Origin of the sequence: Mesorhizobium sp. M0060 (genome assembly GCF_040323155.1) — a bacterium.
Lineage (GTDB): Bacteria > Pseudomonadota > Alphaproteobacteria > Rhizobiales > Rhizobiaceae > Mesorhizobium.
Genome location: NZ_JAMYUP010000003.1, coordinates 1 through 111,544, shown reverse-complemented (window position 1 = coordinate 111,544; position 111,544 = coordinate 1). Strand labels below are relative to the sequence as shown.

Genomic DNA, 111,544 nt, shown 5'->3' with positions numbered 1-111,544 from the left:
GACAGCGCCGGAAGACGATGCGCCGCATCTGCTGGTGGTCGATGACGACACCCGTATCCGCAATCTTCTGAAACAATATCTGACCGAAAACGGTTTTCGCGTCACCGTCGCCGGAAATTCCGGCGAGGCGCGGCGCAAGCTCGCCGGCCTCGATTTCGATCTGATCGTGCTCGACGTCATGATGCCGGGTGAAAGCGGCGTCGACCTCACCAAGGCGCTGCGGGCGGAGAAAAACGTCCCAATCCTGATGCTCACCGCGCTATCCGAAACCGACAGCCGGATCACCGGGCTCGAGGCCGGCGCCGACGACTATCTGCCAAAACCGTTCGACCCGCGCGAGCTGATCCTGCGCATCAACAATATCCTGCGCCGCGGCGGCCCCGTGACGACGCCCAAGGTCGAACAGCTGGTCTTCGGCCCCTATACCTTCCAGATTGCCAGGCGTGAGCTGAAGCGCGGCGGCGAGGCGCTCAAGCTGACGGACCGCGAGCAGGAGATCCTGGCGATCTTCGCTGCGCGTGCCGGCGAGACGATACCGAGACATGAGCTTGTCGGCGACGAGTCCGAGGTAGGCGAGCGCACGATCGACGTCCAGATCAACCGGCTGCGCCGCAAGATCGAACGCGATCCATCCAATCCGGTCTGGCTGCAGACCGTGCGCGGTATTGGGTATCGGCTCAGCGTGGAATAGAATGCCGCCGACAGCGGTCATTTGGCGGGCCGCGGGTGAGCAAAGAGACGAATGGCGACCACGCAACTCGAACGGCCGGGAGATGGCGGCTTCAGCGCTCGCACGACGCGGGCGCTGAAGGCCGTGCCGCGCGCCTGGAACCGATTCTGGCGCCTGGTTTCGCTTTACATGCCGAAGCGGCTCTATGCTCGCTCGCTGATCATCGTCATCGCGCCGATGATCATGCTGCAGTCGGTCGTCGCCTTTGTCTTCATGGAACGCCATTGGCAGACCGTGACGCAGCGCCTGTCGCAGGCCACGGTGCGCGACATCGCCGCGATCATCGACCTGATAGAGACCTATCCGCACGACGCCGACTACGCCAACGTCATCCGTATCGCCCAGGATCGCATGCAGCTGAAGGTCGACCTCTTGCCGCCCGACCCGCTGCCGCCACCCGGGCCAAAGCCGTTCTTCTCGATCCTCGACGAGATCCTTTCGTCCGAGATCACCCGCCAGATCAACCGTCCATTCTGGATCGATACGGTCGGCAATTCCAATATCGTCGAGGTCCGCGTCCAGCTCGAAAACAAGGTGCTGCGGGTCTTTGTGCGCCGCAGCCAGGCCTATGCGTCGAACACCCATATTTTCCTGATCTGGATGGTCGGCACCTCGTTGGTGCTGCTGATGATCGCCATTCCCTTCCTGCGCAACCAGATCCGGCCGATTCTGACGCTGGCCGAGGCGGCCGAGAGCTTCGGCAAAGGCCGGCCGATGCCGCGCGATTTTCGCCCGCGCGGCGCCGAGGAAGTCCGCCGCGCCGGCTTTGCCTTCATCCAGATGCGCGAACGCATCGAACGCCAGCTCGAGCAGCGCACCGCCATGCTGAGCGGCGTCAGCCACGATCTGAGGACCATCCTCACCCGCTTCAAGCTGCAATTGGCGCTGGCCGGGACCAAGGCGGCCGACACCCAGGCACTCGACCAGGACATCGACGACATGCAGTCGATGCTGGAAGGCTATCTTGCCTTTGCACGCGGCGAAGCATCGGAAGACGCCGGTCGGTTCGATCTCGAGGCCTTCTTCGACAAGCTTCGGGAGGAAGCCGCGCTGCGCAAGCGCAAGCTGTCGACCGTGCTTGCCGGCGATCCGCATGTGCATGTTCGCCCGAATGCCTTTGCCCGGCTGCTGTCCAACGTCGTCGGCAATGCATTCCGCTACGCCAAGACGGTGGAGATCAACGCCAATCATGGCCGTGGCTCACTGCTCGTCACCATCGACGATGATGGTCCGGGCATTCCGCCCGAAAAGCGGGAGGAGGTGTTCAAGCCTTTCGTGCGGTTGGACGAGGCCCGCAACCTCGACGCCAGCGGCACCGGCCTTGGCCTTTCCATCGCACGTGACATTGCCCGCAGCCATGGCGGCGACATCGTCCTGGAACGCAGCCCGCTCGGCGGCCTGCGGGCGGTGATCAAGGTCCCGGCTTGACGGGAGGGAGGCCCGACCTTCATCCGCCCGTCATGAAACCATGGTGAAGAGCGCCAATGAAGCGCGCGATCCTGATCGATTCGGCCCTGCGGCCTCATTTCGACCCCGCGCCTGCCCGGGTGCGTTGGTGCGAGGCCAGAGCGGCGACGTGGTCGCCGTTCAGGCATCGCGGCAATGCAATCAAGCTTTCCGCCAAAGGACCGCCATGCGCATCCTGATGGTCACCGATGCCTGGCGGCCGCAAGTCAACGGCGTCGTCCACACGCTGGAGCGCCTCTCGGAGACCCTGAAATCCTTCGACGTCGAGACGGCCTTCCTGACGCCGAACATCTTTCGCACTCTGCCGCTGCCGACCTATCCGGACATCAGGCTGGCGCTGACGACGCCGCACCGCGTGGCACAGCTGATCGAGGCACGCAAGGCGGACCACATCCATATCGTCACCGAAGGACCGCTCGGCGTTATGGCGCGGCGCTACTGCCGCAACGCCGGTCGTCCGTTCACGACCAGCTATCACACACGTTTTCCGGAATATCTGAGCGCGCGCCTGCCCGTGCCGGAAGCATGGGCCTATCGCTGGCTGCGCGATTTCCATAATTCAGGACAGGGCACGCTGGTCGCCACCCAGTCGCTTGCCGACGATCTTGCGTCACGCGGCTTCACCAAGCTCCGGCCATGGACGCGCGGCGTCGACACGGATCATTTTCGGCCGGACAAAAGAAAGAACCTGGGATTTCCGGGACCGATCTTCCTCTGCGTCGGCCGCGTCGCGATCGAAAAGAACCTGCCGGCCTTCCTCGACCTGGACCTGCCCGGCAGCAAGGTGGTCGTCGGCGAAGGGCCGGAATTGGCGAAGCTGAAGGCCAGATATCCCGATGCCCATTTCCTCGGTCATCGCCCGAACGACGAACTGGCCGAGATCTACGCCTCGGCCGATGCTTTCGTCTTCCCCAGCCGCACCGACACATTCGGCAACGTCATCATCGAGGCGCTGGCCAGTGGCACGCCTGTTGCAGCCTATCCCGTCACCGGGCCGATCGATATTGTGGGTGACGGCATCGGCGGCGCGGTATCAGACGACCTGCGGCAAGCGGCGCTCGCCGCGCTTCATGTCGACCGCGCCGAGGCGCGGCAACGCGCGATGCGCTACAGCTGGAAGGCCTGCGCGGAAATGTTCATGGAAACGGTCGAAGAGGCGCTGGGTACCACGCGCAAACTGGCCGCCTGAGCAAAGCGCAGTTAGAACAATCTGCCGCCGTCGGGCACCCTGCGCTCGATTGCCCCAAGCACGACGGCGCCCTCTTCATCGGGAAAGCCGAGCGTCAGCACCTCCGATATGAACGGTCCGATCTGACGCGGCGGGAAATTGACCACCGCGAACACCTGCCGGCCGATCAGGCTTTCGGGCGTATAGTATTTCGTGATCTGAGCCGAGGATTTCTTCACCCCAATCATGGGGCCGAAATCGATCTTGAGCTTGATCGCCGGCTTGCGCGCCTCGGGAAAAGGCTCGGCCTCGACGATCGTGCCGGCGCGGATGTCGACGCGGTCGAAATCGGCAAAGCTGATCTCGGGTTTTCGCGCGTTGCTCGAACTCATCGACGGTCAGGCGTTTCCGTAGGTTTCGAACAGCACGCCGGCCAGCGCGTCCTTGGCCGAAGTCCCCGACCAGACGACGAACTGGAATGCCTGGAAATAGCATTCGCAGGCTTCCAGCGCCGACGACAGCAGCACCTCGACCTGCTGGCTCGACGGCTCGACCCCACCGGCCAGCAGCAGCGACTGGCGGAACATGATCGCGCCTTCCTGCTCCCAGAGATCGAAATGCCCAAACAGCATCTGCTCGTTGATCAGCGAAAGCAGCCGCATAACCTCGAGCGCGCGCGCCTCCGGGACCTTGATGTCGAAAGCGCAGGCCAGGTGCAGCGCCTCGTAGTCCTCCATCCAGGAGAATGACACGTGGTAGTCGGTCCAGCTTCCGGCAACCGAGATCGAGATCTCGTCGTCGCCGGCCCGCTCGAAGGACCAGTCGTTGTTGTGGGCCACCTGCTCGATAACATCCACCGGGTGGATTTCGCGGGAGAATTCGAGTTCGAGAAGTTCCATGAAATGCTTCCTGTCGTTCTGGGAGCGCCACCACACGCTCCGCGGGAGAGGCACACTCGAACAATTCTGTCTAGAACTCGGACGGCCAGGACTTCGTCAACGCAAAGACCCCGGACCGGACCCCACCGCCCGGCGCATGACCCTGCTCCGAATCATGCAACAAATTCAGTCTATTGATCGGGAGTCGCGTGACCAGCCCAATTTTTCGCACTGCGTCATTCGCATGTGGAAAGGCGCTGTCATAAAGATTCACGCAGTACCGGTAAGCGATTCACGACAAAGCGCTTTTTGCGATCCGGCTTTGTGGAAAAGTTTAACGATTTATTTTTGATTATTTTCTGGCGCGCGGCTTTGCTGCAGCCGCAGGCGCCGCCTGACCGGTCATTTCGGCAAGCTTGGCCTCGAGCGTTTCGATGCGAGCAGCGAGGCGGGTGTTTTCTTCCCTGGCCTTCGCCGCCATGTCGCGGGCGGCCTCGAATTCTTCGCGCTGCACCACGTCCATGGAGTTGAGGATCCGCTCCGCCTGGCCCCTGAAGGCGGTCTCCATTTCGCGTCGCACGCCTTGCGCGGCACCGGCTGCGTCGGTCATCAGTTTGGCGAATTCATCGAGAATGCGGTTCGGTCCGGTCGCCATGGCAAATCCTCGCTTGGTTGAATTGACGTAGTGGCGCACGGCGCGAAATGCAAGAACGTTGATGCCCCCGGGTGGCATCGGCCGTCCATGCAATTTGGTCCGTTGAGCTACTGGTGCGCCGGGCCAATAACTATTATTATCGCGCTAGACCCATTAGGAACATTGTCATGGCCATCAGCGCGGATTTGGGCAACCGTTTGGAGGATGTCGTGAACCAGCTTGTCAGCACCGGCCGCTATAATTCGAAGAGCGAAGTGCTGCGCGAAGGCGTTCGCCTTGTGGAAGAGAGAGAAAAGCGCCTCGCCGCGCTTGACGCGGCACTTGCCAAAGGTGTCAGCGATGCCGACGCGGGGCGGGTGAAGCCTGCCGAAGATGTGCTTGACCGACTGGAGGCCAAATACAAGGCGATGACCGGCAGGTGAAGCGACTGATCTTCACCAGCCAGGCTGAGACAGACCTTGAAGTCATCGGCGACTACATCGCGCTCGACAGCCCGTTTCGCGCTATGACATTCATTCAGGAATTGCGTGGCAGCTGCATGGAGTTGCGGACAATGCCGGAGCGTAACCCGTTGTTGGAACGATATCGGTCCTCAGGCATTCGTCGCCGTATTCATGGCAGCTATCTGATCTTTTATCGCGTCAAGGCCGATACAGTGGAGATACTGCACATCCTCCACAGCGCGATGGACTACGGAGCCATTCTATTTCCGGAGACTTGACGGAGCGATGCCGGGGGGAACAGCATGCGCGCCGCCTTGACCCTGCCAAAACCCTGCCGCATGGTCCGCGCCCGAACGTGGTCGGAACCGGGAGACCCTGTTGAGCGAATATTTGCTGCCGCTGGCCGCCCTGCCCTTTCCCAACATCGATCCGGTCATCATCCGGATCGGACCGTTGGCGGTGCATTGGTACGGCGTCGGCTACATCGTCGGCATTCTGTTCGCCTGGTGGTATGCCAAGCGCCTCGTCACCAACCCAAAACTCTGGCCTGATGGCATCCTGCCGATGAAGCCCGTCGACCTCGACGACTTCATCGTCTGGGCGGCTATCGGTGTGGTGCTCGGCGGGCGCACCGGCTACGTGTTGTTCTACGACCTGCCTCGTTACATCGCCAATCCGCTCGATATTGTCGCCGTCTGGCAGGGCGGCATGTCGTTTCATGGCGGCCTGCTCGGCGTCATTGTCGCCATGACGCTGTTTTCTCGATCGCGCGGCATCCGCACATGGTCGCTGTTTGACGTTGTTGCCGCCGGCGTGCCGGTGGGGCTTGGCCTCGTTCGCCTGGCGAATTTCGTCAATGCCGAACTCTGGGGCCGCGTTACCGATGTGCCATGGGGCGTCGTCTTTTGTAACAACCGCATTCTCCAGGCCGGTCAGTGCTTGGCCGGCACCGATCCACGCCATCCGAGCCAGATCTACGAGGCGCTGCTCGAAGGCTTGGTGTTGTTCCTGGTCCTGCGCTTCCTCACCCATTCGCGGCTCAAGCTGAAGACGCCGCGCTTCGTCGGCGGCGCCTTCATCGCGGGTTATGGTCTTTCACGCATCTTCGTCGAATTCTTCCGCGAGCCCGACCAGCAGCTCGGCTATCTCCTCGGCACGAACTGGCTGACCATGGGCATGGTGCTGTCGCTGCCGATGCTGCTTGCCGGGATCTGGGCGATGGCGACGGCCAAGCCGGTGACGCAACCGCAACCGGCATGACGCGGCTAAAAACCCGCATCGCCGAGCTGATCGGTGCGGTAGGACCGATCCCGGTCAGCGAGTACATGGCACTCTGCCTGTTTGATCCGCAGGACGGCTATTATACGACGCGCGAGCCGTTCGGCGCTGCCGGCGACTTCGTCACCGCGCCGGAAATCAGCCAGATGTTCGGCGAACTTATCGCTGTCTGGCTTTACCAGGCATGGCTGGCGGTTGGCCGGCCGATGCCGGTCGCCATCGCCGAAATCGGTCCCGGCCGTGGCACGCTGATGAGAGACATGCAGCGCACGCTGTCGCGGCTCGATCCGGCGCTCACCGCCAGTGCGTCCTTTGCCATGATCGAAACCAGCCCGCGGTTGGCCGAGATCCAGAAACGGACGCTTGCCGGGACGGCGGCGACGGTCGCCTGGCACGAGACCATCGACACGCTGCCGCGGACGCCGCTTCTGATTGTCGGCAACGAGCTGTTCGATGCGGTGCCCATCCGCCAGTTCGTCCGCGCCGGGGCCGGCTGGCGCGAACGGATGATCGGTCTCGACGACGCGAACGGGCTGCGCTTTTTTGCCGGCGCCGGCTCTGTCGACCCAATGCTGCTGCCGGATGATGCTGAGAATGCGCCGCAAGGCGCGATCGTCGAGATGGCGCCGGCCCGAGCCGCCCTGATGACGGCTATTGCCGAGCGACTTGCCGGATTTGGCGGCGCCGGCCTGTTTCTCGACTACGGCTATCTCCAGCCCGGTATCGGCGACACCTTGCAGGCCTTGCGCAAGCACGATCACGAAGACGTGCTGGCCAATCCGGGGGAGGCCGATCTCACCGCCCATGTCGATTTCGCTGCCCTGGCGGCAACCGTTCGGGCACACGGCCTCGATGCCCACCTCTCCACGCAAGGTGAATTCCTGCTCAAGATGGGGCTTCTCGAACGAGCCGGCCGGCTCGGCGCCAATGCCGATGAGGCAGCTCGCGAAAAGGTCGCGGCCGACGTCGAGCGCCTCGCCGGTCCACAGTCCATGGGCGAGCTCTTCAAGGTGCTTGCCATCCTCCCGGCTGAGATTGCCGTTCCGCCGTTCGCAGGCACGGATTGACTTTTCGCTGCCGCCTCTCCCACTCTCCGACTAGCGCCCGCCTTCAACTGCGCCAGCCTTCAACTGCGCCCGCCTTCAACTCGCTTGACGAAATCGCCCATACGGACAACAAAGCCGCCATGCTGAATCAGACCAAACCGGATCCCGTTCGGTCGCCCTTGCTGGAGACGGCGCAAGGCATCCGCCACGCCTACTTCACCCGCGTCGGCGGCATCTCCAGCGGCATCTACCGGGGCCTCAACATCGGCACCGGATCAAGCGACGACCAGACGCTGGTGCGCGAGAATCGTCGCCGCGTCGCCGAATGGATGGGCGTGCCTGCAAGCCATCTGCTGACCGCTCATCAGGTTCATTCGCCGGACGTCGTCATCGCCAGGGAGCCTTTTGCCGGCGAGCGTCCCAAGGCTGACGCCATCGTCACCGACCGGCCGGGCATTGCCGTCGGTGCCTCGACCGCCGATTGCGGACCGGTCCTCTTCGCCGACGCCGAGGCGCGCATTATCGGAGCCGCCCATGCCGGCTGGAAAGGCGCTTTCACCGGGGTGCTGGAAAACACCATTGCGGCGATGGAAGGCCTCGGCGCCCGGCGCGAGCGCATCGTCGCGGTGCTCGGTCCTTCCATCGGCCCACAGAATTACGAAGTCGGGCCGGAATTCGTCACCCGCTTCGTCGACGCCGATGCCGGCAATGCCCGCTATTTCGCTCCCTCCGCAAATGCCGGACACGCGATGTTCGATCTCAACCGCTACACGGTCGACCGGCTGACCAAGGCTGGCGTCAACGCCGAAGGGCTCGACCGCTGCACCTATGCCGAGGAAGAGCTTTTCTACTCCTATCGGCGCAGCACGCATCGCAACGAGCCCGACTACGGGCGGCAGGTTTCGGCAATCGTTTTGGAGACTGACTGATGGCGCTGCATTTCGAACGCTCGGAATTTGACGCACGGCGCGATCGACTGATGATCGAGATCGCCGAAAAGAAGCTCGACGCCGTCCTGCTGTTTGCGCAGGAAAGCATGTATTGGCTAACCGGCTACGACACATTCGGCTTCTGCTTTTTCCAATGCCTGGTGGTCAAGGCCGACGGCTCGATGGTGCTGCTGACGCGTTCGGCCGATTTGCGCCAGGCGCGCCACACCTCGATTATCGACAATATCGTTTTGTGGACGGATCGCAACGGCGCCAATCCGGCGGTCGACCTGCGCAATTTGCTCAACGAGCTTGACCTGCTCGGCGCCCGCATCGGCGTCGAATACGACACCCACGGCCTGACGGCATATAATGGCCGGCGCCTCGACGAGCAGTTGCAGACCTTCGGCCAGATCGCAGATGCCTCCGGTATTGTCAGCCGGCTGCGGCTGTTCAAGAGCCCGGCCGAAATCGCCAAGGCGGAAAAAGCCGCAAATCTGGCCGACGACGCGCTGGACGCAGCACTGCCGCTGATCAAGCAGGGCGGCGATGAGGCGCTGATCCTCGCCGCCATGCAAGGCGCGATCTTTGCCGGCGGCGGCGATTATCCGGCCAACGAGTTCATCATCGGCTCCGGCGTCGACGCCCTGCTCTGCCGCTACAAGGCCGGTCGCCGCAAGCTCACCAAGAACGACCAGCTGACGCTCGAATGGGCCGGTGTCTTCCACCATTACCATGCGGCAATGATGCGCACGGTGTTGACCGGCAAGGTATCGAAACGCCACCAGGAATTGTTCGATGCCGCCCGCGCCGCGCTACTTGCAGTCGAGAAGGCGATGACGCCCGGTAATACGTTCGGCGACGTGTTCGACGCCCATGCCCGCACGCTCGAAGCCCACAATTTGACCAAGCACCGGCTCAATGCCTGCGGCTATTCGCTCGGCGCCCGCTTCACCCCGTCCTGGATGGATATGCCGATGTTCTATCAGGGTAATCCCGAACCGATTGCGCCGAACATGACGCTGTTCGCCCATATGATCATCATGGACTCCGAAACCGAAACCGCGATGACGCTTGGCCGCACCTATCTGACGACCGAATCCCAGCCGAAGCCGCTGTCCCGCCATGATCTCGACTTGATCGTGCAGTGAATCCATAATGGAAAGAGTGTGAGAGGCGTTCGTCGCCAAGGAGTTTTCAGGCTAATGAGACGATCGCATGTGACGACCGTGTCATTGCTCGCGGCGCTGGCGCTGGCAGCCTGCACCAATGCGAAGGACGTTCTCGAACCCTCGGCCATCGCCCCGCAATCGACGCAGTCGCTGCCCGGAGCCGGAGGTGCCGCAACGCCCCCGTCAACTCCGGCGCAGCCTGCCGGCACCGCGCAAACTGCAGATACAGCGCAGCCTCCCGCTGCAGCAGCCGTGCCGCCCGCCAAAAGCGCGGCTGCCATTGCACGGACCCGGCTGCAGGTGGCGCCGATCGTCGGCGCCTCGGTAGAGGCCGCGACACCGCTGACCGCCGAGCTTCAGACACGCGCCAAGCAGCGCGGCATCACCTTGGCCGGCAGCACCGACCAGACCCCAACGCATGTACTCAAGGGCTATTTCTCGACAATGACGGAAGGCAAGGACACCACCGTCATCTACGTCTGGGACATCTATGACCCGGCCGGCAACCGGCTGCATCGCATCAACGGCCAGCAGAAGGCGCCCTCTGTTGGCGGCGGCGAAGGCTGGGCGGCGGTCGCCCCGGCGACCATGCAGGCAATTGCCGACCAGACAATCGACCAGTTCGCCACCTGGCTTGGCGGCGGCGCCGGCTGACCTGGAGCGTGATTCCGAAAAGTGGAATCCGGTTTTCGGAAAAGAGCATGCTCAGACTGAAAGTTAGAAGCTATCCCGATTCCGTCGGCATGGAACTGGCTCTATCGCCGCATGCTCAAGCCGTAAGCGTTTATTGAGATTAGCCGGCGGATTCCCATTCACGACGCTTGCAATACCGGCGCGGGCCGCTAAAAGCCCGACTAAGAGGCTGGAGTGCTATCGGAGTCTCTCAATCCTTCGCCAGGAACGGTGCATGAAGCTCTTCGCGGGCAATTCCAACAGGGTGCTGGCAGAATCAGTCGCCCGCTACCTCAACATTCCGCTGGGCAAGGCCAGCGTCAGGCGCTTCGCCGACCAGGAAATCTTCGTCGAGATCCAGGAGAACGTGCGCGGCGAGGACGTCTTCATCCTGCAGTCCACCTCGTTCCCGACCAACGATCATCTGATGGAACTGCTCATCATGATCGACGCCTTCATGCGCTCTTCGGCCAAGCGCATCACTGCGGTTATTCCTTATTTCGGCTATGCCAGGCAGGATCGCCGTGCCTCGGGCCGCACACCGATCTCGGCCAAGCTGGTCGCCAACATGATCACGAGGGCGGGCGTCAACCGGGTGCTGACCCTGGATCTCCATGCCGGCCAGATTCAAGGCTTCTTCGACATCCCGACCGACAATCTGTTTTCCGTGCCGGTCATGGCCCGCGACGTAAAGGCGAAATACAAGCAGCTTGCCAATGTCATGGTGGTGTCGCCGGATGTCGGCGGCGTGGTCCGCGCCCGCGCGCTCGCCAAGCGCATCGACGCCCAGCTTGCCATCGTCGACAAGCGCCGCGAGCGCCCCGGCGAATCGGAAGTCATGAACGTCATCGGTGACGTGCGCGGCAAGGATTGCCTGCTGATCGACGACATCATCGATTCGGGCGGCACGCTGTGCAATGCGGCCGATGCGCTGCTTGCCGACGGCGCCACCAGTGTCACCGCCTATACTACCCATGGCGTTTTGTCCGGCGGCGCCATCGCCCGCATCGGCGCCTCGAAACTGCAGGAACTGGTCATCACCGATTCCATCCAGCCGACCCAGGCAGTGCTGGACGCCGCCAATATCCGCGTCATCTCCATCGCCGAATTGATGGGCGAGGCGATCTCGCGCACGGCGACCGAGGAATCGGTGTCGAGCCTGTTCGATTAATGCGTGTCGCGCAAAGTGCAGCGGTTTTGCGATAACGACATGCATAAAAGCAAGAACCCAAAGCGCGTCGCATGAGGCCGGTCGAACGCGACGCCCTTCAGGGCTGCGACTCAGGCCGAGCCGGACCGCTTATTCGTCGCACACCTTCGCCAGCATCACGGGCGCCCCGCATGTACCCGCGTGGCGAGGCTCCCAGCATGCGCTTGAACATGGTGATGAACGCCGGCACGCTGTCATAGCCGAGATCGAGCGCCACCCTCGTGATCGGCTCGCCGTCGGCCAGCCGTGGCAGCGCCGCGAACAGACAGGCCTGCTGACGCCAGGTCGACAGCGACAATCCGGTCTGGCGGTGGAACGCGCGGGTGAAAGAGCGGCGGCTCATGCCGACGATAGCGGCCCACTCGTCGATCGTCGCATGCGGTGACGGTGCCGAGACGAAGCGCCGGCACAGCGTCGCCAGCCTTGCATCGGACGGGAACGGAAGGCCGAGCGGCCGTTCCGGCAGGTTCGGGATTTCGTGCAGCAGGAGCTTCATGATCAGTCCGCCCCGCCCCTCCAGTTCGGCGCCTTGCGGCAGCTTTTCCGATTCCACGATCAGGCTGTGCATCAGGTCGGTGATGCCGACGACACGCAACCCGTCCGGCAGGCCGGGAATGGCCTCCGGCATCACATAGACGGAGCGCATGCTGACGTCGCCCAGCATCTCGACGGAATGCTCGGTGCCGGCGGGGATCCACATCGCGTGGTCCGGGGGCACCATCCAGCGCCCATGCCGCGTCGTCACCAGCACGACACCGACCAGCGCGTGCAGCAACTGGCTGCGGCTATGATGGTGCCGTGGCACATGGTAGCCGTCCGGATATTCGGTCGGCAGCGCCACTGCCGGCCCTACGGCCTGCTCCAGCCATTGCCAGCGACGCTCATGCAACAGCCCGAGATCAGCGTCGCCCGCTTTGAGCATTTCCCTGCCATGCGGCATCAGCTATGGCCCACTTGCGAAACTATTGGACCAAACCACGAAAGAAGTCGCGTGACAAGCAACGTATAAGGCAGCCGGCCCCATAAGACCGCGTGCGAAAGTGCCCGCCAAAAAGACCACGGAGCATGCCTTGACAGATACCACAGCAACCGCCGAGGGCGAGCCGGCAGCGGCCGGCCACATCTCGGCTCAGGCGACGGCCTTCACCGTCATCCTGGCGGTGAGCTTCTGCCATTGCGTCAACGACATCATGCAGTCGCTGCTGTCGGCAATCTATCCCTTGCTGAAGGACAATTACGGTCTCGATTTCTGGCAGATCGGCCTTTTGACTTTCACTTTCCAGGTGACGGCATCCTTGCTGCAGCCGGTGATCGGCATGATCACCGACAAGCGGCCGATGCCCTATTCGCTGCCCTACGGCATGGCCTCCTCGTTGATCGGGCTGGTCGTGCTGGCCTATGCCGGACATTACTCGCTGCTCCTCATCGGCGCCTCGCTGATCGGCATCGGCTCGGCGATCTTCCACCCGGAATCCTCGCGCATCGCCCGCTTCGCCTCCGGTGGCAGGTTCGGTCTTGCACAGTCGCTGTTCCAGGTCGGCGGCAATTTCGGCCAAGCCATGGGGCCGCTTCTGGCAGCTTTCATTGTCGTGCCCTTCAGCCAGACCAGCATCGCCTGGTTCGCCGGCGGCTCGCTGATCGGCATCATCGTGCTGTGGCAGGTCGGCGGCTGGTACAGCCGCCTGCGTGCCGCACAGGGCACCCGCAAGGCGGCAGGTCTCGTCTCGCCCTTCCCGCGCCGCAAGGTGATGGGAGCGCTGCTGGTGCTGACGCTGCTGGTACTGACCAAGAACGCCTATATTTCCAGCCTTGCCAGCTACTACACCTTCTATTCCATTCATAAGTTCGGTGTTTCGGTGCAGATGTCGCAAGTCATGCTGTTCCTGTTCCTCGGCGCCTCGGCCCTGGGCATCCTGCTCGGCGGCCCGTTCGGCGACCGCTACGGACAGAAGGCGATGATCTGGTTCTCGATCGTCGGCGTGCTGCCCTTCACCCTGGCGTTGCCCTACGCCAATTTCGAGTGGACAATGGTTCTCACCGTGCTGATCGGCCTGATCCTGTCCTCGGCCTTCTCGAACATCGTCGTCTTCGCGCAGGAACTGGTGCCCGGCCGGGTCGGCATGATCGCCGGCATCTTCTTCGGCTTCGCCTTCGGCATGGGCGGCATCGCGGCCGCCGTGCTTGGCGTCGTCGCCGACATGAACGGCATCGATTTCGTCTTCCAGGTCTGCTCCTACCTGCCCCTACTCGGACTGCTCACGGTTTTTCTTCCCAACATGAAGGAAGCGAGAAAGCTCGAGGCAGTGACCACGATCGGGTGAAGTTTGGGTTGGACTTCGGCTTCCTCGCCCACCGGGCGGCGCGAAATTCGGTTCTCGACATAGACTTCGAGCCGGTCAGGGCCGCCGCGTAGCGACATCGCGGCCATTGGCTGACACGCTCCGTCATCTGAACTTGAAAGCGCGAGTCGCCCACATCAGCCGGAATGCCTGCTCGGCAGCGTTCGCCAGCAGCGTGTCGGCGTCACGGATCGCGTCTTCGAGGGAACACGGTCGGCACAGAATGCTGAAGAAGGCATCGATGCCGATGTCGTGGGTCGCCTCTGCACCTGCTCCGATCGTTCCGGCCAAGGCGATGACGGGCAGATTGTGACGTTTCGCGCGCCGGGCAATCTCGGCTGGTATCTTTCCAAAGCTCGTCTGACCATCCAGGCCACCCTCGGCTGTCATGACGATGTCGGCGTTTGACAGCCGATGATCGAGATCCATATACCGCAGGATCAGGTCGAAGCGCGGATGCAGCCGGGCCCCGGCAAAGGCGTGAAGTCCGGCGCCGAGTCCACCGGAAGCTCCTCCGCCGACAAGCGGTGCCACGTCGACGCCGAGGTCGCGGCGAACGACGTGGGCGACATTTTCCGTGCCCTGCTCGAGCAAAACCACTTGGTCAGGTGTTGCACCTTTTTGCGGGCCGAACACCCGGGCGACGCCTCTCTCGCCGAGCAGCATGTTGTAGGGGTTTACCGCGACGTCGATACGAACATTCGAAAGGCGATGGTCACGACTGGAAAGATCGACACGAGCTAGCGATGAGAGGGCCGAGCCGCTCCCCGAAATGGAACGGCCGCCGCCATCGAGCAGACGCACGCCTAGTGCTTGGGCCATGCCGGTTCCTGCATCGTTGACACCCGAGTCACCGCAGCCGATCAGAATTCTTTCCGCGCCAAGATCGAGCGCAAAACGAATCAACTCACCGACCCCATAACTTGTAGTGCGGGTCGGGTCACGCATGTCGGTGGGGACGAGCCGGAGCCCGGCAGCCGCCGCGATTTCCAGAACTGCTGTCCGTTTCTTTCTCCGCCCGAGAAAACCGACATTGGCCTCCACGGATTGTCCCACCGGTCCCGTCACGGTGACGGAATGCAACTCGCCATCAGACAATTCAACAAGGGTCCGCGTAAAATCCTCGCCGCCATCCACCATTGGAAGGCCCAGGATCTTTGCTGTCGGAACTGCATTGCGAACGCCCCGCGCCAATGCGGCGATGACATCACGAACGCCGAGGCTCTCCTTAAAGCCGGAGGGTGCGACCAATACTCGAAGCCGCCTTCGCTTCTTAAATCCTTTGGTTTTCGACATTCTAAGGCCCTCCAGGAAGTTGCAGATGGAGTGTGTTGTTGAGCAGGCCACCGGTGGCTGGCCACACGGCGACCGCGAACACGACGATGAGAATGAACTGCATCGGCAGCAGGATTGAGCTGAGCAAGGCGAGGTCTTTCGGGCCATAGCCTTCGTCCTCGACGCCCCCGAAAAGCGCCACCGGCTTCGCGCAGATCATGAGGGTTTGGCAAAAGCCGGTTGCCGAGACGAGGACAAGCGTTGCAAGCAGCGGGTCGAGCCGCACTGTCGACGCAAGCATCAGCGCCGGAGGCAGCAGCACCGAGACGCGCGCCGTGCGACTATGGATCACGAGATGACTGAAAAGGCCTAGTAAGGCTAGAAACGAGACAAGGGCCAGCGGCCCCAAGCCAGTGCCGCGCAGTGGATCGACCATCGTCTCGATCAACCACCGATGGAGGCCTGATGCCGTCAGGCCGTCTGCCAAGCAGATCGTCGCTGCCAGGAACAAGAGCAGCTTCCACTCCGCGCTCTTGATTGCATCGCCAAACGCCACGGGGCCGACCTGAGGAAGCGTGGCCAAGAGAGCGCCGCCGAGAGCGATGACGGTGGCATCGAGCCCGTGAACAGGTTCGGTCAGCCATGCGATGACAACGCCGCCGGCGATCCAGAGTATCGGCTGCCGTGCCAAGCCGGCACCAGCATTGTTCACCCTCGTCGGCTGCAAAAGTGCCATCCGCCGCTCCACCGGCGACAGAAAAAGCCGGAGCAGGCATTCGACCGAAAGGAGGGTGCTCACGACCGCAAACGGCAGGCCGAAAGCGATCCATTCCAGGTAGCTTACTTTCACACCCGAGAGGCGGCCGACCATTTCGATCGCCAGCAGATGGGCACCGGCGCCAACGGGTGACGCAATGGCCGAGAGCAGAATAACAGTGGGGAACAGTAGCGCGAACGCTCTTCGCAACCGAGCACTTCCACAGCGCCCTGCGATCGCATGATAGGCAGGGATCATCAAAGCTGCGCGACCCGAGGTCGACGGAATGATGAAGGCTGTGGCAACCATGACAACCGTCAAAGAATAGGCGACTGTGCGAACCGACCGCATGCGCCCCGTCACGAGGCCGAGGATGCGATCTGCGACCCCACTTGTCTTGAAGGCGGCCGCCAGCATGAACGAGGCGAGCAACAGCCAGATCAACTCATCCCCGAGCGCATGAAAAAGCGTCCCGGGATCACGGTTGACGAGCAGCGCCATTGCCAGTCCAGCGGCGATTGCAACGAAGGTGTCGTCTAACGGCGTCAAGGTCCATCCGATGATCGCGACAAGCAGGATCTCGAGCGCTCGCCGAGCGTCGGACGGGAGCGCGGGGAGGCCGAATTCAATGATGGCCACGCAGAGGGACACACAGGTTCCGATCAGTGCGGCTCGCCATATCGGCCAGAGCGCCGGTGGTGTCCTTTCCCGAAGAGTGGCGTCCTGAAGAGTGGCGTCAATGTCAGTCTGAAAATCTACTTGTGCCAACCGAAACCTCTTCGAGCTCGTCGCCGATGTGGCGGCGGGGGCGCCACACGGCCCCACGCTCGAACTTAGGAGGTTCCGATTAGACGCTCGGTAGAGCTCCGGTTAGAATTTGGTGAGAGACGCTATCCGACCGCCGGCAGGATCACCGCATGACCGTTCGAGGCCGCATCCTCCTATTTCAAATCATCATTCTCGCCCTTGTCGGGCTGATTTCAGGACTGGCGTTCGCAACGCTCCATCTGACAGAGGAGTTCGTCCGCCGCATCGATAGCGTCCACGGGCGGTTCGAAGCGCTCGCCGAACTCAATGGGCAGTCCAACAATTACACCGAGCAACTCGCCGAGGTTTTGCTGCTTGGGCCCGAACAGATGCCGGATTTCGAAGCGGCACGACGAGCACTGAAATCCGGATTCCACAAGCTGGAGGGCGCGACGCGCGAGGAGCTCGGCGTTCTCGGATATAGGAGCGATAGACGCCAGGAAGAGGCCGAACTCAGATTCGTCGGCCGCATCAAGGCGCTGTTTGAGGCGATCGATCAGGCTGCCCGGCGATTGTTCAGCCAGCGAGCAAAGGCGGAGCCAACCGGCATCGTAGACACCTTCCGCCACGATGTGGAGCATCGACTAGAGAACGATTTCGAGGAAATGATCGAAGCCGCCTTGCACGATGAGCGCAGGGAGGTTGGAGAGGAACTCGCCCGCGTCCGTGGCGCACAATGGCGACTGCTGCTGCTGACCGGCGGCTTCGCTGCGTTGCTCATGCTGGGCAGTCTAGGGTTCGCCCTCGTCCTGCGACGATCAATCGCCACACCTGTGCGTGAACTGAACGAAAGCGCCAAAGCCATCGCTGCAGGCAAGCTCGACCATCGCGTTTCCGCGACCGGACGCGACGAGTTCGCTTCCCTCTCGCGAAGTTTCAACAGCATGGCCGAGGCCCTCGAGATCGAACGCGCTGCTCTGATTTCGGTACAGGACCGCTTGGAGGCGGAGGTTCAGTTGCGCACCCGCGAACTGCGGAAAGCCAATGAGCAACTGAGAGCGATCGATAGCCGACGCACACAATTTTTTGCGGAGGCAAGCCACGAACTCCGCACGCCGTTGACGATTCTCCGCGGAGAGGCCGACGTTGCCCTCCGCGGCCAACCGCGTGTTCGACCTTACCGCGAAGCTCTGAGCCGAATCCGCAATTACGCTGAAGATATGGCTCGCAACCTGGGGGACCTTCTGGCATTCGCCCGCGCCGAAGCCGAAAATTTCAGGTTCTCCTTGCACAACATCGATACCGGTGAGGTTGTGAAGGCGGCCGTTCAGGAGGCTTCCGTACTCGCCGGTCCCAAGCAGATATCCGTCGATCTGTCGCTCAACCCAGGCCATCGCCTCATTCGGGGTGACGCCCAGCGCCTGAAGCAGGCGCTGCTGATCGGCTTCGACAACGCCATAAAGTATTCAAAGCCAAACCAGGCGATTGCAGTCGAGATGACTGAGCGCCATGGAATGCTTGAGATCGTTATCTCCGACAGCGGCTCAGGGATCGATGCCAACGATCTTCCGTTCGTGTTCGACCGTTATTATCGCGGGCGTGTCGGCGGGAGGTCCGCAGCCGAGGGGCTAGGTATTGGCCTCGCGATCGCCAAGGAGATCATAGACAGGCACGATGGCACAATCGGCCTTGAAGGAATTGAACCTTCAGGAACCCTCCTCAGAATTAGACTGCCGCTGGTACAACGCACCCATGATTCGAATCCTGATCGTTGAAGATGACCGGCGTGTCTCCGACTTTCTCCGCCGGGGGCTGGAGGCCGAAGGCTTTCACGTGAGTGTCGCGGAGGACGGTCGCGAGGGGCTAGCCGTTATTCGCACGGACCCATTCGATCTCGTGATCCTTGACCGTCTGCTTCCCTATCTGGACGGCCTTGAACTGTGCCGGATCGTGCGATTGGAGCAGTGGCCGGTTCTCATCCTGATGCTGACCGCCAAAGAGACAATTCAAGATCGCGTAGATGGGCTCAAGGGCGGCGCCGACGACTACCTGACGAAACCGTTTGCCTTTGATGAGTTGGTGGCCAGGATTGACGCCCTGCGCCGACGCCGTCGGGGCGCAGTGGAGGGGCAGTTGCTTCGAGTCGGCGGCCTCGATCTCGACACGAGCGCTCGCCGTTTTGCGGACGGCGATCGGGAAATCCGTCTTACCAGACGTGAATTCGACCTTCTGCATTTCCTGATGCTCAATGCGGGGAAGGTGGTCAGCCGCGAGCGCATCCTCAACAATGTCTGGTCATACAGCTTCGAACCCGGGACGAAGATCGTGGAGGTATACATTCGCTATCTGCGTGCCAAGCTCGGACCGGATGCATCGGCTAGCATTCAGACGGTCCGTGGGATCGGCTACATGCTGGTCGAGCGGAAGCCATAGAGGGTAGAGCGACCCTCTTCGCCCCGCCTAAGCCCGGAAATTTCATTGCGCCGCCTCCTCGTTCGTGGCCTTCGGCCTCGATCCGCCAGGTCGCCAGTGCTTGCATGTCCGCAGTTGGTGCCAAGCTGAAATTCAGGTGAGATACTGCCCACCCACCACGATTGCCCGCCCCGGCTTGCACCACGGGCCGCCTTCCGCTATAGAGCCGCCACCCGCGTAGACACCCTTGGAGGCAACGCGGCGGAAGGCCGCCTCACCCGGCGGCTTTCGACGTTTACGGCCCAGGCAAGTTGCCGGCCGCGAACGCTCCAGAACAACGCGAAAGGAAATGCCATGAGCCACGATACTTACGAGCTCAAGGCCGAAGCGCGCGAACAGGTCGGTAAGGGGTCCGCCCGTGCAGTTCGCCGCAACGGTAAAGTGCCTGCAGTGATTTACGGCGACAAGCAGCCTCCCCTGGCGATTGCGCTGACCTATAAGGACATCTACTACAAGATCCATGGCGGCGGGTTTCTGACCACGGTCGCCACGATCGATGTCGACGGCAACAAGATCCAGGTTCTGCCCAAGGATTTCCAGCTTGACCCGGTCAAGGATTTCCCGGTCCATGTCGATTTCCTGCGCATCGGCAAGGATACCGAAGTCAATGTCGACGTGCCCGTGCACTTCATCAATGAAGACAAGTCGCCCGGCATCAAGCGCGGCGGCGTGCTCAACATCGTGCGTCACGAGGTCGAATTCCACTGCCCGGCCAATGCGATCCCGGATTTCATCACCATCGATCTCACCGGCACAGACATTGGCGATTCGATCCACATTTCGGCCGTCACCTTGCCGGCCGGCGTCAAGCCGGTGATCTCCGACCGCGACTTCACCATCGCCACCATTGCCGGCTCCTCGGCGATGAAGCCGGAGGCCGCAGAAGAGACGACTGAAGCGGCTGCGCCCGAAGCGGCTCCTGCCGCCGAAGAGAAGTAACTCCTTTCCGCCCGGAGGCGACGATGCTTGTCTTTGCAGGCCTCGGCAATCCGGGCGCGAAATACGCCAGCAACCGGCATAATGTCGGCTTCATGGCGGCGGACGCGATCGCCCGCCGCCATTCCTTTTCGCCCTGGTCGAAGAAATTCCAGAGCCTGATCACCGAAGGCACGCTTGCCGGCGAAAAAGTGATCCTGATCAAGCCGCAGATCTTCATGAACCTGTCCGGCCAGGCGGTCGGCGAAGCCCTGCGCTTCTACAAGCTCGGCCCTTCGGCGTTGACCGTCTTCTATGATGAGATCGACCTTGCCGCCGGCAAGGTGCGGGTCAAGGTCGGTGGCGGTTCCGGCGGCCACAATGGCATCCGCTCGCTCGACCAGCATGTCGGCAAGGATTTTCGCCGCGTGCGCATCGGCGTCGGCCACCCCGGCGTCAAGGAAATGGTGCATGGCCATGTGCTCGGCGATTTCGCCAAGGGCGACCGCGAGTGGCTGGACGTGCTGCTCGACGCAATCGCCGATGGTGCCGGATTGCTTGCCATGGGCGACGACAATTCCTTCATGAACCGCGTGACGCTGGCCTTGCGCGACAAGCTCACGCCGACAGGCGACGACGACCGCCCGCCGCCCAAGGCGCCAAAGGCGCCAAAGGCACAAAGCCACGTTCGCCAGGCGCGGCCACAGCAGCCGGCGGCCAAGCTGCCCGAAAACGGCCCGATGGCGGCGATGCTGAGGAAGCTTTTTGGCGGCAAGGACTGAACGCCGTCACGGATCGTGGCCAAGGGCTTGACGATCATCGGCGCTTTCGCCCATAGCCCCCTGATCAAATCACGATTTCCCGATAGGACCAGACAAAATGGGTTTCAAATGCGGCATCGTTGGCTTGCCCAATGTCGGCAAGTCGACGCTCTTCAATGCGCTGACAAGGACGGCGGCGGCACAGGCCGCCAATTATCCGTTCTGCACCATCGAACCGAACACCGGCGAGGTGGCGGTGCCCGACCCGCGCCTGCAGAAGATCGCCGCGATCGGCAAGTCGAAGGAGATCATTCCGACCCGCATCTCCTTCGTCGACATTGCCGGCCTGGTGCGCGGCGCCTCGAAAGGCGAAGGGCTGGGCAACCAGTTCCTCGCCAACATCCGTGAGGTCGACGCTATCGTCCATGTGCTGCGCTGCTTCGAGGATGACGACATCACCCATGTCGAGGGCCGCATCGATCCTGTCGCCGATGCCGAGACCGTCGAGACCGAGCTGATGCTTGCCGACCTCGACAGCCTCGAGCGCCGCATCGTGCAGTTCCGCAAGCGCGCCGCCGGCAAGGACAAGGAGGCAACGACCGTACTTCCGATGATGGAGGCGGCACTCGAGCTGCTGCAGGCCGGCAAGCCCGCCCGCATCCTGCTCAATGGCATCTCGCCTGAGGATCTGCGCATCCTGCAGGGGCTGAACCTCTTGACGTCGCACCCTGTGCTTTATGTCTGCAACGTCGCCGAAGCCGATGCCGCCACCGGCAACGCGCATACCAGGGCGGTCGAGCAGATGGCCGCCGCGCAAGGCGCCCGGACCGTCGTGATTTCGGCGGCGATCGAGGCCGAGGTCGCCCAGCTCAGCGATGAAGAGGAACTGGAATTCCTGGCAACACTCGGCCTGGACGAACCCGGCCTGAACAAGGTGATCCGCGCCGGCTACGAGCTGCTGCAGCTCATCACCTACTTTACCGTGGGACCCAAGGAGACACGCGCCTGGACCGTGCACAAAGGCGCCAAGGCGCCGCAGGCGGCAGGCGTCATCCACACCGATTTCGAGCGCGGCTTCATCCGCGCCCAGACCATCGCCTATGACGACTTCGTCAGGCTGGGCGGCGAAGTGGCGGCCAAGGAGGCCGGCAAGGCGCGCGACGAAGGCAAGGAGTATGTCGTCCAGGACGGCGACATCATGCTGTTCAAGTTCAACACCTGACCCGGCGAAACCCACTCACAGCCACCATGGCTGTCGCTCGGTCACAACTTCATAACAGGCATCGCAGCGGCGTCTTGCCGCTGCTTGACGGACCGTGAGGCCCGGTCTAAGGGGCCTCTGCGCTGGTCTCGCGCCTCACATGCCCGTATCCGTGCGATCTGACTGACGCGCCCCTTCCGAACGAAACGCTCTTTGGCAACAGCAAGGGAGACCCGGCTATGATCAAGGCCTTCGTCGTCGACAATGATCGCCTGCGCCTCGTCGACGATCTCCTGCAAAACAGCGACACTGTCGTCTGGGTCGACCTTCTCAGCCCGACAAAGGAGGAAGAGACCACAATCGAGACCTGGCTCGGCATCGCCGTTCCGACCCGCGAAGAGATGGAAGAGATCGAGATCTCGAGCCGTCTCTATGTCGAGGACGGTGCCTACTTCATGACCGCCATTCTACCGGCTCAGACCGAGTTGGACGATCCGCTGATGTCGCCGGTCACCTTCGTGCTCGCCGGCAGCAGGCTGATCACCGTGCGTTATCACGAACCGAAGGCGTTCAAGACCTTTCCGCTGCGCGCCGAGAAGGTGGCGACCGGCTGCACCAGCGGCGACACCATCCTGATCGGCCTGCTGGAGGCGATCGTCGACCGCCTCGCCGACATTCTGGAGCGCGCCGGCCGCGACGTCGAGGCGATCTCGCGCGATATATTCGAGGCACGCTCGACCAAGGTTTCCAAGCGCAACCGCGACTTCCAGGAACTGTTGAAAGGCATTGGCCGCAAGGAGGACCTTGCCTCCTCGATCCGCGACAGCCTGATCTCGTTGCAGCGCCTTGCCGGGTTTCTTGCCCATGCCTCCACGCAGACCAAGATGAGCAAGGATACCCGCGCCCGCATCAAGACCTTGTCGCGCGACGTGCTGTCGCTCGCCGACCACGCCACTTTCCTGTCGCAGAAGATCAGCTTCCTGCTCGACGCGACGCTCGGCATGATCTCGATCGAGCAGAACGCGATCATCAAGATCTTCTCCGTCGCCGCGGTCATCTTCCTGCCGCCGACGCTTGTCGCTTCGATCTACGGCATGAATTTCGAGATCATCCCCGAGCTCAAATGGCACTTTGGCTACCCCTTCGCTATTGGCATGATGGTGCTTTCGGCGATCCTACCCTTCTGGTATTTCCGCCGCCGCGGCTGGCTATAGAGCCTGCAAACCTCTGTTGCTGCTTAGGCGCATGGGCTGGCGCACTAGAACTGGCGCACTAGAAATTGCTTGACCAAAAGCCGCCCTGCCTGCATCCGGGACCCCGACCCGTAGCGATCGTACAATCCTGAATCGGATTTCCAGACCATGACCGCAAAGACCTGGGCTTATGAGGATTTCGTCGAGGGCGCTTCGCTCGACCTCGGCACCAAGCTGGTAAGTGCCACCGAAATCATGGAATTCGCCTGGGAATTCGATGCCCAGCCGATGCATCTCGACGAAGCTGCGGGCAAGGCCAGCATCCTCGGCGGGCTGGCGGCTTCGGGCTGGCACACCTGCGCCATGTTCATGCGCATGCTGTGCGATGCCTTCCTGCTCGACTCGACCTCCCAGGGCGCGCCCGGCGTCGACCAGGTCAAATGGAAACGGCCGGTCCTAGCCGGCGACCTGTTGAGCGGCAGCACCACCGTCCTTGCCAAGCGCCTGTCCAGATCCAAGCCCCGGCTTGGCCTGGTGACGATGCGCAGCGAGTTGTTCAACCAGCGCGGCGAAGGTGTTTTCGAGCTCGAAAACACCGTCATGTTCCTCACCCGCGAGGCCAACGCGTGAGCCTCGACGAATTCTTCTGCATTGGTATCACCGTCACGCTCGGTTCGCATCGATTCGAACCGGAGGCGATCAAGGCGTTCGCCCGCAAATACGACCCGCAGATATTCCATATCGACGAAGAGGCGGCGAAGAACAGCATATTCGGCCGCCTCTGCGCCTCGGGCTGGCACACTGCCGCCACCTGGATGAAATTGAACCTCGAGGCCGGCATGGAGGCCGAGGTCGCCCGCTGGCCCGGCCCTGGCCCGGTGCCGGAATTCGGCCCCTCGCCCGGCTTCAAGAACCTCAAATGGCCTAAGCCTGTCTATGCCGGGGAAACCGTGACTTTCACCCGCACCGCGCTAGCCCACCGCCCCATTGCCTCGCGACCGGGCTGGCGGCTGCTGACGCTCCGCTCGGAGGCCTTCGATTCGACCGGCGACAAGGTCATCGAGTTCGAAAGTGCCGTGCTGGTGAAGGTGGGGTGAGTTCTTCCTTCACCCACAAAGGGGGAAAGAAAGGCGCGTTTCTCAGTGCCCCTCAAACCCGATCAGCGTTCTCACCGGCACGCCGAGCGCCTCTAACCTCTCTCGGCCGCCAAGATCCGGCAGGTCGATGACGAAGCAGGCGGCGAGAATGTCGGCGCCGATCTGCCGCAATAGCTTGACGGCCGCCTCCGCCGTGCCGCCGGTGGCGATCAGGTCGTCGACGAGGATCACCTTCTCGCCTGGAGAAACACCGTCCTTGTGCATCTCCATCTCGTCCAGCCCGTATTCCAGGCTGTAGGCGACGCGCACCGTCTCATAAGGCAGCTTGCCTTTCTTACGGATCGGCACGAAGCCGGCCGAGAGCTGGTGGGCGATGGCGCCGCCGAGGATGAAGCCGCGCGCCTCGATGCCGGCGATCTTGTCGATCTTCAGGCCGGCATAGGGATGCACCAGCTCGTCGATGGCGCGGCGGAAGGCCCGCGCATTACCGAGCAGCGTCGTAATGTCGCGAAACAGGATGCCGGGTTTGGGATAATCCGGAATGGTGCGGATCGCGGCAAGCAGCGTGTCTTCGAGCGAGGATTTCATCAAGCGGCTCTCCGGGCCTTTCGTCGGATTCGACTGAAGATGTGAAAGGAAATTCGGCTAATCGTAGCCCGGTGCAGCTAGGTCCGGCTACCGCCATGTGATGCCTGACAGAAAATTGTCCGGCAAAGCGCCTTGCTCAGCGCCGGCTGCGATGAATCGAAATGCCTGCAATGAAAAGGGCGCCTTTCGACGCCCTCCCAGTCTCGTGTGTTGCGGCGTTCAGTGCGCCACGCCGGCCCACACCTTGCGTTTTGTCAGGTAGACCAGCGCACCGAACAGCAGCAGAAAGACCAGCACGCGAAAGCCGGTCTTCTTGCGGTCCTCGAGGTGCGGCTCGGCCGCCCACATCAGAAAGGCCGACACGTCGCGCGAATATTGATCGACCGTCTGCGGCGCGCCGTCATCATAGGTAACCTGGCCGTCGGAGAGCGGCTTCGGCATCTTCAGCGACACGCCGGACAGGAAGTACGGATTGTAGTGCGTGCCTTCCGGTATGACCATGCCCGCCGGCGGCTGCTGGTCGTAGCCGGTCAGCAGCGAATGGATGTAGTCGGGACCGCCCTGGGCATATTGTGTAAAGATGTCGAAGACGAAGCGCGGGAAGCCGCGCTCGACGCCGCGTGCCTTGGCCAGCAGCGACATGTCGGGCGGTGCCGCGCCGCCATTGGCCGCCGCCGCTGCTTCCACATTGGGGAATGGCGCTGGGAAATGGTCGGACGGCTTGCCGGGACGATCGAACATGTCGCCGGCATCGTTCGGACCGTCATGGATCGTGTACTCGGCCGCCAGCGTCTTGATCTGCGCATCCGAATAGCCAAGGTCTTCCAGCGTGCGGAACGCCACCAAATTCATCGAATGGCAGGCCGAACAGACTTCCTTGTAGACCTTCAGTCCGCGCTGCAGCTGAGCCTTGTCGTAGGTGCCGAACGGCCCGGCGAAGCTCCAGCCCATTTCCTTCGGTTCGTGTATCGGGAAATGCGTCGGTGCCGCCTCGTTGTGCGCCTCTTCCTGGGCGCTGGCTCCAGTGCCTGCGGCCCCAATGCCCGCGGCCACAATGCCAAGCAGCGCCAGCGAGGTGAGAATCTTCTTCATGCCAAATCCCCTTGAGATTCTCTGACGCTCAGCCTTTGGTTTCCGGCGCGGCTGTGGCGCCGGCGGGATGTCCACCGCCACCCTTGTTTTTCTCGAGCACCGCCTCGGTGATCGAATTCGGCAGCCGCCGCGGCGTCTCGATCAGCCCAAGCACCGGCAGCGCGACCAGGAAGAAGGCGAAGTAGAACAGCGTCGCCATCTGCGCCATGAACACATAGCTGCCCTCGGCCGGCTGCGAGCCCAACCAGCCGAGCAGGATGGCGTCGGCCACGAACAGCCAGAAGAACAGCTTGTACCAAGGCCGGTAGACTGCCGAGCGCACCTTCGAAGTGTCGAGCCACGGCACCAGGAACAGCATGACAATTGCGCCGAACATGCAGAGCACGCCGCCGAGTTTGGAGTTGATGGGCCCGATATTGAAGGTGATGGCGCGCAGGATCGCGTAGAACGGCAGGAAGTACCATTCCGGCACGATGTGGGCCGGCGTCTTCAGCGGGTTGGCCACGGTGTAATTGTCCGGATGGCCGAGATAATTCGGCAGGTAGAAGACGAAATAGGCGAACACGAACAGGAACACGATCATGCCGAACCCGTCCTTGATGGTCGCGTACGGCGTGAAGGCGAGTGTGTCGGTCTTCGATTTGACCTCGATGCCGGTCGGATTGTTCTGGCCGACCACGTGAAGCGCCCAGATGTGCAGCACGACGACGCCGGCGATCATGAACGGCAACAGGTAATGCAGCGCAAAGAAGCGGTTCAGCGTTGGGTTGTCGACCGCGAATCCGCCGAGCAAAAGCTGCTGGATCCAGTCGCCAACCAGCGGTATGGCCGTGAAGAAGCCGGTGATGACGGTGGCGCCCCAGAAGCTCATCTGGCCCCAGGGCAGCACATAGCCCATGAATCCGGTCGCCATCATCAGGAGGTAGATGATGCAGCCGAGTATCCACAGCAGCTCGCGCGGTGCCTTGTAGGAGCCGTAGTAGAGGCCGCGGAAGATATGGATGTAGACGGCGACAAAGAAGAACGATGCGCCGTTGGAATGGAGATAGCGCAACAGCCAGCCGGAGTTCACGTCGCGCATGATCTTCTCGACCGAATCGAAGGCGAGAGTGCTGTCGGCCGCGTAGTGCATGGCCAGCACGATGCCGGTCAGGATCTGCGCCGCCAGCATGAGCGCAAGGATGCCGCCGAACGTCCAGGCATAGTTCAAGTTACGCGGCACCGGATAGGCGATGAAGCTGTCATAGACCAGCCGCGGCAGCGGCATGCGCGAATCGAACCAACGTCCGATGCCGGTCTTGGGCGTATAGGTCGAGTGTCCCTCGCTCATGGAAATATCCCCTGCCTCAGCCGATACGGATCTTGGTGTCGGAAATGAACTGGAACACCGGCACCGCCATATTCTCGGGCGCCGGCCCCTTCCGGATGCGGCCGGCGGTATCGTATACGGAACCGTGGCACGGGCAGAACCAGCCGCCGAAATCGCCTTCCTGGCCGAGCGGGATGCAGCCGAGATGGGTGCAGACCTGGACCATCACCATCCAGGCTTCCTTGCCGGGCGTGGTGCGGTTGGCGTCGGTCGCCGGCGCGTCGGCCGGCAAATTGGCATTGCGGGCAATTGGATCCTTGAGCTCGGCGAGATTGACCGCCTCGCCGTCCTTCATCTCTTGCTCGGTGCGGTTGCGCACGACCACCGGCTTGCCGCGCCACTTCACAACGAGCGACATTCCTGGCGTCAGCGAAGAGACATCGACCTCAACCGAGGCAAGCGCCAGCGTCGAGGCATCCGGACGCATCTGATCGATGAACGGCCAAGCGACGGCACCGGCGCCGACGACCGCGGCCATGCCGGTGGCAACGTAAAGAAAATCACGACGGTTGGGATCGTGGGTGTCGGTTGCGCTCACGGGTGCCTGATCCTTTCGCCTCTTCCGTGCCGGCGGCCGAGCCTGTTCCCCGCTCAATCGCGCCGGCCCGACAGCGCATGGCGAACAGGCTAGCGAATTCCTCCGGCATTTGGGACTTGGGTTTATGCGTGAAGCCTGTTTTTGTCCAGACGGGTGAAGGCACAAGGGCAGATTGTCGCGGGGACGTAATTCGCCCAGCGGAACGATTGGAAAACAGCAGCAAAACCAAACGGCTGCGTTCACCTCGACAGTGGGCGCAGGCCCGGTTTATCCTCGCCCCATGGCGCATGTGATAGACCGCGACAAATGGGCCGAAGCGCCCGACCGCTGGCCTGACCGCTGGCAGGGCGAGCTGCAATGCGGAGCTTACGGCTCCAACAGCTGCCTGATCTTCAACCACCTGCCTGAGATCGGCGGCGGCCCGAGGCTGCACAGCCATCCCTATTGCGAGATTTTCATCATCCGGACCGGGACCAGCCTGTTCACCGTCGGCAACCGGCAGATCGAGGCCACAGCCGGCCAGATCCTGATCGTGCCGCCGAACACGCCGCACAAATTCACCAATCTCGGGCCAGGCCCGCTGGAAACCACCGACATACACGAGAACGGCAGCTTCATCACCGAGTGGCTGGAATAACGCCTCCCAAATCAATTCCGGTTCGGATCATGCGGCGGCGCCGAGCCTGGCCAGCACGGCCTTGGGAATGTTGTATTCCCGGATCACCGCGTCGTGCTTGCGCAGGCCGCAGAGTTCGCGCTGGATGAAGTAGCCGTGCACCGCCTCCGCTGCGTCCTTGAGCAGCCGGGCACGATTGTCGCTGTCGCCATTCTCGCGCAGCCTCGCCAACGTTTCCTCGACGCGCCGACCGGCGCGGCCGAGCGCCGCCGCCTTTTCGCCGAGGATTTCATGACCAAGCAGGTCCAGCGCGCTCTCCTGCGCGCCGGACCGTCCGAAATTCGATGGCATTCTCACCGCCATGATTTCACTCCGGTTTATGGAAAACTACTCCGCCGGCCGGGTCTCGGCCAAGGCGCTCTCTTCGTTGAACAGGAAGCCGCCGGACTGCCGCTTCCACAGCCGTGCATAAAGCCCGTCGAGCGCGACCAGCTCGTCATGCGTGCCTTGCTCGACGATGCGGCCGCCATCGAGCACCACCAGCCGGTCGAGCGCCGCGATGGTCGACAGCCGGTGCGCGATGGCGATGACCGTCTTGTTCTCCATCAACCTTGCCAGATTCTCCTGGATCGCCGCTTCGATGTCGGAATCGAGCGCTGAGGTCGCCTCGTCAAGCATCAGGATCGGTGCGTCCTTGAGAAAGACGCGAGCGATCGCCACGCGCTGGCGCTGGCCGCCCGAGAGCTTGACGCCGCGCTCGCCGACATAAGCCTCATAGCCGGTACGATCGCGATTGTCGCGCAGGCCGAGGATGAACTCGTGCGCCTCGGCCTTCTCCGCTGCCGCGATCACCTCGGCATCGGTCGCTGCCGGCATGCCGAGCTTGATGTTGTCGCGCAGCGAGCGGTGGAAAAGTGCCGTGTCCTGGCTGACGACGCCGATATTGGCGCGCAGCGAATTCTGCGTGGCCCTGGAGACGTCCTGCCCGTCAATGGCGATCTTGCCGCTCTCGAGGTCGTAGAGGCGCAGGATCAGATTGACCAACGTCGTCTTGCCGGCACCGGACGGCCCGACCAGCCCGACCTTTTCGCCCGGCCGCACCACCAGGTCGATGCCGTTGAGCACACCGAACCCCTTGCCGTAGTTGAATTCGACATTGCTTACGTCGATGCGCCCGCCGCCGACGACAAGCTCTTTCGCGCCCGGCGCATCGATCAGGCCGAGCGGCTGCGAGATCAGCGCCTTGGAATTCTCGAGCACGCCGAGGTTCCGCAAGATGCCGTTGAGCTGCATCATCAGCCGACCGAGCAGCATGTTCAGCCGCAACACCAGCGATAGTGTGAAAGCCACGCCGCCGACCGTGATCGAGCCCTCGACCCAGAGATAAACGGCAAAGCAGGCGATCGCGGTGATCATGATGCCCGACAGCATCGTCAGCGCCATGCGCACGCCGGTCAGCCGGCGGGTGAACGGGCGCAGCGCGTCGAGATAGATGTCGAAGCCGTTCCTGATATAGCGGTCGTCGCCATCGGCCGAGAACAGCTTCAGCGTCTGCACGTTCGAATAGGAATCGACGAGGCGGCCGGTGATCATCGAGCCGGCTTCGGCGGTTGCCTCGGCATGCTTCCGGATCGCCGGCAAATAGCGCCTGGCGAGCAGGCCGAAGGCAGCGATCCAGATCACCACCAGCACCGCCAGCCTGAGATCGAGCCCGGCGACCAGCGCCAGCGTCGTCACCGTATAGACGACCATGAACCAGACGACCTCGATGAAGCTTTCCATCAGATCGCCGGTCGCCTGTCCCGCCTGCCAGACCTTGGTCGCGATGCGCCCGGCAAAATCGTTCTGGAAGAAGGCGTAGGATTGCCGCGAGACATGGCGATGCGCCTGCCAGCGCACCAGATTATAGAAACCCGGCGTGATTGTCTGCTCGTCGACCAGCGCCGACAGGCCGACGACGATGGTGCGGATGACCAGCACCACAGCGATCATGAAGACAAGTTCGGGACCAGCGGCAGTCCACAAGGCGTGCCAGCTGCGTTCGCCGGGAAGCTGGTCGAGGATGTCGACCAGCCGCCCGACGAAGTAGAACAGTCCGGCTTCGACCAACGGCGCGATGCCGCCGATCACCAGCATGGCGAAGAAAGCGATCTTCGCCTGCCCGACATAGTGCCAGAGGAAACCCCTGACGCCGGCAGGTGGCCGAAGGTCCGCAGGCTCCCGGAACGGATAGACCCAGTTCTCGAACCAGCGGTAGATGGCAGGCATCATTCGGCGGCTTCACCCTTGGCGAGTGCATCGTTGGCGGCTGCATCGTTGGCAGAGGGGCCGTCGTCGAGCAGGAAGCCGCCCGACTGGCGTTGCCAGAGCTGGGCGTAGAGCCCGCTTTTGGCAACGAGTTCCTCATGCGAACCTTCCTCGATGACGCGGCCCTTGTCCATGACGACGAGTCGGTCCATGGCGGCGATCGTCGACAGCCGGTGCGCGATGGCGATGACGGTCTTGCCCTGCATCAGTCTGTAGAGGTTCTCCTGGATGGCCGCTTCGGCCTCGGAATCGAGTGCGGACGTCGCCTCGTCGAGAATGAGGATCGGCGCGTCCTTCAGCATAACGCGGGCAATGGCAATGCGTTGCCGCTGGCCGCCGGACAATTTGACGCCGCGATCGCCGACGTGCGCGTCGAAATTCTTGCGGCCACTGGCGTCCGAAAGCCCTGATATAAAATCAAGCGCTTCGGCGCGGCGTGCCGCCTCGATCAGCATCTCGTCGCTGGCGTCCGGCCGGCCATAGAGGATGTTCTCGCGCACCGACCGATGCAGCAGCGAGGTGTCCTGCGTGACCATGCCGATCTGGGCGCGCAGCGAGTCCTGCGTCACCGCCGCGATGTCCTGGTCGTCGATCAGTATCTTGCCGCTCTCAAGGTCGTAGAAGCGCAACAGAAGATTGACCAGCGTCGACTTGCCGGCACCCGAGCGACCCACGATGCCGACCTTTTCGCCCGGCTTCACTGTCAGCGACAGGTTTTCGATCACGCCTTTCTGCTTGCCGTAGTGGAAGCGGATGTCGTCGAAACGGATCTCCCCCCTGGTCACGGCAATATCCTTGGCTCCAGGCCGGTCTTCGACGAGGCGCGGCAGCGAGATCGAGCTGATGCCGTCCTGCACCGTTCCTATGTTCTCGAACAGGGTGGACATCTCCCACATGATCCATTGCGACATGCCCCACAGCCGAAGCACGAGGCCGATGACCAGGGCGACGGCCCCGATCGTCACCGCCTGGCCGAGCCACAGCCACAGCGAGATCGCCGTGACCGAGAACAACAGCAGCGAATTCAGGATGTAGAGCAGGCCGTAGAGCTGCGTCACCAGCCGCATCGACCGATAGACGGTATCGAGAAAGCCAGCCATGCCTTCCCGGGCGAAGGACGCTTCGCGCCGCGCATGCGAGAACAGCTTGACAGTCTGGATGTTGGAGTAGCTGTCGACGACGCGGCCGGTCATGGTCGAGCGCGCATTGGCCTGCTCCTCGCCGACCTTGCCCAGCCGCGGGATGAAATAGCGCAAGAGCAAGATATATCCGGCAAGCCAGACGGCAAGCGGCGCAGCCAGCCGCCAGTCGGCCGAGCCGACAATGAACAGCATGCCGAGAAAATAGACGACAATATAATTGAGCACGTCGATGAGCTTGATGACGCATTCGCGCACGGCGAGCGCCGTCTGCATCAGCTTGGTCGCGATGCGCCCGGCGAACTCGTCCTGATAGAAGCTCATCGATTGCTTGAGCAGGTAACGATGCACCTGCCAGCGGATACGCATCGGATAATTGCCCATCAGCGTCTGCTGGTTGAGCAACGAATGGAACCAGACCGTCGCCGGCAGCGCGAAAACCACGACGAAAGCCATGCCAGCGAGTTTCCAGCCCTCGGTCTGCAGGAACGTCTCGCGGTTCTGCGCCGACAGCCAGTCGACGATCCGGCCCATGAAGCCGAACATCCACACCTCGGCAAGGGCGATGGTCGTCACCAGCACCGCATCGACAGCGATGTAGGGCCATGCGCCGCGCGTATAATGCACGCAAAAGGCGATCAGCGTCCTCGGCGGCTCGACCGGTTCCGCAGCGGGAAACGGATCGAGCCTTTTTTCAAACCAGCTAAACATAGTGATGCTCACAACACCTGTTTCTGCTCACGCGGCACGGGAACGGACGAAGTGTCCAGACCGCATGGCGTCATGGACCGGCGATACGGAGTCATCCGCCTCGCCGGTCCTGCTTCGCGCAATATAGGTGGTCGCGGGCCTTTCGCCGACAGCCTCGTTTGACGATGCTGACGGCGTCGTTTTGACGATCCGGATTTTCGCGCCTGTTTTTGCACCAGGGCGGATCAGCCTAATAATCCGGCGCACCAGCGACGGCCGGCTATGGTCTGGAACGGCGCGCGAGAAATCGACGTCCGGCAGCATGCCGCGATGCGGACGCCCGCGGATCTCGGCGTGAACCGCCGACGAATAGGTCTCGCCGATTAAAAGCGCCCAGGTCGCAGTCTTGCGCTCGTGCAGGCTTCTTGAGCCGGGTATTCTACAGGGATCGAACATCGGTCCGTCCTCCAGTTGAAGATTCAGATAGAAAGGTGAACCAACCCGGGCCGCGGGCACGCGCCGCGCGGCGAGGGTGACATCGGTCGAAGCGCGTTCAGGTGGGGCGTTCAGCCCCTTCGACAGCTTGAAAAACATCGCAGGATTCCTTCGAAGGCCGAAATAGGTTTCGGCGGGAATCGGCGCGATTGAAGTCTAGAAGTTCAGGAGAATCGTCGTACCGAAACCGTCGTCGGGCTGGTAAGCCCACGAGAGGGGTGGTGGATGTGCATGGCCATCATGAATTACCCCTCCATCGGTTCGGGTTGACAATGAACGGCGTATAACCGACTTCGCAGAAAATGACCACCCGCCAGTCTAGGAATTTCCAAAACCGCGAGAGCTCTGTGGCTGATCTGCCACTTATTAGAAAGACGCGGAAATGAACGACCGTCTCCGCATTGCGCTCTTCCAGCCGGATATCGCCGGCAATACCGGGACAATCCTGCGCTTCGCCGCTTGCCTCGGCCTTGGGGTCGACATCATCGAACCGACCGGCTTCCCGCTCTCCGACCGGGCGCTGAAACGGGCCGGCATGGACTATCTCGAAATGGCGGCGCTGACCCGGCATGTCGACTGGCACGCCTTCGAGAATTGGCGCAAAGGCGAAGCGCGGCGGCTGGTGCTGCTGTCGACCAAAGCCGCGAGCGCCTATACGGATTTCGTCTTCGCCGGCGCCGACGTTCTTCTGTTCGGTCGCGAATCCGCAGGCGTTCCGGATCATGTCCACGAGGCGGCGGATGCGCGACTGATCATCCCGATGCAACCGGGCGCGCGCAGCATCAACGTTGCGCTTTCCGTTGCCATGGTGACCGGCGAAGCCATCCGGCAGCTCGGATAAGATCTGCAGACCTTCGGCAGGCGCAGCTATCACGGCCGCTTTCTGGCCGACAACTGCGCCCTCTCTTGTCATTCTAACCCAGGCGCACATCGCCTTCTCCTGCTGTTTGCCTATCCAGGGTTTCTTCGTTACAAGCTCAACTTAACTTGAGGTCAAGCGGAAAACTCCAATGACTGCGGCAACGGAATTGACAGTCGGCCAGGTGGCGGTGCGCAGCGGCGTCGCGGTGTCGGCGCTGCATTTCTACGAAGCGCGCGGGCTGATCCGCAGCCACCGCACATCAGGCAACCAGCGGCGTTACGGCCGCGACGTGCTGCGGCGTGTAGCGATAATCAGGATAGCGCAGGAGCTCGGCATATCGTTGGCCGAGATCGGCACAGCACTTCGATCACTGCCTGAAGGCCGAACGCCGACGCGCGAGGATTGGAATCTGCTGTCGACGGCTTGGCGCGACGAGCTCGACCAGAAGATCAGTCAGCTCAAGAAGCTGCGCGACGGGCTGACCGACTGTATCGGCTGCGGCTGCATGTCGATCGACAAATGCCCGCTGCGGAACAAGGGCGACCGGCTGAGCGCCCGCGGGCCGGGAGCGAGACGTTTGCTGATCGAGCGTTAATCGGCCGCCGGCAGCCGCCTGATGGTGAATTCGATGACATCGCCCGGCCGCTCGAACCAGCTTTCGATCTCGGTCCAATAGGCCTGCTTGGGAAAGCGCTCGAACCACTCTTTCGCCTTGAGGCGCGCATCGGAGCGCGGCAGCACGAAGGTTTCGCGCAGGAAGCCGTCGCGCGGCATGCGCGCGTTCTCGGCGCGCGAACGGTCGAGCCTTTTCTTCAGGCCATCCAACGGCGGTCTTGCCGGGGTGCGCACGAAAGAACTCCATTCACACTTGACCCTTGCACCTAAGAGATTAGGGATCGCGGCCGAAAAAGACGAGTCATTTGTCGGGCGCGCCCGGCAACCGGAGACAGCATTTGCAACGACCCGAAATACCGGCCGGGCTGCCGGCCGACATCGAACAGAAAAAGATAAAGGCACGGCTGTGGTTCGAGACCTTGCGCGAGCGCATCTGCGCCAGCTTCGAGCAGATCGAGCAGGACCTGCAGGGGCCGCAGGCTAGCTGGTCGGCCGGCCGCTTCGAAAAGACGCCGTGGCAACGCGATGCCGGCATCGGCGGCGGCGGCATCATGTCGATGATGCATGGCCGCGTCTTCGAGAAGGTCGGCGTCCACACCTCGACCGTTCATGGCGAATTCTCGCCCGAGTTCAGGAAGCAGATGCCGGGCGCCGAAGACGAACCGTCCTTCTGGGCGAGCGGCATTTCGCTGATCGCCCATCCGTGGAACCCCAACGTGCCGGCCGTGCATATGAACACGCGCATGGTCGTCACCTCGCGCCAGTGGTTCGGCGGCGGCGCCGATCTGACGCCGGTGCTCGACCGCCGCCGCAGCCAGGACGATCCCGACACGATCGCCTTCCACAGGGCGATGCAATTTGCCTGCGAAAAGAACACCGCGGTCGCCGATTACGCGAAATTCAAGGCTTGGTGCGACGAGTATTTCTACCTGCCGCACCGCGACGAGCCGCGCGGCACCGGCGGCATCTTTTTCGACTGGTTGCATTCGGGCGAGGACAAGGGCGGCTGGGACGCCGATTTCAACTTCGTCCAGGACGTCGGGCGATCTTTTCTCGTCGTCTACGGGCATCTGGTGCGGTCCAACTTCAACGACAACTGGACCGACGGCGACCGTGACGAGCAGCTCATCCGCCGCGGCCGCTATGTCGAATTCAACTTGCTTCACGATCGCGGCACCATTTTCGGGCTGAAAACCGGCGGCAATGTCGCCTCAATCCTGTCCAGCCTGCCACCAGAGGTAAAATGGCCGTAAAATCTCGGTTAGCACGACGTGAACCGTAATCAGGTCAAAATCGTCGGATTTTGGCAGGGAATGTGGCGCGAAGAATATCTTTTTCGTCTAATATCCGTTTGAAATAACAAGGCTATTTGTCGTTTCCGGGTCGGGAAGCGCCGGCGGTTCGCCCCCGAACTGCGACTCGACGCAACCGGACGGCCCTGAGCGACGCGGAGCATTTTTCCCGAACGAATGCCCGCAATTTTCCAGGAGTACTTTACATGCGCAAGATTATTGTTTCGGCTGCCGCCGCTGCCCTTCTCGCTTCCGGTTCGGTTGCGTTTGCAGCTGTCAAGCACACCACCGGCACAATCAAGAGCTTCGACGCGACGGCGCTTAGCCTCGTTCTGGACAACGGATCTACCTTTACGCTGCCCAAGACCTTCAAGGATCCTGGCCTGAAGGCCGGCGAAAAGGTCCGCGTTTCGTGGGACATGAGCGGCAAGAACAAAATTGCCGAGGCAGTCAAGATCGTGAAGTGATGGCCTGCCCGCCGGAGCAAGACAGTCTTGCTCCGGGGTAGCGTAGGAGGGCGGAGCAGCGATGCTCCGCCTTTTTCGGTTCGGCTTGGCTTTCTGCCGGCAACCAAAACCATTCGATCGTGTTATGCTTGCTCGGCCATTGCATGACCCGAACACCGAAGCTGGTTTTCGACAAAGGATCATGCACGGAAAAAGTGCTGGAGCTTCCGTGTCAAAGCAGATGCCGGCGCTCCAAGGAGGAAAAAGGAGAATCCGATGAAGGAATTCCATTGCGGGTCGCTCGTACCCGGCTGCGAGTGGCACACACGCGCCGAGGAGGAGGCGGAGGTCATGCGCCGTGCCGTCGAGCATCTGCGCGAGACGCATGGCGAGACAGTGATCCGCGAGACGATGATCGAGGCCATTCGTTCGCGCATCGAGAATGTCCGCGACGCAGCGTGACGGCTAGGGTTCGAGTGCCTCTGCGGCGCGCTTGAGCAGCGCGCCGCGATCGAGTGCAAAACCGGACTCGACCCATTCCTTTTCAAGATTCTTCAAGGTCGCACCAAGCTTCGGCCCCGGTGATGCGCCAAGTGTTGTCAGATCGGCGCCCTTGAGCGGAAAGACAGGCCTCTGCCATTTTTCGGCAAAGGCAAGCAGGCGCGAAAAGCCGCCGGCTTCGAGCAGTGCGCCATTGTCTTCGACCGCGCGGGCTCGAGCGGAAGCGAGCGACAGCAGCAGCCGATCGCTAAAGCCTTGGCGGTCGCCGAAATAAAGCCTTTTCGCCAGCTCTCCTTCGGTGGTCTTCGGATCGACGGCAGCCGTTATCGCCCAGTGCCTCAGGCGGCCTGTCTCGCTCACGGACAGCCGCAATCTTTCGGCGAGTGTTTTCATGCGCGCGGCGTCCGGCGGCAAGATGGCTTCCAGCCTGAGCAGCGGGTCCGGCGCCCAGTCCAGGTCCCTCTCGGTCCTAGTCAGCCCGTGAATGGCATCGATGCCCCATTTCTCGCTTTCCGGCAAAACGCTGGTCAGAACGCCGGCCTGACGCATCCACAGCAGTGCGCGCGACGGATCGGGCGCCAACAGCAGCTTCTTCAACTCGGACCAGACACGCTCGGCCGAGAGCTGGCCAAGTCCTTGCTTGAGCCGGGCGCAGGCCTTCAGTCCCTCGGCATCCGGCCTGCCGTCGCCATACCAGGCGAAGAAGCGGAAGAAACGCAGGATGCGCAGATAATCCTCGCGGATGCGCGCTTCCGGATCGCCGATGAATCGCAGCCGCCGCGCTTCGATATCGGCAATGCCGCCGACCAGATCGACGACCGTTCCGTCGGCTTCGGCATAGAGCGCATTGATGGTGAAATCGCGCCGTTCCGCGTCGGCTTTCCAGTCACGGCCGAACGACACTTTGGCGCGGCGGCCGTCGGTTTCGATATCGGCGCGCAGCGTTGTGACCTCATACGCCTTGCCGCTGGCAACGGCGGTGATGGTGCCGTGCTCGATGCCGGTCGGCACCGTCTTGAAGCCCGCCGCCTCGGCGCGCCGGATGGTTTCCTCGGGCACCGTGGTGGTGGCGATGTCGATGTCGGCGACCGGTTGGCCGATCAGCGCATTGCGCACCGCACCGCCGGCGACGCGCGCGTCCTCGCCGCCGTCGGTCAGCGCGGCGAGCAGGCGCTGCAGGTGGCTTTCGCCGAGCCAACCGGCCCTGCCCGCGATCGACACCGGATCGCTCACCTATAGAGCCTCTCGTAAAGCGTTCGGATGATGCCGGCGGTGACGCCCCAGATGCGCTGGCCGCCATAGGGCATCTCGTAAAAGAACCATTCGAGGTCGTTCCACATGCGGCTGTCTCTGGCGTGGTTGGCAGGGTCCATCAGAAAGCGTAGCGGCACCTCGAAGGCGGCATCGACTTCATCGGAATTCAGCGTCAGGCTGAAACCGGGCCGCACAATCCCGAGCACCGGGGCGATGCGATAGCCGCTGCCAGAGACGTAATCCGGCATGCGGCCGATGATCTCGATGTAATTCTTATCAAGACCGATCTCCTCGAATGTCTCGCGCAACGCCGCCGCCTCGGGGCTCACATCGGTTGGATCGATGGTTCCACCGGGGAAAGCCACCTGCCCCGAATGGTTGCGCAGTTTTTCCGCGCGCCTGGTCAAAAGGACCGTGGCCTCATGGCCATGGTCGACCACCGGGATCAGCACGGCGGCATCGCGCAACGCCTTGGCCAGCTTCAGCCTGGGATGGCCGGGATTGAAGCGGTGGTCGCCAAAATCATCGCCGGCATGCGCCTGCGGCTGCGCCGCGACGCGCCGGCGAAAATTCTCGGCCGAAAACGGCACCGGCATCACCTGATCCATCATAGGCGGTCCATCATGCGCTCAGCCGCTTCAGTTTCTCAGCCGGCATGATCGGATAGACCTCGCCTTTCGAATGGACGGCAAACATCGTCTTGCCACCGATGTCGATCTCTTCGCCGTGCTCGACCAGCTCGTACATCACCGGCCGCGCCACCAACGCCTCCAGTCGCCCGCGCACCAGCACATAGGGTTTCAGGCCACCGGTCTCGTCCTCATCGACGAAGCGCAGCGGATGCTCCGGCCCGGCCTCGACCACATCGCCGACATTGGTTCGGAAGGTGATGATTTGCCCGTCGCCGGCGCCCGACACATCCATCTCGACGGCGACGAACGGTGCATCGGCGACACGGATGCCGACCTTTTCCACCGGCGTCACCAGATAGGTCTTGCCGTCCTCGTCCTTGCGCAGCACCGAGGAAAAAAGCTGCACCAACGGCATCCGGCCGATCGGCGTTCCCAGATAAAACCAGGTGCCGTCCTGCTTGATCTCCATGTCGAGATCGCCGCAAAACGCTGGATTCCACCGTTCCACCGGCGCCGGCCCCTTGCCGGCGCGCGCCGCACGCGAGACCAGCGCCTCCAGCCCGCGCGGCTCGGTCGCGGCCGTCAGGCTCTCTTCACGATAGTCCGCGGCTTCTGTCATGGTCACGAAATAGTCACTGTTGTTCCGCTTGTCAGCCTAAGTCTGTGATTTAAGTTCATTGCAGGCTCCATGCGAGGCCGAATCGCGGCATTCTGCGGCACCCAAGGTGCCAAGCGGTATTTCCAACCAGAAGGATCGATGCTGCATGAGCGTTATGATCAAGGAAAGCCCGATCAGCGAAAAGGACATGGTGGAGCAGGCCGAGAAGGCGCTGGCCGACATTTCGAGGGTCCGCGACGGCGTCGGCCGGGTCATCTTCGGCCAGGAAAGTGTCGTCGAGCGCACGCTTGTGGCATTGCTCGCCGGCGGCCATGCGCTGCTGGTCGGCGTGCCCGGCCTCGCCAAGACCAAGCTGGTCGAAACGCTGGGCATCGTGCTCGGCCTCGATTCGCGCCGCATCCAGTTCACGCCCGACCTAATGCCATCCGACATTCTCGGCTCCGAGGTGATGGAGCAGGATGAATTCGGCAAGCGTTCGTTCCGCTTCATCTCCGGGCCGATCTTCGCGCAACTGCTGATGGCTGACGAGATCAACCGCGCCTCGCCGCGCACCCAGTCGGCGCTGCTGCAGTCGATGCAGGAATACCACGTCACCATTGCCGGCGTGCGCCATGACCTGCCGTCGCCGTTCCACGTTCTGGCGACGCAGAACCCGCTGGAGCAGGAAGGCACCTATCCACTGCCCGAGGCTCAGCTCGACCGTTTTCTGATGCAGGTCGACATCCTCTACCCCGAGATCGAGGCGGAGCGCCGCATCCTGCTGGAAACCACCGGCATCGAGGATGCCAAGGCCGAAAACGTGCTGCAGCCGGCGCGGCTGAAGGATATCCAGACGCTCATCCGCCGCATGCCGGTGCCGGAAAGCGTCGTCGAGGCGATCCTCAAGCTGGTGCGCTCGGCGCGCCCCGGCCAGGGCAACGCCGATACCGACAAGCACGTCGCCTGGGGCCCAGGCCCGCGCGCCAGTCAGGCGCTAACGCTGTGCGCCCGCGCCCGCGCCCTCTATGACGGCCGGCTGGCGCCGTCGGTCGACGACGTCCGCGCGCTGGCCGAGCCGGTGCTGCAGCACCGCATGGCGCTGACCTTCACCGCCCGCGCCGAGGGTACCACGGTGCGCGACGTGGTGGCGAAGCTCGCGAAAGGGATTTGATGGCGCGCATCGGCGAAGCCCAGGCACCGGCAGCGACGCGCGATGCGCTCGCCCGAGGCCGGTTGCGGGCGTCGCTGGTGCCGGACCTGCTGGTCGAGGCGCGCCGCATCGTCAACACGGTGATTGCTGGGTGGCATGGCCGCCGCAAGCGCGGCATCGGCGAGAATTTCTGGCAGTTCCGGCCCTATGTCGAAGGCGATTCCTCGCGCATCGACTGGCGCCGCTCGGCCCGCGACGACCACACCTATGTCCGCGACCGCGAATGGGAGGCCGCCCATACGGTGTGGCTGTGGGCCGACCCCTCGCCTTCCATGCTCTACAAATCGACCGGAACCAGCGTTTCCAAGGAATCGCGCGCCCTGGTGCTGGCGCTGGCCATGGCCGAGCTTTTGTCGCGCAGCGGCGAGCGCATTGCCTGGCCGGGCCTGACCGACCCGTTCACCGCCCGCAATGGCGCCGAGCGCATCGCGGCGCAGTTGATGCACGCTGCCGACCTGCCGGCAAAGCCCGACCTGTCCGGCATTCGCCGCTTCTGCGACATCGTCATCGTCAGCGATTTCCTCGACCCGGTCGAGGACACGATAGCCTGGCTGGACGTGCTCGCCCGCCACGGCGTGCGCGCCCATCTGATCGAGGTCGCCGATCCGGCCGAGGAAAGCTTCCCCTATGCCGGCCGCACCGAATTCACTGATCCTGAGACCGGCGACAAGCTGACCGCCGGCCGCGCCGAAATGCTGGGCGAGGAATATCGCCTGCTTTATGCCGCCCGCCGCCAGGAACTGGCCGGTTGGTGCAAACGGCTCGGCTGGAGCTATACCGTCAATCATACCGACCGCCTTGCCTCCGAGGCGCTGGTGCGCATCCACATGGCGATGACTGCCGACGGCAGCTTTGCCGGGAGGGCCAGCGCATGAGCTGGCTGCCGCTCTCCTTCGGGGCGCCGATGGTGCTGTGGGGCTTGCTGGCGCTGCCGGTGATCTGGTGGCTTCTGCGGTTGACCCCGCCCAGGCCGCAAACCGAGGTGTTTCCGCCGCTCAGGATTCTCGCCCGCGTGCTGAGGCGCGAAGAAACGCCGCAGCAGAGCCCTTGGTGGCTGACGCTGCTCAGGCTGCTGATGGCCGCGCTTATCGTGGCAGCACTTGCCGAACCCGTCTTCAACCCGCGCGAAAAGCTGCCGGCCGAGGGCGCTGCCCTGGCGCTGGTGATCGATAATGACTGGGCAAGCGCGGCCGACTGGGGCAAGCGCGTCGCCACCGCCGAGCGGCTGATCGCCGACGCCAATTCGAACGGCGTGCCGGTGCTCATCGCTTTCACCGCCGAAAAACCGAATGCCGAGATCGGCCCCTTCGATGCCGCTGCCGCGCTCAACCGGCTGCGCGCGGCAAAGCCGCGGCCGATCCCGACCGACCGTCCCGCCGTCTATGCCCGCGTCGCGACAGCCCTGGAAACGCTGCCAGGCGCCAGCGTCGCCGTGCTCGCCGATGGCCTGGCGGCGCAAGGCGACGAAGCCGCGTTCAACACGCTACTGTCGAAGAACGCGGCACGTGTCGTCTGGGCCGTCTCCGACCGGCTGTCGCTGACCGGCCTGACCGGCGCCGACAACCAGGTCGACGGCTTCGCCCTGACCGCCATCCGCGCACCCGGCGACCCGGCGCCTGCGCAAGTCACCGCCGGCGCCTTCGACGACAAGGGCCGCCGCATCGCCGACGCGACGCTGACCTTTGCTCCCGGCGTATCCACCGCTACCGGCACGATGGCAGTGCCGTTCGAACTGCGCAACGATTTCGCCTATATCGCGCTCGATGGCGAGCGCCAGGCCGGCGCCGTCCGCGTGCTCGATGAGAGTTCAAAACGCCGCCGCGTCGGGCTGCTGTCGCAGGCCGAGGCCGACCAGGCGCAACCGCTGCTGTCGCCGCTCTATTACATCCGCCGCGCCCTGCAGCCTTTCGCCGATCTGGTCGAGCCATCGAGCGTCGATCTCGCCGACGCCATCCCGCAACTGCTCGACCAGAAGCCGGCGATGATCGTCATGGCCGATGTCGGCACCATTCCGGAACAGGCGCGGCAAAGGCTGGTCGACTGGGTCGACAAGGGCGGCACGCTGGTGCGTTTTGCCGGCTCGCGGCTGGCCGCCGCCGGCAATGACGACGATCTGCTGCCGGTCCGGCTGCGCACAGGCGAGCGCTCGCTCGGCGGTGCACTATCATGGACGGCCCCACAGCCGGTCACCGAATTCCCGAAAACCGGCCCCTTCGCCGACCTCGCGCCGCCCAGCGAGGTCACAGTCACCAGGCAGGTGCTGGCCGAACCGACGCCCGACATTGTCGAGCGCACCTGGGCCACGCTTGCCGACGGCACGCCGCTGGTGACCGGGATGAAGAAGGACAAGGGTACGCTCGTGCTGTTCCACGTCACCCCCGAGGCGACATGGTCCAACCTGCCGATCTCCGGCAGCTTTGTCGAGATGCTGCGGCGCATCGTGCAACTGTCGCGCAACCAGGGCGCGGCGGTCGCCAATGCCGAAGCCGCCGCCACTTCGCTGGCGCCCTACCGCATGGTTGCCGCCGACGGCACGCTGGTGCCGCCGACGCCGGATGCCAGGCCGCTGGTGCCCGGCGCCGGCCCGCTGCCGGTGACGCTGGAAAACCCGCCCGGCCTGTATGGCTCCGAGACGGGGGTATTCGCCCACAATCTGCTCGGTGGCGACAGTACGTTCACGCCGCTGGCACGGCCTGAGATCACCGTGCCGGTCACCACCGTCCAGTATGCCTTCGACGAGCAGCGCAACCTCAAAGGTCCGCTGGTCACGGCGGCCCTGGTGCTGATGGTGCTCGACACGCTTGCCGTATTCTGGATGGGCGGCCTGTTGTCGCGCCGGCCGCGCCGTGCCGGCGCTGCCGCGACGGCAGCCGTCCTGCTGATTGCGCTCGGCGCGCTGGTTGGCCATGCCGACATCGCCCGCGCCGACGACGCCAAACCGGGCGATACGGAGGCCATCGGGGACATTTCAAAGACCCGGATCGCCTATGTGCTGACCGGCGAGCCGGGTGTCGATTCGATCAGCCGCGCCGGGCTCGAAGGCCTGACCCGCTTTCTCATCGAAAAGACCGCGCTCGAGCCCGGAGCACCGGCCGGCGTCGACATCTCGAAGGACGAACTGTCCTTCTACCCGCTGATCTACTGGCCGATCGACCCCTCCGCCCCGATGCCGAGCGAGGCCGCCATCGCCCGCATCGACGCCTACATGCAGCAGGGCGGAACGGTTTTGTTCGACACGCGCGACCAGTTCGCCAACGGCATTGGTGCGGATTCGACCAGCCCGGCGACGGAGCGGCTGCGCGACATCCTCGGCAACCTCAACGTGCCACCGCTGGAACCGGTGCCGTCGGACCACGTGCTGACCAAATCCTTCTACATCCTTCCAGAGTTTCCCGGCCGCTTTGCAGGCAGCCCGCTTTGGGTCGAGGCGTCTCTCGAAGCCAGCAACACCGAAAACCGCCCGGTGCGCACCGGCGACGGCGTTTCGCCAATCATGATCACCGCCAATGATTTCGCCGGCGCCTGGGCGGTCGACGAGAATGGCGACCCGCTATTGCCGACCGTGCCGTCGGATCCGATGCAGCGCATCTATGCGCTGCGCGCCGGCGTCAACATCATGATGTACATGCTGACCGGCAACTACAAATCCGACCAGGTGCACGTCCCGGTGCTGCTCGAACGGCTGGGGCAATAGACCATGAACTGGTCGCTCGCCTTCGAACCGCTCACCACCTGGCCGCTACTCGCCGTGGTTCTGGTGCCGCTGCTGCTGCTGGCGCTGGTCGGCCTTTGGTTTCGCCAGCGCGGCGCGATCTTCCGCCTGGCAGCCCTGATTGCCCTGACCGCGGCGCTGCTCAATCCGGTGTTCCTCGACGAAGAACGCGAGCCGCTGAAAAGCATCGTCGCCGTCGTCGTCGACCGCAGCCAGAGCCAGGATATCGGCGACCGCACCAAGCAGACCGACGCGGCGTTGGCCGGGCTTCAGCAGCGTCTCGGCCGCTTCAAGCAGTTCGACGTCCGTGTCGTCGAAGCCGGCAAGTCCGAAGCCGCCGACGAGCGCACCGAGACGCGGTTGTTTTCCTCGCTCGAAAATGCTTTCCGCGACGTGCCGCCGTCGCGTATCGGCGGCGCCATCATGGTCACCGATGGCGAGGTGCATGACGCGCCGCCCGGCGCACCCGACTTCAACGCGCCGCTGCATGCGCTGATTACCGGCAACGACCATGAAAAGGACCGCCGCATCCGCTTCGAGAACGCGCCGCGCTTCGGCCTCGTCGGCAAGCCGCTCGACATGACCTATCGCGTCATCGCCACCAACAACGAAACCGGCCCGGTCGATGTCCGCGTATCGGTGAACGGCGAGCAGGTATCGGTCGAGCACGCCAACATAGGCCAGGCGATGCCGCTGCAGGTGACCATTCCCAGCGCCGGGCGCAACATCGTCGAACTCGCCATCGACCACGAGCCGGGCGAACTCACCGACACCAACAACCGCACCATCGCGCTGATCGACGGCATCCGCGAAAATCTGCGCGTGCTGCTCGTTTCCGGCGAACCGCATGCCGGCGAGCGCACCTGGCGCAATTTGCTGAAATCCGACGCTTCGGTCGACCTCGTGCACTTCACCATCCTGCGCCCACCGGAAAAGCAGGACGGCACGCCGATCAACGAATTGTCGCTGATCGCCTTCCCGACACGCGAGCTGTTCGTCGAGAAGATCAAGGATTTCGACCTGATCATCTTCGACCGCTATCAGCACCGCGACGTGCTGCCGATCCTCTATTACGATTACATCTCCGAATATGTCGAAAAAGGCGGCGCGCTGCTGATCGCGGCAGGCCCCGAATATGCCGGCGAAAGCTCGATCGCCCGCACGCCGCTGATGTCGGCGCTGCCGGCAATGCCGACCGGCGAGGTCATCGACAAGGCGTTCTACCCACGTCTCACCGATACCGGCCAGCGTCATCCGGTCACGCGCGGGCTCGATGGCTCCGCGACCGAGCCGCCGCACTGGAGCCGCTGGTTCCGAACCATCGGCGTCGAGAACCCCGAGGGCGAGGTGGTGATGAAGGGCGCTGACAACCGGCCGCTGCTGCTGCTCGACCGCAAGGGCGAAGGTCGCGTCGGCATGCTTCTGTCCGACCAGGGCTGGCTGTGGGCGCGCGGCTTCGAGGGTGGCGGCCCGCATGTCCAGCTCTACCGGCGTATCGCCCACTGGCTGATGAAGGAGCCTGAGCTCGAAGAGGAGCGGCTGACCGCCGACGGCCGCGGCATGGTGCTGGAAATCCGCCGCCAGACGATGAGCGACGACCCCGGCCCGGCGCAAGTCATTACGCCATCCGGCAAGGCGCTGATCGTCAGGCTCGAGAAATCCGAACCAGGCGTCTTCCTCGGCAGTGTCGAGACCAGCGAAATCGGTCTCTATCAGGTCGGCAATGGCGACCTGACCGCATGGGCCCATGTCGGGCCGGTCAACGCGCCGGAATTCACCGACGTCGTCTCCACCGAGACCCGGCTGAAACCACCGGCTGAGGCAACCGGCGGCAGCGTTCGCCGGCTGGCGCCGGCCTCGGCACTTGGCAATCTCACCAGCACGGTCACGCTGCCCTCTATCGTCCCAGTGCGTTCCTCGGGCGCGGCTTCCGGCAATGACTGGATCGGCCTGCGCACCACCGACGACAGCGTGCTCAAGGCCGTCTCGCGCGTGCCGCTGTTTGGCGGCTTCCTCGGCCTCGGCCTGCTGCTTCTGGCAATGGGCTCGATGTGGTACCGCGAAGGGCGGTAGCACCTCTTAACTTCTCCCCTGTCGGGCCCGAAGGGCGGGCGAGCCCCGTGACTCGCCCGGGCGGTGGATTGGCGCGCAGCGCCAAGATGGTTTAGCGGGGTGCTGGACGAAAGGGTAGCTGCCAAGCTCGAGCACCCTCATCCGACCGAGCTTCGCTCGGCCACCTTCTCCCACAAGGGGAGAAGGAAGAAAGCGAACCGCTCTACTCCTCCGGCTCCGTCGTGAACATCAGCGGGTAGCCCTTGGCCTTGCCGGCATCGGTTGCCCGCGCCGCCTTGGTCTCTGCGACATCCCTGGTGAAGACGGCGACGACGCAGACGCCGCGCCGGTGCGCGGTGATCATTACCCTATGCGCCTGGTCTTCACTGAGCTTGAACTCGGCCTTCAGCACCGTCACGACGAACTCGCGCGGTGTGAAATCGTCATTGACCAGGATCACCTTGTAGAGCTTCGGCCGTTCGACCTTCGGCTTCGTGCTGGTACCGGGTTTTGTCGTGATTTCAGGCATCGGACCAGCAATTGCATGCGACAGCTTTGCGGTCATTTTGGCATGGGCAACAGCGGTCGTCCATTCAACCGCACGCGATCGGTTTCCCGGCCGTGCAGTTCACAAGTCCGTGCCTATGTGGGAACTGCCGGCTGGCGTTCAACGGGCGAGTGGGCCGGGAACGCCGTACTGTCTCGCACGCAACAAAAAGACGACCGCTCCAGGCAAATCGCAACTGGAGCGGTCTTCTCTTGGGGTAAAAGATGTCGCTTGATCAGGCCTTCGGAGCTGCCTTGACCGCGTGCTTCTTGTGCTTCTTGACGGTCTTCTTGGCAGCGACCTTCTTCACGGCCTTGGCCGGCGCAGTCGTCGTTGTGGTCGTCGCAGCCGGGGTGGTGGTAGCAGCATTGGCGCTGCTGGCGCCGAGAACCGGCATCGAGAAGGCCAGCGCGATGGCGAGACCGAGGGCGGAGAGGAGGGACTTTTTCATGGCTTCACTTCCTTTTTTGTGCAGATCGGATTGAGTGTCACTGAACGGGATCGATCGGTGTCACTCCAAGCAGCTTCAAAGCGTTCGCGAGCGTCCGGATTCCCTGTGCCTGTTTCTTGTTGGCGCAGAACCGGTTTCCCTTTCTTTGAAGTGCTTTCGCCGCGGTGACCTGCGTTGCCGCGGCATGGGTTTCGAGGGCTTCGTCAAACTGGCGGTTCAGATCGATGCAACGCTCGCTGCGGGTGGTCGCCACCTTTGCATCGGCCGCCTTTGCATTGGCCACCTTCGCATCGGCCAGCTTTGCATCGGCTTGTTCGACCGCGGCCGTGACGAGCGAAATGGAAAGCAACGCACCCATCAGACTGATCGAGAACCTTTGCATTGGTCTGTCCGTAATCCCGTAACGCGTGTCGCAGCCGATGATCTGACCGCCACGGCACCACTTATGCCTTTGATTTTTTTCGGCAGTTTTTCCGGATTGTAGAATTTTGTTTCTGGATTGTTTCTGGGCAGCCCGGATCGAGCCACCGATCTCCACTGGCCAACTTATGGCCTGAATTCTATCGTCTGGCTGACGGCCGAAGCACGGCTTGGGCGATCCACAAATGACAGGTTCCTTGTGAAATCCGACCCCCACATACTGATCGTCGACGACGACAAGGGCATTCGCGACCTGCTTCAGGAGTTTTTCCAGAAGCGGGGGCTGCACACGCTGGTTGCCGCCGACGGCATCGAGATGGAAACCATCCTGCGCCGCGCCCAGGTCGATCTTATCGTTCTGGACGTCATGCTGCCCGGCAAGAGCGGGCTGGAACTCTGCCGCGAGCTGCGCACCAATTATTCCACGCCGATCATCATGCTGACCGCGGTCACCGAGACCACCGACCGCGTGGTTGGCCTGGAGATGGGCGCCGACGACTACGTGCCGAAACCCTTCGATCCGCGCGAGCTGCTCGCACGCATCCGTGCCGTCTTGAGACGCAATGGCGCCGCCGAGCCGCGACGCGCCGCCTCGCGGCAGATCTACCATTTCGCCGGCTGGACGATGGACTGTTCGCGCCGCCGGCTGATGGCGCCCGGCGATGTCAGGATCGAGCTGACGATGGCCGAGTTCAATCTCCTGCAGACCTTCGTCAAGAGCGCGCAGCGCGTACTGAGCCGCGAGCAGCTGATCGAGCTGTCCGGCGGCGACAGCGGCTACAGCTTCGACCGCAGCGTCGACATTCTGGTCAGCCGGCTGCGGCGCAAGATGGAGGACGACCCGAAAACGCCGAAGTTGATCCTGACTGTGCGCAGCGGCGGCTATCAGTTCCTGCCTGAGACGACCTCCGAATGAGACGCATCCTGCCGCAAACGCTGCCGGTCTGGGTGCTGCTCATCGTCATCGCCGGCCTGCTGATCAGCCAGATCGCGACCCTCTACATCGTTTCGCGCGACCGTGCCGCCGCCAATGACGTCGTCGATCTCTACCGGCTGAACGACCGCGCCTTCTCGCTGGTACAGCTGATGCATGACGCCACCCCCGAACAGCGCAAGGCGACGGCCTCCGGCCTGTTCAACGCCACTTACGCGCTCACCGTCTCCGGCACGCCCGCTGTTACTTCGTCGATAGCCGGCGACGACGAGCTGGCCGAATTGGAGGACATATTGGTCGGCCGGCTATCGAAGTTCGGCATCACCGACGCGCGGGTCCGCCGCGATCCGGCAACGCACGAAGCCGACGCTCCCGGTGGGACGGTCGCCGGCCCCGATATCGGCCAGGTCGAGCGCGACCTGCTGGTGCTGGCGGCCGATTTCGCCCAGAGCGACAAGCTGACCGCTTCGCTTCGCTTTGCCGACGGCCAATGGCTGAACTTCACCGAGCCGAACACACCGGCCGGACCGATACTGAGCTTCGATAGCCTGCCGCTCTATGCCTTGATCGCCGGGCTGGTGGTGGCTTCCTCGATCTGGTCGCTGCGCCGGCTGACGGCGCCCTACCGGATGATGGAGACCGCGGTGAAGCGGATCGGCGAGGACGTGAAAAGCCCGCCGATCGCCGAGAGCGGCAGCCGCGAGGTGCGTACCGCGGCAAAGGCGGTCAATGCCATGCAGGCGAGGCTGCGCGCCTACGTCGAGGACCGCGAGCATCTTGCGGCCGCACTGGCGCACGACCTGCGCACGCCGCTGACCAGGATGCGGCTGCGCCTCGAACTGCTGAGGAATTCGTCCGTCCGCGCCGCACTGGCGCACGACCTCGCCGACATCGAAGGCATTGCCAGCTCGGTCATCGACTTCGCCACCTTCGAAGTGACCGAGGAAAAGAGCGAGAGGATCGATTTCTGGTCGCTGGTGGAATCGATCGCCGACGGCTTCGACGAGGTCTCCTTCGACAATGACGACGCGCGCTCGCGCGGCCTGATCTGCATGGCGCGGCCGGTCGCGCTCCGGCGCTGCGTCACCAACCTCGTCCAGAACGCCGTGACCTATGGCAAGAGGGCGCATCTCAGCCTGCGTCAATCAGGCAAGACAATCACGCTGGCGATCCATGACGAAGGGCCGGGCATACCGCAAGCCGAGCTCGACGCCGTGTTCGGCTCGTTCGTGCGCCTGGAACAGTCGCGCAACCGTCAGACCGGCGGCCTCGGCCTCGGCCTGACCATAGCCCGCAACATCGCCCGCGCCGCCGGCGGTGAAGTCAGCCTGTCCAACCATCCCGATGGCGGCCTGTTGACGGAACTGAGATTGCCGCTGGCGGTTTAGCTTGCGGTATCGGGCTAAGCCGGCGTTCCTTCGCGCCCCCCCTCTGCCCTGCCGGGCATCTCCCCCACGTGGGGGAGATTGGCAGTTTCGCTGACGGCGACTTTTCTTTGAAGTTTGGAGTGGCGAAACCGGCCATGACAGCCAATTTCCTCCTTGTGGGGAGATGTCCGGCAGGACAGAGGCGGACGCGACCAAGCTCGGCCTTGTTTTTCTAGCGCCGCAACACTGCGCTCAGAACGTCCCTGACGCCGATCGCGCCGACGAAGCGCGACTGGTCGTCGAACAGCGCAACGGGTGCGGTCTGCGAACGGTGCATGGCCAGCATCACGGTCTTCAGCGAAGTGCCGGGATTGGCCCAGAACACCTGCGCCGTCTCCTCCGGCTGGGCCTCGACATCGGCGCAGGAGACCCACACCGCCGGCTTGCCGTCGCGCTCGGCCGCTGCCACCAACCCATGCTCGTCGATCTTGAAGCGTGTCGTCTTGCGCCGATCGAGCCACACCCAGCCGTCCTCTCCGTGCTCGAGGTCGCGACGGTCGCGCATGACGTTCCAGGCGGTCAGCACCGAAAGCGGGTTCACATTGGCGATGAAGTCGCGGACATAGTCGTTGGCAGGCCGCAGCACGATGTCTTCCGGCGCACCGGTCTGCACGATGCGCCCGCCCTCCATGATGGTGATGTGAGTGCCGATCTTCAGCGCCTCCTCGAGATCGTGGCTGACGAAGATGATGGTCTTCTTCAGCTCGGCCTGAAGCTGCAGCAGCTCGTCCTGCAGCTTGGTCCGGATCAGCGGATCGAGTGCCGAGAACGGCTCGTCCATCAACAGGATCGGCGCCTCGGTGGCGAAGGCGCGCGCCAGGCCGACGCGCTGCTGCATGCCGCCGGAAAGCTCATGCGCGTATTTCTTCGACCACTGGTCGAGATGAACCAGCTTCAGCTGTTTGGTCACCCGCTTCTTGCGCTCGGCTTCAGGCACGCCGGCGAGCTCGAGGCCGAGGCCGACATTTTCCTCCACTGTGCGCCACGGCAGCAGGCCGAACTGCTGAAACACCATCGCCACCTGTTTCTGCCGCAACCGCCGAAGCGTCGCCTCGTCGCAGGTGACAACGTCGACCGTGCCGTCGCCGTCCTTGACCAGCACCTGGCCGCGCGAGACCACGTTCAGCCGGTTGACGGCTCTGAGCAGCGTCGATTTGCCGGAGCCGGAAAGCCCCATCAGCACCGAGATCTCACCCTCATGCACGGTGAGGCTGGCGCCGGCGCAGCCCAGCACGTTGCCGGTCTGTTCGAGGATCTCGGCGCGAGTGGCGCCGCTGTCGATCAGCGCCAGCGAGCCTGCCTGGTCGGCGCCGAAGACGATGTCGACATTTCTGAAATCGACGGCGACGGTCATTTCTTGCCTCCCACGCCGATGCGCGTCATTCGGTCGAGCACGATGGCGAGCACGACGATGGCCAGCCCTGCCTCAAGCCCGAGGTCGATTTTCCTGGAACCCAACGCGCGGTTGATCTCGGTGCCGAGGCCGCCGGCGCCGATGAGAGCGGCGAACACCACCATCGACAGCGACAGCATGATCGACTGGGTCAAGCCGGCCATGATGGTGGGCAGCGCCGAAGGCAATTCGACCTTCCACAGCAGTTGGCGCCTGGTGGCACCGAAGGCCTCGCCGGCCTCGATGATCGATTTCGGCACCGAGGTGACGCCGAGATGGGTGAGACGGACCGAGGTCGGGATGACGAAGATGATGGTGACGATGAGGCCGGGAGCGTTGCCGAGCCCGAACAATGTCAGCACCGGGATCAGGTAGACGAAGGTCGGTAGCGTCTGCATCAGGTCGAGCACCGGCAGCATGATGCGGTAGACCTTCGGCTTGTGCGCGGCCCAGATGCCGAGCGGCACGCCGATGGCCATCGAGGTGGCGGCGGCGGCAACCACCAGCACCAGCGTCTCCACCGTCTGCTTCCACAGGTTCTGGTTGAGGATGAACAGCAGTCCGAGGAAGACGGCCAATGCCAGCCCCTTCGAACGCTGCAGGGCATAGGCGAGCAATGCGATCAGCGCGATGAGCAGGACGGGCGGCAACAGAAGAAGTCCGTCGACCATCCCGTCGAGCAGGAAATTTAGACCATTGGAAAAGGCCCTCAGGACGGTGTTGAAATTGTCGGTGAGGAAGGTGAAGAAGGCCTTTCCCCAAGCGCCTACGGGGATCTTGTAGCTGACCAGGAATTTTGAAATCGGATCCATCTTCCCCTCTTCTGTCGGCGCGCCATCCTAGCCGGACGGTCATCTTGTCACAGCACATGAAAAAGGGCAGCCTTTTAAGATGGCTGCCCTTCTTGGTTGGTTACCTTGAATTCAAAGCCGGCTCAGCTCCCGAGCGCAGTTTTGACGGCTGCCGCGGCGTCGCCGCCATCGAAAGTGGTCACGCCGGCAATCCAGGGCGTGACCGCGTCCGGGTGCTTCTTCAGCCAGTCGCCCGCTGCCGTGTTGGCATCGGCGCCCTTGATGATTGCGTCCATTATCTCGCCTTCCATGTCCAGATTGAACTTCAGATTGGCGATGAAGTTTCCGGCATTCGGGCACTCGGTGGTGTAGCCCTTGCGCACGTTAGTATGCACGGTGGCGGCGCCGAAGCCGCTGTCGCCCATGCCGCCGAGATATGTGATCTTCATGGCGCCCATCACCGGATGCGGCGTCCAGCCGAGGAAGGCGATCCATTCGTTGTTTTTCATCGCCTGGTCGGCTTGGGTAAGCATGCCAGCTTCCGAGGATTCAACCAACTCAAACCCTGCGAGATTGTCTTCCGGCTTGGCGATCATATCGAGGATGATCTTGTTTCCGTCATTGCCGGCTTCGATGCCGTAGATCTTGCCGTCGAACTTGTCCTTGAATTTGCCGAGGTCGGTCAGCGTCTTGACGCCGGCATCCGCGACATAGGTCGGCACCACTAGGCCATAGCCGGCTCCCGCCAAATTCTCGCTGATGGTCTCGACAGATCCGTCAGCGGTGAATGGCTGGATGATGCTGGCCATCGACGGCATCCAGTTGCCGAGGAAAACATCGACGTCTTTGTTCTTGAGCGATTCGTAGGTTACCGGCACGCCAAGCTGGATGACCTTCGGCTCATAACCAAGTGCGGTGAGCAGCACCGAGGCTATGCCGGTTGTCGCCTGGATGTCGGTCCAGCCGACATCGGACATGCGCACCGTCTTGCAGCTTTCCGCATCGCCGGCGAAGGCCCCAGTCGTGGATAGAAAAGCCGCCAGGCCGAGACCGGCGACGAATGAATTCATGCGCGACATAGAAATTCTCCCATTTCAGTTCTCGGTGAAGCGAAGTGGCGGTTTTATCTCCACCTTTGTTCCGTCAGCCAAACACCATTCTGCTGCGGTTTCAAGCACTAAGGCAATCACGAACAACGGCGCAGGCTGGCCGATCAGCGACACGCCCGCCGCTTTACGGATGGAAGTCGTCTTTTCCCGGTGGAATGTAGGCGCTCCCCCTCCCCGCTTTATTGCAACTCGGCTTAAAAGGACGGCATGGCCAAGCTGTACTTCCATTATGCGACGATGAATGCCGGCAAGACGACGATGCTGTTGCAGGCCTCGTACAATTACCGCGAGCGCGGCATGACGACGATGCTGTTCATCGCCGGCCACTACCGCAAGGGCGATACCGGGCTGATCTCGTCGCGCATCGGCCTGGAGACGGAGGCCGAGATGTTCCGCGACGGCGACGATCTGTTTGCCCGGGTCGCCGAGCATCACGACCACGCCACGGTGCATTGCGTCTTCGTCGACGAGGCGCAGTTCCTCGAAGAGGATCAGGTCTGGCAACTCGCCCGCATCGCCGACCGGCTGAACATCCCGGTCATGTGCTATGGCCTGCGCACCGATTTCCAGGGCAAGCTGTTTTCCGGCTCGCGCGCCCTGCTGGCGATATCAGACGACCTGCGCGAGGTGCGCACCATCTGCCGTTGCGGCCGCAAGGCGACGATGGTGGTCCGCCTCGGCGCCGACGGCAAGGTGGCGAAACAGGGCGAACAGGTGACGATCGGCAAGGACGTCTATGTCTCACTCTGCCGCCGCCATTGGGAAGAGGAAATGGGCCGCGCCATGCCCGACGATTTCATCGGCTTCATCAAAACCTGACCAGCGCGTTGCTTCCATCCGACCGCCCAGCCGACATTCGTTCGGCAATCGCGCCATCGTGCGGCGCTTGTTAAGGCCTGCTTCCTATTTTCAAAACCTCTCAGCCAGAGCCGTCGGGGAGTTCCCATGCTTCGAGCCATCTCATCTGCAACTGCTTTCCTCATCGTCGGCGCTCTTGCCGCGCATGCCGACGGCGATGCCGCTCTCGGCAAGAAGGTCTTCAACAGATGCATGGCCTGTCACGAGGCAACGAGCGACCGCGACAAGGTCGGCCCGCATCTGCTGGGTGTCGTCGGCCGCACCGCCGGCACCGCGGACAGTTATCTCAGCCGCTACTCGCAGGGGATGAAGGACGCCGGCGCCGCCGGCCTGGTCTGGGACGAAATAAACCTTGCCGAATACCTGCGCGCGCCGCGGCAGAAGGTCCCCGGCAATAAAATGGCCTTCTCCGGCCTGACCAGCGACGACGACATCGCCAATGTCATCGCCTACCTCAAGGCCGATCCCAAGCCCTGAGCGTCGCTCCCGACCTAAAGTCCAGCCGCGGTTGAAGCGGTGTCTGACCGGACGGCAGTTACACCGTAATCATTGCCTGACTATCCTGCGGTCGGCCTCCTGAAATTCTTTTGTTTTCCTGTAATCCCATGTCTTCCGTCTTTCATTCGCCAAACGCGGCACATATATTCGCGGCGGTTTGCGAAACGAAACCGATGCCGAAGCGGGAGGCCCCAATGGCGACATTGCAGAATTTCGATGCCGAGATTGCCAAGACCAAGCAGGTCGTGCAGGACATGCGCACCAAGATCGAGCAGTCCGGTACTGTGCTCGAGACGCTCGCCACCGCCGACAAGAAGATCGGCGACGCCAATTTCGACATCGAGAATGCCCGCATTGAGGATGTGCTGAAGCAGCAGAAGGTGATGGAAGGCAATATCGCCGACCTGATCATCGGCCTCGAGGACGCCACCAACGTCTTCGGCGCCGAATTCGAGAGCATGAAGAACTACACCGGCTGGGAGAACTTCGTCGGCGTCTTCTCCAGCCAGCGCAAGCAGCGCATGCGCACCGACCGCGTCCGCAACATGTCGCTGGCCGGCAATTTGCAGGAGCTGCTGGCGAAATCGGACACCATCGTCGGCATTCTCAAGGCGCAGAAGCAGGTTCTCGATACGCGCTACAAGACCTCCGAAGCCAGCCTGTCGCAGGTGATCGAGCGCCGCAAGACCACGATGACCAACCTCGAGACCGTGCAGAAGCGCATCGAGCAGCTCAACCCGATGCTGCTTGACATCGAGAACAAGATCGCCGCCTCGACCAGCCAGAAGGAGCGCACGCAGCTTGAAGGCGAGCGCTCGAAACTGGCCACGGAATACAACGAGAAGCAGGCCAAGGAGCAAGAATTGCTCGCCGAAAGCCAGACGCTGGAGCGCTACACCTCGATGTTCCAGACGTTCGTCGATTCGCTCAACAACCAGATCGCGGCGCAGTCGACGCTGATCAACAAGCTGACCATCGATACCGAGCAGCGCATCGTGCTGTACAAGGCGCTCGAAGATTCGCTGAAGACCGCCGCCCAGCAGGATGTCGCCCACAAGATCAACACGCTGGGCAGCCAGGTCGACAACACCGCCGAAGAGACCATGGCCGGCATTGGTGCTGCCTCGCAGAAGCACATTGGCGATCTGCTTGAAATGCACGAGAAGAACATGGTCGCCACCGCCGACATCCAGCGCCGCAAGAAGCTCGCCGACGATGCCTTCGCCCGCCGCTTCGACGATGTGATGAAGAAGCACAATTCGGCAAATTACGTGCAGTCGTAATTGCTGCACGTGCACTGCTCCCAAGGGCTGGCAGCATGACTCCCGAAAACGAAGCGGCGGCGCGCTATTTCTCAGCGATCGCGGCGGCACTTGGCGGCCTCGAAGTGTTCATGCGCGACGATCGCTCGCCGCTCTACCGGCATGGCATCGTCGCCAAGGTCGTCGCCGAATATATTGCGCGGCTCGACAAGTCGTTCTCATGCTGGCGCAATCGGCTGGGTTTTGCCGAGACGTTCCGCATCTCGCGCGCCGAGAGCGGCTTTCCGGTCTTCCAGAACCTGCTGGAGTTGGAAAACGACCGCCTCCAGGCCGACAGCCGTCTCGCCGTCATCCCGTTGGCCAGCGAGTTGCGCGAGGAAATGGCCGACTTCATCCTGCGCCACAAGGAATTCCCCGAAGCGTTGCAGAAGTCGATGGCCGAGCGGCTTTATCTCGAAGACGTCAAGAGCGGGACCACCTTCGGCCCGTTCACGCTGGCGCAGACGGCTAAGGTTTCAGTCAATCCGAAGACATTGCGGCCCTATTATCTGGTCCACTGGGCCTGCTTCGACGGCAGCGCCAACCTGCCGCTGGTCTACATGGCGACGGTCGAGGATTCCTCCGACGACATGATCCGGCAGCTGGTCGACAGCAGCGGCAAGCTTAATGAGAGGGTCGACATTCCGCTGCCGGTCGACGGGCTGCTCAATCCCGAGCTCGCCCACCGTTTCGACGATTTCACCGAGAAGAATTCCGCCTACACGCTGTCGCCGGCGACGATCGCGGTCAACCTCGACAAGGATTTCGAGTCGCTGCATCCCAAGCAGCTGCGTCGCGTTGTGCTCGGCCCGTTTTATTCTGCAGGGATTACCGACAACAATTCGACGGTGAGCGAAGTCCTGGCCAAGGTGCGCAAGCCGGAAAACGCCTGGCTGCTGACCTGGACCATCCAGGAGGTCTTTTCCAAGGCCGAGAAGCCCGGCCGTAAGGGGCTGTTTTCGAGCGAGAAGACAACGCAGGAATTCTTCATCAATACCGACGATCTCGAGGCCGCACGCCAGGGCGTGTCGAGCTATGAGAATCACGCGCTGATCCCGCACGAGGCCTATCAGGCGCTTTACGCCGCCGGCGAGGCGCAGAAGATCTTTTCGGGCTACAAGGTCCACATCCTGTCCAAAGGGCAGGTCATCAGCGACGTCTGACCGTCAAATCGCGGAGCTCCCCTTATGGACACCGGCCTGACCACGATCTCCGAAGCGGCAATCGAGAAGCACCGCGCCACGGCGCAGAGCTTCATCACCCGCATTGTCGTGCTGGAAGACCCGTCGCGCGAATCCGGCACCGCGCTCGCCGGCACCAACCGCCGCTTCGTCTCGACCGTTTCGGTCGGCTCGGTTCGTCGCACCCGCGAAGTCGAGCTCGCCAAAACCGTCGCCGCCGTCCATCCCAACGACCAATTGCTGACCATCCCGCAGCACACGCTGTTATTTCGCGCCCGGCGTGGGCTGGCGATTGCGCTGGCCATATCCGATGTCTTTGCCGAAGGCTCGGACCTCGAAAGCCTGCAGGCGAAAAACACCCGCGCGCCGCTCGAAGGCGAGGAAGCCGCCACTTTCAAGAAGCTGCTGTCGGCCTCTGCCTACATCTCCGCCTTCAGCCTCGCCTCCTATCTGTTCCAGCTGATCGACAGCGACGGCGAGGCGCCGAACGACACGCCCGAGCCGGACTTTTTGTTCGACACGCCGCAGGATGCGGTGAAGTCGATCGTGGCCGGCCTCGACAGGGCGATATCAGGCTCAAAGGACGACGCCGACCTGATGACCCGTGCCCGCGCCTTCGCCCGCGCTGCCATCGACGGGCTGCTGGCGCGAAAGGGCCGCTTCGACGGCATCGGCCCGTTCGAGAACGCCCATATCCGCATCGACGTCGACGATTTTACCCTTGATGGTTTCGACGTCGCCCCCGGCAAGCGGGCAAAGCCGCTGGTGATGACGTTCAAAAAACCGGAAGAGGTCGTCGGCAACCACATCGCCAAATACCAGTCGGTCAAGCTGGCCAAGATGCTGATGGCCTACGACTTCGAGCGCGAGCTGAACCCCTTCGTCGAGCTTGGCGGCTTCCTGTTCACCTTCATCGGCGACGGCGCGCCCGGCACCGGCAAGACGACGCTGATCCAGATGATCGCGGGCCTGCTCAACGGCTACTGCCAGGTCGCCGGCTATCCCTTTGCTTACGAGAATTTCGGTGTCGACCAGATCTCCTCCTACCAGGGCAAGTCCGGCCAGAATTGCCGCCAGTTTATCAACAATGTGCTGAACCCGCGCGTCATCGGCTTCGGCACCATCGACGATATCGACCAGGTGGCGGCACGCCGGTCCGACGATCGCGCCTCGGCCGGCCAGCAGGAAATCACCGGTGTCTTGATGGACGCGTTTGCCGGCGCGGCCACCGTCGTGCGCGGCAATTGCTCGTTCGGCATGTTTTCCAACTATCCCGAGAACGTCGACGACGCGTTGCGCCAGCGCGCCGGCGCCCGCTGGCTGGTCGACGGCCCGCAGAGCCGCGACGATTATATCGACATCTTCGTTCTGCTCGCCGGCAAGAACCACAAGATCCCGCTCGGCGACCACAAGCTCTATGCCGCTCAGGAAATCCAGCGCGCGGTGATGGAGGCCTATGAGGAGCATGAGAAGCCGCAGGAAGACGGGTTGATGAAGGTCTATGAGCGCTACATGAAGGAGAACGGCGCGCCGAAGTCGATGGCCGATATCGGCACCTATCTGCACTTGATCAAGGATGCCGAGCCGCGTTTCACCGGACGCGCCATCAAGAACGTCACCGATGCGATCAAGATGCGCGCCATGGACATCGAATTGCCCGACGAGTGGTTCGAAAAGCCGGAAGCCTTCATGCACAAGGGTTACGACGACAAGAGAGCGATGATCGAGGAACTGCGCGGGCCGTTCTCGATGGACATGGTCATGCAGGAGATCAACCGCTACGCGGATTCCGAATTCCGCTATTCCGACAAATCCGACGATGCGGCGGTGACCAAGCTGATCCGCGACACCCGCCTGCGCGACCGTGCGGTCCGCGAGATCGAGGAGATGAAGAAGAAGGGGCTGTGGAATGGGTGAGGTTCTTCCTTCTCCCCGGATGCCACTGGTGCAATGGATAAGCTCGCACAGCAACGCTGAAAGACCTGGCCCAGACGCTGACGCCCCCTCTCCCCGTTCTTCACGGGGAGAGGGTAAGGGTGAGGGGCAGCGCATGCGTGGGCCAGAAATCGAGACGACCAAGCGAGCAAGGCGCCTGCGTCAATCCGACAATGATGCGGAAACCGCGCTCTGGATGGAACTGCGCGACCGCAGGCTGAACGGCTATAAATTCGTGCGGCAGTTCCCGATAGGGTCTTACTTTGCCGACTTCGCCTGGAGAGACTGTCAGCTTGTCGTCGAAGTCGATGGAAGTCAGCATATCGGCAGCAAATATGATCGAGCCCGAGATCGCTTCATCGTCTCGAATGGCTGGTCCATCCTGCGCTTTTGGAACGTCGATGTATTGAAGGACCGGGAAGAAGTGCTTGAAACAGTGTTGGCTGCGATCGAAGGACGCCTCGAACGCCATATCGAAACGCATGATCTTCGATTTGTCGCCGCCAAAGGCTATGGAGAGACATGTCCTTGACCGTTCGCGCCGCCCCTCACCCTTACCCTCTCCCCGTTCTTCACGGGGAGAGGGGGGCGTCAGCGTTGGCGCTTCGTCCTTCGGCTGAAATTCCTTCGGTGCCGTCAACATGACCCCCACCAAGAAACCCGATCTGCTGCGCGACAACGAGCTGATCTACGGCCGGCTGCTGACGGTCGACGAGCCGCATCTCATCCAGCGCTATAACAAGGCGATGGTCGCCTTCGGCCTGAAGCCGACCAAGCTGAAAAGCTTCGAGATCGACCGCACCGGCTTCTCGCCGCAGGTCGCCGAGGAATGCGGCGACTACAGCTATCTCGATCCCAACGAGGTCAACCGCCGCTTCATCATCCTGACGCCGTCGCAGATCGACCTGCCGGTGGTGCACACGGCATTCTCCAACACCTCGCTGCTGATGTTCGAATTCATGTCGAAGAACCAGCGCGCCATCGATGCACTGACGATCAAGGACGTCATCTACGGCGAGATCGAGGATTCGGTCCCCAAGGTCGACGACATCGAGGATCTGCTGTCGATCAACCAGGTTGAGTTCAAGGTGTTGTCGGCCGAGGACGTGCTGGGCAAGGCCGCCGAACTCGGCAAGCTGGTCGACCGGCTGAAGCAGGAACCGGATGCCTGGCGCGACAACGCCATGCTGGCCCGCATGGTCGAGCTTGCGAAGGTCTGCGGCGACATCCGCGAGAACGCGCTTGTGCCGGACCAGGTGATCTTCCGCCACAATGCCTATTGGACCAGCCATTTCGGCGGGCTCTATGTGTTCGTCGATCCGGACGTGACGACGGTGATCAGCGACCCGTCAGCGCCCGGCTTCCGCCGCTCGCGGCCATGGCAGGTGAGCTACCTCTCGATCCACGACGCCGACAAGGTTTTCAAGTTCCTCGCCTCGACCGGCCGCATCGAGCTGCCGCGCGCCTCATGGATCGAAACCTCAGGCTATCTCGAACATCGCGCCGAAATGGTGGTGCGCGCGCTGATCCGCGACACCGAGCCCGACCGCAATCTGACCGACGTCGACAAGGTCTGGCTGCAGACCTGGATCCACGGCCATGCCGATCTGATCACCAAGGACAGCAATTTTCCTTTCCTCAACGCCGCCAAGCGCGAGATCGCCCAGCTCGGCCATCTCAAGATCGAGGATGTGTTCCCGCAGCAGCGCTTCCTGGTGATCCGCGCCAAACCGGACCATCCCGACGCCTGGCTGACCAACCAGCTGATCTCTGATTTCGTGCCGCAGGACTTCGTCTCGCGTTACGTCTTCAACAAGCCGGGCTTCTACAGGGATTATGACGGCTTCAGCGATGCCTGGCGATCGCATGTTGTGGACGTTCTGAAAACCACATATTTGAAGGACAAGGTGGCGTTTCGCACACGCCTTTACGGCTTGACTGACTGAGGGGTGACATCGCCATGCTTGATCCGATCGTGAATTTCTTCACCCGGATTTTCCAGTGGATTGGCCGCGGCATCGGCCTGCTCATCGGTGCGATCCTGTGGCCGTTCCTGTGGGCGGGGCGCTGGTACACGCAACGCGGCTGGATCCTGAAGGCGGTGCTCGGCCTGGCTGTGCTCGTGTTGATCGGCCTCTATGTCAATTTCTTCTACGCCACCCAGTGGTGGAACAATTTCGACCCGAATTACGTGGACAAATACACCTTCGAAAAACGCAACAGCTCCGCCGGTGAACAGCTTTCCGCCGGTGCCGGCACCGATACGGCCAAGACCTGCGGAAACTCAGGCATTGCCCAGGTGGCGGCCGACCTGACCGACTTCAACGTCAACCAGAATGCCTGGGTGTCGTCGATGATCCTCTACAAACTCGGCCTGTTCGGCATCGACTGGGACCACACGCCGTTCATGGACAACAAGGCCTCGTTCCAGCGCGGCATCAACCAGGCGGTGCGGCGCACGGCCACCGAGCTCGCCGATAATCTCGGCCGTGTCCGCACCACTTCGCAGATCGACGCCGACCTGCAGGATGCCCGCGGCAATCTGCAGTTCGACGAGGAAACCTGGTACTTCGGCTTGAACCCGTTCGGTCCCAAGACACCGACGCCGAGCTACTATCGCGACGCGGTGCGCAAGCTGCGTTCCTTCAACGCCCGGCTGGCAGCCTGCCAGGCGACGTTCGACGCCCGCGCCGACAATCTCAAGCAGTATATCGACCGCATCTCGTCCGACATCGGCTCGACCTCGGCGATCCTCAAGGAGCGCGCCGAAAACCACAATAATGGCTGGTTCGACACCCGCGCCGACGACCGCTTCTGGTTCGCCTATGGCCAGCTCTATGCCTATTACGGGCTGATGAAGGGCGCGCAGGCCGATTTCGAGGACGTCATCAAGGAAAAGCACCTGCAGAACCTGTGGGACACCATGGACTCCCAGTTCGTCTCGGCGCTGCGCATCCAGCCCTTCATCATCGCCAATGGCCGCGAGGACGGCTGGCTGTTGCCAACGCATCTGACGACGATGGGCTTTTACGTGCTCAGAGTGCGCTCGAACATGGTCGAGATCAGCAACGTGCTGACGCAGTAGCGAATCGTTCCGCACAGCCGGCGCTGGTGAATTTGCGCCGTTGCTTCTGTCGTTTTTCGCGTATTACGCGGCTGTTTTGAGACGGCGGAACGGCGCCTGCTCTGGCTTCTATACGGCGCGGCAACCGGCGCGAAAAGAACCTGTAGCAGGGCACCCGGCTGCGGAAATATTTTCTTCGTAGGAAACATAGTTGCATGAAAGTTGACGCCGCGGCAGGGACAAGGGTAGAACATGCCCGCGCCTGCAGTGCCGAGCTGTTCTTGCGACCACACTAGTCAAATCCGTCCAATCCAGAGGGAAGCCGTCATGGCCGAAGTGAAGTCCGACATCGAGATCGCGCGCGGCGCCAGGAAGAAGCAGATCCAGGAGATCGGCCAGAAGATCGGCATTCCGAGTGAGCATCTGCTGCCCTACGGCCACGACAAGGCGAAGATCTCGGCCGAGTTCATCAAATCGGTGAAGGGCAACAAGGACGGCAAGCTGATCCTCGTCACCGCCATCAACCCGACGCCGGCCGGCGAAGGCAAGACGACGACGACGGTGGGCCTCGGTGACGGTCTCAACCGCATTGGCAAAAAGGCCATCGTCTGCATCCGCGAAGCCTCGCTCGGACCGAATTTCGGCGTCAAGGGCGGCGCCGCCGGCGGCGGCTATGCACAGGTGGTGCCGATGGAGGACATGAACCTCCACTTCACCGGCGATTTCCATGCCATCACCACCGCGCATAATCTGCTGTCCGCGCTGATCGACAATCACATCTACTGGGGCAACGAGCTCGGCATCGATACCCGCCGCGTCGTCTGGCGCCGCGTCATGGACATGAACGACCGGGCGCTGCGCGAGATCATCTGTTCGCTCGGCGGCGTCGCCAACGGCTTCCCGCGCGAAGCCGGTTTCGACATCACCGTCGCCTCGGAAGTAATGGCTATCCTGTGTCTCTCGACCGATCTGAAGGATCTCGAAAAGCGCCTCGGCGACATCATCATCGCCTATCGCCGCGACAAGTCGCCGGTCTATGCCCGCGACCTCAAGGCCGACGGCGCCATGGCCGTGCTCTTGAAGGACGCCATGCAGCCCAACCTCGTGCAGACGCTGGAGAACAACCCGGCCTTCGTCCATGGCGGCCCCTTTGCCAACATCGCGCATGGCTGCAACTCCGTCGTCGCCACCACGACGGCGCTGAAGCTTGCCGACTATGTCGTTACCGAAGCCGGTTTCGGCGCCGATCTTGGTGCCGAGAAATTCTTCGACATCAAATGCCGCAAAGCCGGTCTGAAGCCAGCGGCGGCGGTCATCGTTGCGACGGTTCGCGCCATGAAGATGAACGGCGGCGTCAAGAAGGAAGATCTCGGCAAGGAGAACGTCGAGGCGGTCAAGAAGGGCTGCGCCAATCTCGGCCGCCACATCGAGAACATCCGCCAGTTCGGCGTGCCGGCCGTGGTCGCCATCAACCATTTCTATTCCGACACCGATGCCGAAATCCAGGCGATGAAGGCCTATGTCGCCTCGATGGGCGAAGAGGCGATCCTGTGCAAGCACTGGGCTCAGGGATCGGCCGGCATCGAGGAACTCGCCAACAAGGTCGTGGCGCTGGCCGAATCCGGTGCATCGCAATTTGCCCCGCTCTATCCCGACGCCATGCCGCTGTTCGAGAAGATCAACACCATCGTCCAGCGCATCTATCGCGGTTCCGAAGCGATCGCCGACAAATCGGTGCGCGACCAGCTCCACGCCTGGGAGCACGCCGGCTACGGCCACCTGCCGGTCTGCATGGCCAAGACGCAATATTCCTTCTCGACCGACCCGAATCTGCGTGGCGCGCCGACCGGCCACACCGTGCCGGTGCGCGAAGTCCGGCTGTCTGCCGGCGCCGGCTTCGTCGTCATCATCTGCGGCGAGGTCATGACCATGCCCGGCCTGCCCAAAGCGCCGTCCTCGGAAAAGATTTTCCTGAACGAAATGGGCCAGATCGAAGGCCTGTTCTAAGGATAATCAACGCTCGAACGGCAAAGGGCGCCGCAACGCTGCAGCGCCCTTCTGCCTGTTCGCAATAGTCTCCTACGCCGCGCTTCGCGCCAGTGCGCGCTGGTTGGAGGCATAGGGTGTATCGTGCTTCGGCACCGCGCCGGTCTTCAGGCAGTCGATCCATTCGGCTGTCTTGAGAACGGCCGCGAAGCGCGACTGCAGGACGATCGTCACGACGCGGTGGATTTCCTCCGCCGAGGCGTAGCCGGCGCTGTTGGCGTAGGGCAACGACCCCGTTGCGTCCGCCAGGAACTCCACCTCAAAACCCATATGCACGGCGTGGATGACCGTCGACAGATCGCAATTATGCGTCATGTAGCCGACGACTGTGATCGTATCGATAGCGTTGGCGCGCAGCCACTCCTCGAGATCCGTGCCGGTGAAGGCGCTCGGCAAGTTCTTTTCGATGTAGTGGTCGCGGCTTCGCCTGGCGATTTCCGGGTGCAACTCGGCGCCATGGCTGCCCTTGGCGAAGACCGGTGAGGTTTCCGGTGCCAACTGCTTGATAACCACCACCTTGACGCCTGCCTCGGTGGCCGCGTCCATCGCTCGCGCTACATTGACGACGCTCTCGCGGAACGGCGGATGCTGGATGGCGAGGTTGCCGCCGTCATAATCGTTCTGAACGTCGATGACGATGAGGGCGCGGCGTGGAGCTTTGCCTTTGGCTGGTTCCAACATGGGTTTTCCTTTCTCGTTGGCATTGATGGGTGAAGGATAAGCTCGGCGCAGGATCGCAAAAAGTGTCCCGATTGACATTGTTCGAAAGAATTAGGACAATCGGGTCCTATTCCTGTTGGTGCTTCCATGACCGATCCTGTCGTCGCCGCCATCGCCTTCGATGGCATCAGCCCGTTTCATCTCTCCGTGCCATGCCTCGTGTTCGGCGCGGACCGCACGTCGCTCGGCCTGCCGCGATTCGACTTCCGGGTCTGCGCGATTGAGGACGGGCCGATCCGCACCGATGCCGGACTGACCATCAGCGTCCCGCATGGGCTTTCCGCGCTCGATGACGCCGACATCGTCATCGTGCCGAGTTGGAAGGATCTCGGGATCTCACCGCCGACGACACTGATTGAGGCGTTGCTTGGCGCGCACGAGCGCGGCGCGCTGATCGTCGGGCTGTGCCTTGGCACGTTTGCTGTCGCGGCAACCGGACTGCTTACGGGGCGGCGAGCAGCGACGCACTGGGCCTACGCGGATCAGCTGCAGGCACTCTATCCCGACATTCTCGTCGAACCGGAAGTGCTCTACATTGACAATGGCGATGTCGTGACATCCGCCGGCGTCGCCGCCGGGCTCGACTGCTGCCTGCACGTCGTACGGGCTCGTTATGGCGCGGAGGCAGCGCTTCGCCTCGCCCGGCAGATCGTGCTTTCTCCGCATCGGCAGGGCGGGCAGGCGCAATTCATAGAACGCCCCATCGCCAGGACCGACAATGCGGACCGCTTCACCCAGGCTCTCGAAACGGTGCGCAAAACCCTGGGTGATCCGCACGGTCTGGACAGCGTTGCCGGTCTCGCCGGCCTTACCCGCCGGACGTTCACGCGCCGCTTCCAAAAAACGATCGGCACCAGTTTCGGCGACTGGCTGACCGACCAGCGCGTCCAGCTGGCGCAGCGGCTGCTGGAAGCAACGGAAAAATCGATGGACACGATTGCCTTCGAGGCCGGCTTCGGCAGCGCCACCTCGCTGCGCCAGCATTTCGCGGCGCGGCTCAGGACCTCGCCCGTGCAGTACCGGCGCGAGTTCTCGAAGAGCGCTGAGGGCGAGCGCGTGGCGCACACGCCAAGGTGAGATTTGACTGGCGCCGGCTCTCGATCCCAGGCAATCGCTTCAAGTTTGCACTGCCCCTCATTGCCCTACCGGGCATTTCTCCCCGTATAGTGACGGGGAGAAAGACGCCTTCGCGAACGATTTCGCCAATCTCCAGCGTTGCAGGAAGGGTGCGGAGGTCGCGGCCGGCCCCTTCTCCCCGTCACTTTACGGGGAGAAGATGCCGGCAGGCAGATGAGGGGCGGCGCCGACGTCGAATTGCCATCTAGCCCGAGTTGTAGGCTATCTTTTCTCTTGAAGGGATTGCTTTGCCTCGATCCTGCCCGTCATTGAAATAGTTCGCGTCACGTGTCATATATGAAAGCGACAGATGACGCAAAGAGGCAACCCCCATGGCAATGGCATTGGAGAAGGCCGCTGCAAAGGCAGGCGGCAGCGACCTGCAGAAGGTGGCCAGGCTGCTCGGCGGCGCCCGCATTCTGTCACGACAGCTCGGCAGCGCTTTGGATGCCCATGAGTTGCTTCTGCACGGCCTGCCGGCTTCGGCGCTGGACCATCTCATTGGGCAACTCGTCTTCATCCAGAAGACCGATTCGCTCGAGAAGGCGGTCGGCATGAGCCTGCGCACCTATCAGCGCCGCAAGGATGTCCCCTCCAAGCCTCTCAATCAGGATCAGAGCGGACGAACCTGGAAGTTCGCGGAGATCCTGTCGAAAGCGACCGACGTGTTCGGTTCGCAGGCGGAAGCTGAGCAATGGCTGGAGCGCCCGGCGATCGGGCTCGACCAGCGCCGCCCAATCGATCTCCTGGCGACGCCGGCGGGTGTCGAGCTTGTAGAAGACTATCTCGAGCGGCTTGAATATGGCGTCTATGCATGACGCCCCTGCCGGCAGCGCTTGGTGGCTCCGATCTCATCGGATGGCGCCTCGATCAGGCCGCGTTTGCGTCTACATGGGACAGCGGCGAGGGCGCATACAGGGTCGGCGGACGCTGGAACAGCAAGGGCGTGCGCGCGGTCTACTGCTCGATCGATCCTTCGACTGCGATCTTAGAAGTTGCCGTCCATAAGGGCTTCAGGGCGCTCGACACGATAGCGCATGTTATGACGGCAGCGATCGTCAGCGATGTCACGGATGTGCATATCGTCGACCCCGCCGCCGTGCCCAACCCCAATTGGCTGCGCCCGGGCATTCCGAGCTCCGGGCAGCAGGCGTTCGGCGACGGTCTTCTACAACGACACCGGTTCGTGGTGATTCCGAGCGCCGTATCGCACTATAGCTGGAACCTGATCTTCGACGCGAGCGTCGCCAGAGGGGCATACGCCATGAAGATTCAGGAGGCGTTTGCGCTCGACACGCGATTGCATCCACCTCCGGCCAAGTGACACCAGCTGCTTTCCTATCGGGACGAGGACATGACCTCCTACCGGAGCAAAGGATGCTCAGCCGCGCCTGATTGGCCGCGCCGGATTGCCGACGACAGTAGTGTTCGCCGCCACATTGCGCGTCACCACCGCACCTGCGCCGACGATGGCGCCGTCGCCGATCCTGACTCCGCCGAGGATGATGGCATTGCCGCCGATCCAGGCGTGCTCGCCGATCTCGATCGGCCTGGCGATCTCCAGACCCGCCTGCCGCCCAGCCGCCTCCTTGTGGTGCTCGGCGCAGTAGATCTGCACATTGGGGCCAAGCAACGTGCCGCTGCCGATGCGGACTGACGCGGTATCGAGGACGGTGCAGCCGGCATTGAGGAAGACGCGGCCGCCGAGAAAGATGTTGAAGCCGTAGGCGCAGTGGAACGGCGCCTCGATCCGAGCGCCCGCGCCCGCAGCGCCGAGCAGCGTCCGCAAGGCAGGCCCGATATCGCCGCGCTGCCGGGGTGGCAGGCTGTTGTGCTCGAACACCGCGTCGCGTGCCGTGATCCGCAGCGTCTCCAGTTCCGGATCGAGGCAGCAATACCACTCGCCCGCCGCCATTTTCGCGCGTTCGCTTCCGGCCATGGCCGCCTCCAGTCTCCAGGAATCCGTCATTGGTTTCGCCGCGAGCGATGACCAGCACCTTTTTGTGAAGCATTTTGACGAACTGCAATTTTGACGAACTGCAAAGATGCACTAGGTTACAGGCCGATGGGGATGGAGTCCCCCAATAACCGCCGCAAGGCTGATGACTCCTACCGGGCGCTCTGCGTCGGTAGGAGCATGTCGAACCTCCCGACCTTCCAGAGCTGTGTGTTTCTTGAACCCTGGAAGGGGCTGGATGTTCACTTGGACAACCATTGCACCTGCGGTCAGTGCAGCTTTTCTCGCTTCACTTGTTGAAGTGGTCGAGGCATTCACAATCGTGCTAGCGGTCGGAGTGGTTCGAGGCTGGCGCCCTGCGGTCATTGGCGCCGGCGCCGCGCTGGCATTGCTTGCACTTCTTGTTCTAACGCTGGGGCCGCTGCTCGATCGCGTTCCCCTTCACGCATTGCAGTTAGTCATCGGCGTGCTGTTGCTTCTGTTCGGCCTCCGGTGGCTGCGCAAAGCTATTCTACGTGCCGCCGGCGTTCTCGCTCTCCATGATGAGGTGAAGGCGTTTGCTGAGGAGGAGGCTCAACTGCGCGAGGCAAGGCGCAGTCCGGAAGCCCATCTCGGCTGGCTTGCAGGAATGACGGCGTTCAAAGCCGTGGTTCTGGAGGGGCTGGAGGTGGTATTCATTGTCATCGCGGTCGGAGCAGGCCGAGGCCTCCTGTTGCCTGCGGCTATCGGTGCACTGGCTGCCTGCGTCCTAGTGTTGGCAATAGGCGTCGTTATTCATCGACCGCTCGCGCAAGTACCCGAAAACACCCTTAAGTTCGGTGTTGGCGTCATGCTTTCGGCATTTGGAGTATTCTGGACCGGCGAAGGTCTCGGCATTGATTGGCCGGGGCATGATCTTGCCATTCTTGCCTTTGTGGCAATCTTTCTGACCGTCGGGCTGCTTACGATCAAGCTGGTCGCCCGCCCGGCCGTGGCGAGGGTTTCATGAAAATGTTCATCCTGATCCTGCACGAACTGGTTGGCATGTTCATTGACGACGAGTTTCTAGCTTTTGCCGTGCTCGGGCTCGTTGCGGCTATGGCAGCGCTTGCGAAATGGACTGCCACGCCGCCGCTCGTCCTGGGGAGCGTGCTTTTGGGCGGGAGCGTCATCATAGTTGTCTGCAGTGCACTAATAGCCAGTCGAAAGCGCCGTCCGTGAATTATCTGATCGTCTTCTTCGGTGCCGGTTTAGGCGGCGCATTCCGTCTTGGCGTCAACACACCGACGTTGAAGCTTTTCGGCATGAGTTTCCCATTCGGGACGCTGGCCGTGAATGTGCTTGGTTTCTTCGCTATGGGTTCGATCGCAGAATACTGGGCCATCAAGGCTGGCTACCACAGGCAACGCGGCTGTTCGTGACGACGGGCGTGCTGGGAGGGTTCACAACCTTCTCGACATTTTCCCTCGACACCGTCCTCCTGGCGGAGCGCGGCGATGCTGCCTTGGCGATTCTGTACGTTGTCTCCTCCCTTGCCCTATCGATCGGCGGGTTGTTTGCTGGACTGTTAGCGGTGCGTCTGCTCGTCTGAGTGGCGATGCGTTGAATAGGCAAGCATGGCGCCCGAGTAATCGCGGCTGGTCCGGCGTTCACTGCCAAGTGAAGCTGCGCGAGGTGCCGAGTGATTCTGCGCTACACCACCTCTGGTCAAACGCCGATCCTATGCTAGCTTGCCCTCGCGGACCTGTCCCGGACCCGGTGATCGAGGGCATCAACCATGCTTTACGGGCTTACACTTCTGATCGGTGTCGTTGCCGGGCTGCGCGCCATGGCCGCACCCGCCGCTGTCGCCTGGGGCGCCTGGCTTGGCTGGTTGCCGGTCGCCGGCACCTGGGCGAGTTTCATGGGCCACTGGATCGCCGTCGGCATCTTCACCATCCTGGCCATCGCCGAACTGGTCACCGACCAACTGCCGTCGACGCCGAGCCGCAAGGTGCCGCAGCAATTCGGCGCGCGCGTCGTCTTGGGCGCTTTCACCGGCGCGGTGATCGGCGCGACCATCGGCGCCGCCATCGGCGGCCTGATCGCCGGCGCCATCGGCGCGGTGATCGGCACGCTGGGCGGCGCCGAGGCCCGTAAACGCCTGGCCGCTGCCTTCGGCAAGGATCCGCCCGCCGCCTTCATCGAGGACGCGGTGGCGATCGTCGGCGGCCTGTTGATCGTGGCGGCGGTGGCATGACGGCAAAGACATTCGACGCCATCATCATCGGCGCCGGCCAGGCCGGGCCGCCGCTTGCCGGCCGGCTGACCGCGGCCGGCATGAGCGTGGCATTGATCGAGCGAAAGCTGGTCGGCGGCACCTGCGTCAACACCGGCTGCATGCCGACCAAGGCGATGGTGGCGAGTGCCTACGCCGCGCACCTCGCCCGCCGCGCCGCCGATTACGGCGTAACGCTCTCCGGTCCGGTCGGCGTCGACTATCACGCGATTAAGGCGCGCAAGGACAAGGTATCGAACGATGCCCGCGGCAATCTCGAAAGCTGGATCGCCAGCATGGATAAATGCACGCTTTATCGCGGCCATGCGCGTTTTGAATCCGCCAACACGGTGCGCGTCGGCAACGACCTGCTGAGCGCCGAAAAGATATTCCTCAACACCGGCGGCCGCGCTTCGGTGCCGGACCTGCCCGGCGTCCACGATATTTCGTATTTGACTAATTCGTCGATGATGGATCTGGACGAGCTGCCGCGCCATCTCATCGTCGTTGGCGGCAGCTACGTCTCGCTCGAATTCGCGCAGATGTTCCGCCGTTTCGGTTCAGAGGTCACGGTGATCGAAAAGAGCCCGCGGCTGATCGGCCGCGAGGACGAGGACGTCTCGGACGCCATTCTGTCCATCCTCGAAAACGAAGCCATCACCGTCCATCTCGGCGCCGACGACATACGCTTTGTCAAACATGGCAACGAAATTGCCGTGACCTTTTCGGCCGGCAAGGCGGCTGCGGTCGGCTCGCATGTGCTGCTGGCGCTGGGCAGGACACCCAACACCGACGATCTCGGCCTCGACAAAGCCGGCGTCGAGCTCGACAAAAATGGCTTCATCGTCGTCGACGACCAGCTCCGCACCAGCGTTCTCGGCATCTGGGCGATGGGCGACTGCAACGGCAAGGGCGCCTTCACCCACACCTCCTACAACGACTACGAGATCGTCGCCGCCAACCTGCTCGACAACGATCCGCGCAAGGTCAGCGACCGCATCGAGGCCTATGCGCTCTATATCGACCCGCCGCTCGGCCGCTGCGGCATGACCGAAACCGCGGTACGAAAGTCCGGCCGCCGCGCCCTGGTCGGCCAGCGGCCGATGACCCGTGTCGGCCGCGCCGTCGAGAAAGGCGAGACCCAAGGCTTCATGAAGATCCTGGTCGATGCCGACAGCCAGGAAATCCTCGGCTGCGCGGTGCTCGGCCCGGGCGGCGACGAGGCGGTGCACTGCGTGCTCGACCTGATGTACGCCAAGGCACCGGTCAGCACGCTGGCGCGCGCCATGCACATCCATCCGAACGTCTCGGAGCTGCTGCCGACCATCGCCGGGGAATTGAAGCCGCTGGTGTAAGCCGGACGTATCTCGCGACCCTCGCGCATCCTGCCGAGCAGGCTCATTGCGCCCATAGCGCCGCTGGCTGGACCAATCGACAAGCGCGCCGGCGACGGGCATGCCTTCCGAACTCTTCACGGAGGACAGCATGCAGAAATCCATCGAACGCATCGCCGGCGACAGCGAAGGCGTTTCCTACGAATTTCCCGTCTTCCGCTTCGCCGGGTCGGACAGTACCGCGCCTTCCGCCTATCTGCAGGCGGCGCTTCATGCCGGCGAATTGCCGGGCGTCGTCGCCATCGACGCGCTGGTGCCTATGCTGGCGAAGGCGGAAGCCGAAGGCCGCGTCAGGGGCAATATCACCATCGTGCCCTGGGCCAATCCGATCGGCCGCGCGCAATATCTTTACGGCGAGCACCAGGGCCGCTTCCATCTGGGCACGCGCACCAATTTCAACCGCGCCTTTCCGCTGCTCGCCGCACCCGACATCGCGCTCTTGCCTGCGCATGGCACGGTCGACCAGCGACTGAAGACGCGGCTGCTGCAACTCTCCATCGGCCGCGACATCGTGCTCGACCTGCACTGCGATGACGAGGGCCTTGCCTATCTCTACGTCCACACCAGCCTGTGGCCAGCCATGGCGGATTGTGCGGCGGCGATGGGCGTCGATGCGGTGATGCTATGGGACGAAGACCCCGACGGCACCTTCGAGGGCGCCTCGATCATGCCGTATCAGAATGTCCCCGCCGACGTCGCGCGCTTCGACCGGCGCGTCGCCACCACGGTTGAATATCGCGGCATACTCGACGTCGACGGCGCTCTGGCCGGCGCCGATGCCGAAGGGCTCTACCGGCTGCTGGTGGCGCGCGGCGTCATCCTGGATCGGGCGCTGTCACCGCCCGGCGGCTTTGCCGGGCCCAGTCCTTTTACCGGTATTGTCGCGCCGCTCGAAAACATCGATATGATGCCGGCGCCCCGCTCGGGCGCGATCCTTTATGACGTGAAGCCGGGCGACCGGGTAGCCAAGGGCGCGCGGCTTGCCACCATCGTCCATGCGCCCGGTGAGCCCAATGGCCGCACGGAAGTATTGGCGCCGCAGGCGGGCATTATCCTGACACGGCGTTCCCGGCGCATCATCCGTGCCGGCGAAGACCTCTTGAAGCTGGTCGGCGACAGGAAGAGCGCCGATGCAAGGTCGGGGACGCTGGAGGACTGAGGCCTTCATTGAATCCAGTTGCGCGGCCGTCCAATCGCCGCTATGGGAATCGCCATGAATATGCGTTCGATCAAGACCATTTGGTGGTGGGCTCGCTGACAGCGGCCTGTTCGAACGCGTTCGCGTGAAAATAGAGGGTGGCCGCAGCGGAATGTCCGGGCGGCCATTTGTTTTTCAAGCCATTCCCGGGTCCGTTGCCCCAAAGACGCTGATGGAGACGGCAATGACGACGAAAGTTCTGGAGAATGGAGCCGAGCGCTTCGTCACGGCGGGTGGCGTGGCGATCACCCGCCAGCGCCATGATCGGCCGTATGAGGGGGCGATCGACAACTATGTCGATGGCCTGAACTCGCGCCGCGGCGCGGTGTTTTCCTCGAATTACGAATATCCCGGCCGCTATACGCGCTGGGACACCGCCATCATCGATCCGCCGCTGGTGATCTCGGCACACGGCCGCGCCATGCGCATCGATGCCTTGAACAGCCGTGGCCAGGTGCTTTTGCCGGTGATCGGCAAGGCGCTTGCCGGTCTTGACGACGTAACGATCGCCGAGACGTCGCAGAAACTCATCCGCCTCGACATCGCCAAGCCCGGCCGTGTCTTCACCGAAGAGGAACGCAGCCGCGTCCCTTCGGTCTTCACCGTGCTGCGCGCCATCACCGCTTTGTTCAAGACCGAGGAGGACGCCAATCTCGGCCTCTATGGCGCCTTCGGCTACGACCTCGCCTTCCAGTTCGATCCGGTCGACTACAAGCTCGAGCGCAAGCAGAGCCAGCGCGACCTCGTGCTGTTCCTGCCCGACGAGATTCTCGTCGTCGACCACTATTCGACCAAGGCCTGGACCGATCGCTACGACTACTCCGGCGACGGCTTCTCGACCGAAGGCCTGCCGCGCGACGAAATCGTCGAGCCGTTCAGGACCGCCGACCGCATCCCGCCGCGCGGCGACCACGAGCCCGGCGAATATGCCAAGCTGGTGCGCAAGGCGATGAAGAGCTTTGAACGCGGCGATCTCTTCGAAGTTGTGCCGGGGCAGATGTTCTACGAGCGCTGCGAAACCCAGCCTTCCGAGATTTCGCGCAAGCTGAAGAGCATCAACCCCTCGCCCTATTCCTTCTTCATCAATCTCGGCGAGGGCGAATATCTGATCGGCGCTTCGCCGGAAATGTTCGTGCGCGTCAACGGCCGCCGCGTCGAGACCTGCCCGATCTCCGGCACCATCAAGCGCGGCGACGACGCCATTTCCGATAGCGAGCAGATCCTGAAGCTGCTCAATTCCAAGAAGGACGAGTCCGAACTCACCATGTGCTCGGATGTCGACCGCAACGACAAGTCGAGGGTCTGCGAGCCGGGCTCGGTGCGCGTCATCGGCCGCCGCCAGATCGAGATGTATTCGCGCCTGATCCACACTGTCGACCACATTGAGGGACGGCTGCGCGAAGGCATGGATGCTTTCGACGCCTTCCTGTCGCATGCCTGGGCAGTCACCGTCACCGGCGCGCCGAAATTATGGGCCATGCGCTTCATCGAGCAGAACGAGAAGAGCCCGCGCGCCTGGTACGGCGGGGCGATCGGCATGGTCAATTTCAACGGTGACATGAACACCGGCCTGACGCTTCGCACCATTCGCATCAAGGACGGCATTGCCGAGGTCCGCGCCGGCGCCACGCTGCTCTTCGACAGCATTCCCGAGGAAGAAGAAGCCGAAACCGAACTGAAGGCATCCGCCATGCTCTCCGCCATCCGCGACGCCAAATCAGGCAATGCCGCCAGCACCGAACGCAGCACGGCGCGTGTCGGCGACGGCGTCAACATCCTCCTGGTCGACCACGAGGACAGCTTCGTCCATACGCTCGCCAACTATTTCCGCCAGACCGGCGCCAATGTCTCGACGGTGCGCACGCCGGTGCCGGACGAGGTCTTCGACCGGCTGAAGCCAAACTTGGTCGTGCTGTCGCCCGGCCCCGGCACGCCGAAGGACTTCGACTGCGCCGCTACCATCAAGCGAGCTCGTGCGCGCGACCTGCCGATCTTCGGCGTCTGCCTCGGGCTGCAGGCGCTGGCCGAGGCCTATGGCGGCGAGCTGCGGCAGTTGCATATCCCGATGCATGGTAAGCCGTCGCGCATCCGCGTGTCGAAGCCGGGCATCATCTTCTCCGGCCTGCCCAAGGAGGTGACGGTCGGCCGTTACCATTCGATCTTTGCCGATCCGGTGCGGCTGCCCGATGGTTTTGTCGTCACCGCCGAGACCGAAGACGGCATCATCATGGCCTTCGAGCACCGCAAGGAGCCAATCGCCGCGGTGCAGTTCCACCCGGAATCGATCATGACGCTTGGCCACAACGCCGGCATGCGCATCATCGAGAACATCGTCGCGCACCTGCCGCGCAAGGCCAAGGAAAAGGCCGCTTAATTCGAGGGCTCAGTGTTGGGATTTCTTCCCCAGTGACCGCGGTGGATAGCAAAGCCGCCGCCAGGCAGAAGGTCGCCAGCCTCGCCTTCTGGTCGATCGTCGTCGCCTGCGTCGTGCTCGGCCTGAAGCTGGTGGCCTGGTACGTCACCGGTTCGGTTGCGCTTTATTCGGACGCACTGGAATCGATCGTCAACGTCATTGCCTCGGCGGCCGCCTATTGGGCGATCCGGGTCAGCTACAAGCCGGCCGACCAGGACCATCCGTTCGGCCACCACAAGGCCGAGTATTTCTCGGCCGTCCTGGAAGGCGTGCTGATCGTGCTTGCCGCATTGCTGATCCTCAACGAGGTCTGGTGGTCCTGGCAGCATCCCGCCCCGCTTGAGCAGCCATGGACCGGCCTCGCCGTCAACGGCGTCGCAACGGTCATCAATGCCGTCTGGGCCTCGACGCTGATCCGCACCGGCCGGGTCGAAAAATCACCAGCGCTGGTCGCCGACGGCAGGCACATCATGACCGACGTGGCGACCTCGGTCGGTGTGTTCATCGGCCTGGTCGGCGCCGTGCTGACCGGCTGGCAGGTTCTCGATCCGGCTCTTGCCGTGATCGTGGCGCTGAACATCCTGTGGCAGGGCTGGCACGTCATCGGCTCGTCGATGAACGGCCTGATGGACCGCGCCGTCGACACTCAGGAACATATCCGCATCCGCGACATCATCTCGGCCAATTGCAAGGGCGCGCTCGAGGTCCACGATCTGAAGACGCGAATCGCCGGCCGCGCCACCTTCATCGAGTTCCATCTGGTCGTCGACGCCGACATGTCGGTCGGGGCCAGCCACGTCATCTGCGACCGTATCGAGGACGCGCTGCAGGCCGAGATTCCTTCCGTCCGCGTCATCATCCATGTCGAGCCCGACGACGAGGCGAAACTGCCCAAGGGCACGACGGCCGTGCCCTTCGCGTGAAGCAATTCACCACGTTTCGATTGCGAGATCGTTGATCCGTTCGAATTCCCGTACATTGCGGGTGATCAGCGTGAGATTTCGGGCACGCGCCTGCGCGCCAATCAACGCATCATAGGGGCCAATCGGGGTTCCCGACGTCGCAAGCACTGCCCGAATCTCGCCGGCATGCCTTGCATCTTCCCGATCGAATTCGAGAACCGGGAACTGGAGTGCTTCGATGCGCGACAGATTGTCGGTCTTTCGCTGACTCTTTTGAGCACCATAGTAGAGCTCGTGCACTACAATCGCCGACATTGCGAAATCCTGCGGGCCGTGGGACGTGAGCCGCGCCAGCAGGTCCGCATCGCCTTTCATAACGGCAATGACGGCATTGGTGTCGAGCAGATAGATCACTTGAAGGTCTCGTCCAAAGCCGGTCGATGCTGCTCAGCCGGACGTTCCAGCGCTGCCTCGGCGAAATCGTCATCGAGCGGACCGATCACCTTGTCGAGCCAAGCCCAGTCCTGCGCAAGCGGTTCGAGAATGACACCTTGGCCATGGCGGCGAATCGAAACCTCATCGGTTTCGAAGCGGAATTCCTTTGGCAGGCGAACCGCCTGCGAGCGACCTGACCAGAACACCTTTGCCTTTTCCATCGCGCTCAGCTCCTAAAAAGATATACGGCAAAGATATATACCGTCCCCATGGATGACAAGATGGCCGACCAAATTTCACGGCCCGCACGCGGCCTGCGGCATCGGCTCCAGCCGGTAGACCTTGTCGTCGGAGCTGGTGTCGTCCTCCGCCGAGCACAAATCGACGATCGGCAGGCCGCTGTTCGGGTTGGCCAGCATCATCGTGCCGTTGGCGCCGCGGCGAAGGAAGACCTCCTTTTGCGCGATATCGCAGGAGGCACCACCCGTCTTCGCGCTCGCCGCGCAGCGCCATTGGTCGCCCTCGCCCTGGCAGTTATAGACCTGCGTGACCTTGGCCGATTTCTGCCGCGTGGTAACCGAAACGGCGATATCGGCGCCGCTTGGCCAATTGGCCGGATCGCCAGCTCCGGCGAAAGACGCCAGCTCGACCGGTCCGCGATAAACCCGGATCGTCTGCGTCAGCTGATCGGGATGCGAGCCGAGATGCGCGGCATCGTAGTCACGACCGTAGCAGAAGGCCTGGTCCGGCTTCAGCCGCTCGCGCAATGGCGGGCCAAGTGCCGGATCGATCGGGTCGATGCGCGCGAACTCCGCCTTGCAGGTCGCGGCCGGCATCGGGTCGAGCCTGAAGCCGTTGTCGTCCTTGCCCAACGCCTGCCGTTCGTACTCCGCCTTGCCGAGCTCGTCTTCCGATCCCGCGTCTAGATAGAGGTCGGGCTGCACGTCCGAGACGATCAGCCGGCCTTTGTCGTCGACCTTCAGCGAAGCCATGGTGCGATCGCAGTCCATGCCGCAATGGATCGGGCCGGTCTTGCCGTCCTCCGACTCATGACTGCACCAGCCGCCGAGCCATTCCGGCGCCTTTGCGCCGCGCACCGTCGTCGCCATGAAGCCATTGTAGGAGGAATCGACGCCGGTGCTTGGCTCCTCGTTCGGCCGGCTGACCGGATCGCGGCCATAATAGAAGAAGATGCGCGTCACCTTCTGGTGCGGATGCGACTTGAGATGCGCGGGGTCGTAGACGCGGCCGAAGCAGGCGTCCTTGCCGTCCGGGCTGAGCTCGGTGAGTCTGAGCGTGTCGTCGGCGAAAGCAGTGCCCGCGACGGCGGCAAGCAAGGCAACCCCAAGTCGGGCGCCCACAATGGTCCCCATTATGGTCCTCGACGTCATGCTACCCCTCCGTTGCCCCGACAAGACGTGGCGTCAATTTATGCTAGGATCGGGGCCGAGGCCACGCAATTTGCGCGGGCCGGCAAATAGGAGATGAAGCCATGCGACGCCGCGATATTTTCCGCGTCGGTCTTGCCGGGGCCGCCGGGCTTTTCGGGCTGCGCCCCATCAAGGCCGCAGCCATTGAAGTCAAGGCCGTAGAAGAGGAAAGGCAAAAGGTCGCCTATCACCTCAGCGATCTCAACAAGGTCAATTTCGTGCTCGGCAACATCAAGAACCACTTCGAAGGCACCGACGGCAAGGTCGACATCGCGCTTGTCGTGCACGGCCCAGCACTTGCTGCCTTCAAGTCGAAGGGCATATCCGCCGCCATTTCCGGGCGTTTCGCCGGCCTTGTCCAGGACGGGCTCAGCCCGCACGCTTGCGCCAACACCATGCACGGCATGGATATCGGCCTGGCCGACCTGCTCGACGGCTTCCACGCCGCCGACAGAGGCGGCGTCGTCAAGCTCGCCGAATTGCAGCGCCAAGGCTACGCCTATCTGCGGCCATAGGCTTTTACGGACTTGAACGCGAGGACTGCGAGGGCCTACGAAGAGCAGGCAGAGTCCCCGGAGGAATAGACGTGCCAGCCACCACGACCACCACCCTTGTCAGCCCCACTCTGGTCATCCCCGACCTCGCAGGAAAGGCGGTGCTGGTCACCGGCGCCTCGACCGGCATCGGCGCGGCGCTTGCACTTGCCTACGCCGCGCAGAAATGCCGCGTCGCGCTGCACTACAATTCGAGCCGGGTGGCTGCCGAAAACCTGGCCGCGACCATTCGCAACGGCGGCGGCGAGGTATTCCCAGTTCAGGGCGATTTCTCGATCCCCGCCGATGTCGAGCGCGTCGTCGAGGACAGTGCGCAACAATTCGGCCGGCTCGACGGCCTCGTCAACAATGCCGGCGGCATGCTCGGCCGCGTGCCCTATGCCGAGCAGACCGAGGCGCATTACGACGCGGTGATGGACCTCAACGCCCGCTCGGTGCTGACAGCTTCGCGCAAGGCGATCCCATGGCTGAAGCGGCAGGGCGGCTTCATCGTCAACACCTCCTCGATCGCCGCGCGCAACGGCGCCGGTGGCGGCGCCGGCCTTTACGGCTCGGCCAAAGCCTTCGTCTCCAACGTCACGCGCGGCATGGCCAAGGAGCTGATCGGTTTCAACATCCGCGTCAACGCGGTGGCACCCGGCACGATCGCCACACCTTTCCACGAGCGCTACTCGACCGACGACCAGATGAAGGGGATGATCGCCACCATCCCGCAGGGCCGCGCCGGCACCGCCGAGGACTGCGTCGGCGCCTATCTGTTCCTCTCCTCCGATCTGTTGAGCGGCTACATCACCGGCCAGGTGATCGAGGTGAATGGCGGCCAGTTGATGCCGTAGACGGCGAATTGCATACTCCTGGTCGCGTAATCTCAACGGAGCAAAGCGAATGTACGGACTGATCGGCAAGATGCGGGCGACGCGCGGCCAGCGCGACGCAATGATGGACATCCTGCTCGCCAGCACCGGCGCCATGCCCGGCTGCCTGAACTACATCATCGCCACCGACCCGGCCGATGCCGACGCGATCTGGGTGACCGAAGTGTGGACCGACGCCGAAAGCCACAAGGCTTCGCTGCAGCTGCCCGAAGTCCAGGCGGCGATCGCCAAGGCACGGCCGATCATTGCCGGGTTTGAATTCCAGGTGGAAACGCATCCTGTCGGTGGTTTCGGGCTGGCTGGAGTGAAGGCTGGCTAAGGCCGAGGCGCGATAGGCCGGCGAGACAGCGCCCCCCTCTGGCCTGCCGGACATCTCCCCTACGAGGGGGGAGATTGGCCGTCATCTTGGCTTTCGCCAATCACCAAACGTCACAGGAATGAGCGTGGCGCTGGAACAGCCGATCTCCCCCTCGTGGGCAGGGCTATCGCAGATGGAAAGCCGAGGCTTTCGCTCTACGATGTACCCCCACCCCTAACCCCTCCCCACAAGGGGGAGGGAGACTTCCGTTGGCGCTGACCTCGGCAAATTGCCTGCCTTTCGGCGCCAAAAGGAGAAGCAAGGGTGCGCGGCAGCGTTCCCTCCCCCTTGTGGGGAGGGTTAGGGTGGGGTCCATCTTCGTAAGAATCCAAATGCGATTGCCCTGCCCTCGTGGGGGAGATGTCCGGCAGGACAGAGGGGGGGGGCGCGAAGGATCGCTACGGATGGCGTGGTGCTATCGCCACCCAAGGCTATTTTCTCCGGCAAAGAGGGTTCGCATTTTTCCCCGACCGGTCTAAGAGCCGGATATGGATTCTTCCCCGAACCTGCCGGCCATCGAGCACCTGGCGCGGATTCACAAGGCCTGGCAGTGGCCGGTCCTGGTGGTGGTCTCGGTGCTGTTTGCCGGCGCGCTGGAACTCGCTGCCCTGCCCGCCGCGCTCTTGATCGGGCCGATGCTGGCGGCCATCGTCGCCGGCACCAACGGCGCCACGGTGCGCGTGCCGCGGGTTCTGTTCGGCTCCGCCCAGGCGGTCGTCGGCTGCCTGGTCGCCAGTTCCATCTCGGCCGATATCTTTCCCGTCTTCTACAGGGAATGGCCGCTGTTCCTTGGCGTCGTGATGGCGACAGTCGCGGCATCCAGCCTGCTCGGCTGGCTGATCAGCCGCTGGCGTATCCTGCCCGGCACCACCGCGGTCTGGGGCTCGTCGCCGGGCGCCGCCACCGCCATGGTGCTGATGGCCGGTGCCTTCGGCGCCGACCAGCGCCTCGTCGCCTTCATGCTGTATCTGCGCGTCATCTGCGTCTCGATGACGGCGGCCCTGGTGGCCAAGCTTTGGGTCGACACCTCAGGCATCGAGGTGCCGGCCATCGTCTGGTTCCCGCCGGTCGATCCGCAGGGCTTGGCCGCAACTTTCGCTGTGGCGCTGGTCGGCGGCCTCGCCGGAAAGCTTTTCAGGCTGCCGTCGCCGTTTTTCCTCGGCACCTTCATTTTCGGCACCCTGATTCATCTCGGGCTCGGCGTGACGATGCAGCTACCGCCCTGGCTGCTTGCTCTCAGCTATACGATGATCGGCTGGAGCATCGGCCTGAATTTCACCAGGGCCATTTTGCGCCACGCCGCCCGCGCGCTGCCGCAGATCGTCGGCTCGATCATTGCCCTGATCGTGTTTTGCGGCGGCCTCGCCTTCCTGATCAGCCATCTGCTCGGTATCGACCCGCTGACCGCCTATCTGGCGACCAGCCCCGGCGGCATGGACAGCGTCGCCATCATCGCCGCCGCCGCGCAGCATGTCGACATCTCCTTCGTCATGGCGCTGCAATCGGCACGCTTCCTGATCGTGCTGTTGGTCGGGCCAAGCGTGGCGCGGCTGGTGGCGAGAAGCCTGAAGCCATAACGGCCTGCCGCATCCGCTCTTGAATCCCTAGCCGGTTTTCCTGAAACCGGACGCACTTTGCTGCCGGGCAACCACATCGGACCAGCCTGCGCACAAGCCTCAAAAATAACTTGACTCAAATACTCAGATTTGAGACCGCCTTCCGGCAATGTTGCACGGAAGAATGGAGACGAGTTGATGCGGACACGGGCGATGACATGGCTCCTAGGGATATCGTTGCCAGGCAGCGTTGCCATGCTCGGCCTGTCCGGGCCGGCGCATGCTCAGGACCAGGGAGGCGTCACCGTTCTCAACAAAATCGAGGTGGATGCCGAGAGCGACGAGATTCTCGTGCAGGACGGCTACGTCGCGAAGAAGGACCGCATCGGCACCAAGACCGACACGCCGATCGCTAGGATTCCGCAAGCCGTTTCGGTTGTGACGCAAAAGCAGATCGAGGACCAGAAGCCACGCACGCTGAACGAATCGCTCGGCTATACCGCCAGCGCCAATCCGAACAGCTTCGGCTTCGACACCCGCTACGACGCCTTCTTCCTGCGCGGCTTCCAGGCCTTCTACAACGGCATGTTCCGCGACGGGCTGCGCCAGTACAACGGCCCCTCGGCCTGGTTCAAGACGGAGCCCTACGGCATCGAGGGCGTCACCATACTGAAAGGTCCCGCATCCTCGCTTTACGGCATCAGCGGTCCGGGCGGCATCGTCAACGTCGTCACCAAGCGCCCCAAGGAAGAACGGTTTCGCGAAGTCGAAATGCTGCTTGGCGAGCACAATCGCTTCCAGGCCGCTCTCGACGCTTCCGGCCCGGTGACTGAAGACGGCAGCATCCTCTATCGCTTCACCAGCCTCGGCCGCACCAGCGATACCGACCTGCCCGGTTATCCCGACGACAAGATCTATCTGGCGCCGGCCGTCACCTTCAAGCCGGACGAGGATACCAAGCTGACGATCCTCGGCGAATATTCGAAATCCGTCACCGGCGGCACGGCTGCATTCTACAATTCGGGCGGCGCTCTGACGAATCTCTATGAGGGCGATCCCGCCTGGAACGACTTCGACCAGACCCAGGGCCGCATCGGCTACGAATTCGAGCACCGTTTCAACGACGTGCTGACGGTCCGGCAGAACCTTCGCTACAGCGCCGTCGACAGCGACATCGAATATAGCGGTCATTATCCGAGCGGCCCGGATCTGAAGCGCTACTGGGGCCACTACACCGAGACCATGAAGAACTTCGTCGTCGACAACATGGCGCAGTTCGAATTCGATACCGGCCAGATCAGGCACACGGCGGTAGCCGGCGTCGACTACGCCTGGTCGAACTATGACGCCGGCAGCGGCCTGTCCTATGTCTCCGTCGACGACATCAAGGCCGCTCCGGTCCCCTACTCCGGCGGGCAGGAGATGAACCAGCTCGGCGCCTACCTGCATGACCAGATGGAGTGGAACGATTTCACCCTGTTCGCCAGCGGTCGTTACGATTGGGCCGATACCACCTCGACCGCCGCCGACTTCACCAAGTCCAAGCAGGACGACAGTGCCTTTTCCGGCCGGCTCGGCCTGTCCTACCAGACCGAATGGGGCATCACGCCCTATGTCAACTATTCGACGTCGTTCTCGCCCAATATCGGCTTCGTCTATGACGACGTCAGCAGCCCTATCGGTCGCGTCGCTCGTCCGACCATCGCCACGCAGAAGGAAATCGGCGTCAAATACGAATTTGCCGACTACAATGCCGCCGTTAGCGCCGCTCTGTTCGACATCGACCAGAAGGACGGCGTCGTCTTCGACGCCTCGCAAGGCATCAACAAGCAGCGCCAGCTCGACCTGAACTCGCGCGGCGTCGAACTGGAAGCCAGCGCCTCGCTCGACAACGGCCTCAGCCTCATCGCCTCCTACACCTATCTGCGCGTGAAAATCGAACGCGGCGCCACGGGAACCGCAGGCAAGGAACTGTCGGCAACGCCAAATCACATCCTGTCGCTCTGGGGCCAGTATCAGTTCGAGAACGGCACGCTGGAGGGGCTCGGGCTGGGCACCGGCGTTCGCGTCGCCGGCTCGAGCTATGGCGACGACACCAACACCTTCAAGAACGATGCGCGCGCTTTCGTCGACGCCTCGCTGTCTTATGATTTCGGCTACCGCAACCCCAAGCTTGAGGGCGTGAAGCTGCAGGTCAACGCCAAGAACCTGTTCGACGGTCAAAAGCCCATCTGCTCGGCCGGCTATTGCTACCGCGACGAGGGCCGCTCGCTGTTCGCCAGCCTTCGCTACCGCTTCTGATGTCGATCGCCGTTTCCAGCCGGACATCGTCGCCTGTCGCAATCGTCCTGGCGATCGGCGCGCTTTATGTCTCGCAGAGCGTGATCGGCGGCATCACCTGGGCGGGCCTGCCGGCGGTGATGCGCGACCAGGGCCTGCCGCTTGATCGGATCGGCCTGGTTTCGCTGATCGCGCTGCCATGGGCGCTCAAGTTTCTGTGGTCGCCGGCCGTCGAGCGCTATCGCCTTCCGCCCGTCGGCAAGAACCGCACCGGCACCATCGTCGCCGCCGGTGGGCTCGTGTCCATCGCCGGGCTGTGGGCGGTCGGCGCGCTCGGGCCGGAGGCCTGGTGGCCGGTCCTCGCCTGCCTGACCGCCGTCGCCTTCGCCGCTTCGACCGTCGATATTGCCTGCGATGGTTTCGCCGTGCAGAGCCTGGCCAGGGAAAACCACGGCTGGGGCAACGCCGCGCAGGTCGGCGGCGCCTATCTCGGCTCGGCCATCGGCGCCGGCCTGTTTCTGCTTCTGGTCGACGCTTATGGCTGGCGCATCGCCGTTTGGGCGATGGCCTTGCTGCTTCTGCCGCTCGGTCTGCCCTTCCTGCTCGGCGCGGCCGGCCGCGCGCGCGAGGAGACGCGCGAGCATGTTCCCAGCCTCCTTGACGCGTTGAAGCGTCCCGAAATTCGGCGCGGCCTGGCAGCGTCGGCCATCTATGTCCTGGCGCAGAAGGCGGCGCTGGCCATGCTCGGCCCATTTCTGATCGACGCCGGGCTCGACCTCTCGATGGTCGGGCTTGTCAACGGCGTCGGCAGCATGTTCGTCGGCCTGGCTGCCGCACTCGCCGGCGGCGCTCTCGTCAAATGGTTCGGCCCGCGCAACGTGCTCGTCCTGGCGCTTGTCCTGCAGGCCGGATCGCTGTTCTTCTTTTCGGTCTTCGATCTCTCGGGCGGCTTCTCGACCACCGCTTTGATGGTCGTCGCGGTGCTCAGCTCATCGGGCTTCATGGCTCTTGGCTTCGTCGCCCTTTACGCGCAGTTCATGCGCTGGTCCGATCCAAGACAGGCGGGCGTCGACTTCACGCTGTTCCAGTGCATGGACGCATTGGTGAGCATGGCCGGCGGGATCGCGGCCGGCTACGCCGCGCAGTATTTCGGCTATGGCGCGTTCTTCGCCGGCGCCGGCCTCGTCGCGCTGCTGGCGGCCCCGGCGATCGTCGTGGTATCCGACCGCCGCTGACCGCAGAGCATCCGTTGTGCGCTATTCTTCGCTGCCGTCCGCCCCTTTATCGCCTTGCGTCCCGCGGCGCCAATAGGCGGTGACCAGATGCCGGTCGCGCGGCACGCCCCATTCCTTGCGGACGATCCTGCGGATCTCGCGAAAATCGCCGAACTCGCATCCGGCCCAGACATAGAGATTGCCGGCCAGCGCGGTGCGGCTCCGCTGCTGCAGGACCGCTGGCAGCAGGCTGGCGGTGCCGGCCTCGCGCCCATGCCGATAGAGCCAGGTGACGGCGACGGTCTCGCCCGCGGCCAGCGGGATCCGGTCCTCGGGGCCATCGACCTCGATGAACGCTTCGGCGCGGCTTGACGGCGAAAGCTGCTCCAGGATCCTGCCAATCGCCGGAAGCGCGGTGTCGTCTCCGAGCAGAAGCAGGTTTTCTGCCTCGGGCACGCCGCCGCCACCCGGTCCGATCATGCCGATGACCTCGCCGGCAAGCGCCTTTTCCGCGAAAGCTGCGGCGGGCGTATCCATGCCCGGGTGGAGGACGAAATCGACATCCAGCCAGCCGCTTGCGGCGCCCAGTGCCCGGATCGTGTAGACGCGCACCACGAGAGCGTCCTCGCCCGACGGCCAGACCATCAGGCCGTCGGCGCCCATCGCCGGCCACACCGGCGGCCTGCCGCGCGGCGGCAGCAGCAGCCGCACATGCAAGCCGCCACGGCCAAAGCGCCCGAGATCGTTGCCGGTGAAGCGGACACGCTGCATATGCGGAGAAATCCGCGTCGACGACACCACCGTGATCTCGCGGAAGAAGACCGGCGTGCCGGCATGGCTGCCATCGCCCTGCCAGGCAATTCCCCTGGTCGTGCCGAGATGTTCCGAAAAATGGCCGGCGACCGCCATCTTCATGTAGGACAGGCAGGTCTCGTCTTCGGCCGCGACCCGGATCAGCACGCTTTCATCACCGAGCGTGGCCTTCAACGAGCCGTAATGCGTGCGAAATTCCCATTGATCGGCAAGGCCGGTGTCGATCTCGAACTCGCCGTGCTCGGCGCGCAGCCTGTCCATCACCGACCGGATGGCGGCACCGCTGATCTGGGTTTGCGCGCTCAATTGCTCCATCGCTGCAGCCTTTCCGATGCCGTTGAACCCGAGATCGCCATAGACGCCGGCGCCCTCGCCATCGCGGCATGCCACAACCGGCCCGACGTTTCTACTAAAAGATGATAAACAGAGTCATGTTTTGCATTAAGCCAAAGGATCCAACGCGAGCAACAAGCACCCGTGTCGGCGAGGGTGGTCTAAATGACCCTCAACTTCAGCTGATCACCAGGCTGGAGATGCGGTCGCCGTTCAGCGTGAAGGCCATGTCGGCTGGATAGAGGACTTGCACCTCCAAGCTGTCGATCATGCTCGGCACACACAAAAAACCCGCCTCGGGAGGCGGGTCATTGGCGCCAATCAGCACCATAGCCGAATTAGTAGCATAGCTGCCGGCACAAAGCAAGAACAAAGTTGGCCTGCCTTCAGTGTTGAATCGCGGCTCCATTCCAGCTTGGGTTCCTCGCCCCACGAAAGTGGGGAGAGGTGGCTCGGCGAAGCCGAGACGGAGAGGGGGAACCGCGCTCTACGAAGGCCCCCTCTCCGGCCGCGGAGCCTGTCCTCGGGCTTGCCGAAGGCAAGACCCGTGGGCGGCCACCTCTCCCCCGCTTCGGTGGGCGAGGAACCCAGGTCTCGAGAGTCCCAGGGACAGCACCTCCTCCGGCAGCTTCGCCGACGGTGCTTGCTCCCACTTGCCTCGCTTTGCCCGCTCCTGTATGAAAACCGCATGAGCCCGCGCGCCACCTCTTTTGCGTCCCGTCCGACCGGCATGGCCGGCCAGACCGTTCGCGCGCTCGCCTCCACCCTGCTGCTTCTCGGCCTTATCGGCGATCGCCGGGTTCGCTGAAGGAGCGCCCGGCGGTCGAATTGCCGCTCACGCGCACGCTCCTTGGCCAGTCACAAATTGGCACGTCACATCAAGCGATCGAAATTCTGGTAAAGGCGCCGCTCGCCACCCATCCGCCTGAAGCTGGATCCGCGAGCCGCCGGGAGAAAAGACGATGAACGCACGAGAAGATATCCGTCTGAATGTAGAGGAAATCACCAAGTCTGCGGTAAAAGGCATGCCGGACGCCCCCCGCAAATACCAGCCCTATCCGACCGTCGGCCTTGCCGATCGCACATGGCCTTCGAAAGTGATCGACAAGGCGCCGATCTGGTGCTCGGTCGACCTGCGCGACGGCAACCAGGCGCTGATCGATCCGATGGGGCAGGAACGCAAGGCGCGCATGTTCGCCCTGCTGCTCGACATGGGTTTCAAGGAGATCGAGATCGGCTTCCCCTCGGCCTCGCAGACCGACTTCGATTTCGCCCGCTGGTGCATCGAACAAGGCAACGTGCCCGCCGACGTCTCGCTGCAGGTGCTGGTGCAGTGCCGGCCGGAACTGATCACCCGCACTTTCGAGGCGCTGAAGGGTGCCACCAACCCGATCGTCCATTTCTACAACTCGACCAGCGAACTGCAGCGCCGCGTCGTCTTCGAGAAGGACGTCGCCGGCATCAAGCGCATCGCCACCGATGCGGCCAAGATGATCACCGACATGGCGGCGAAGGCCGGCGGCGGCTACCGTTTCGAATATTCGCCGGAGAGCTTTACCGGCACCGAGCTCGAAGTGGCGCTGGAGATCTGCAACGCGGTCACCGAGATCGTCAAGCCGACGGCGGAAAACAAGCTGATCATCAATCTGCCCTCCACGGTCGAGATGTCGACGCCCAACATCTATGCCGACCGCATCGAATGGATGTGCCGCAACCTCGACAATCGCGAGAACCTGCTGATCTCGCTGCATCCGCACAATGACCGCGGCACCGGCATTGCCACCACCGAACTCGGCCTGATGGCGGGTGCCGACCGCGTCGAAGGCACGCTGTTCGGCAATGGCGAGCGCACCGGCAATGTCGACATCGTCACGCTGGCGCTCAACATGTACACGCAAGGCGTCGATCCCGGGCTCGACTGCTCTGACATCAACCGCATGAAGGACGTCTACGAATACTCCAACCAGCTGAAGATCCCCGAGCGCCACCCTTATGTCGGCGAGCTCGTCTACACCGCCTTTTCCGGCTCGCACCAGGACGCCATCAACAAGGGCATGAAGGCGCTGCGCAAGGCCAACACGCCGCACTGGGAGGTGCCCTATCTGCCGATCGACCCGGCCGATGTCGGCCGCAGCTACGAAGCCATCATCCGCATCAACTCGCAGTCCGGCAAGGGCGGCATCGCCTATGTGCTGCATGCGGATTACGGCCTCAACCTGCCGCGCAACCTGCAGATCGAGTTCAGCCAGGCTATCCAGGCGATCACCGACGCCGAAGGCAAGGAGGTGCCGGTCAAGCGCATCTACGAGCGCTTTCTCGACACCTATGTCGACCAGCCCGGCGCGCGGCTGAAGTTCCTCGACCACCACACCTATCCCGACACCGAGGTCAAGGGCCGGCGCGTGGTTGAAGCGGTGATCCTCGACAGGGGCAAGGAGGTGACCATTACCGGCACCGGCACCGGCCCGATCGACGGCTTCGTCGATGCGCTGTCGCGCCATGTCGGGGTGCCGATGTCGGTGCTCGATTATTCCGAGCATTCCATGCAGCGCGGCTCGAATGCCTCGGCCATTTCCTATGTCGAGATGGAACATCCGGGCGGCAAGCTGTTCGGCGCCGGCATCAACACCAACATCGTCGCCGCCTCGCTCGAAGCCGTGGTTTCGGCCGCCAACCGCATCGTCGGCCAAAAGCGCGGCTAGCCGAAACTGCCAGGCTCGCGCCATCAGCCCACCGGAAATTTATCCGGTGGGTACGCTATCGCACCATAAGCACATGCTTGTATGGCAGCGCCAGCGCTATATGATCGTACCTCAACCTGTGCCGGATTCGAAGGGATCGACACTTGCAGCATACCACGCCTGCCGCCCCCGCAGTGCGCGAAACGTTGGAGCGATTGCTTGCCAGCGAAACGTTCGGGCGATCCGAGCGTGCGCGCAAGCTGCTCCGTTACCTGGTCGAGCGCGAGCAGGCAGGCGAAGCCGACAGGCTCAAGGGCTTCTCCATCGCGATGGACGTTTTCGGCAAGGACGGCGATTTCGATCCGTCGACCGATGCGGTGGTGCGGGTGCAGGCCGGCAGGCTGCGCGAGCTTCTGCAGCAGTACTTTGCCAATGAGGGTGTTGCCGAACCGGTCCGCATCGCCATTCCGCGCGGCGGCTATGTTCCATCCTACGAACTCAACGTCATTCGCTTGCCGCCCGAGGTGGAGACCAAGCCGGGACCAGCAACAGAGGAAGCGGCGACAACCGTCCTTCCCGGATCGCCGGAAGATGCCCGCAACCGGGCACATCCGGCTGCATTGCTGAGCGTTCCAGCCCTCACCCCCGCCGCACCTTCGCTGCAGCGCCATTTGCAGTTCTTCTGGCTGGCGATCGCGCTGGTCATCCTCATGCTGGGCGTGCTGATCCTCCGCCAGGGCAGCGTGGTATTGCTGACCGGCGGCGACACGGCGGTCGAGACCGCGGTTGCGACCGGCAGCATAGCGGCGCCTCCGGTTGAAACCCTTCCCCAGGTTTACATCGCCATCAAGGCCGACAGCGACGCGGCTCGCCGCGTTGCCGCATCGCTGCGCGCCGGCCTTAGCGGCTTCGATACCATCAATTTCATCGGCCGTGATGCCGATAGCCCGCCGGATCCACTTACCGACGCCGCCAACTTCGTGTTCGATGTCCTGCCCGGGCCGCGCACCGGCGACATTGCGCTCGAGCTGCAAAGCGTGGCGACCGGCCGCGTGCTGCTGTCACGCAACCTGACCGCCGGCGACATCACGAACTCCGCCATCGAGGACCATATCTCCGACATTTTGAGCTCGGCTCTTCCCGCCTCGGGCACGATCTACAATTACATCGAGCAGAGCGGCATCCAGACCGGGCTGACGGCGTGTCTGGTGCTCAACGGCAAATATTATCTCGACCAGAACGCCAAGACGCACGAAGCCGCTTACCGCTGCCTCGAAGATCTTGCCAACCGGGAGGCGAAGTCGTCGCTCGTCTATTCGGAACTCGCGTCCTTGCATCTCGAAGCGGTCACCGACCACTACCCCTACCCCGCCGACGCGACGATCGAAAAAGCGATGACGTTTGCCCATCGCGCCATACAGATGGGCCCGACCAGCCCCTATGCGCACCGTGCCCTTGGTTATCTCAATTCGCGCATCGGCAATTCCGAGGAATCGATCCGCTGGATGCGCAAGGCCTACGAGCTCAATTCCTACGATCTCGCAATGGCCGCCGCCTATGGCTACGGGCTGATTTTCGCCGGCAGATACAGCGAGGGCACACCGATCCTTGCTCACGCGGTGGATATCGCCAGCGCCCATCCGACATGGTGGGATTACGGGCTGTTCGCCGGAGAGTTCATGATGGGCGACATGAACAAGGCCACGCTTGCCAGCGACGGCTTGCGAACGACGGAAATGAAATCGCATTATCTGGCGGCGCGGCTGATCGGTGCCAGGGCCGCCGGCCGCGAGAAGCTGACGAGCAGGCTTCTGCAAGAACTGACCACCAAATTCCCGAAATTCGCAGCCGATCCGCGCACGACCTTTGTCGAACGGAGATATCCCGCCGATCTGACCAACCGTCTGGTCGAGGCCCTGCGCGCCGCCGGGCTTGGCGGCGCCAGTTGACGTCTTCCGGCGCCTGAACGACGTCAGGTGATCGCGAAAATTTTACTGGCCATCCGCACGGCCAAAGCGCAATTCAGACACGATTGAACCGGCCCAAACGGATCGCGGCATAAAGACCAATCGCGGCACAAAGACTGATTCCCGGCATCCGGACTGATCCCGGCACAACCCATAAAGTTTGCATGACCCCATCCCTTTACGCTGCCGAACGGGGCACCGGCCCGACGACGATTGTCTTCCTGCATGGCTTCGGTGGCTGCCACGACGACTGGCGCGATGTCGTCGCGCCTCTGGCACCGGGCGCGCGGACCTTGGCCTACGATCTGCCGGGTCATGGCTTGTCGTTTGATTTTCCGGGCGGCGGTCCGGCCAGGATCGCGGCCAGTGCCGTCCTTGCGAACCTTTCCGCTCGCGGGATAAAGCGGGCCCATCTCGTCGGCCATTCGATGGGGGGCGCCGTGGCCGCCCTGATGGCATTGAGCGAGCCGGAAAGAATTGCCTCGCTGACGCTGCTGGCGCCGGGCGGTTTCGGTCCTGAGATCAATGGTCCGCTGCTGCGTCGCTACGCCGCCGCTGCCGGCACGGATGAAATCCGCGCCTGTCTTGCCGCCATGTCGGGACCGCAATGCTGGCCCCCGCAGCATAGGGTCAATCTCCTCAACGAAATGCGCCAGCGTCCCGGCCAGCTGCGGACACTTGTCGAGATCGCAGCGGCCATGACCAGGGATGATCGGCAAGGTGTCATCCGGCGCGAACGGCTCGAAACGCTGAACATGCCGGTCATGGTGGTTTGGGGAAGCGACGACGCGATGCTGCCCGTTAGCCAACCGGACGGCCTGCCGAAGCATTTTCATCTGCACCACGTGCTGGAAGCCGGCCATATGCTGGTCGAGGAAGCGCCCGGCCTGATCGTCGAGGCCGTCCGTCGCAATATGAGGCGCCGCAGCAGACGGCTTCGTCCAGGATTCGCTGCAGCGGCGAGCTGATCGGTCTTCACGCAGGCACGGCGGCGGCGCTGGTGCTCCTCCAGCGAACCCTTGCCGGTCCATCGATCTCGCAAGTGCATTTTGCCGGCGGCTGTGTTAATTCGGTGTTAACCAAACCCCGCGAGGCAACGCCGATGAAGGACGCAGGCGAGAACATCACCCAGATCGATCAGTCGCGAAAACTGTCCGATGCCATTCGCGACATCAAGAACGCCTTCGCCGACCGCGACGACGTCGTGGTCGACATGCGCGAAGCGCATCGCATGCGGCTTGATCTGCTTGCCGCTGAACTCGCGCCGGTCTTCGCCGACGTGCCCACCGACATGGACAGTTTCGACTTCGCCGTCTCGTCCGGCCTGCAGCCACGGCTGTGGATCGACGCCGTCAGCCATGTCGCCATGGGACGCGACCGTCGCACCTATCGCTTTCTCAAGGACACGCGCATCGGCCGCGTCGTGCTCGCCGAGTCGACCGAGATGAAGATCGTTGCCGATCAGGTGACGCGCTATGTCGCCGAGCGCGTCGTCGAACGCCAGAGAATGATGGAAGGCGGCATCGAGCAAGCCGTCGCCAGCCTGAAACGCGCCCTAGTGGCGGAGGCCGAGCCGCCGCTGCAGGTCCCTGCGCGCAGCAACGGCTGGTCGGCGTTCTTCGCGGGCCTCGGCCTGATCGCCGCCGGCGCCCTGGTCGGCCTAGCGGTTTCGCTCGTGCTGTTCTGGGACCGCATCGTCGCGATGAAAATCAGCTTTTAGAGCGACACGCTCCCAGCTGAATTCATCGCGCTCCGGCAAGCGTGGCGTCGGCCTCGACGCCAAGCTCCATTGTCTGCAGGTCGCTGGGCGGCAAGGCCGGCCCGGTCAGGCCGCGGCGCGTCAGCCTGATCCGCCAATCGTCCTTTTCACCGTCGATGTCGAGCAGATTGTATTGCGCCGGCGCATGCGAACTGCCGGGGGCCTGCCCGGTGGCGGCGACCCCGACCACCGGAATCTTGGTCTTGCGGGCACCAATGAAGAAGAGCGACGGCACATGCGAATGGCCGTGCAGCACAAGTTCGGCACCGTGCCGGTGAAGAACCTTGTGGAAGCGGGAGATGCCGAACAGCCGCTTGTTCTGCGAAACGGCGCCGCGCACCGGCGGGTGGTGGATCATGATCACCCGGAACAGGCCTCGCTTGCCTGTGGTGTCGAGCATGTCGCGCAGCCTTTCCGCCTGGCCTTCCAGAAAGAAGCCGTTGGCCATGAACGGAGCCGTGGCGCGCGCCGTCGAGACGCCGATCAACGCAACATTGCCGCGTACGCGCAGATAGGGAAAGGTGTTGCGGTCGACCGGCGTATTGACGCCGTCGCCGGTCATCCACGCAGCCCAGGACCGGCAGGTCTTGTCGAAGGCGCCCGGCACATAGGCGTCATGGTTGCCCGGCACGACCGATACGTCATTGGGCGAGCCCAGCGTCTCCAGCCAGTGTTTGGCCATCTCGATCTCGCCGTCGAGCGCCAGATTGACCAGGTCGCCGGTGATCGTGAGATGATCCGGTCCGCTGGCCTTCATGTCGGCGACGATCGTGTCGATGACGGCATCATGCATGTGGCGGCGGCGGTTGCGCTGCCAATTGACGTAGCCGACCACGCGCTTGGAGGCGAGATCGCGATAGGTTACATCGGGAAGCGGCCCCAGATGGACATCGGAAATATGCGCGAGCCTGAACATCCTTTCTTCATAGGCGACACGCGCGCCGCTTTCCACTCACGGTTTCGCGGACGATGACGACGCCGGATCCGGAGCAAGCCCTGCGTCAGACCGGCTGGCCGGGCTTCCGGGCAAGGCTGTTTCACTTGTATTTCGTACTGCGGCGGCCGATGACGCTCGGCGTGCGCGGCCTGATCCACGACCGCCGCTCCAATTCCGTCTTCCTCATCCGCCACACCTATGTTCCGGGCTGGCACCTGCCCGGCGGCGGTGTCGAGTTGGGCGAGACGATGACCGAGGCGCTGACGCGCGAACTGTTCGAGGAAGGCAACATCGCGCTGACTGGACCGCCGGTGCTGAAATCTCTGCATTTCAACCGCCGGGCCAGCCGCCGCGACCATGTCGGCCTCTATCTGGTCGAAGAGTTCGACCAGCCAGCACCTAAGCTGCCCGACCGCGAGATCGCCGAAGCCGCCTTCTTTCCGCTCGACCGCCTGCCCGAGGGAACGACGCCGGCGACGCTGCGGCGGATTAACGAGATTTTCGACGGCGCGGCGGTCTCGCCCTACTGGTAGATCACGCCGCCTTCCTGAACCGGTCGCGGTCGTGCAGCGCCGCATAGTCGAGCTCTGGCCCGACCGGCACGATGCGCGTCGGGTTGATGGTCTCGTGGCTGCGGTAATAGTGCGACTTGATGTGGTGCAGGTTGACCGTGCCGGCGACGCCGGGCACCTGATAGAGGTCGCGCAGATAATTCGACAGATTCGGATAGTCGGCGATGCGGCGCAGATTGCATTTGAAATGGCCGACATAGACCGGGTCGAAGCGGAGCAGCGTCGTGAACAGCCGCCAGTCGGCCTCGGTGATGTGGCCGCCGACGAGATAGCGGTGCTTTGACAGGCGGTTCTCCAGCGTGTCGAGTGCCGAGAACAATTCGCCGAACGCCTCCTCGTAAGCGCCCTGCGTGGTGGCGAAGCCTGCACGGTAAACGCCGTTGTTGACCGAGGGATAGACCAGCGCATTGACCGCATCGATCGCGCCGCGCAACGGTTGCGGATAGAAGTCGAGCTTGGCATCGCCCCATTCGTCGAAGGCCGAATTGAGCATGCGGATAATCTCGGAGGATTCGTTGGACACGATGGTCCGCTCGCGTTTGTCCCACAGCACGGGAACGGTGACCCGGCCCGAATAGCCGGGATCGGCCCTGGTGTAGATCTGGTGCAGGAAATCGAGGCCGTAGAGCGTGTCGCCGGTGGCGCCGTCCTCGGCCAGGAACGTCCAGCCGTCGGCGCCCATGAAATGATGAACGACCGAGACGGAAATCACGTCCTCGAGTTTTTTGAGCACGCGAAAGATCAGCGTCCGATGCGCCCACGGGCAGGCGAGCGAGACATAGAGGTGATAGCGGCCGGGCTCGGCCTTGAAGCCGCGTTTTCGCCCTTCGGCCGGCGCGCCGTCGCGCGTCACCCAGTCGCGCCACTGCGACTGCGCCCGCACGAATTTGCCGCCGCTCTCCCCGGTATCGTACCAGCGGTCCTGCCATTGGCCTTCGACTAGCAATCCCATGAAATGTCCTTTCGCGTTCCTGCCCGATGTAGGGCATGAAATGGACCTGCCGAAATCGCCAGCGCTGAACAGATCGTCAACCGCTGCGCCGTCGAGTGCAACCGGCCGATTGCGGCGGCTGAAAATTGGTGCTAGCGGACAATCCGCATGTTCGACTTTGCCGTGATCCGGTTCGACCGACGACGAAAGAGCGCCCGCGCTTGATGAAGCGCTGACTGGCGAACGCTGCCGCTTGCAGCAAACCTTTCCTCGCATACCGGAACGCAAAGACCATGAGCCTTGCCGACGTGAAATACCTGCCGGAAACTCCGGCGCATGATTCTGAAATCGAAGCCATCAATGACGAGGCCTTCGGGCCGGGCCGTTTCGTGCTCGCCGCCTACAAGATTCGCCAAGGTGGCCCGCATGAAAGCGCTTTGTCCTTCGTGGCCGTCGATGGCGCAACCGTCGTCGCCTCGGTCCGGATGACGCGCATCGCCGCCGGCGCCGGCCGCGCGCTGATGCTCGGGCCGCTCGCCGTGCAGCCGGCCTTCAAAAATCTCGGCATCGGCCGCCGGCTGGTGGCAATCGCCCTGCAAGCCGCCGCCAAGGCTGGCGCGCCGGCCGTGATGCTGGTCGGCGACGAACCCTATTACGGCCCGCTCGGCTTCAAGAGGCTCCCGCGCGGGCAGATCTCGATGCCACGTCCGGTCGACCCCGACCGGCTTTTGGCGCACGAGATCGTGCCGGGCGCGGTGGCAAAGCTGGTGGGAGAGGTTTGCCACGCCGACCAGGCAAGGATTGCCGAGCACATCGCCGCGATGGCGTGACCATGCCGGTGCTGTTGTACGGTGGCTTCGCAGCATAGTCTGGGCACAGAGGAGGACCGTCGAGATGAACCCGAACGGCCAGATTGCGATCGTCACCGGTGGCGGCTCTGGCCTTGGCGAGGCGACGGCGCGCGCACTTGCCGCCAGCGGCGCCAGCGTTGCCGTCCTCGATCTCGGCATCGAGCGTGCGGCGAAGGTGGCGGCCGACATCGGCGGCATCGCCGTCCGATGCGACGTGAGCAACGCGGAGAGCGGTGCCGCTGCAGTCGCGGACGTGGTGGCAAAGCTTGGCGGACCGCGCATCCTGATCAATTGCGCCGGCATCGCCATCGGCGTGAAGACGATCGGCAAGGACGGACCGCATCCGCTCGACCAATACCGCAAGGTGATCGAGGTCAATCTGATCGGCACCTTCAACATGATCCGCCTGGTTGCCGACCGGGCCGCCAGGCTCGAACCGCTGCAGGGCGGCGAGCGCGGCGTTATCGTCAACACCGCATCGGTCGCGGCCTATGACGGCCAGATCGGCCAGGCGGCCTATTCGGCGTCGAAGGGCGGCGTCGTCGGCATGACGCTGCCGGTGGCGCGCGATCTCGCCCGCTCCGGCATTCGCGTCTGCACCATCGCGCCCGGCATTTTCAGGACACCGATGATGGCTGGCATGCCGCAGGAGGTGCAGGATTCGCTCGGTGCCGCGGTGCCCTTCCCTTCCCGTTTGGGCGAGCCTTCCGAATATGCCGCACTTGCCTTGCACATCATCGAGAACCAGATGCTCAACGGCGAGACCATTCGGCTTGATGGCGCCATCCGCATGGCGCCGAAATAAACGCGACGGTGGTGCTTTGGACAAACCCAAGAAAGACGTAATCCGCGAGACCGACGCCGAGGCGATCAGGCTGGCAAAGACGCTGATCCGCAGCGCCCGTTTCGGCGCGCTGGCGGTGATCGAACCAGGAACCGGTTCGCCGCTGGCCAGCAGGGTCGGCGTCGCCACCGACATCGACGGCACGCCGCTGATCCTGGTCTCGATGCTGTCCGCCCATACCGGCGCCATTCTTGCCGACCCGCGCTGCTCGTTGCTCGTCGGCGAGCCCGGCAAGGGCGATCCGCTGGCGCATCCGCGATTGACGCTGGTCTGCCGGGCCGTGCGGCTGCAGCGCGGCTCGAACGAGCACGCCCGCACCGAGCGGCGCTATCTCAACCGCAATCCCAAGGCAAAGCTCTATGCCGGGCTCGGCGACTTCTCGATTTTCCGGCTCGAACCGGAGCGCGCCAGCCTGAACGGCGGCTTCGGCAAGGCCTATCTGCTCGACCGCACCGATCTGGTCGCGACGGGAGCGATCGTCGAAGAGCTTGCCGCCGGCGAGCAATCGGCACTCGACCATATGAACGCCGACCATCTTGATGCGATTGCCCTCTATGCGGGCCATTTCGGCGGCGCCAGTGGCGACGGCTGGACCGTCGCCGGCTTCGACGCCGATGGCATGGATCTCGTATCGGGCGACAATGTCTGCCGGGTCTTCTTTCCCAATCCGCTGCAGGCGGCACGCGACCTCAGGCCTGTTCTGGTCGACATGGCAAAGGCTGCCCGTTCGGCAAATTGAACACAGCTGGACAGTTAATCGGCTTGCATGGAAAGCAAGCCTTGAGATTTGAGCGAAATGTTCTACCTTTGCGAGTGACGCTGAATCGCTGGCGTGCAATCTACTGGGAAGTCTATGGAATCAGACGCTATTGCCCCCATAGCGTCAGATGAGCAGGAAGGCATGGGGGATCGATGGTCTCGAACAAGCTAGTCGCCAACGCCGGAGCCGCGGCCGCGTTTCTGACGCTGATGGGTAACGAAAAACGTTTGTTGATCATGAGCTATCTGGCCGAGGGCGAAATGTCGGTCGGCGCCATAGCCGAGAAAGTGTCGCTCAGCCAATCCGCCCTGTCACAGCATCTGGCCAAGCTGCGGGCATCCGACCTTGTCGAGACCCGCCGCGATCGGCAAATGATCTATTATTCCTGCAAATCCGACGCCGTGCGCGAACTGCTGCATATGCTGGACGGCATTTTCGGGGAAGGTGAGCTGTCGCAGATGGCTTACCGGCTGCGTCGCGCCGGGACCTGAGCGCCGGAGCGGGGATGCTCCCGCCAAATCCGTTTGGCTGCCAAGTCCGCCTTGCTACTCAGCGCGCTGGTCGGCGGCCTGCGCCACCTCGTCCTTGAAGTCGACCTTCGTGCCCGGCTGCACCATGGAGGCAAGGTCTTCGGCATCCCAGTTGGTCAACCGGATGCAGCCATGCGAAAAGGTCGTGCCGATCTTGCCTGGCTCGGGCGTGCCGTGGATGCCATAGCTTTCGATGGAGAGATCGATCCAGACCGATCCCACGGGATTGTTCGGCCCGGCAGCGATTGTGAAGGGCCGCTTGGTCTTGACTCCCTTGAAAGCGAAGTCCGGATCATAGTGATAGGTGGGATTGTGAACCACGCGCTTGACCTCTGCCATGCCGCTTGGCGCCGGCTTCTCATCGCTTCCAATGGAGGCGGCGTAGACCGCCAGCCATTTGCCGGCACGGTCGAGCACACGCACCAGGCGAGCGCCCTTGTCGATCTCGATGCCGGCGACGCCGGCGGGAGGGTCGCTCCTGTCGACATCAGGCACCACCAAGGTCGTGCCGGGCTTCCTGGGCCGGGCGCCCGGATTGAGCATCCTGAGCAGCTGTTCGCTGATATGGAAGCGCTCAGCCAACCTCTCCACCGCATTGCGGTAGCCGAGCCGCCGTAAGCGGGCCATCCTCTCCATGCGAGCCGGAATACGCTTGGTGAAAGGTCCGCGCACATCCTTGCGCATCACCTCATAGGTCACCAGCACCGGCTTGGCGGAGGTTGCGATGAGCTTGCTCCAGGTCTGTGGACTGAGCTTGCCATCAGGCGGAAGTCCGTTTGCCGCCTGAAAGGCGGCAACGGCCTTGGCGAAGTTCTGGGAACGGCGACCGTCGATCAGGCCCGGCGAGAAGCGGGCGCGATCCAGAAGGATCTGCGCCTTCAGCAGCATCGGATCGACACCCTTCGGTTCGCCGATAGTGAATTGGGCCTGATTGACGGTGGCTGGATCGAGCTTGGCCGCGTGCGCGCCGCATGCGAAGGCAAGCGTCGCGGCGAAGACGAGGAGGAGCCTGATCATCGATGTCCTCCGTGGACTGCAACAGGAGCCCGCTTCTATGACGCGGCACGGCCCCGTGTGGTTCCGTCGCTCGATCGAAATTCTGAATTGAAGCGGCCTGGCTGAAGAGCCGTGCCGCGGGAAACAAAATCTCCGCCTCGCCAGGAGGCCAAGCGGAATCGTAGCTGTGTCCAGTGGATTTGACCGTTAGAGCGACGTGCATCCGTTTGGACGCTGAGATACGGTCTGAACTTCGGATCCGGCATCGTGCCTTCCGAAACCGAATTCCGATTTGCGGCCGACGCCATGGTCCGCCGAGGAACCCATGAACCTCATCCGCATCGACGACCCGCAGGATCCCCGCGTCGCCGCCTATCTCGACATCCGCGAACGCGATCTGGCCGGCCGCCAGGGCCGTTTCGTCGCCGAAGGCAAGGTGGTGCTCGACACCCTGCTTGCCGCCCGGCGCTTCGAGGCAGAATCGATATTGGTGCTCGAAAACCGGCTGGCTGGCCTGGACGAGATTTTGCGAAAGGCGCCTGCGGGGCTTCCGATCCATGTCGCGTCAGGCGAAGTCATGGACAGGATTGCCGGATTCCACATGCATCGCGGCATATTGGCGATCGGCCGCAAGGGCGCGACGCCGTCCGCCGAGGCCTTGCTTGGCGCACTGCCCGCCCGCGCGCTGATCGTGGTGCTGGTCGGCATCGCCAATCATGACAATATGGGCTCGATCTTCCGCAATGCCGCCGCCTTTGGCGCGGATGCCGTGCTTCTCGATCCGACCTGCTGCGACCCGCTGTACCGCAAGGCAATCCGCGTCTCGGTCGGCGCCGCCTTGAAGGTCCCCTTTGCCTCCTTTGCCGACGCCGCCGGCTGCACCGCAATGCTCGACCGGCAAGACTTCAGCCAGTTCGCGTTGTCGCCGCGCGGGCAGATCGACATTCGCGATGCCAAGAGAAACGAGCGGCTGGCGCTTTATCTCGGCACCGAGGGCGAAGGCCTGCCGGAAAGCCTGCTTGCCCGCCTGCAGACGCTGCGGATCGGTATGGCGGAAGGCTTCGACAGCCTGAACGTCGCGGCTGCATCGGCCATTGCACTTCATCATTTTTCCGGAATTTGAGTCGGGCATTTTGCGGCCAAGTGGCGGTATTTCAATTGGTCGAAGCCGCCTTCTGCAGCGCCCGCACGCGGTCGGCAAGGCTGCGCCCGCCACTCTCCGACCGCGTATCCTCAGGCGCTGCCAGCGCCCGGGCGATCGGCGAATCCGGCCCGTCGAGCTTCGCCGTCAAGGCCACGACTTGCGCCGCAAGATCGTTCATCTCCTCGCGCAATGCCGCATTGGCACGGCCCGTATCGTCTCCGGCTTGCGATTTCGACGTTTCGGAGGCAGCAAGATCCGTCTTCAGCCTCCTGTTCTCGCGAGCCAGCGACGTCAGTCTGGCCTCCAGCCGCTCGCGATCGCCATCGAGCTTGGCGGTTGCCTTTTCGACGTCGTCGCCGTTGGCGGGCGTGCTGACCTGGCTGCCTGGCACGCCGGCAAGGCGCACCGCAGGCGCGCTTTCAGCGCCTCTAGGCTTTTCGCGAAGGCGCGCCAGTTCCTTTTCGCGGCGCTCCAGCCTGTCCTCGCGATCGGCCAGCGTGGCGAGCAGGCGTTCGACTTTCTTTTCCAGTTCACCGGTTCTTTTCTTCTCGGCCTTCAGCGCGTCCCGCAAGGCCTTGCTCTCGGCTGCCAACTCCTGGCTGCGCCTGTCCGCTTCCTTGCGCTGGCCGCGCAGCAGCGAAATGTCGCTTGCCAGCTTCTGCAGCTCGGATTCGCGCGCCACCAGCTCGATTTGCCGGCTGCTGGACGAGAAACTGGCATCGTCATACATGTGCTCCAGTTTTCGCAGTTCGAGCCCGCGTTTTTCGAGCGCGCGCTCGGTTTCCGCAAGCCGCTCCGACAGCTGCTGCAGCTGCTCATCGCGCTTGCGAAGCTCCTCGCTCCTGGTTGTGAGGTCGGCGACGACCCGGTTCTTGTCCTGCCGCTCGGCCGCCAATTCCTTCAGGGCTTCGCGGTTGCGGCCGATCTCGACCAGCTGTTCGGCCGCTTTCTCGCGCAATGACTTGATGGTCATTTCGAGCCGTCGCGCCGAAACGGCAAACTCGGCGCGGACGCGATCCTTGTCCGCCTGGATCTCGGCCAGCGTCAGCGGCATCGAGCCCTCGACGCGTCTGCGCGTCAGCACCACCGCCCGCCGCCAGACGGCCGGGGCAATCATCAGCGCCAGAAATCCCGCGCAGAGAAAGCCAAGGACAAAGAACAGGATGGACTGGACCAAGGTGACTATCCGTTATGCATGGCGGGCCGTTATGCATGGCAGGCCGCTATATATGGCACGCAACGGCCAAAGTTGGACTTTGCCATCATCGCATGACGGAAATCCGACGCCGCGGCAAGGGTATGCCGCAGCAAAGCTCAGCCTGTCAGTCACAGGTCCATAGCAATGACGCAATCATGCCGTCAGAACGGATTCCAGGTCGCGCGCTGGGTGAGCTTGAGGTAGCCGAGATTGACGCCGAGCCGGGCGCCGACGCCGGTACGGATCGGCACGAGCAGCACATTGTTGTTCTTCAGCACGTTGAAACCGACGCCGGCGATGACATAGGCGGAGCCGGCCACGCCGCCAAAACGGTTATAGAGGCTGCTCACATCGTCGAGATTGTAGACCAGCATCATCACGCGCGAGCCCTCGCCGCCGAAATCCCAGCCGAGCGACGGGCCTTGCCAGAACACTTTGTGATCGCCGGCATTCTTGGTGTAGAGCGTGCCTTCACCATAGGTCAGGCCACCGATCAGCGCCCCGGAGCCCTCTTCGCCGAGCAGATAGCCGTTCGGCAGGCCATAGGTGGCGAAAATCTTCTCGACGACGGTGGCGAGCCCACCCGATGTCGCGCCGAAGAATTTGTGACCGGAATCGACGATTTCCTGGGCGGTATATTCCTGAGCCCGCGCGGCCGATGTCGAAAAGGCGACAAGGCCGATGAGGGCGATCGTCATTGAGATGACACGGAAAAAAGTCCGGTCGTAGAATCGGGAAAACATGCTTCCAATCTCCGTCAGGGAGCACCTTCGCCGACGCCTCGCACCCGTACGGCTCTTTGGCGGCCGTTAAGGATGACTGTTAGGGGCAAACTATGCCGTAATCCTTTTTCAACCATTAAACTCTCACATGAAGATGGCGGTTCGAAGGCTGTTTTGCACCGCCCGCGCAGCACCCATGCTGCGTGAACACACCATTTTCGACAATCATAATTTTGGATTTGTTGCTGCACGCCCAAGCGCTGTGTATTCAGAATGCTTGGGAGAGAGCGTGATTCGTGTGGACAGGCGTGATCATGATCGCCCGGTCATTTTGTTGTGAAATTTGCAGGGATTTTTGCCGATGGCCGAGCTTTTCACCCTTTCCGCACCCGACCTGGCAGCGCTGCTGTGCAGCCGGGTCTGCCACGACATCATTTCGCCGGTCGGCGCCATAAACAACGGGCTTGAGCTGCTCGACGAAGGCGGCGCCGACGAAGACGCCATGAAGCTGATCCGCCAAAGCGCCAAAAACGCCTCCGCCCGCCTGCAATTCGCGCGCATCGCCTTCGGCGCCGCCGGTTCCGCCGGCATGTTGATCGACACCGGGGACGCCGAGGCCGTCGCCATCGCCTTCCTGAAGAACGAGAAGCCGGAACTGGTCTGGAACGGGACCCGCGCGCTGTTGCCCAAGAACAAGGTCAAGCTGCTGCTCAACCTCATCCTCGTCGCCAACGCTGCCATTCCGCGCGGCGGCAGGCTGGTGGTCACGCTGGAGAACCTCGAGACCGAGCCGCGCTTTGCGCTCGCTGCGAGTGGCCCGATGCTGCGCGTGCCGCCCAAATTCCTGGAATTGCATTCCGGCCACAGACCGGAAGAGCCGATCGACGCGCATTCGGTGCAACCCTATTACACGCTGCTTTTGGCCCGCGAAGCCAACATGACGATATCGATCCATGCGACCGCCGACGAGATCGTCCTTTCCGCAGCCTGAAGTTCTCCGAAAGAGCGGGAAAGTATTTTCTCCAAGTCATATTTGCGGCGTTGCCTTAACATCTGTGGGGCGGGCTTGCAGATTGATTGCGTGAAGCATTGCGAAAGAAGATTTCGCTTAAAACACCTTCAGGAAAATTTTACCTAACGGCTTTTCGGCTTCTTTACCAGATCGGCCTATGTTCCCCGGCAGATGCCACGACGCTGCCGGTTCGCCGCATGGCAAAGAGGGGTCCGGGAATGAAACGCTGCATGTTCGTCGACAATTCGAGCGTCATCAGGAAGGTTGCAAAGCGTATCCTGGGCGGCTCCGGCATGATGGTGATCGAAGCCGCCAGCGGCCATGAGGCGATCGAGATGTGCACTGCCGACATGCCGGACATCATCGTTGTCGATGGCGCCTTGCCGGACATGCAGGCGCAGGAACTCATCCGCCGCGTGCGCTCCATGGAAAGCCCGGTATTGCCGCAAGTCTTGATTTCGCTGGTCGAGGTCGACGTCGGGGCGATCATGCGGGCAAAACGCGCCGGCGCCCAGGGCTACCTGCTGAAGCCGTTCAACCGGCCGCAATTGCTCGAGTGCTTCCGCGCCTTGAAGATTGCCGCCTGATCAGAGCCTGTTCCATCCTGACGAAATCGGGATGGGTTCTATCTTATTGTTTTACTGTGTTCTTTTCCGAAAACCGGCATCCACTTTCGGGATCTAGTTCAGGCGCTGACCCGGATATCTTCCGGCTCACGCAGCACATAGCCGCGGCCCCAGACGGTCTCGATGTAATTCTGCCCGCCCGACGCGGCGTCGAGCTTCTTGCGCAGCTTGCAAATAAAGACGTCGATGATCTTCAGCTCCGGCTCGTCCATGCCGCCATAGAGATGGTTGAGGAACATTTCCTTGGTCAGCGTCGTGCCCTTGCGCAGCGAGAGCAGCTCCAGCATCTGATATTCCTTGCCGGTCAGATGCACGCGCTGGCCACCGACTTCAACGGTCTTGGCATCGAGATTGACCACCAGGTCACCGGTGGTGATGACCGACTGGGCGTGGCCCTTGGAACGCCGCACGATGGCATGGATGCGGGCGACCAGTTCGTCCTTGTGGAAGGGCTTGGTCATGTAATCGTCAGCGCCGAAGCCGAGGCCGCGCACCTTGTCCTCGATGCCGGCCATGCCGGAGAGAATGAGGATCGGCGTCTTCACCTTGGAAAGGCGAAGTGTTCTCAAAACTTCATAGCCCGACATGTCGGGGAGATTGAGATCGAGGAGAATGATGTCGTAATCATAAAGCTTGCCTAGATCGACGCCCTCTTCACCAAGATCGGTCGTATAGACATTGAAACTTTCTGATTTCAGCATCAGCTCGATGCTTTGTGCGGTTGCACTGTCGTCTTCTATCAGCAGAACGCGCATTTCATTCCCCTTTTCTGCTGCCGGACCATTTCACGACCCGTCCAGGACCGGAGCAGTGATTGCCTGAGCAGAGGCTGCCATCGAATGGTTAATAAAACCTAATTCCCCGTCCATGACGGTATCAGATTTTTTAACCCCTTTCTACACCTCGTTGAATCCAATAATGAATCACAGACCTAAACCGTTAATGCAGCACATTAATAAGCCAGACTAAGTGACTCTTCGGACTCGTTGGCCGGGTTTCGCGACGAGTAGCAGAATTTTTACCCGCCCTTAAGTCCTGAGCCGTATGATTAACAATGCCCGTAAACGAATGGTTACCGCCGGCAAAAAACTTTAGGAATTTGTTTCCCATAGTTCCGGGAAAGCCGGTGGAAACGGGTGAAGCCTGGGCCTTGCCGGGTGAATTGGACGATATGTGCAGGTGTGCGTTTCCGGGAGTACCGAATCATGAAGTCACGTGAAAACCTCGTTCGGCTGAAGCAATTTCAGGTGAGCGAGAAGCGGCGGCAGCTGCTGCAGCTCGACATGATGATCGCCGAGTTCGAGCGCATGGCCGTCGAGCTGGAACTTCAGATCGCCGCCGAAGAGAAGAAGGCCGGCATCACCGACATCAATCATTTTGCCTATCCGACCTTCGCCAAGGCGGCACGCCTGCGCCGCGACAACCTCAGGAATTCGCAAAGCGACCTCGCCCAGCAGCGAAATGTCGCCGAATCATTGCTGAGCGAAGCTGAAGCCGAACTTTCCAAGGCCGAGATGCTCGAATCGCGCGACACGAAGGCGCGCGACACGGAAGCCGGCGGCCGCAGCGCCATGATCGGCTGAAAACAAGGCTTTAAAGCGCGTCGCGCTTGAGCGCTACTGCGGCGCACCGAACGGTGCCGGCCTCAGGCACCCAAATCTCCTTGCTGTTCCGCCGCCCGCGCGCGGGCGTCCTTGATGTAGGGCACATGCTGCCCCGACCAGGCCCTGATCTGGTTGAGCAGCCCGGCCAGGTTCTGGCCGAGTTCTGTCAACTCGTATTCGACGCGCGGTGGAATGACCGGGAACACCTCGCGCCGTACCAGGCCGTCGCGCTCGAGGATGCGCGTCTGCGTCAGCATTTTCGGCGTGATGCCTTCCGAGCTTGCGCGCCAATTCGCCGTTGCCGCGAGGTGGTGCTGATCTGAACCGAAGGTTCTCACCCCGGCAAAATAGCCAAAAGTTCTCGCTCCGGCAAAAACGACCGAAGGGTTCTCGCCCGACAAACAAAAGGGCGCAGACCGCGCCCTCCATCATTGCTCAGACCGAGTTAATGCCGGTATTGCTGGATGCGCGTGGTGCGCAGCCCGGCAAGGCCGTATTCATCGATCGACGCCTGCCAGGACAGGAATTCCTCGGTGGTGAGCTTGTAGCGCTGGCACGCCTCTTCGAGGCTCAAAAGCCCGCCACGTACCGCCGCCACCACTTCCGCCTTGCGCCGGATAACCCAGCGACGTGTGTTCGTCGGCGGCAGATCGGCGATGGTAAGTGGGCTGCCGTCTGGCCCGATAACGTATTTGACTCGCGGTCTAATTAGATCGGTCATCGTACTCTCTACAAAAAACTCAAAGACCCAATCCCCACCACATTACCGCCACAGCTTTAAAATTTGCCTAAGCAGACCCTAATGGTTAGGTAAGGATCATGAACGCCGCGTTAGTCTTTTCGTCGGCATTTGAGACATTTGCCGGCAAGCGCGTTGAGCCCGGCCGGAAAAAATGAGCTGGCCCGGCAAAGCTGGCGCAGCCGAAAGGCTTGACCTATATTCCGGCCATTGGCATTGAAGCGCCGCGCAGAACGAAAGAACCATGAACAGCCTCGATCTTCCCGGACGCCCCGAAAACACCCGTGTCGTCGTCGCCATGTCGGGCGGCGTCGATTCGTCGGTCGTTGCCGGTCTTTTGAAGCGCGAGGGCTACGACGTCGTCGGCGTCACGCTGCAGCTCTACGACCACGGCGCGGCAACGCACCGGGCCGGCTCGTGCTGCGCCGGCCAGGACATCCACGATGCCCGCCGCGTCTCCGAGACGCTTGGCATCCCGCATTACGTGCTCGACTACGAGGAGCGCTTCCGCAAGGCGGTGATCGACCCGTTCGCCGAGAGCTATGTCGCCGGCGAAACGCCGATCCCTTGCGTCTCCTGCAATCAGACGGTGAAATTCGCCGATCTTCTCGCGACCGCCAAGGAACTCGGCGCCGACGCGCTGGCCACCGGCCACTACATCCGTTCCGGTGCCAACGGCGCCCATCGCGCGCTTTACCGGCCGGTCGACGCCGACCGCGACCAGAGCTACTTCCTGTTTGCCACCACCCAGGCGCAGATCGACTATCTGCGCTTTCCGCTCGGCGGCCTGTCGAAGCCGCAGGTTCGCGCCATCGCCGAGGAGATGGGACTGAGCGTCGCCGCCAAGCAGGACAGCCAGGACATCTGCTTTGTGCCGCAGGGCAAATATTCCGACATCATCGCCAAGCTGAAGCCGGCTGCCGCCAATCCGGGCGACATCGTCCATATAGACGGGCGCGTGCTTGGCCGCCACGAAGGCATTTTGCGCTACACCGTCGGTCAGCGCCGCGGCATCGGCATCGCCTCCGGCGAGCCGCTCTACGTCGTCCATCTCGACGCCGACCGGGCCCGCGTCGTCGTCGGTCCGCGCGAGGCGCTGGAAACCCACAAGATCTTCTTGCGCAACATGAACTGGCTGGGCGATGGCCCGCTGGCCGATATCCCGGCGGCCGGGCTGGAGCTTTTCGCCAAGGTGCGCTCGACACGGCCGCCGCGTCCGGCCGTGCTGCATCACCGCGCCGGCGTCACTTTCGTGGAGCTGGTCGACGGCGAGTCCGGCATCGCGCCCGGTCAGGCCTGCGTGCTCTATTCCGACGACGGCAACGAGGCGCGCGTGTTCGGCGGTGGCTTCATCGAGCGCTCCGAGCGCGGCGCCGAAGCCGAGGCGATGTTGACGCGGCTTGCCGTCCAGCCGGCGCGGGTTCCCGCCGAATAGACAGCGGTCGTTCTCAAGGCCCATCCTCTCGGGGCCTGGTCTCTCAAAGTCTGTTTCTCAGAATCTATTTCTCAGGGCCGATTTTCTCAGGGCCTGCTGTGGGCGACGGTGCCCGCGGTCAGGATGCGCAGCACCCGGATGGCTTCCTCGCCGCTGGTGCGCGGTTCGGCCCGCGTCTCGATGCAGTGGATGAAATGCTCGAGCTCGCGCGTCAGCGGCATGCCCTCGCCGACCGCGACATAGGACGGCTCGTTGGCGGTAAACGCCCATTGGCCGCTGTCCTGCCACACCGCGTGGCGGTAGACGGCAAGCTTGCGTTCCCACGGCTCGACATCGTCGAACACCGCCATCGCCTTTGTGCCGACAACGGTCAGCCGGCGTTCGCGGTAAGGATTGAGCCGCGAGGCGAACAGATGGCCGCGCAAGCCGTTGGGAAAGCGCATGTGCAGATGCGCGAAGTCGCTGAGATTGTCGAGAAGGGCAGCCCCCTCGCCGCGCACCTCGACCGGCTCAGTGCCGGTGATGGCCAGGATCATCGACAGGTCGTGCGGCGCCAGATCCCACAGCGCGTCGTTCTCGGTGTGGAACTTGCCGAGCCCGAGCCGGTGCGAGTGGATGTAGCGGACCTCGCCAAGCTCGCCATTGTCGATCAGCGCCTTCAGCGTCTCGAAGGCGGGATGAAAGCGCAGCACATGGCCGACCATGAACACACGGCCATTGTCGGCGGCAGCCTTCACCGACCGCTCGGCATCGGCCACCGTCAGCGCGATCGGCTTTTCCACCAGCACGTCCTTGCCGCCGAGCACCGCGCGCACAGCCATGTCGGCATGGAACTGCGGCGGCAGCGCCATGACGATGGCATCGACGTCATCACGGGCAAACAGCGCCTCCGGTTCGATCGCCAGGCAATCCTGCTCGCTGGCGAAACCTTCCGCACGCGCAGGGTTGACGTCCGAAACCGCGTGCAGCGCGCCGAGCGCCTTGAGGGTACGGATGTGGTTGCTGCCCCAGTATCCGCAACCGAGGACTGCAATGCGCGGTTTCATCAATTTCTGACCATGACTTTCGTGGCCGAGACATAGCGGCGTGCCTCGCCGAACTCAACCCCGGCCTGTGCGCTCAAATGTCTGCCCGGCAGAGCTTTAGGGCAGGCGGAATATGCCGACGCTGCAGCCACTTCGATGCTTGACAGGCTTGCCGTCGCAACCTTATATCCGCGCGACCTTGGCGAACGTGTCGATATGCCTGCCGATTTAAGCTGGATTTCGGGCCTTCGCCGCCCTGGCGGGGTAGCTCAGTTGGTTAGAGCACGGGAATCATAATCCTGGGGTCGGGGGTTCAAGTCCCTCTCCCGCTACCACCTTTCCCCACACTCCTTTGACGCCGTTGGGAAAGGCATCCTCGCCCAAGAGCGCGGTGAGACGCCCGGCGATTTCGACTTCAATGCCGCCGATCCTTGATGGATCTCGAAACACAGTAACAGTTTCGATCAAGTCCCGCATCGCCTCTGCAGTTTCGGAATCGCCGGCCACAACGCCTTCGGCAAGCCCTGTTTGAAGCTGGTTTAGTTGACGAGGATCGCTGGTGTCTACAAGATACTCAGCCAGAACAGGGCTGGCACCCTCGATCTGCCGCCTTTTCTCGTTGCGGAAACGTGTATGCTGCAGCTTAGCGCGCTGTTTCCGCCCGGGTGGAGCTAGGCTGTCAGTTTAGTGAAGTCGTGGCGCCGCGCGCGAACATGTGCCAGCAAATTTGTTTCGTTTACGACCCCTGATTGAAAGAGATTCAGCGTGGTCGAGGCCAGAATCTGACCGTCTATCGAAGTGCTGTACCATTTAGCGTCGGCGGTTATCTGGTCGACAACCCGCTGGCAAATCGCCCGATCTTTAGGTCTAAGGAACTGACTTTTCAGCGCTCGTAGCATCTCGATGCCTTTAAAGGGGAGTCACTTGTCTCCCACGCGACACCCATGTGGGTCTCCCGAGAATGGATACTAAACGCATCTAGACAGAAAATTGCCATTCGTTTGAGTGGTACCGATGTGGGGCGTTGGGTCGATGACGTGGTTGCGATCCCGGCCGCGGTACGGAGGCGGGTCACCGACGACCGCATCAGGGATACACGCACTTCCTTAGGGGCGGCCCAGCAGCTTGGGTTAGGGGGGCCGCTGGGCCTGACCAGCGAGCGTTCGGGAATGCTCGACTGGCTGGTCTTCGAGCGGCCCACACGACTTTATCGCGACCATGAGCAGGGCCTTCGCCCCTGCCCCATCAAACGTCAAAACGCTTTCCAGGGTTCACCTCCAGGACCGCTTTGTCGGCTTTTGTGTGCCCCTCGTACTCGCCCGCAAGGGACGCTCCGCTCTTCGCCCTGGCCAGCTGCGTGCGAGCGTCACGGCCGGCCTCCGCGCGGCTCCGGGGTTCACCACAAAAGGAGCGGGAGGCCCGGAGCTGACTTCATCGATTCAACAAGGGTAATTTGTGCGATTGTGGAGACTTCCAGGATGGCTCAAACGGGAGCGCGCGGTTGATCCCATTTCACACGACTTCTTCACACGATGTGTTCACATGCCATGACGTTATGATGTGAAACTACGATGTGATTGAAATATCACACCCTTGGATAGTGAGGCGTGATCGCATCGTGTAAAAGCGCCATACGAAGCCAAGCATTCACGTCGTTTGGAAATGCTGTTTGCCCAAGAGGAGGCATGAGCGTGGCGACGGCCTGCCGTGTTCGGCTTTGGGGACGGCAAAAGAGGGATCAGACATGCCTCAACGAATTTGCGCGATCAGCGGCAAAGGCGGTGCCGGCAAGACGACGGTCATTATCCTCGTTGCCGGCGAGTACGCTATTCAGAGAAAGAAGGTTCTTCTGATCGACGCCGATCCGCGTCAGAACCTCGCCGAATGGTGGAAGCGATGTGAGGCCAAGGACAATCTTCCGGCCAACATCGAGCTGCACAGCGCGGCAACGCAGCGAAGCATTGAAACCGTTCTTGCCGAACAGGACGGCGCCTATGACCTAATCCTGATGGACTCACCGGGCGTCGACAGCGTCATCCGCGATACGATCATCCGCAACTCCGACCTGGTGCTGACGCCAATTCAGCCGAACCAGGATGAAATCAAGGCGGCCGGCGAAGCCGCCAACATCACGGCGGATATTGGCGATAGGGAGGGGCGTACGATTCCCCACGTCAACGTGGTGACGCGCATCGCCCTTCCGGGCCGCGTTCTCGAGGCTTACAGGCTGATCCGTCCGTTCATCGCCAATCTTCGCGCCAATGGCTATGAATCGACGTTGATGGAAACCAAGCTCGCCGAAAGAAATTGCTACCGCGAAATCCGCAACGGCCTCGGCACCTTGCAGATGCTCGAGCTGACCGACCCGGTCATGAAGGGTCGCGCGGAGGTCGCGGCGTTTGTGACTGAGCTGGATCGCCATGTCGCGGCAAACCGGGAAAAGGTGGGAAATGTCTAAGCCAGGCAAACTGTCCGTCTCTGACTTCCCTATCGCACCGCGGCGGCCGAAGCCGGCGACATCCAAAGCCACAATGAAACCAGCCTCTGTGTCGGAAGAGGCAGAGGCGGGAATGACTGCGCGGAAACCAACAGCGGTGCCGATTTCAGCAGCGGATGCGACAAGGGAACGGCCGCGGCGCGGTCTGCCAAATCCGAGCAGTGACGAGCGCAAGAGCAAGGCGATCGAACGTGCTCTTTCTCAGGAGAAGGGGCGCGCCTGCGCGACCTCAAACGAGCGCACGCGCGGGAAGCCAAGCACTACGTCAATTGCCCGCTGGACTACGACACGAAAATGCGACTGCAAAAGGCTGCCTTCGACAACGATATCAAAATGACGGTGATCATAAAGGCAGCCATCGACCAGTTCCTCCGAGACAACGGCTATTGATCCGTGAGCGGTCGAAGCCTCCTGCTCGGGATGACGATCGGTATCCTTATTGGCATCTACGCCGCACCGTTGATCGGTCGCCGAGGCTTCGACTTTGGTGAAGGCTCAAAAGCCGCTTCTCCATTGAACGGGCTTATGGAATCCGCTGTCGATGCGGCCATCCGGCCATCTG

At 62.8% G+C, this 111,544-nt stretch carries 113 protein-coding genes, 1 tRNA gene, 1 pseudogene and 1 riboswitch (1 of these 116 cut by a window edge); of the genes and pseudogenes, 74 read left to right on the top strand and 41 right to left on the bottom strand.

The features are described 5' to 3' along the window. The 3 genes from NKJ94_RS04505 to NKJ94_RS04495 form a co-directional block, all read left to right on the top strand. Positions 1 to 691, top strand: partial view of a response regulator gene (locus NKJ94_RS04505; protein WP_352523187.1) — the 3' portion only. 29 nt of this gene lie to the left of the window's left edge; the window shows 691 of its 720 coding nt (coding positions 30-720); the start codon falls outside the window, past its left edge; it ends in the stop codon at positions 689 to 691. A gap of 51 nt (positions 692 to 742) precedes the next feature. Continuing rightward, positions 743 to 2,158 (top strand): ATP-binding protein, encoded by a 1,416-nt coding sequence (locus tag NKJ94_RS04500; protein ID WP_352523186.1) that lies wholly within the window; start codon positions 743 to 745, stop codon positions 2,156 to 2,158. A gap of 205 nt (positions 2,159 to 2,363) precedes the next feature. Then, the gene (locus tag NKJ94_RS04495) at positions 2,364 to 3,386 is read left to right on the top strand and encodes a glycosyltransferase family 4 protein (RefSeq protein ID WP_352523185.1); all 1,023 of its coding nucleotides are present in this window, start codon (positions 2,364 to 2,366) and stop codon (positions 3,384 to 3,386) included. Between the two features lie 11 nt (positions 3,387 to 3,397). On the opposite strand, the gene NKJ94_RS04490 is transcribed toward NKJ94_RS04495, so the two are convergent. The 3 genes from NKJ94_RS04490 to NKJ94_RS04480 form a co-directional block, all read right to left on the bottom strand. Then, entirely contained in the window at positions 3,398 to 3,757 is a 360-nt protein-coding gene (locus tag NKJ94_RS04490) for a tRNA-binding protein (RefSeq protein ID WP_352523183.1), read from the bottom strand. A gap of 6 nt (positions 3,758 to 3,763) precedes the next feature. After that, positions 3,764 to 4,264, bottom strand: coding sequence for a type III secretion system chaperone family protein (locus NKJ94_RS04485; protein ID WP_023678420.1), 501 nt, complete (start codon positions 4,262 to 4,264; stop codon positions 3,764 to 3,766). Between the two features lie 331 nt (positions 4,265 to 4,595). Further along, positions 4,596 to 4,898, bottom strand: a complete 303-nt coding sequence (locus tag NKJ94_RS04480; protein WP_352523182.1) for an accessory factor UbiK family protein — start codon at positions 4,896 to 4,898, stop codon at positions 4,596 to 4,598. A gap of 167 nt (positions 4,899 to 5,065) precedes the next feature. Between NKJ94_RS04480 and NKJ94_RS04475 the strand changes: the two genes are divergently transcribed. From NKJ94_RS04475 to NKJ94_RS04440, 8 genes are all read left to right on the top strand, one after another. Further along, complete coding sequence (locus NKJ94_RS04475; protein WP_352523181.1) at positions 5,066 to 5,320, top strand: type II toxin-antitoxin system ParD family antitoxin; 255 nt, start codon at positions 5,066 to 5,068, stop codon at positions 5,318 to 5,320. Beyond that, the gene (locus tag NKJ94_RS04470; protein ID WP_352523180.1) at positions 5,317 to 5,619 is read left to right on the top strand and encodes a type II toxin-antitoxin system RelE/ParE family toxin; all 303 of its coding nucleotides are present in this window, start codon (positions 5,317 to 5,319) and stop codon (positions 5,617 to 5,619) included. Before NKJ94_RS04475 ends, NKJ94_RS04470 begins: the two co-directional genes overlap by 4 nt. A gap of 100 nt (positions 5,620 to 5,719) precedes the next feature. Continuing rightward, positions 5,720 to 6,601, top strand: coding sequence for a prolipoprotein diacylglyceryl transferase (gene lgt / locus NKJ94_RS04465; protein WP_352523179.1), 882 nt, complete (start codon positions 5,720 to 5,722; stop codon positions 6,599 to 6,601). Then, positions 6,598 to 7,686 (top strand): class I SAM-dependent methyltransferase, encoded by a 1,089-nt coding sequence (locus NKJ94_RS04460; protein ID WP_352523177.1) that lies wholly within the window; start codon positions 6,598 to 6,600, stop codon positions 7,684 to 7,686. Before lgt ends, NKJ94_RS04460 begins: the two co-directional genes overlap by 4 nt. A 119-nt stretch (positions 7,687 to 7,805) precedes the next feature. Next, positions 7,806 to 8,594: a peptidoglycan editing factor PgeF gene (pgeF, locus tag NKJ94_RS04455; protein ID WP_352523176.1), complete on the top strand. Its 789-nt coding sequence runs from the start codon at positions 7,806 to 7,808 to the stop codon at positions 8,592 to 8,594. Further along, on the top strand, positions 8,594 to 9,745 hold the full coding sequence (locus NKJ94_RS04450) for a M24 family metallopeptidase (protein WP_023678425.1): 1,152 nt from the start codon (positions 8,594 to 8,596) through the stop codon (positions 9,743 to 9,745). The genes pgeF and NKJ94_RS04450 overlap by 1 nt, the downstream gene beginning before the upstream one ends. 54 nt (positions 9,746 to 9,799) lie before the next feature. Beyond that, complete coding sequence (locus NKJ94_RS04445; protein WP_352523175.1) at positions 9,800 to 10,420, top strand: hypothetical protein; 621 nt, start codon at positions 9,800 to 9,802, stop codon at positions 10,418 to 10,420. Between the two features lie 253 nt (positions 10,421 to 10,673). Beyond that, a complete protein-coding gene (locus NKJ94_RS04440; protein ID WP_023678427.1) occupies positions 10,674 to 11,609 on the top strand; it encodes a ribose-phosphate pyrophosphokinase in 936 nt (311 codons plus the stop codon). A 97-nt stretch (positions 11,610 to 11,706) separates the two neighbouring features. Here the strand turns inward: NKJ94_RS04440 and NKJ94_RS04435 are convergent, their stop codons facing one another. After that, the gene (locus NKJ94_RS04435) at positions 11,707 to 12,588 is read right to left on the bottom strand and encodes an AraC family transcriptional regulator (protein ID WP_352523174.1); all 882 of its coding nucleotides are present in this window, start codon (positions 12,586 to 12,588) and stop codon (positions 11,707 to 11,709) included. Between the two features lie 130 nt (positions 12,589 to 12,718). On the opposite strand from NKJ94_RS04435, the gene NKJ94_RS04430 reads away from it, so the two are divergent. Beyond that, a complete protein-coding gene (locus NKJ94_RS04430) occupies positions 12,719 to 13,969 on the top strand; it encodes an MFS transporter (RefSeq protein ID WP_352523172.1) in 1,251 nt (416 codons plus the stop codon). Positions 13,970 to 14,092: 123 nt separating this feature from the next. On the opposite strand, the gene NKJ94_RS04425 is transcribed toward NKJ94_RS04430, so the two are convergent. Further along, positions 14,093 to 15,283 carry a glycerate kinase family protein gene (locus NKJ94_RS04425; protein ID WP_352523171.1) on the bottom strand — a complete coding sequence of 397 codons (1,191 nt, stop codon included), beginning with the start codon at positions 15,281 to 15,283 and terminating at the stop codon, positions 14,093 to 14,095. A 1-nt stretch (position 15,284) separates the two neighbouring features. Continuing rightward, entirely contained in the window at positions 15,285 to 16,658 is a 1,374-nt protein-coding gene (locus NKJ94_RS04420; RefSeq protein ID WP_352523398.1) for an SLC13 family permease, read from the bottom strand. A 278-nt stretch (positions 16,659 to 16,936) separates the two neighbouring features. On the opposite strand from NKJ94_RS04420, the gene NKJ94_RS04415 reads away from it, so the two are divergent. The 8 genes from NKJ94_RS04415 to NKJ94_RS04380 all read left to right on the top strand — a co-directional run bounded on the left by NKJ94_RS04415 (position 16,937) and on the right by NKJ94_RS04380 (position 24,405). After that, positions 16,937 to 18,541, top strand: a complete 1,605-nt coding sequence (locus NKJ94_RS04415) for a sensor histidine kinase (protein WP_352523169.1) — start codon at positions 16,937 to 16,939, stop codon at positions 18,539 to 18,541. Further along, positions 18,519 to 19,199 (top strand): response regulator transcription factor, encoded by a 681-nt coding sequence (locus tag NKJ94_RS04410; RefSeq protein ID WP_352523167.1) that lies wholly within the window; start codon positions 18,519 to 18,521, stop codon positions 19,197 to 19,199. The genes NKJ94_RS04415 and NKJ94_RS04410 overlap by 23 nt, the downstream gene beginning before the upstream one ends. Before the next feature lie 333 nt (positions 19,200 to 19,532). Beyond that, the gene (locus NKJ94_RS04405; protein ID WP_352489001.1) at positions 19,533 to 20,177 is read left to right on the top strand and encodes a 50S ribosomal protein L25/general stress protein Ctc; all 645 of its coding nucleotides are present in this window, start codon (positions 19,533 to 19,535) and stop codon (positions 20,175 to 20,177) included. A gap of 23 nt (positions 20,178 to 20,200) precedes the next feature. Further along, positions 20,201 to 20,935, top strand: a complete 735-nt coding sequence (gene pth, locus NKJ94_RS04400; RefSeq protein ID WP_352523166.1) for an aminoacyl-tRNA hydrolase — start codon at positions 20,201 to 20,203, stop codon at positions 20,933 to 20,935. A 97-nt stretch (positions 20,936 to 21,032) separates the two neighbouring features. Further along, positions 21,033 to 22,136: a redox-regulated ATPase YchF gene (gene ychF / locus NKJ94_RS04395; RefSeq protein ID WP_352523164.1), complete on the top strand. Its 1,104-nt coding sequence runs from the start codon at positions 21,033 to 21,035 to the stop codon at positions 22,134 to 22,136. Positions 22,137 to 22,354: 218 nt separating this feature from the next. Further along, entirely contained in the window at positions 22,355 to 23,329 is a 975-nt protein-coding gene (corA, locus tag NKJ94_RS04390; RefSeq protein WP_352523163.1) for a magnesium/cobalt transporter CorA, read from the top strand. 147 nt (positions 23,330 to 23,476) lie between these two features. Next, the gene (locus NKJ94_RS04385) at positions 23,477 to 23,938 is read left to right on the top strand and encodes a MaoC family dehydratase (RefSeq protein ID WP_352523162.1); all 462 of its coding nucleotides are present in this window, start codon (positions 23,477 to 23,479) and stop codon (positions 23,936 to 23,938) included. Further along, the gene (locus tag NKJ94_RS04380) at positions 23,935 to 24,405 is read left to right on the top strand and encodes a MaoC family dehydratase (protein ID WP_352523161.1); all 471 of its coding nucleotides are present in this window, start codon (positions 23,935 to 23,937) and stop codon (positions 24,403 to 24,405) included. Before NKJ94_RS04385 ends, NKJ94_RS04380 begins: the two co-directional genes overlap by 4 nt. A gap of 42 nt (positions 24,406 to 24,447) precedes the next feature. Here NKJ94_RS04380 and NKJ94_RS04375 read toward each other — a convergent pair whose 3' ends face one another. The 4 genes from NKJ94_RS04375 to petA all read right to left on the bottom strand — a co-directional run bounded on the left by NKJ94_RS04375 (position 24,448) and on the right by petA (position 27,992). Beyond that, on the bottom strand, positions 24,448 to 24,993 hold the full coding sequence (locus tag NKJ94_RS04375) for an adenine phosphoribosyltransferase (protein ID WP_352523159.1): 546 nt from the start codon (positions 24,991 to 24,993) through the stop codon (positions 24,448 to 24,450). A gap of 219 nt (positions 24,994 to 25,212) precedes the next feature. Continuing rightward, on the bottom strand, positions 25,213 to 26,085 hold the full coding sequence (locus NKJ94_RS04370) for a cytochrome c1 (protein ID WP_352523158.1): 873 nt from the start codon (positions 26,083 to 26,085) through the stop codon (positions 25,213 to 25,215). 28 nt (positions 26,086 to 26,113) lie between these two features. Then, positions 26,114 to 27,415 carry a cytochrome b gene (locus NKJ94_RS04365; RefSeq protein ID WP_352523157.1) on the bottom strand — a complete coding sequence of 434 codons (1,302 nt, stop codon included), beginning with the start codon at positions 27,413 to 27,415 and terminating at the stop codon, positions 26,114 to 26,116. Between the two features lie 16 nt (positions 27,416 to 27,431). Further along, complete coding sequence (gene petA / locus NKJ94_RS04360; RefSeq protein WP_352523155.1) at positions 27,432 to 27,992, bottom strand: ubiquinol-cytochrome c reductase iron-sulfur subunit; 561 nt, start codon at positions 27,990 to 27,992, stop codon at positions 27,432 to 27,434. A gap of 280 nt (positions 27,993 to 28,272) precedes the next feature. On the opposite strand from petA, the gene NKJ94_RS04355 reads away from it, so the two are divergent. Beyond that, on the top strand, positions 28,273 to 28,629 hold the full coding sequence (locus NKJ94_RS04355; RefSeq protein ID WP_352523154.1) for a cupin domain-containing protein: 357 nt from the start codon (positions 28,273 to 28,275) through the stop codon (positions 28,627 to 28,629). 27 nt (positions 28,630 to 28,656) lie between these two features. On the opposite strand, the gene NKJ94_RS04350 is transcribed toward NKJ94_RS04355, so the two are convergent. The 4 genes from NKJ94_RS04350 to NKJ94_RS04335 are packed head-to-tail and all read right to left on the bottom strand — an operon-like array spanning position 28,657 to position 33,338. Then, positions 28,657 to 28,971, bottom strand: a complete 315-nt coding sequence (locus NKJ94_RS04350; protein ID WP_352523152.1) for a DUF6665 family protein — start codon at positions 28,969 to 28,971, stop codon at positions 28,657 to 28,659. 24 nt (positions 28,972 to 28,995) lie between these two features. Further along, positions 28,996 to 30,879: an ABC transporter ATP-binding protein gene (locus NKJ94_RS04345; RefSeq protein WP_352523151.1), complete on the bottom strand. Its 1,884-nt coding sequence runs from the start codon at positions 30,877 to 30,879 to the stop codon at positions 28,996 to 28,998. After that, a complete protein-coding gene (locus NKJ94_RS04340) occupies positions 30,876 to 32,765 on the bottom strand; it encodes an ABC transporter ATP-binding protein (protein ID WP_352523149.1) in 1,890 nt (629 codons plus the stop codon). Before NKJ94_RS04340 ends, NKJ94_RS04345 begins: the two co-directional genes overlap by 4 nt. A gap of 27 nt (positions 32,766 to 32,792) precedes the next feature. Beyond that, positions 32,793 to 33,338: a hypothetical protein gene (locus NKJ94_RS04335; protein WP_352523148.1), complete on the bottom strand. Its 546-nt coding sequence runs from the start codon at positions 33,336 to 33,338 to the stop codon at positions 32,793 to 32,795. A 283-nt stretch (positions 33,339 to 33,621) separates the two neighbouring features. On the opposite strand from NKJ94_RS04335, the gene NKJ94_RS04330 reads away from it, so the two are divergent. Both NKJ94_RS04330 and soxR read left to right on the top strand, forming a co-directional pair. Continuing rightward, complete coding sequence (locus NKJ94_RS04330; RefSeq protein WP_352523147.1) at positions 33,622 to 34,080, top strand: tRNA (cytidine(34)-2'-O)-methyltransferase; 459 nt, start codon at positions 33,622 to 33,624, stop codon at positions 34,078 to 34,080. A gap of 169 nt (positions 34,081 to 34,249) precedes the next feature. Continuing rightward, on the top strand, positions 34,250 to 34,696 hold the full coding sequence (gene soxR, locus NKJ94_RS04325; protein WP_352523146.1) for a redox-sensitive transcriptional activator SoxR: 447 nt from the start codon (positions 34,250 to 34,252) through the stop codon (positions 34,694 to 34,696). On the opposite strand, the gene NKJ94_RS04320 is transcribed toward soxR, so the two are convergent. Further along, positions 34,693 to 34,950, bottom strand: coding sequence for a hypothetical protein (locus tag NKJ94_RS04320; protein ID WP_023679487.1), 258 nt, complete (start codon positions 34,948 to 34,950; stop codon positions 34,693 to 34,695). The genes soxR and NKJ94_RS04320 overlap by 4 nt on opposite strands. A 104-nt stretch (positions 34,951 to 35,054) precedes the next feature. Here NKJ94_RS04320 and hemF point away from each other — a divergent pair, with 104 nt between their 5' ends. From hemF to NKJ94_RS04305, 3 genes are all read left to right on the top strand, one after another. Further along, complete coding sequence (gene hemF / locus NKJ94_RS04315) at positions 35,055 to 35,969, top strand: oxygen-dependent coproporphyrinogen oxidase (protein WP_352523145.1); 915 nt, start codon at positions 35,055 to 35,057, stop codon at positions 35,967 to 35,969. Between the two features lie 245 nt (positions 35,970 to 36,214). Beyond that, the gene (locus tag NKJ94_RS04310; protein ID WP_352523144.1) at positions 36,215 to 36,475 is read left to right on the top strand and encodes a DUF1344 domain-containing protein; all 261 of its coding nucleotides are present in this window, start codon (positions 36,215 to 36,217) and stop codon (positions 36,473 to 36,475) included. A gap of 255 nt (positions 36,476 to 36,730) precedes the next feature. Continuing rightward, the gene (locus tag NKJ94_RS04305; RefSeq protein ID WP_352523142.1) at positions 36,731 to 36,916 is read left to right on the top strand and encodes a DUF1059 domain-containing protein; all 186 of its coding nucleotides are present in this window, start codon (positions 36,731 to 36,733) and stop codon (positions 36,914 to 36,916) included. Positions 36,917 to 36,919: 3 nt separating this feature from the next. Here NKJ94_RS04305 and NKJ94_RS04300 read toward each other — a convergent pair whose 3' ends face one another. The 3 genes from NKJ94_RS04300 to NKJ94_RS04290 are packed head-to-tail and all read right to left on the bottom strand — an operon-like array spanning position 36,920 to position 39,460. After that, entirely contained in the window at positions 36,920 to 38,188 is a 1,269-nt protein-coding gene (locus NKJ94_RS04300) for a CCA tRNA nucleotidyltransferase (RefSeq protein ID WP_352523141.1), read from the bottom strand. After that, complete coding sequence (locus tag NKJ94_RS04295) at positions 38,185 to 38,817, bottom strand: CoA pyrophosphatase (protein ID WP_352523397.1); 633 nt, start codon at positions 38,815 to 38,817, stop codon at positions 38,185 to 38,187. The genes NKJ94_RS04300 and NKJ94_RS04295 overlap by 4 nt, the downstream gene beginning before the upstream one ends. Positions 38,818 to 38,830: 13 nt before the next feature. Beyond that, positions 38,831 to 39,460, bottom strand: coding sequence for a DUF1285 domain-containing protein (locus NKJ94_RS04290; protein WP_352523396.1), 630 nt, complete (start codon positions 39,458 to 39,460; stop codon positions 38,831 to 38,833). Between the two features lie 145 nt (positions 39,461 to 39,605). Here NKJ94_RS04290 and NKJ94_RS04285 point away from each other — a divergent pair, with 145 nt between their 5' ends. Genes NKJ94_RS04285 through NKJ94_RS04270 form a run of 4 tightly spaced genes read left to right on the top strand, consistent with a single transcriptional unit; the run spans position 39,606 to position 46,434 of the window. Then, the gene (locus tag NKJ94_RS04285; RefSeq protein ID WP_352523140.1) at positions 39,606 to 40,610 is read left to right on the top strand and encodes an AAA family ATPase; all 1,005 of its coding nucleotides are present in this window, start codon (positions 39,606 to 39,608) and stop codon (positions 40,608 to 40,610) included. Continuing rightward, entirely contained in the window at positions 40,610 to 41,524 is a 915-nt protein-coding gene (locus NKJ94_RS04280; RefSeq protein WP_352523139.1) for a DUF58 domain-containing protein, read from the top strand. Before NKJ94_RS04285 ends, NKJ94_RS04280 begins: the two co-directional genes overlap by 1 nt. Continuing rightward, positions 41,521 to 44,343, top strand: coding sequence for a DUF4159 domain-containing protein (locus NKJ94_RS04275; RefSeq protein ID WP_352523138.1), 2,823 nt, complete (start codon positions 41,521 to 41,523; stop codon positions 44,341 to 44,343). Before NKJ94_RS04280 ends, NKJ94_RS04275 begins: the two co-directional genes overlap by 4 nt. A gap of 3 nt (positions 44,344 to 44,346) precedes the next feature. Further along, a complete protein-coding gene (locus NKJ94_RS04270; protein ID WP_352523137.1) occupies positions 44,347 to 46,434 on the top strand; it encodes a hypothetical protein in 2,088 nt (695 codons plus the stop codon). A 202-nt stretch (positions 46,435 to 46,636) separates the two neighbouring features. Here the strand turns inward: NKJ94_RS04270 and clpS are convergent, their stop codons facing one another. The 3 genes from clpS to NKJ94_RS04255 form a co-directional block, all read right to left on the bottom strand. After that, a complete protein-coding gene (gene clpS, locus NKJ94_RS04265) occupies positions 46,637 to 46,942 on the bottom strand; it encodes an ATP-dependent Clp protease adapter ClpS (RefSeq protein ID WP_352523136.1) in 306 nt (101 codons plus the stop codon). Positions 46,943 to 47,195: 253 nt separating this feature from the next. Beyond that, positions 47,196 to 47,411, bottom strand: coding sequence for a hypothetical protein (locus NKJ94_RS04260; protein WP_352523135.1), 216 nt, complete (start codon positions 47,409 to 47,411; stop codon positions 47,196 to 47,198). A 37-nt stretch (positions 47,412 to 47,448) separates the two neighbouring features. Then, a complete protein-coding gene (locus tag NKJ94_RS04255; protein WP_352523395.1) occupies positions 47,449 to 47,793 on the bottom strand; it encodes a hypothetical protein in 345 nt (114 codons plus the stop codon). Positions 47,794 to 48,030: 237 nt separating this feature from the next. On the opposite strand from NKJ94_RS04255, the gene NKJ94_RS04250 reads away from it, so the two are divergent. Together NKJ94_RS04250 and NKJ94_RS04245 are read left to right on the top strand one after the other, a co-directional pair. Beyond that, positions 48,031 to 48,747 carry a response regulator gene (locus NKJ94_RS04250; protein ID WP_352523134.1) on the top strand — a complete coding sequence of 239 codons (717 nt, stop codon included), beginning with the start codon at positions 48,031 to 48,033 and terminating at the stop codon, positions 48,745 to 48,747. Continuing rightward, positions 48,744 to 50,153: an ATP-binding protein gene (locus NKJ94_RS04245; protein ID WP_352523133.1), complete on the top strand. Its 1,410-nt coding sequence runs from the start codon at positions 48,744 to 48,746 to the stop codon at positions 50,151 to 50,153. The genes NKJ94_RS04250 and NKJ94_RS04245 overlap by 4 nt, the downstream gene beginning before the upstream one ends. 211 nt (positions 50,154 to 50,364) lie before the next feature. Here NKJ94_RS04245 and choV read toward each other — a convergent pair whose 3' ends face one another. The 4 genes from choV to NKJ94_RS04225 form a co-directional block, all read right to left on the bottom strand. Further along, the gene (gene choV, locus NKJ94_RS04240) at positions 50,365 to 51,546 is read right to left on the bottom strand and encodes a choline ABC transporter ATP-binding protein (protein WP_352523132.1); all 1,182 of its coding nucleotides are present in this window, start codon (positions 51,544 to 51,546) and stop codon (positions 50,365 to 50,367) included. Further along, complete coding sequence (gene choW, locus NKJ94_RS04235; RefSeq protein ID WP_352523131.1) at positions 51,543 to 52,397, bottom strand: choline ABC transporter permease subunit; 855 nt, start codon at positions 52,395 to 52,397, stop codon at positions 51,543 to 51,545. The genes choV and choW overlap by 4 nt, the downstream gene beginning before the upstream one ends. Positions 52,398 to 52,519: 122 nt before the next feature. After that, positions 52,520 to 53,455, bottom strand: coding sequence for a choline ABC transporter substrate-binding protein (choX, locus tag NKJ94_RS04230; protein WP_352523130.1), 936 nt, complete (start codon positions 53,453 to 53,455; stop codon positions 52,520 to 52,522). A 15-nt stretch (positions 53,456 to 53,470) separates the two neighbouring features. Further along, positions 53,471 to 53,599, bottom strand: coding sequence for a hypothetical protein (locus tag NKJ94_RS04225; RefSeq protein WP_352523129.1), 129 nt, complete (start codon positions 53,597 to 53,599; stop codon positions 53,471 to 53,473). A 93-nt stretch (positions 53,600 to 53,692) separates the two neighbouring features. Between NKJ94_RS04225 and NKJ94_RS04220 the strand changes: the two genes are divergently transcribed. From NKJ94_RS04220 to NKJ94_RS04180, 9 genes are all read left to right on the top strand, one after another. Next, positions 53,693 to 54,304 carry a thymidine kinase gene (locus NKJ94_RS04220; protein ID WP_352523128.1) on the top strand — a complete coding sequence of 204 codons (612 nt, stop codon included), beginning with the start codon at positions 53,693 to 53,695 and terminating at the stop codon, positions 54,302 to 54,304. 126 nt (positions 54,305 to 54,430) lie between these two features. Continuing rightward, the gene (locus tag NKJ94_RS04215; protein WP_352523127.1) at positions 54,431 to 54,820 is read left to right on the top strand and encodes a c-type cytochrome; all 390 of its coding nucleotides are present in this window, start codon (positions 54,431 to 54,433) and stop codon (positions 54,818 to 54,820) included. Between the two features lie 215 nt (positions 54,821 to 55,035). Then, positions 55,036 to 56,124 (top strand): hypothetical protein, encoded by a 1,089-nt coding sequence (locus NKJ94_RS04210; protein ID WP_352523126.1) that lies wholly within the window; start codon positions 55,036 to 55,038, stop codon positions 56,122 to 56,124. A 35-nt stretch (positions 56,125 to 56,159) separates the two neighbouring features. Next, positions 56,160 to 57,305, top strand: coding sequence for a hypothetical protein (locus NKJ94_RS04205; protein ID WP_352523125.1), 1,146 nt, complete (start codon positions 56,160 to 56,162; stop codon positions 57,303 to 57,305). 24 nt (positions 57,306 to 57,329) lie between these two features. Further along, a complete protein-coding gene (locus NKJ94_RS04200; RefSeq protein WP_352523124.1) occupies positions 57,330 to 59,240 on the top strand; it encodes an AAA family ATPase in 1,911 nt (636 codons plus the stop codon). 133 nt (positions 59,241 to 59,373) lie between these two features. Further along, the gene (locus NKJ94_RS04195) at positions 59,374 to 59,790 is read left to right on the top strand and encodes an endonuclease domain-containing protein (RefSeq protein WP_352523394.1); all 417 of its coding nucleotides are present in this window, start codon (positions 59,374 to 59,376) and stop codon (positions 59,788 to 59,790) included. A gap of 109 nt (positions 59,791 to 59,899) precedes the next feature. Then, positions 59,900 to 61,204, top strand: a complete 1,305-nt coding sequence (locus NKJ94_RS04190; RefSeq protein WP_352523123.1) for a DUF6638 family protein — start codon at positions 59,900 to 59,902, stop codon at positions 61,202 to 61,204. Between the two features lie 14 nt (positions 61,205 to 61,218). Then, positions 61,219 to 62,343 (top strand): DUF2333 family protein, encoded by a 1,125-nt coding sequence (locus tag NKJ94_RS04185; protein WP_352523122.1) that lies wholly within the window; start codon positions 61,219 to 61,221, stop codon positions 62,341 to 62,343. A 306-nt stretch (positions 62,344 to 62,649) separates the two neighbouring features. Beyond that, entirely contained in the window at positions 62,650 to 64,329 is a 1,680-nt protein-coding gene (locus tag NKJ94_RS04180) for a formate--tetrahydrofolate ligase (protein WP_352523121.1), read from the top strand. Between the two features lie 72 nt (positions 64,330 to 64,401). Here NKJ94_RS04180 and NKJ94_RS04175 read toward each other — a convergent pair whose 3' ends face one another. Beyond that, positions 64,402 to 65,049 carry a cysteine hydrolase family protein gene (locus NKJ94_RS04175; RefSeq protein ID WP_352523120.1) on the bottom strand — a complete coding sequence of 216 codons (648 nt, stop codon included), beginning with the start codon at positions 65,047 to 65,049 and terminating at the stop codon, positions 64,402 to 64,404. Positions 65,050 to 65,175: 126 nt separating this feature from the next. Here NKJ94_RS04175 and NKJ94_RS04170 point away from each other — a divergent pair, with 126 nt between their 5' ends. From NKJ94_RS04170 to NKJ94_RS04160, 3 genes are all read left to right on the top strand, one after another. Then, entirely contained in the window at positions 65,176 to 66,165 is a 990-nt protein-coding gene (locus NKJ94_RS04170; RefSeq protein WP_352523119.1) for a helix-turn-helix domain-containing protein, read from the top strand. A 371-nt stretch (positions 66,166 to 66,536) separates the two neighbouring features. Next, positions 66,537 to 67,022, top strand: coding sequence for a type II RES/Xre toxin-antitoxin system antitoxin (gene parS, locus NKJ94_RS04165; RefSeq protein WP_352523118.1), 486 nt, complete (start codon positions 66,537 to 66,539; stop codon positions 67,020 to 67,022). Further along, entirely contained in the window at positions 67,019 to 67,528 is a 510-nt protein-coding gene (locus NKJ94_RS04160) for an RES family NAD+ phosphorylase (protein WP_352523117.1), read from the top strand. Before parS ends, NKJ94_RS04160 begins: the two co-directional genes overlap by 4 nt. Positions 67,529 to 67,585: 57 nt before the next feature. On the opposite strand, the gene NKJ94_RS04155 is transcribed toward NKJ94_RS04160, so the two are convergent. Continuing rightward, positions 67,586 to 68,143, bottom strand: a complete 558-nt coding sequence (locus tag NKJ94_RS04155; protein WP_352523116.1) for a sugar O-acetyltransferase — start codon at positions 68,141 to 68,143, stop codon at positions 67,586 to 67,588. Positions 68,144 to 68,262: 119 nt separating this feature from the next. Then, positions 68,263 to 68,323, top strand: a riboswitch (Fluoride riboswitch). Between the two features lie 76 nt (positions 68,324 to 68,399). Here NKJ94_RS04155 and NKJ94_RS04150 point away from each other — a divergent pair. The 8 genes and pseudogenes from NKJ94_RS04150 (at position 68,400) to NKJ94_RS04115 (ending at position 76,325) form a co-directional block, all read left to right on the top strand. Then, a complete protein-coding gene (locus NKJ94_RS04150) occupies positions 68,400 to 69,149 on the top strand; it encodes a COG4280 domain-containing protein (RefSeq protein WP_352523115.1) in 750 nt (249 codons plus the stop codon). After that, a complete protein-coding gene (locus NKJ94_RS04145) occupies positions 69,146 to 69,361 on the top strand; it encodes a hypothetical protein (protein ID WP_352523114.1) in 216 nt (71 codons plus the stop codon). The genes NKJ94_RS04150 and NKJ94_RS04145 overlap by 4 nt, the downstream gene beginning before the upstream one ends. Beyond that, positions 69,358 to 69,731: pseudogene (crcB, locus tag NKJ94_RS04140) on the top strand (fluoride efflux transporter CrcB). The gene NKJ94_RS04145 and the pseudogene crcB overlap by 4 nt, the downstream one beginning before the upstream one ends. Positions 69,732 to 69,917: 186 nt before the next feature. Beyond that, positions 69,918 to 70,379 (top strand): DUF4126 domain-containing protein, encoded by a 462-nt coding sequence (locus NKJ94_RS04135; RefSeq protein ID WP_352523113.1) that lies wholly within the window; start codon positions 69,918 to 69,920, stop codon positions 70,377 to 70,379. Continuing rightward, complete coding sequence (locus NKJ94_RS04130) at positions 70,376 to 71,752, top strand: FAD-containing oxidoreductase (protein ID WP_352523112.1); 1,377 nt, start codon at positions 70,376 to 70,378, stop codon at positions 71,750 to 71,752. Before NKJ94_RS04135 ends, NKJ94_RS04130 begins: the two co-directional genes overlap by 4 nt. A 130-nt stretch (positions 71,753 to 71,882) precedes the next feature. Continuing rightward, the gene (locus NKJ94_RS04125) at positions 71,883 to 72,950 is read left to right on the top strand and encodes a M14 family metallopeptidase (protein ID WP_352523111.1); all 1,068 of its coding nucleotides are present in this window, start codon (positions 71,883 to 71,885) and stop codon (positions 72,948 to 72,950) included. Positions 72,951 to 73,173: 223 nt separating this feature from the next. Next, positions 73,174 to 75,363: an anthranilate synthase gene (locus tag NKJ94_RS04120; RefSeq protein WP_352523110.1), complete on the top strand. Its 2,190-nt coding sequence runs from the start codon at positions 73,174 to 73,176 to the stop codon at positions 75,361 to 75,363. Positions 75,364 to 75,395: 32 nt separating this feature from the next. Further along, a complete protein-coding gene (locus tag NKJ94_RS04115) occupies positions 75,396 to 76,325 on the top strand; it encodes a cation diffusion facilitator family transporter (RefSeq protein WP_352523109.1) in 930 nt (309 codons plus the stop codon). A gap of 6 nt (positions 76,326 to 76,331) precedes the next feature. On the opposite strand, the gene NKJ94_RS04110 is transcribed toward NKJ94_RS04115, so the two are convergent. The 3 genes from NKJ94_RS04110 to NKJ94_RS04100 form a co-directional block, all read right to left on the bottom strand. Further along, positions 76,332 to 76,718: a type II toxin-antitoxin system VapC family toxin gene (locus tag NKJ94_RS04110; RefSeq protein ID WP_352523108.1), complete on the bottom strand. Its 387-nt coding sequence runs from the start codon at positions 76,716 to 76,718 to the stop codon at positions 76,332 to 76,334. Further along, positions 76,715 to 76,960, bottom strand: coding sequence for an antitoxin (locus tag NKJ94_RS04105; protein WP_352523107.1), 246 nt, complete (start codon positions 76,958 to 76,960; stop codon positions 76,715 to 76,717). Before NKJ94_RS04105 ends, NKJ94_RS04110 begins: the two co-directional genes overlap by 4 nt. Before the next feature lie 75 nt (positions 76,961 to 77,035). Further along, positions 77,036 to 78,130, bottom strand: coding sequence for a hypothetical protein (locus tag NKJ94_RS04100; protein ID WP_352523106.1), 1,095 nt, complete (start codon positions 78,128 to 78,130; stop codon positions 77,036 to 77,038). 101 nt (positions 78,131 to 78,231) lie between these two features. Between NKJ94_RS04100 and NKJ94_RS04095 the strand changes: the two genes are divergently transcribed. From NKJ94_RS04095 to NKJ94_RS04070, 6 genes are all read left to right on the top strand, one after another. After that, positions 78,232 to 78,684: a DsrE family protein gene (locus NKJ94_RS04095; protein WP_352523105.1), complete on the top strand. Its 453-nt coding sequence runs from the start codon at positions 78,232 to 78,234 to the stop codon at positions 78,682 to 78,684. A gap of 71 nt (positions 78,685 to 78,755) precedes the next feature. Further along, positions 78,756 to 79,559, top strand: coding sequence for an SDR family NAD(P)-dependent oxidoreductase (locus tag NKJ94_RS04090; RefSeq protein ID WP_352523104.1), 804 nt, complete (start codon positions 78,756 to 78,758; stop codon positions 79,557 to 79,559). A gap of 49 nt (positions 79,560 to 79,608) precedes the next feature. Next, positions 79,609 to 79,917, top strand: coding sequence for a putative quinol monooxygenase (locus NKJ94_RS04085; protein WP_352523103.1), 309 nt, complete (start codon positions 79,609 to 79,611; stop codon positions 79,915 to 79,917). Positions 79,918 to 80,444: 527 nt separating this feature from the next. Then, on the top strand, positions 80,445 to 81,533 hold the full coding sequence (locus NKJ94_RS04080) for an AbrB family transcriptional regulator (protein ID WP_352523102.1): 1,089 nt from the start codon (positions 80,445 to 80,447) through the stop codon (positions 81,531 to 81,533). Positions 81,534 to 81,725: 192 nt separating this feature from the next. Further along, complete coding sequence (locus tag NKJ94_RS04075; protein WP_352523101.1) at positions 81,726 to 83,813, top strand: TonB-dependent siderophore receptor; 2,088 nt, start codon at positions 81,726 to 81,728, stop codon at positions 83,811 to 83,813. Beyond that, a complete protein-coding gene (locus tag NKJ94_RS04070; RefSeq protein WP_352523100.1) occupies positions 83,813 to 85,027 on the top strand; it encodes an MFS transporter in 1,215 nt (404 codons plus the stop codon). Before NKJ94_RS04075 ends, NKJ94_RS04070 begins: the two co-directional genes overlap by 1 nt. A gap of 21 nt (positions 85,028 to 85,048) precedes the next feature. Here the strand turns inward: NKJ94_RS04070 and NKJ94_RS04065 are convergent, their stop codons facing one another. Both NKJ94_RS04065 and NKJ94_RS04060 read right to left on the bottom strand, forming a co-directional pair. Continuing rightward, positions 85,049 to 86,209 (bottom strand): siderophore-interacting protein, encoded by a 1,161-nt coding sequence (locus NKJ94_RS04065; RefSeq protein ID WP_352523099.1) that lies wholly within the window; start codon positions 86,207 to 86,209, stop codon positions 85,049 to 85,051. A gap of 121 nt (positions 86,210 to 86,330) precedes the next feature. Then, complete coding sequence (locus tag NKJ94_RS04060) at positions 86,331 to 86,561, bottom strand: hypothetical protein (RefSeq protein ID WP_352523098.1); 231 nt, start codon at positions 86,559 to 86,561, stop codon at positions 86,331 to 86,333. 553 nt (positions 86,562 to 87,114) lie between these two features. Between NKJ94_RS04060 and leuA the strand changes: the two genes are divergently transcribed. From leuA to NKJ94_RS04040, 4 genes are all read left to right on the top strand, one after another. Continuing rightward, positions 87,115 to 88,854, top strand: a complete 1,740-nt coding sequence (gene leuA / locus NKJ94_RS04055; protein ID WP_352523097.1) for a 2-isopropylmalate synthase — start codon at positions 87,115 to 87,117, stop codon at positions 88,852 to 88,854. A gap of 143 nt (positions 88,855 to 88,997) precedes the next feature. After that, positions 88,998 to 90,782 carry a tetratricopeptide repeat protein gene (locus NKJ94_RS04050; RefSeq protein ID WP_352523096.1) on the top strand — a complete coding sequence of 595 codons (1,785 nt, stop codon included), beginning with the start codon at positions 88,998 to 89,000 and terminating at the stop codon, positions 90,780 to 90,782. 182 nt (positions 90,783 to 90,964) lie between these two features. Continuing rightward, the gene (locus tag NKJ94_RS04045; protein ID WP_352523095.1) at positions 90,965 to 91,768 is read left to right on the top strand and encodes an alpha/beta fold hydrolase; all 804 of its coding nucleotides are present in this window, start codon (positions 90,965 to 90,967) and stop codon (positions 91,766 to 91,768) included. Between the two features lie 134 nt (positions 91,769 to 91,902). After that, the gene (locus NKJ94_RS04040; protein WP_352523094.1) at positions 91,903 to 92,520 is read left to right on the top strand and encodes a hypothetical protein; all 618 of its coding nucleotides are present in this window, start codon (positions 91,903 to 91,905) and stop codon (positions 92,518 to 92,520) included. Between the two features lie 22 nt (positions 92,521 to 92,542). Here NKJ94_RS04040 and NKJ94_RS04035 read toward each other — a convergent pair whose 3' ends face one another. Then, entirely contained in the window at positions 92,543 to 93,475 is a 933-nt protein-coding gene (locus tag NKJ94_RS04035) for a metallophosphoesterase family protein (RefSeq protein WP_352523093.1), read from the bottom strand. A gap of 53 nt (positions 93,476 to 93,528) precedes the next feature. On the opposite strand from NKJ94_RS04035, the gene NKJ94_RS04030 reads away from it, so the two are divergent. Continuing rightward, entirely contained in the window at positions 93,529 to 94,029 is a 501-nt protein-coding gene (locus tag NKJ94_RS04030; RefSeq protein ID WP_352523092.1) for an NUDIX domain-containing protein, read from the top strand. Between the two features lies 1 nt (position 94,030). Here NKJ94_RS04030 and NKJ94_RS04025 read toward each other — a convergent pair whose 3' ends face one another. Beyond that, positions 94,031 to 95,020 (bottom strand): glutathione S-transferase family protein, encoded by a 990-nt coding sequence (locus tag NKJ94_RS04025; protein ID WP_352523091.1) that lies wholly within the window; start codon positions 95,018 to 95,020, stop codon positions 94,031 to 94,033. Positions 95,021 to 95,292: 272 nt separating this feature from the next. Here NKJ94_RS04025 and NKJ94_RS04020 point away from each other — a divergent pair, with 272 nt between their 5' ends. The 4 genes from NKJ94_RS04020 (at position 95,293) to NKJ94_RS04005 (ending at position 97,945) form a co-directional block, all read left to right on the top strand. Continuing rightward, entirely contained in the window at positions 95,293 to 95,829 is a 537-nt protein-coding gene (locus NKJ94_RS04020; protein WP_352523090.1) for a GNAT family N-acetyltransferase, read from the top strand. Between the two features lie 64 nt (positions 95,830 to 95,893). Next, positions 95,894 to 96,655, top strand: a complete 762-nt coding sequence (locus NKJ94_RS04015; protein ID WP_352523089.1) for a 3-hydroxyacyl-CoA dehydrogenase — start codon at positions 95,894 to 95,896, stop codon at positions 96,653 to 96,655. Between the two features lie 16 nt (positions 96,656 to 96,671). After that, a complete protein-coding gene (locus NKJ94_RS04010) occupies positions 96,672 to 97,433 on the top strand; it encodes a HugZ family pyridoxamine 5'-phosphate oxidase (RefSeq protein WP_352523088.1) in 762 nt (253 codons plus the stop codon). Positions 97,434 to 97,606: 173 nt separating this feature from the next. Continuing rightward, on the top strand, positions 97,607 to 97,945 hold the full coding sequence (locus NKJ94_RS04005) for an ArsR/SmtB family transcription factor (RefSeq protein WP_352523087.1): 339 nt from the start codon (positions 97,607 to 97,609) through the stop codon (positions 97,943 to 97,945). A 54-nt stretch (positions 97,946 to 97,999) separates the two neighbouring features. On the opposite strand, the gene NKJ94_RS04000 is transcribed toward NKJ94_RS04005, so the two are convergent. Next, positions 98,000 to 99,001, bottom strand: a complete 1,002-nt coding sequence (locus NKJ94_RS04000) for a L,D-transpeptidase (RefSeq protein ID WP_352523086.1) — start codon at positions 98,999 to 99,001, stop codon at positions 98,000 to 98,002. Between the two features lie 304 nt (positions 99,002 to 99,305). Between NKJ94_RS04000 and NKJ94_RS03995 the strand changes: the two genes are divergently transcribed. After that, on the top strand, positions 99,306 to 100,103 hold the full coding sequence (locus tag NKJ94_RS03995; RefSeq protein ID WP_352523085.1) for a TrmH family RNA methyltransferase: 798 nt from the start codon (positions 99,306 to 99,308) through the stop codon (positions 100,101 to 100,103). 31 nt (positions 100,104 to 100,134) lie between these two features. On the opposite strand, the gene NKJ94_RS03990 is transcribed toward NKJ94_RS03995, so the two are convergent. Together NKJ94_RS03990 and NKJ94_RS03985 are read right to left on the bottom strand one after the other, a co-directional pair. Then, positions 100,135 to 101,301 (bottom strand): coiled-coil domain-containing protein, encoded by a 1,167-nt coding sequence (locus NKJ94_RS03990; protein ID WP_352523084.1) that lies wholly within the window; start codon positions 101,299 to 101,301, stop codon positions 100,135 to 100,137. A gap of 182 nt (positions 101,302 to 101,483) precedes the next feature. Further along, the gene (locus NKJ94_RS03985) at positions 101,484 to 102,020 is read right to left on the bottom strand and encodes a DUF1134 domain-containing protein (protein WP_245278600.1); all 537 of its coding nucleotides are present in this window, start codon (positions 102,018 to 102,020) and stop codon (positions 101,484 to 101,486) included. Positions 102,021 to 102,405: 385 nt separating this feature from the next. Here NKJ94_RS03985 and chpT point away from each other — a divergent pair, with 385 nt between their 5' ends. Further along, a complete protein-coding gene (gene chpT, locus NKJ94_RS03980) occupies positions 102,406 to 103,035 on the top strand; it encodes a histidine phosphotransferase ChpT (RefSeq protein ID WP_352523083.1) in 630 nt (209 codons plus the stop codon). Positions 103,036 to 103,274: 239 nt separating this feature from the next. Then, positions 103,275 to 103,643, top strand: a complete 369-nt coding sequence (locus tag NKJ94_RS03975; RefSeq protein ID WP_352523082.1) for a response regulator — start codon at positions 103,275 to 103,277, stop codon at positions 103,641 to 103,643. 98 nt (positions 103,644 to 103,741) lie between these two features. Here the strand turns inward: NKJ94_RS03975 and ctrA are convergent, their stop codons facing one another. Further along, positions 103,742 to 104,437 (bottom strand): response regulator transcription factor CtrA, encoded by a 696-nt coding sequence (gene ctrA, locus NKJ94_RS03970; protein WP_006203583.1) that lies wholly within the window; start codon positions 104,435 to 104,437, stop codon positions 103,742 to 103,744. A 450-nt stretch (positions 104,438 to 104,887) separates the two neighbouring features. Between ctrA and NKJ94_RS03965 the strand changes: the two genes are divergently transcribed. Next, positions 104,888 to 105,265, top strand: a complete 378-nt coding sequence (locus tag NKJ94_RS03965) for a flagellar export protein FliJ (RefSeq protein WP_023719275.1) — start codon at positions 104,888 to 104,890, stop codon at positions 105,263 to 105,265. A 62-nt stretch (positions 105,266 to 105,327) separates the two neighbouring features. Here NKJ94_RS03965 and NKJ94_RS03960 read toward each other — a convergent pair whose 3' ends face one another. Together NKJ94_RS03960 and sciP are read right to left on the bottom strand one after the other, a co-directional pair. Further along, entirely contained in the window at positions 105,328 to 105,543 is a 216-nt protein-coding gene (locus NKJ94_RS03960; protein WP_352523081.1) for a winged helix-turn-helix transcriptional regulator, read from the bottom strand. A gap of 188 nt (positions 105,544 to 105,731) precedes the next feature. Next, entirely contained in the window at positions 105,732 to 106,007 is a 276-nt protein-coding gene (gene sciP, locus NKJ94_RS03955) for a CtrA inhibitor SciP (protein ID WP_023679563.1), read from the bottom strand. Positions 106,008 to 106,269: 262 nt separating this feature from the next. Here sciP and mnmA point away from each other — a divergent pair, with 262 nt between their 5' ends. Continuing rightward, a complete protein-coding gene (gene mnmA / locus NKJ94_RS03950) occupies positions 106,270 to 107,460 on the top strand; it encodes a tRNA 2-thiouridine(34) synthase MnmA (RefSeq protein WP_352523080.1) in 1,191 nt (396 codons plus the stop codon). 86 nt (positions 107,461 to 107,546) lie between these two features. On the opposite strand, the gene NKJ94_RS03945 is transcribed toward mnmA, so the two are convergent. Then, positions 107,547 to 108,506 carry a Gfo/Idh/MocA family protein gene (locus NKJ94_RS03945; protein WP_352523079.1) on the bottom strand — a complete coding sequence of 320 codons (960 nt, stop codon included), beginning with the start codon at positions 108,504 to 108,506 and terminating at the stop codon, positions 107,547 to 107,549. Positions 108,507 to 108,743: 237 nt separating this feature from the next. On the opposite strand from NKJ94_RS03945, the gene NKJ94_RS03940 reads away from it, so the two are divergent. Next, positions 108,744 to 108,820: transfer RNA gene (locus NKJ94_RS03940), tRNA-Met, on the top strand. 1,409 nt (positions 108,821 to 110,229) lie between these two features. Continuing rightward, entirely contained in the window at positions 110,230 to 110,943 is a 714-nt protein-coding gene (locus tag NKJ94_RS03935; protein ID WP_352523078.1) for a ParA family protein, read from the top strand. Positions 110,944 to 111,544 lie beyond the last annotated feature (601 nt).

Bases quoted from the DNA above. Each gene is read 5' to 3' on its own strand.
- NKJ94_RS04500 (WP_352523186.1), top strand. From the start codon at position 743: ATGGCGACCACGCAACTCGAACGGCCGGGAGATGGCGGCTTCAGCGCT.
- NKJ94_RS04495 (WP_352523185.1), top strand. From the start codon at position 2,364: ATGCGCATCCTGATGGTCACCGATGCCTGGCGGCCGCAAGTCAACGGC.
- NKJ94_RS04490 (WP_352523183.1), bottom strand. From the start codon at position 3,757: ATGAGTTCGAGCAACGCGCGAAAACCCGAGATCAGCTTTGCCGATTTC.
- NKJ94_RS04485 (WP_023678420.1), bottom strand. From the start codon at position 4,264: ATGGAACTTCTCGAACTCGAATTCTCCCGCGAAATCCACCCGGTGGAT.
- NKJ94_RS04480 (WP_352523182.1), bottom strand. From the start codon at position 4,898: ATGGCGACCGGACCGAACCGCATTCTCGATGAATTCGCCAAACTGATG.
- NKJ94_RS04475 (WP_352523181.1), top strand. From the start codon at position 5,066: ATGGCCATCAGCGCGGATTTGGGCAACCGTTTGGAGGATGTCGTGAAC.
- NKJ94_RS04460 (WP_352523177.1), top strand. From the start codon at position 6,598: ATGACGCGGCTAAAAACCCGCATCGCCGAGCTGATCGGTGCGGTAGGA.
- pgeF (WP_352523176.1), top strand. From the start codon at position 7,806: ATGCTGAATCAGACCAAACCGGATCCCGTTCGGTCGCCCTTGCTGGAG.
- NKJ94_RS04450 (WP_023678425.1), top strand. From the start codon at position 8,594: ATGGCGCTGCATTTCGAACGCTCGGAATTTGACGCACGGCGCGATCGA.
- NKJ94_RS04445 (WP_352523175.1), top strand. From the start codon at position 9,800: ATGAGACGATCGCATGTGACGACCGTGTCATTGCTCGCGGCGCTGGCG.
- NKJ94_RS04440 (WP_023678427.1), top strand. From the start codon at position 10,674: ATGAAGCTCTTCGCGGGCAATTCCAACAGGGTGCTGGCAGAATCAGTC.
- NKJ94_RS04435 (WP_352523174.1), bottom strand. From the start codon at position 12,588: ATGCCGCATGGCAGGGAAATGCTCAAAGCGGGCGACGCTGATCTCGGG.
- NKJ94_RS04425 (WP_352523171.1), bottom strand. From the start codon at position 15,283: ATGTCGAAAACCAAAGGATTTAAGAAGCGAAGGCGGCTTCGAGTATTG.
- NKJ94_RS04415 (WP_352523169.1), top strand. From the start codon at position 16,937: ATGACCGTTCGAGGCCGCATCCTCCTATTTCAAATCATCATTCTCGCC.
- NKJ94_RS04410 (WP_352523167.1), top strand. From the start codon at position 18,519: ATGATTCGAATCCTGATCGTTGAAGATGACCGGCGTGTCTCCGACTTT.
- NKJ94_RS04405 (WP_352489001.1), top strand. From the start codon at position 19,533: ATGAGCCACGATACTTACGAGCTCAAGGCCGAAGCGCGCGAACAGGTC.
- pth (WP_352523166.1), top strand. From the start codon at position 20,201: ATGCTTGTCTTTGCAGGCCTCGGCAATCCGGGCGCGAAATACGCCAGC.
- ychF (WP_352523164.1), top strand. From the start codon at position 21,033: ATGGGTTTCAAATGCGGCATCGTTGGCTTGCCCAATGTCGGCAAGTCG.
- corA (WP_352523163.1), top strand. From the start codon at position 22,355: ATGATCAAGGCCTTCGTCGTCGACAATGATCGCCTGCGCCTCGTCGAC.
- NKJ94_RS04385 (WP_352523162.1), top strand. From the start codon at position 23,477: ATGACCGCAAAGACCTGGGCTTATGAGGATTTCGTCGAGGGCGCTTCG.
- NKJ94_RS04375 (WP_352523159.1), bottom strand. From the start codon at position 24,993: ATGAAATCCTCGCTCGAAGACACGCTGCTTGCCGCGATCCGCACCATT.
- NKJ94_RS04370 (WP_352523158.1), bottom strand. From the start codon at position 26,085: ATGAAGAAGATTCTCACCTCGCTGGCGCTGCTTGGCATTGTGGCCGCG.
- NKJ94_RS04365 (WP_352523157.1), bottom strand. From the start codon at position 27,415: ATGAGCGAGGGACACTCGACCTATACGCCCAAGACCGGCATCGGACGT.
- NKJ94_RS04355 (WP_352523154.1), top strand. From the start codon at position 28,273: ATGGCGCATGTGATAGACCGCGACAAATGGGCCGAAGCGCCCGACCGC.
- NKJ94_RS04350 (WP_352523152.1), bottom strand. From the start codon at position 28,971: ATGGCGGTGAGAATGCCATCGAATTTCGGACGGTCCGGCGCGCAGGAG.
- NKJ94_RS04345 (WP_352523151.1), bottom strand. From the start codon at position 30,879: ATGATGCCTGCCATCTACCGCTGGTTCGAGAACTGGGTCTATCCGTTC.
- NKJ94_RS04340 (WP_352523149.1), bottom strand. From the start codon at position 32,765: ATGTTTAGCTGGTTTGAAAAAAGGCTCGATCCGTTTCCCGCTGCGGAA.
- NKJ94_RS04335 (WP_352523148.1), bottom strand. From the start codon at position 33,338: ATGTTTTTCAAGCTGTCGAAGGGGCTGAACGCCCCACCTGAACGCGCT.
- NKJ94_RS04330 (WP_352523147.1), top strand. From the start codon at position 33,622: ATGAACGACCGTCTCCGCATTGCGCTCTTCCAGCCGGATATCGCCGGC.
- soxR (WP_352523146.1), top strand. From the start codon at position 34,250: ATGACTGCGGCAACGGAATTGACAGTCGGCCAGGTGGCGGTGCGCAGC.
- NKJ94_RS04310 (WP_352523144.1), top strand. From the start codon at position 36,215: ATGCGCAAGATTATTGTTTCGGCTGCCGCCGCTGCCCTTCTCGCTTCC.
- NKJ94_RS04305 (WP_352523142.1), top strand. From the start codon at position 36,731: ATGAAGGAATTCCATTGCGGGTCGCTCGTACCCGGCTGCGAGTGGCAC.
- NKJ94_RS04295 (WP_352523397.1), bottom strand. From the start codon at position 38,817: ATGGATCAGGTGATGCCGGTGCCGTTTTCGGCCGAGAATTTTCGCCGG.
- NKJ94_RS04290 (WP_352523396.1), bottom strand. From the start codon at position 39,460: ATGACAGAAGCCGCGGACTATCGTGAAGAGAGCCTGACGGCCGCGACC.
- NKJ94_RS04285 (WP_352523140.1), top strand. From the start codon at position 39,606: ATGAGCGTTATGATCAAGGAAAGCCCGATCAGCGAAAAGGACATGGTG.
- NKJ94_RS04280 (WP_352523139.1), top strand. From the start codon at position 40,610: ATGGCGCGCATCGGCGAAGCCCAGGCACCGGCAGCGACGCGCGATGCG.
- NKJ94_RS04275 (WP_352523138.1), top strand. From the start codon at position 41,521: ATGAGCTGGCTGCCGCTCTCCTTCGGGGCGCCGATGGTGCTGTGGGGC.
- NKJ94_RS04270 (WP_352523137.1), top strand. From the start codon at position 44,347: ATGAACTGGTCGCTCGCCTTCGAACCGCTCACCACCTGGCCGCTACTC.
- clpS (WP_352523136.1), bottom strand. From the start codon at position 46,942: ATGCCTGAAATCACGACAAAACCCGGTACCAGCACGAAGCCGAAGGTC.
- NKJ94_RS04260 (WP_352523135.1), bottom strand. From the start codon at position 47,411: ATGAAAAAGTCCCTCCTCTCCGCCCTCGGTCTCGCCATCGCGCTGGCC.
- NKJ94_RS04255 (WP_352523395.1), bottom strand. From the start codon at position 47,793: ATGCAAAGGTTCTCGATCAGTCTGATGGGTGCGTTGCTTTCCATTTCG.
- NKJ94_RS04245 (WP_352523133.1), top strand. From the start codon at position 48,744: ATGAGACGCATCCTGCCGCAAACGCTGCCGGTCTGGGTGCTGCTCATC.
- choV (WP_352523132.1), bottom strand. From the start codon at position 51,546: ATGACCGTCGCCGTCGATTTCAGAAATGTCGACATCGTCTTCGGCGCC.
- choW (WP_352523131.1), bottom strand. From the start codon at position 52,397: ATGGATCCGATTTCAAAATTCCTGGTCAGCTACAAGATCCCCGTAGGC.
- choX (WP_352523130.1), bottom strand. From the start codon at position 53,455: ATGTCGCGCATGAATTCATTCGTCGCCGGTCTCGGCCTGGCGGCTTTT.
- NKJ94_RS04220 (WP_352523128.1), top strand. From the start codon at position 53,693: ATGGCCAAGCTGTACTTCCATTATGCGACGATGAATGCCGGCAAGACG.
- NKJ94_RS04215 (WP_352523127.1), top strand. From the start codon at position 54,431: ATGCTTCGAGCCATCTCATCTGCAACTGCTTTCCTCATCGTCGGCGCT.
- NKJ94_RS04210 (WP_352523126.1), top strand. From the start codon at position 55,036: ATGGCGACATTGCAGAATTTCGATGCCGAGATTGCCAAGACCAAGCAG.
- NKJ94_RS04205 (WP_352523125.1), top strand. From the start codon at position 56,160: ATGACTCCCGAAAACGAAGCGGCGGCGCGCTATTTCTCAGCGATCGCG.
- NKJ94_RS04200 (WP_352523124.1), top strand. From the start codon at position 57,330: ATGGACACCGGCCTGACCACGATCTCCGAAGCGGCAATCGAGAAGCAC.
- NKJ94_RS04195 (WP_352523394.1), top strand. From the start codon at position 59,374: ATGCGTGGGCCAGAAATCGAGACGACCAAGCGAGCAAGGCGCCTGCGT.
- NKJ94_RS04190 (WP_352523123.1), top strand. From the start codon at position 59,900: ATGACCCCCACCAAGAAACCCGATCTGCTGCGCGACAACGAGCTGATC.
- NKJ94_RS04185 (WP_352523122.1), top strand. From the start codon at position 61,219: ATGCTTGATCCGATCGTGAATTTCTTCACCCGGATTTTCCAGTGGATT.
- NKJ94_RS04180 (WP_352523121.1), top strand. From the start codon at position 62,650: ATGGCCGAAGTGAAGTCCGACATCGAGATCGCGCGCGGCGCCAGGAAG.
- NKJ94_RS04175 (WP_352523120.1), bottom strand. From the start codon at position 65,049: ATGTTGGAACCAGCCAAAGGCAAAGCTCCACGCCGCGCCCTCATCGTC.
- NKJ94_RS04170 (WP_352523119.1), top strand. From the start codon at position 65,176: ATGACCGATCCTGTCGTCGCCGCCATCGCCTTCGATGGCATCAGCCCG.
- parS (WP_352523118.1), top strand. From the start codon at position 66,537: ATGGCAATGGCATTGGAGAAGGCCGCTGCAAAGGCAGGCGGCAGCGAC.
- NKJ94_RS04160 (WP_352523117.1), top strand. From the start codon at position 67,019: ATGACGCCCCTGCCGGCAGCGCTTGGTGGCTCCGATCTCATCGGATGG.
- NKJ94_RS04155 (WP_352523116.1), bottom strand. From the start codon at position 68,143: ATGGCCGGAAGCGAACGCGCGAAAATGGCGGCGGGCGAGTGGTATTGC.
- NKJ94_RS04150 (WP_352523115.1), top strand. From the start codon at position 68,400: ATGTTCACTTGGACAACCATTGCACCTGCGGTCAGTGCAGCTTTTCTC.
- NKJ94_RS04145 (WP_352523114.1), top strand. From the start codon at position 69,146: ATGAAAATGTTCATCCTGATCCTGCACGAACTGGTTGGCATGTTCATT.
- NKJ94_RS04135 (WP_352523113.1), top strand. From the start codon at position 69,918: ATGCTTTACGGGCTTACACTTCTGATCGGTGTCGTTGCCGGGCTGCGC.
- NKJ94_RS04130 (WP_352523112.1), top strand. From the start codon at position 70,376: ATGACGGCAAAGACATTCGACGCCATCATCATCGGCGCCGGCCAGGCC.
- NKJ94_RS04125 (WP_352523111.1), top strand. From the start codon at position 71,883: ATGCAGAAATCCATCGAACGCATCGCCGGCGACAGCGAAGGCGTTTCC.
- NKJ94_RS04120 (WP_352523110.1), top strand. From the start codon at position 73,174: ATGACGACGAAAGTTCTGGAGAATGGAGCCGAGCGCTTCGTCACGGCG.
- NKJ94_RS04105 (WP_352523107.1), bottom strand. From the start codon at position 76,960: ATGGAAAAGGCAAAGGTGTTCTGGTCAGGTCGCTCGCAGGCGGTTCGC.
- NKJ94_RS04100 (WP_352523106.1), bottom strand. From the start codon at position 78,130: ATGACGTCGAGGACCATAATGGGGACCATTGTGGGCGCCCGACTTGGG.
- NKJ94_RS04095 (WP_352523105.1), top strand. From the start codon at position 78,232: ATGCGACGCCGCGATATTTTCCGCGTCGGTCTTGCCGGGGCCGCCGGG.
- NKJ94_RS04085 (WP_352523103.1), top strand. From the start codon at position 79,609: ATGTACGGACTGATCGGCAAGATGCGGGCGACGCGCGGCCAGCGCGAC.
- NKJ94_RS04080 (WP_352523102.1), top strand. From the start codon at position 80,445: ATGGATTCTTCCCCGAACCTGCCGGCCATCGAGCACCTGGCGCGGATT.
- NKJ94_RS04075 (WP_352523101.1), top strand. From the start codon at position 81,726: ATGACATGGCTCCTAGGGATATCGTTGCCAGGCAGCGTTGCCATGCTC.
- NKJ94_RS04070 (WP_352523100.1), top strand. From the start codon at position 83,813: ATGTCGATCGCCGTTTCCAGCCGGACATCGTCGCCTGTCGCAATCGTC.
- NKJ94_RS04060 (WP_352523098.1), bottom strand. From the start codon at position 86,561: ATGGAGCCGCGATTCAACACTGAAGGCAGGCCAACTTTGTTCTTGCTT.
- leuA (WP_352523097.1), top strand. From the start codon at position 87,115: ATGAACGCACGAGAAGATATCCGTCTGAATGTAGAGGAAATCACCAAG.
- NKJ94_RS04045 (WP_352523095.1), top strand. From the start codon at position 90,965: ATGACCCCATCCCTTTACGCTGCCGAACGGGGCACCGGCCCGACGACG.
- NKJ94_RS04040 (WP_352523094.1), top strand. From the start codon at position 91,903: ATGAAGGACGCAGGCGAGAACATCACCCAGATCGATCAGTCGCGAAAA.
- NKJ94_RS04035 (WP_352523093.1), bottom strand. From the start codon at position 93,475: ATGTTCAGGCTCGCGCATATTTCCGATGTCCATCTGGGGCCGCTTCCC.
- NKJ94_RS04030 (WP_352523092.1), top strand. From the start codon at position 93,529: ATGACGACGCCGGATCCGGAGCAAGCCCTGCGTCAGACCGGCTGGCCG.
- NKJ94_RS04025 (WP_352523091.1), bottom strand. From the start codon at position 95,020: ATGGGATTGCTAGTCGAAGGCCAATGGCAGGACCGCTGGTACGATACC.
- NKJ94_RS04020 (WP_352523090.1), top strand. From the start codon at position 95,293: ATGAGCCTTGCCGACGTGAAATACCTGCCGGAAACTCCGGCGCATGAT.
- NKJ94_RS04015 (WP_352523089.1), top strand. From the start codon at position 95,894: ATGAACCCGAACGGCCAGATTGCGATCGTCACCGGTGGCGGCTCTGGC.
- NKJ94_RS04005 (WP_352523087.1), top strand. From the start codon at position 97,607: ATGGTCTCGAACAAGCTAGTCGCCAACGCCGGAGCCGCGGCCGCGTTT.
- NKJ94_RS04000 (WP_352523086.1), bottom strand. From the start codon at position 99,001: ATGATCAGGCTCCTCCTCGTCTTCGCCGCGACGCTTGCCTTCGCATGC.
- NKJ94_RS03995 (WP_352523085.1), top strand. From the start codon at position 99,306: ATGAACCTCATCCGCATCGACGACCCGCAGGATCCCCGCGTCGCCGCC.
- NKJ94_RS03985 (WP_245278600.1), bottom strand. From the start codon at position 102,020: ATGACGATCGCCCTCATCGGCCTTGTCGCCTTTTCGACATCGGCCGCG.
- chpT (WP_352523083.1), top strand. From the start codon at position 102,406: ATGGCCGAGCTTTTCACCCTTTCCGCACCCGACCTGGCAGCGCTGCTG.
- NKJ94_RS03975 (WP_352523082.1), top strand. From the start codon at position 103,275: ATGAAACGCTGCATGTTCGTCGACAATTCGAGCGTCATCAGGAAGGTT.
- ctrA (WP_006203583.1), bottom strand. From the start codon at position 104,437: ATGCGCGTTCTGCTGATAGAAGACGACAGTGCAACCGCACAAAGCATC.
- NKJ94_RS03965 (WP_023719275.1), top strand. From the start codon at position 104,888: ATGAAGTCACGTGAAAACCTCGTTCGGCTGAAGCAATTTCAGGTGAGC.
- NKJ94_RS03960 (WP_352523081.1), bottom strand. From the start codon at position 105,543: ATGCTGACGCAGACGCGCATCCTCGAGCGCGACGGCCTGGTACGGCGC.
- sciP (WP_023679563.1), bottom strand. From the start codon at position 106,007: ATGACCGATCTAATTAGACCGCGAGTCAAATACGTTATCGGGCCAGAC.
- mnmA (WP_352523080.1), top strand. From the start codon at position 106,270: ATGAACAGCCTCGATCTTCCCGGACGCCCCGAAAACACCCGTGTCGTC.
- NKJ94_RS03945 (WP_352523079.1), bottom strand. From the start codon at position 108,506: ATGAAACCGCGCATTGCAGTCCTCGGTTGCGGATACTGGGGCAGCAAC.
- NKJ94_RS03935 (WP_352523078.1), top strand. From the start codon at position 110,230: ATGCCTCAACGAATTTGCGCGATCAGCGGCAAAGGCGGTGCCGGCAAG.